This window comes from Hydrocarboniphaga effusa AP103 (assembly GCF_000271305.1).
Taxonomy (GTDB): Bacteria; Pseudomonadota; Gammaproteobacteria; order Nevskiales; family Nevskiaceae; genus Hydrocarboniphaga; species Hydrocarboniphaga effusa.
Window position 1 is genome coordinate 280,419 of sequence record NZ_AKGD01000004.1, and the last position, 114,589, is coordinate 395,007.

The window sequence follows — 114,589 nt, forward strand, 5'->3', positions numbered from 1 at the left end:
ATGGGAAACGCTCTGCCACGACCAGCACAACACCGGCTACGGCGTGCAGGGCTGCTTCGCCGAATACGTGATCGCGAACGCCGACTATGTCGGCCAGCTTCCGCCCAATGTCGACTTCGCGCACATGGCACCGATCCTGTGCGCCGGCGTCACCACCTACAAGGGCATCAAGGAAGCCGACGTGCGTGCCGGCGAATGGCTCGCCATCTCGGGTGTCGGCGGGCTCGGCCATGTGGCCGTGCAGTATGCCAAGGCGATGGGCCTGCACGTGGTCGCGATCGACATCGGGGACGAGAAGCTCGAACTGGCGCATTACCTCGGCGCCGACCTGACCGTCGACGCGACCGATCCGGAAGCCTGCGAGCGCGTGATTCGGCAGACCGGCGGCGTGCACGGAGCCTTGGTGACCGCCGTTTCGCTGAGCGCTTTCTCGCAGGCGCTGCGCATGCTGCGACGCAAGGGAACCGTGAGCCTGGTCGGCCTTCCGCCGGGTGAGTTCCCGTTTTCGGTCTTCGATCTGGTGCTCAACCGGTTGACCGTGCGCGGCTCGATCGTGGGCACTCGCAAGGATCTGCAGGAGGCCATCGATTTCGCCGCCGAGGGCAAGGTGCGTCCCACCATCACGCGGGCGCCGCTTAACGACATCAACCGCGTGCTGACCGATCTCAAGGAAGGCCGCGTCAACGGCCGCGTCGTGCTCGACATCGCCAGCAGCTGAACTGCGTCGCGACAGGCTCCGCGATAGCGATCAGTTGCGGTCATACGGACTTTGAGTGGGTCTGGTCTGGCGAGCCGACTCAGGACCTTACGCGCAGCCACGCCGTTCGGCGAGGTCCGCGCAGAGCCGGAACGTCAGGCGCCCTTGTTCTTCTCGTCCCAGGCCATCGGCTCCCACAGCTCGATCTTGTTGCCTTCGGGATCCATGATCCAGGCGAACTTCCCGTTCTCGTGGGATTCCGGCCCGCCGACGATTGGGATGCCATCCAAGCGGAGCTGCGATATCAAGCCGACGAGATCATCGACCCGATAATTGATCATGAAAGCCGAATCGCTCGGACTGAACCATTGGCTGTCCTTGTCCGCGACGTTCCAGACGGTAAGCCCCTTGTCATCGGCCTTGTCGTCCGGCCATTTCAGAATCGCCCCGCCCCAGCTCTCGAGCGCGATGCCCAGGTGCTGCTGATACCAGCCAGCCAGGGCCGCACTATCGTGTCTGCTCTTGAAGAAGATGCCGCCGATTCCGGTGACCTTTGCCATCGCTCGCCTACCTTTCAAACCTTTGGCTTAGACAGGACTTTCCATCCCCCACCAAGAACTGGAACCGTTCCGCAGCAGGGGCCGCCGTCTCGAGCCAGACCATGGATCTCCGCAAGAAGAACCGCGTTGTCTTGCGCGAGGACGGCATCGACCCATGCCCAGGAAATGGTGCCGGTCTTGATCTTGGCTCGCCGGTCCCACTCGGTCCCCGTTTGCCCCGCCATCGTTCCCGAGTTCAGGTAGAGAAAGCGATCCGACGCCGGACCTTGCGCAATCCGAACTAGCTGTACCGCGAGTGGCCTCGGTGTTTGCGTTGGGCCTATTGCTACGCCGACTCAGCGTCATGGCAGACCGCTTCGATATTGTGTCCATCCGGATCGCGAACGAAAGCGCCGTAGTAGTTGGGATGGTAGTGAAGGCGCAAGCCCGGCGGCCCGTTGTCCGTCGCTCCAGCGGACATCGCCGCAGCATAAAAGGCGTCAACGAGCGCGCGGCTGGAAACACGAAACGCAACGTGGATGGGCGGAACATTGGGCCCACCAGCGCCGATCCAGAAATCAGGCTTTGGCGGAACGCCGAAACCTGCCGCGTCATGGCCACCAGTTAACTTTCCCGGAACCTCCATGAGCAACTGATAGCCGATGGGCGCGAGCGCAGCGACGTAGAAGGCTTTGCTGCGCGCGAAGTCGCTAACTGCGATTTTGAGGTGGTCGATCATGGATTCTTTGGCTGCTCATGGCTCGAAGAGCCTGAAGTAATTGATCAGAAATTTCAGAGGCGCAAGCGGAGGCGTGGACTTAGGCCGGAGGCACTTGTCTAGGGGCACTTTTCAACTTACCTATGATGTCTCGTCTACAGACCAATGCCTAAGCGATCGTTCGATCTGCTCGACATGATGCAACAGCTCAGGATTCAGGCACCACCGCAAAAAGCTGATAACGGCCGCTCTCTGCCCCGATGAGCACTGAAACTTGAAACTCAAATATGGGATTGAAGTGCTCTTCACCTTCCCAAACTCGCACAGAGCCTGAACGGTGTAGTCGTGAACCAAGACATGCGGTCTATGGGCATTGCGCACACACCACGCCATATAAGCAGGCACGACGATTAAAAGCTTGGCATCGAGATCGAGCGCGGCTAGATCTTGATTCGCCTCGATGTATGCATCGCTCAAAGCGTCGCTTGCACCTGGGAAAGCGCTAGCAATCTCCACGAGTAGTTGCTCAGAACTCTGCATGTCTTATGACCAACGCCAAGGTCAGGCCGTCCTCGCCGAAGGCGACGATGTAATGACCCACCGAAACCTGCGCAGGTCAGGCCGCTAAGGCGAATGCCTCGGCGGGTGTTTTCATCTTCAGCGCCTGATGCGGGCGCCGATGGTTGTAAAACGCGATCCAGTTACTGATCACTCGGCTGGCATGCTGCAGGGTTTCGAAGCGATGCCGGTGCACGCATTGCTCCTTCAGCGATCGGATCACACGCTCCACCATGCCGTTCTGCTGTGGGCAGTGCGGCGTGATGAATTCCTGCTTCAGACCGTAGCTGCGAACCAGCGCCGTGTAGTGCCGACTCGTGAAGACCAAGCCATTGTCGGATCGCAGTAGAAACGGCACCGGAACGCGCCCCAGCGTCCCGAACCGAGCGATCAGCGCTTGCTCCAGGGCAGCACTGGCCGTCGTTGCACGGCCCGTGCGTGACAGATGCCAGCCCAGCAGCTCGCGCGTGTGGCAATCGATGACCACCGCCAAGCTCGCCCAGCCGTCCCGGCCTGCCCAGACGCGGCACAAGTCGGTTGCCCAGCGCTGATTCGGCGCCTGTGCCTTCGATGGCAAAGCTTCGACTCGCGGCCGACGACCAACCGGCCGCTTCTTCACCTGCCAGCCCTGGATCTGAAACAGCCGCTGCACTGTGTTCTTGTTGAAGCCCAGTAGCGCGGCCACCGTGCGGTAGCCGAAGGATGGCTCCTGCTCGATCAAGGCTTTGACTGGCTCGGCGAAGCGGGGCTGCACTTTCGGCGCTGCCTTTTGCGGTCGGTAATAGATCGTCCGCCGTGCAAACCCGAACCAGCGGCACAGCTGACTGATCGACACCTCGAAGCCGTCGGCTTTGAGTCCCTGGCGGATCGCTTCGATCACTTCTCGTCCTCGCCCAGCAGGGACTGCAATTTTTTTCGTGCGCGCAACTCCAGCATCGCCTCGCCGTACGCTTCCTGCAGATCCTTGAGCTTGCGCTCGTACTGCTCGCGAACGTCTTCGGGTTTTGCCCTCAGCGCGTTTTCCATCCCGGCCTTGGCTTGGTCAACCCAGTCTTCCAGCTCCGATGGCGGCAGATCGAACTGCCGAGACGCCTCCGCCACGGTCTTCTTCCCCTGGATGATCTCCAGCACCAGCGCACTCTTGCGCTTGGCCGTCCATCGCTTGATCTCGTCTTCCATCACAACGCTCATGGCTCACTCCTTTCAAAGTATCGCCTGAGCAGGTTTTTAGTGGGTCATTACATACCATTAATCAGCTGCGCGGTCTACTCGCCAAATTCGGCATCGTGGCGCCGCAAGGAGTGGATAGCTTCAAGCGCCTGTGGCCGGAAATCAGGCAACAGTATGCCGAGCAACTGCTGTCGCTGGCATGGGAAGCCTTGATGCGCTTTATTCCGAACTCGGACGCTTGCACGAACGAATTCTCGATCGACGGATCAAAGCATTCGTGCGAGACGACGAAGCGGCCAGCCGGCTGGCCGAGATGCCCGGCATTGGTTTCGTGACCGCTTCAGCCATTGTGGCGAGCGTTGGCAACGCACGTGATTTCTAGAACGGCCGGCAATTCGCAGCCTGGCTCGGCTTGGTGCCTGGGCAATTCAGCACGGGCTGTGGCGCTCGTCCTAGACGAATAACCAAACGCGGTGATCGCTATTTTCGGACTCTGCTGCTCCACGTGCTCGCAGTGAAATGACGCGAACCGCGCAGAAACTCGATCAGAAGAGTCGATGGGCCGAATCGGTGAAGCGATACAAAGGCTGGAACAAAGCTGCCGTTGCGCTTGCCAACAAACATGCGAGCATCTCGATGAATTAGATCAATACGGTGCTTGCAAATCGCAGTGGTCTATATAGCTTGAACTAAGCCCCGCCACAGAACGGCGCCGGCTTGTATGAATTGTCATGCACGCATCACGGATCCCTTGCAGATACTATTGATTGGTTACGCCAAATGGGATGTGGACAGATGGTACAACTGCACTGGCCGACTTTAGGTGGCCGGACTGATCATCGAAGAAGATGTGCGGCTTGAGAACGCCCAAAACTCGACCTTTTTCGATTCCTCCTAGAAAGAAGGCGTCATTCGTCATGACCCCCCAGTTCTTCAAAGTGTTAAGGGCGCGCTCATGTGATGGAGCATTTCGCGCTGTCACTATGGATACGCGAATGCGGTTTTCATAACCTGGATTAGTCTTCTTATGCTGTTCCTCGACTGACTGAATCTTTGACACTCTGACCAGGAATTCCTTCAAAGGGCCAGGGTTGTGCGGCTGCATGACGTTCTTAACCTCATGGGCATGGAACTCTGTAAGCCCAGAGCTTTGCATCACTGCTTCAGACTCGTCTCCTGCCAATACTCCATCAAAGTCGAACGCAATTCGCAGGGTTTTATCCTCATCATCGTCGTCAAACTTTGAATCGAGCACTTGGCCCGCGGGGTGCCCCACTCGGATAGCAGATTCCACATCTGGCTTGTTGGCGGACAAGAAAAGCGCAATATTCAATGCAGGAATGTATTCATAGGGCGCACGTCCTTGCATGAAAATTGCCCGCGTAATGCCTAAGCCGTAATGCTCAATGGTTTTCATGACTCGCAGCCCCGTGTCAGGGTCGTTACGCGACAGAAGAACAACTTCGACCAAGGGGTCGGAAGGGCTGAGGTCATTGATGGAGAGCAGCCTTTTGATGAAGGGGAATGCAATTCCCTTCGGAAGAGGATCATTAAGATGCTCTTCCTGAAATTTTCGATACTCTTCTTCTCCTCGCGTCTTGAAGACGTGGTCAGCGGCGCTGAGATCAAAAACGGCGCTAGATGCGACGCCAATTACCAAACGATCATCTAGTTCGTACGGCATGCTCCCCCCAAGCTCTCCTGTGCGCTAACGTCCAAGCTCACGCGCGGCGAAGCCGTCGCGTGGAGCGCCTTGTTGTTCAAGAGCTAGCTCCACGATGTGCCCCACTCCTGAACGATAGGGCGGCTCGATGAAAGTGAAGGCAACGCCGGGCGATACGGCCGCCACAGCTTCTGGCACCAGAAACCGAAGCATGACTCGCTGAGCTTTACCAAGCTCAAGACCGGCAGAACCACTTGGCATAACAGCCGCCGAAAATGACTCTTTGCCGAAGGTAGTTATGAACCCGAAGGCAGATGTCGGAGACGCAGCGGCGTTGGCACCGCTTCCGAGGGTCACTTCTGCTATGGCTTCAATGCGGTTCATGCCAAACGCCATGCTACTAAGCTGCTAATCGGAGCCGCGTTAAAAGACACGGGATTGTCCAATAAACTGGTGCCGCATTTCGATAAGCTCCTCAGGATTTTCGTAACCCTTGAATGATATGAATCCCAACTCCCGATGGGATCTTCATGTTCATTTTAGACCGGCGGGTTCGCTCAACCTAGAGTCGCTCAAACGGGTGTGCTTTTGAAGTCGCGCCAGGCATTACAGCTCGCAGTAGGGAAACCGTTCTTTGTTGCCTGGATTAAACGCTTCATCCTGCTGCGGAGCAAATGGAGGGCTTGCGGCTTCGCTGCGAAGGAGATCGACTTCTCAGCCGAGATCTGGATGCCGATGCATTGGCCGTGCCGGTCGGCGCGCGAATGGGTCTGCAATACCGGTTTGCGGAGCAAAACCTATGGTTCGATAGCAGCCAGCGTCGCGTCGAAGCCCGCTCGATGGAAAAGCTTGAGCGGCGGTGTGCACGCAGAAGCACTGGCGGCTTAGATCCCCGCCCCCGCTTCACCGCATGTGATTCACCGTTGCTTCGCCCAACATTTACGGGCTCCGGCAACACATTCGCGAGTGACCAAGACCCGACTCCGACTCATTTTGGCGCGAAGGCGGCTCAAAAAGACTCGAAGCCGCTTCCGGATGAGCCGGGCTTGCGTCAAAAAGAGTCGGCTAAGACTGTTCGCGTGCCTAACCGGGTTTCCGGAACAGCCGAATCGATTCCCAACACCCGAACTCGGGTCGAGATCAGTCGACCTCGCACCAGAATGAGTCGGCTTCGGGATGGGATCAGTCGAACGCGGGTGTCCAAGAGTCCAAGCCGGCTCTTTGGGACACCTGCTTCACTGATCAGGCTGGCATTTGAGCGCTTTGACCCGCTGCCGCCTTCGCCATATCCCCCGCCGCCACATAACCAAACGTCATCGCCGGCCCGAGCGTCGAACCTGCGCCCGCGTAGGTCGGCCCCATGACGGCCGATGAGCAGTTGCCGATGGCGTAGAGCCCTGCGATCACGTTGCCGTCCTCGCGCAGCACGCGCGCGCGCTCGTCGGTCAGCAGGCCGCCCTTGGTACCGATCTCGCCTGCGTCGAGGCGAAGCGCGTAGAACGGTGGCTTCTCGATCGGCCCGAGGCAGCTGTTGGGCTCAACCTTCGGGTCGCTGTAGTAGCGCTCGATCGACAGCTTGCCCTTGCCGAAATCGAGATCGACGCCGGTCTTGGCGTAGGCACCCATCACGCGCACGGTGTCGCGCAGGCCCGCCGCATCGACACCGATCTTGGCCGCGAGCGCATCGAGTGTCTCGGCGCGGTAGTACACGCGGTCCTGCCATTCGCGCGGCAGTTTGCTGTCGGGCGCGATCTGGCCGGGCAGCAGCGGGCCCATCGGATATTTGTGGCGAAAGTTCGCGTCGAACACGATCCAGCACGGCACCGCACCGCCGCTGCGCGCATGCTCGGCGTACATCGCATCGACGACGTCCGGATACGAGGCCGCTTCGTTGACGAAGCGCTTGCCCTGCCGGTTCACCATCACGCAGCCGGGCAGCGACCGCTCGATGAACAGCGTGGTCTGCTGCGCGGCGCCCGGCACATGCACGGTCGGCGAGCCCCAGGTGCGACTCATGAAATCGAGCTTCGCTCCCAGCGCCTTGCCTGCGCGAATGCCGTCACCGTGATTGATCGGCGGAGCCGCAGTCCACTGCACTTGCGTGGGGTTGGGCAGATATTCTTCGCGCATCTGCTGATTCGATTCGAAGCCGCCGCAGGCCAGCACCACGCCGCGACGCGCACCGATGCGCAGCTTGCGTCCGCCGGTTTGCGTCGCGAGCACGCCCTGCACTCGCCCATCGCTTTCGATCAGCGACTCGAGCCCGGTGGACAAACGCAGCGGCACATTGCGCTGGATCATCGCGTAGCGCAGCTGTGCGACGAGGCTTTGCCCCAGCACCTGCCGACGGTCGCGATGCGTCTTGCGGCGCCAGCCCAGATCGAGCGCATAGCCCAGCATCATGCGCAGCGTGAGCCACAGCCAGCCCTTGGCGCGCGTGAACAGCACATGCGCCTGGATCTGGTCCATGCCGATGCGGCCCATCAGCTGCGTGCCCTTGAAGGCCTCGCGCTGATTGAAGAACTCGTCACCGAGCCGGGAGGCATCGAACGGCACCGGCTCCAGCGAACGATAGCCGTCCTTGCCGCCGGGCTTGTCGGGATAGTAGTCCGGGTACTTGGGCACGCAGCGAAACTCGACGCCGTGCCGCTCCTGTAGAAAGCGAACCATTTCGGGCGCCTTGCGCAGATAGGCTTCGATGCGTTCGGGCGCGACGCTGTCGCCGATCAGGCTGGTCAAGTAGACGTGCGCTTCTTCGAAGCTGTCACGGCCGCCGTGCGCCTTCATCTGCTCGTTGCACGGAATCCAGATACCGCCGCCGGACACCGCGCTTGTGCCGCCGTATTGGTCGCTCTTTTCGAGCACGATGGCGCTCAGGCCCAGCGATTGCGCGCTCAGCGCCGCGGTCATGCCGCCGGCGCCCGAGCCGACCACGATCACGTCGTACTCTTCATCCCAGTTGTTGCCGCTCGCGTCTGCCATGACGTATTCCCGATCCGACTGCAGTCATCATCTACCGGCACAAGCCGGAGCTTAGAGTTGGTGGCGCATCAAAAGCCCCTCTCTCCCCGCCTTCGGCGGGACTCTCTCCCGCGAGCGGGACAGAGGAACGGCCGGCACTTTCTTCGAGCTAGAGGAAGAAGTCGGTATTGTCGCGGCCCAGCAGCACGCCGCCGAAGTTGCGGCCGAACACGTCCGGGTTGTTCGCGTAGTGCGCGCGCGCCGACAGAATGTCGAGGAAGAAGCGCACGAGCGGAAAGTCGTTGAAGATGCCGCGGCCACCGCAGGCCGAATGCAGCTGGTACGCGTGTCGAGCGCAACGCTCGACGACCTGCGCTGCCTGGTAGCGATACAGCAGGCGCGTGTTGAGATCGACCATCTGCCCGCCCTTGATGCTCTCGAGCAGCGTGCCGAAGTTGCGCATCAGCGTGGTCTTCATCTCGTCGATGGCGACGGAAGTATCCGCCACCGCCATCTGCGCAGGCACCTGCTCCGAGGTCTTGGCGCCCATGTTGCCGGTCCAATTGCCGCCGAACTCGACGAAGCAGTTCAGCGCGCCCTGCAGGCCTCCGATCGCGGCGGTCGACACCGCGCGCACGAAGATCTGCCCGAAGGGCAGCTTGTAGAGATTCGCGGTGAACGTCTCGCGACCTGGATTGGTGCCCATGAAGCCGTCGCTTGCCTTGTGCGTGCGGTACTCGGGCACGAACACGTCCTTGACGATGATGTCCTTGGAACCCGTGGCCTTGAGGCCCATGGTGTTCCAGGTGTCGACGACTTCGTAGTCCGACTTCGGCAGCAGGAAGGTGCGGTATTCCGGCGGCTGGCCTTCGTTGAAGATCAGACCGCCCAGGAACACCCAGTCGCAGTGATCGATGCCGCTGGAGAAGCCCCAGCGGCCGCTGAAGCGAAAACCGCCTTCGACCGGCGTCACCTGCCCCTTGGGCATGTAGGTCGAGGCGATCAGCGTCTGCGGATCGTTGCCGAACACGTCCTGCGCCGCACGCGGGTCGAACAGCGCGATCTGCCAGTTGTGCACGCCGAGCACGCCGTAGACCCAGGCCGTCGACATGCAGCCTTCGGCGAGCACCATCTGAATGTCGTAGAAGACCTGCGGGTCCATCTCGTAGCCGCCGTAGAGCTTGGGCTTGAGCACTTCGAAGAAGCCCGCGGCCTGCATGTCGGCGATCGTCTCGGCCGGCAGCCTGCGCGCCTCGGCGGCCTTGTCGGCGCGCTGGGCGAGAACCGGCACCATCTCGCGGGCCCGCTGGATCAGCACTTCGGGCGTGACGATCGAAGTGACGTTGTGGCGTTGCGATTGCACGGGGCTCTCCTGCGATGTCGATAGGCTCCGCCGCGGCGGCGGCTGGATCGTGTCGACTGTTGCCGATGGTTGCCGTGCTGGCTTCATCCGAAGTGAGTAGTGGCCGCGCAGCGGCGGCTCGCGCGCGTCGTACCAAGCCGAGCTGCAGGCGCGTCCGTCGGCGCCCTGCCCGCGTAAGCCACTTCGACGCGGTCTCGCGATCATGCGAATGGACGATGCGTATGCGCGGGCAGCTTTCTAGCCTGCCTCCCAGCATCAATCGGACGTGCAACAGGAGCAGGCGATGGCGACTTCGAAGGACTACGGATTGGGTGAATTCACCTTTCCGCGCGGCTGGTTCATGGTGGCCGAGTCCGAGAAAGTGACGAGCGTTCCGCAGGGCGTTCGCTACTTTGGCCAGGACTTTGCGCTCTATCGCGGCAAGGACAGCGGCAAGGTGATCCTGCTCGACGCCTATTGCCCGCACATGGGCACGCACCTGGCGCGCAACAACACCTCTTACGTGATCCAGGACGGCGCGGTGGAGGGCGATTCGATCCGCTGCCCCTACCACGCCTGGCGCTTCGGCCCGGATGGCAAGTGCAACCACATTCCGTACGCGAGCGGCCCGATTCCGCCGGCTGCGCGCGTGCGCTCCTGGCCGGTGGCCGAATCGATGGGCGCGGTGTTCGTCTGGTACGACGCCGAGGGCGGCGAGCCCGAATGGGACGTGCCCTTCATCGACAAATGGGACGATCCGTCGTGGGTGCGCTGGCGCTTCGACGATCTCGGGCAGATACAGGTGCACCCGCAGGAGATCCTCGACAACATCACCGACGTCGCCCACTTCAACCCAGTGCACGGCTCGCTCACGCAGCGCTTCGAGAACGAGTTTCGTGGGCACAAGGCGATCCAGCGCATGGCCGGCGGCCATCGCACGCTGACCAGCGAAGGCGGCCCGCAGCTCGTCACCGAGGCGATCTACCACGGCCCGAGCGTGCTGATCACCTCGATGACCGGCACCCACGATTCCTACATCTTCATCGCCCATACGCCCGTCGACGACGGCTCCACCTACGTCTGGCATGCGCTGATGGTGAAGTCGCCCACCGGCCAGGCCATCGCGAGCGCCGAGGACGTGCCGATCGCACGCGGCTACCAGGATTTCGCACTCGCCGCCTTCGCGCAGGATTTCGACGTCTGGAAGCACAAGCGTCCGTGCATCCAGGGCCTGTTCGTGCAGGGCGATGGCGCATTCCACAAGCAGCGCACCTGGTATCGGCAGTTCTACAACCCGCGCGCCAAGCGCGACGAATACCTGCGCGCTTCCGAGGGCGTTCACGTACCCAAGGGCATGCAGCCCTTCAGCGACAGCCCGAAAGCGGCCTAGCGCCCGGCCATCGGTCGTTGGATGACGGAGCCGCGTTCGTCCTGAACGCGGCTCTTGTGTTTGCGGGATCCATATCGGCATCGATCGGCATGTGCCTGCGGGAAATGCGGCAGACTTGCGCTCGCACTCCGTCTTCACGCCGACACCCGATCCGATGAACCGCCCTGCGATTGGCCACGCCATTCGAGCTTCGATGCTCGTGGGTCTCGGCGCTTTGCTCGCGTTCGTCGCCGACGCCGCGGAGCCGCAGATGACCTACGCCTTTCAGCCGTCGGAGCGGCATGCGCAGGAACTCGCGCAGGTCGCCTGCCTGGGGCCGCATGGCGTCGAGGTCGAACGCATCAAGGCCGTGACCACCCGGCCGAACGACCTCGAACAGGCATTCGGGGTCGTCGAGTGCAAGCCTCACGACTTCATCCGCGGCCAGCCCCTGCGCTATTCGGTCGATTGCCGGCGCCGCGACAAGCACTGGGATTGCGACGAAGGCGCCCTGGAGTTCGCCGTCGCGCTCGCAAGCAGGACCTTGAGGGTGAGGCCCGGGACGTTCGATAACGAATTCGCGTACGACACGGTTCAACACATCGCCGCCGCCGGCAACTTCCAGGGTGTGCCGCTTGCGGAGGCGATGCGTTCGCCCTGCGCACTGTCTGCCGGCGAGAAAAGCGAGCTGATCGAGATTCGATGCACGGGCGTGCGCATCATCGCCTCGCAGTGGTGCCCGCAGGGCGGCTGTCCGCGCATCATTTCGGTGGACCGGAGCTTCTAGCCGCTCGCCGCGTCGGTGGGCGTGTTCGGTTACAGCCCGTACTTCTTGATCTTGTACCAGATCGAGCGCTCGCTGATCCGCAGCAGCTGCGCCGCCCTGGCCTTGTTGTCTCCGCTGGCGTTCAGTGCGCTGCGAATCAGGCGCGTCTCGAGCTTTTCGACCGCCGCTTCGAGATCGAGGTCGCCGATGTCGCTTTGTTCCGCGCCCACCGAAGACGCGGCGGCGGCGGATTCGATCGGAAAATGCGCCGCCTGCAGACGACGCCCTCCCGACAGAATCAGCGCGCGTTCCACGAGGTTGCCGAGTTCGCGGACGTTGCCGGGCCAGGCATAGGCGCGCAGGTGCGCGAGCGCCTCGGCGCTGAGCTCCGGCGCGGCGGCGGTATCGCCGACTTGTTGTCTGACGAAATGCGTGACCAGCGCCGGCAGATCGTCGAGCCGATCACGCAGCGGCGGCAGTTGCAGCGAGAACACGTTGAGCCGGTAGTAAAGATCCTCGCGCAGTTTCTGCTGCTCCACGGCCTGCCTGGGCGCGCGATTGGTGGCGGCGATCACGCGCAGATCGAGCTTGATGCTGTGATTGCCGCCCAGGCGCTCGACTTCCGATTCCTGCAGCACGCGCAGCAGCTTGGTCTGCAGCGCCATCGGCATTTCGGTGATCTCGTCGAGGAACAAGGTGCCCCGGTTGGCGAGCTCGAACTTGCCGATGCGCTCGCGCAAGGCGCCCGTGAACGCGCCCTTCTCGTGTCCGAACAGCTCGCTTTCGAGCATCTCGGCCGGAATGGCGGCGCAGTTGATGGCGACGAACAATTCGTCGCGACGCGGCGACTCGCGATGGATCGCACGCGCGACGACCTCCTTTCCGCTGCCGGTCTCGCCGCTCAGCAGGACCGTCGCCCGCGTCGGCGCCACCTGCTGGATCTGTTCGCGCAGCTTGAGGATGGCCGGACTCGTCCCGACCAGGCCCTGCCAGACGCGGTCGTCCTGCTCGCGCAGATACTGGTTGTGATCGAGCACGCCCTGCACGCGCAACACGCGGTTGATCGCCAGATCCAGCGCTTCGACGTCGAAGGGTCGCAGCAGGTAGTCGCAGGCGCCGAGTCGCATGGCTTCGACGGCGCTTTCGATGCTGCCCTGCGCCGTGATCATGATCAGCGGCACGCCGATGCCCGCCTCGCGCAGCTTGGCCAGCAGCTCGATGCCGTTGACGACCGGCATGCGCAGATCGCTGATGACCAGGTCGAAGCCGCCTTCGCGCAGCAGCTCGAAGGCGGCCTGGCCGTCGCCGGCGCTGACGGTCTTGTGGCCGCGCCTCGACAGCATGATTTCGAGCACGCGGCGCATGTTGGCCTCGTCGTCGACGACGAGGATGCGCAGCGACGGCAGGGCGATGCTGGGGCTCATGGGTGGACCACGTTCATTTGGGCAGCGGCGTCGGCAGCCAGAAGCGGAAGGCGGCGCCGCCGAGGGCGCTGTCTTCGACCACGATGTCGCCGCCGTGTTGCCTGACGATCTGGCGCACCACGGCCAGGCCCAGGCCGATGCCGCCTTCGCGCTTGAAGACGAAGGGTTCGAAGATGGCGCGCCGGTCTTCGGCCGCAACACCGGGGCCGTCGTCGGCCACTTCGACGATCCAGCGCTCGGCCTCCTTGCGCGTGGCGATCTGCACGCGGCCACCGGCCTGCAGGACCTGCAGCGCATTCATCGTCAGGTTGAGCAGCACCTGCGTGATCTGCTCGCCGTCGCAATCGACCCAGGCTTCTTCCGGAGCGCGCCGGATCGACAGCGCGATGCCGCGGTCGCGCGCCTGCGCCGCGAGCAGCGTGCAGGCGTGATCGATGATGGCGTGCAGATCGTCGCGTCGCATCTGCGGAGGATGCGTGCGCGCGCTGTCGAGCATCGAGCTCACGAGCCGGTTCAGGCGCGCGACCTCGCTTTCGATGATGCCGGTGAGTTCGATGCCCTCCGCGCTCAGCCCCGGTTCCATGCGCAGCATCTGCGCGGACGAGCGCAGGATGCCGAGCGGCGTGCGCACCTCGTGCGCCATCAGCGCGGTCACTTCTCCGAGCGCCGCGAGCTTGGATGCCTGCGTCAGCGTGGCCTGGGAGCGATGCAGGTCTTCGACCAGCCGGACGAAGCTGCGGTTGAGCTCGCCGATCTCGCCCGGCCCCTGCGGCGGCGTGGGCGGCGGCGGCCCGGGCTGCAGGTAATGGCGCGTGAAATCGGTCAGGGCGACGACCGGCCGGGCGATCAGCCCGGCCACCCAGCTCGACACCAGCACCGTGATCAGCAAGGTCACCGCGAGCAGGCTCGCGAAGGTCAGGCCCATGCGGCGAACCGGCGCCAGCGCGGAGGCGCGCGATTGCAGCAGCAAGGTGGTCCAGCCGAGGCTCGGGTACGGCTCGATCGGCGTGGAACTGGCCGCCCCCACCAGCAGCTCACCGCTCATCCAGCGCATGCCGCTGAGCGCGCGGATGCGGCCGGCGTCGGCGCCGCGCCAGTCCGAAGCGTCGATACCGGGCTGCGCTCCAGCCGCACGCAGCGCGGCGGAGGCGGCGACGACGCGATGTTCTCCGTCGAGAACGAGCACCTGGCGCGAGGGATCGGCCGCGGCGTCGAGCCGGCCCAGCACCTGTCGCCAGTCGTATTCGAGCACGAGCTCGCCGAGCGCGCCTTCGGTGAAGCTCGACTCGATGTCGGTGCGAATGCGCAGCTTGTCGCCGGCGATGCGCTCGAGGCGCACCTGCCCGCCCGGAAGATCGAGCGTGGTCCAGGCGGCGCCCGCCACATCGCGCTGGCCGATGCGCCCGGCCGAGCTGCTCGCCACGACACGTCCGCGCGGATCGACGGCGAGCAGATCGACGTAAGCCGAACCGTAGCGGCGTTTCATCTCGGCCAGGAACACCGAGAGCCGCTTGTCGACGTCGTCGAGCCGCAGATCCTGCATCACTTCGAGGTGATTCCAGGTGGTGGCGTTGAGCAGGCGTTCGAGCAGCAGGCGATCGAGTTCGGCCGAAGTGGCGGCGGTCGAGCGGTCGATGCCTTGCTCGATCTCGTCGAGCATGGCGGTTCGCGATCGCTCGAACGCCAGCCAGGTGACGCTGCTGGCCGGAATCAGCCCCGCGAGCAGGAACGCGGCAAGCAATAGCCTACGGATGGTCACGATCAGCGGATCACAGCCTTGCGTTCGATGGATTAGAGTGCGCCCGATTCGAGGCAGCCAGAGCCCTGAGAGCCGGCCACCCATGATAGACCTTGCGATGCGCCCATTGAGCCGGCTCGGCGGCTTGCTGCTGGCCTGCGCGTTCGGCTTTGCTTCGGCGCAGGAGCCTTCGACGGGCTCGGGCACCGGCTTCGACCCGATCGCGCGCCGCTACGAGCTCGGCCACGGCTTGCCGCTCGGCGACACCGGCGCCGTGCTCGGTGGCTACGGCACGATCTCGGCGGGCGACGACCGGGACACCGACTGGCGTGTCGGCGTCGATTCGCTGAGCGCCTTCCTGTGGTGGGACAACGGCGGCAGCTGGCATTTCTTCTCCGAGACCGAACTCGAAGACAGCCTCGTCGCCGAGCCCGGCCGATTCACGTCCAAAGAGGCCGAAGTCGAACTCGAGCGCTTCTACGTCGACTACACGCCGGCCGACGCACTCAAGTTTCGCGTCGGCAAGTTCCTGACGCCGGTCGGCCGCTGGAACCTCATTCACGCCTCGCCGCTGGTGTGGACCACGGCCCGACCGCTGATCACCGAGACCACCTTCCCGACCAACGCGACCGGGCTGATGGTCTACGGCACGCTGCCGTTCACTGCGAACGGCGTCGAATATTCGCTGTACTACTCGCCCGGTACCGAGCTCGCCCGCGACCGCGACATCGATACCTTCGAGGACGCGTTCGGCGGTCGGCTGGTGTTGTCGCCGTTGCCGCATACCGAACTCGGGCTGTCATACGCCAACTTCGAACAGCGCCAGTCGCCGGACGATCGCAAGAACCTCTACGGCATCGACTTCGCCTGGTCGCGCTGGCGCTGGGAAGTCAGCGGGGAATTCCACTATCGCGTCACCTCGAGCCGGTTCGAGGATCGCGACGAGCAAGGGCTCTACGTGCAGGCGGTCGCTCCGCTGACGGCGCGCTGGTACGCCGTCGCCCGCTACGAAACCTTCCGGCGCTCGGGCGCCGAGCGCGATATCAACGTCTATCTCGGCGGCGTCAATTTCCGGCCCAGGCCGGCTGTCGTGCTCAAGGCCGAATACAGCAGCGCCACCGACACCGACGACATCGAAGTCCGCGACGGCCTGCTGTTCTCGCTGGCGGTGCTGTTCTGAACCAGCGGCCAACAAGCTGGGCGGTGCTGGCGGTCGCGGTCGGGCTGAGCGTTCTGCTGCCTTCGTCGCTGCGCGCCCAGACCGATGCCCAGCCCTTGCTGATCGTGGTTTCGGCCGACAACAACGATGCACCGAGCGCCGATGAAGTGGCGCAGATCTTCAAGCGCCGCAAGCTGTTCTGGAGCAACGGCGCGCGCATCCAGCCGGTGAATCTGCCGGCCGACCATCCGCTGCGCCAGCACTTCGCGCGCACGCTGCTGCACCTGTCGCCAGAGGCGCAGGAGGAATACTGGAACGAGCAGTACTTCCACGGCGTGCTGCCTCCGCATGTGCTGGCTTCGGAAGCCGCGGTGCGGCGCTTCGTCGGCGATACGCGGGCCGGCATCGGCTATCTGTCGGCCTGCGAAGCCGGCGCGCATCTGCGCGTGATCCTGCAGGTGAGGCCGGACGGCCATCTGGAAGCTCCGGGCGACCTGCCCGACTGTCGCTGAGCGGTCCGAAACCCTGCAAAAATTGTCAGCAAAGCTTGCACGCCGACCATTCGTGCAGGCCGTCCACTCAAGTTTCGGTGATCTTATCTTGCTGAATTAGCGATACTTTTTAAGTTTTTGCCGGCTGGCACCGGCATTGCCCGTGGGATGTCGAAGCCCGCCGCCGGCGGTGCATGCATCCGATCCCGACATGACGCCAGCCCCGCTCCATCGAGCGACAGCCAGCCCGAAACCTGCGCTGATCGAAGCGCAGGCCGCGACGCGTGACGCGCTGACGGCTTTCATCGCCGAGCGCTTCGCCGAGGTCTACGGCGCACGTCTGTACTGCTACCTGCCCCGCCTGTTCGGCCTGCATGGCGCCGACGCCGAGCTGCTCGCCGCCGTCGGCCTGCGCAGCGCGGCCAGCGGCCCCTTGTTCCTCGAACGCTATCTCGACGATCCGATCGAAGCCTGGGTCGCCAAGCGCCAGGCGCGTCCGGTGTCGCGGCAGCAGATCGTCGAAGTGGGCAATCTCGCGGGCGCCACACCGGGGGCCTTGCGCGAGCTGATTCCGATGCTTTGCGAGCGGCTGCAGGTCGAAGGTTTCCAGTGGGTGGCGTTCACCGGCGCGGCGCGGCTGTGCAACGGCTTTTCGCGGCTCGGGCTGCCGCTCGAAATCATCGCTCCGGCGCCGATCGAACGGCTCGCCGAGCATGAGCGAGCGGCCTGGGGACGCTACTACGACAGCGCCCCGTCGGTGATGCTCGGCGACATCGGCAACGGCAGCCGCCTGCTGCGGCACCAGCAATGCGAAGGCGGCGATCCGCTCGCCGCGCTCGCACGCGTCGGAGCGCCGTGATGAGCGGCCACGGCAGTCGCATCATCGCCGCCTTGCATCGCCACGCGGCCGAGTCGCCCGAGCGCATCGCCCTCGTCGGCGGCGATCACCGAATGGACTACGCATCGCTGCTCGCGGCGGTGCAGGCGCTCGCGGAGAGTTTGCGTACGAGCGGCGGAACGCGGGTCGGCATCGTCGCCGACAACGGCATCGCCTGGGCACTGTCCGACCTCGCCGCCCTGCACGCCGGGCTGGTCAGCGTTCCGCTGCCCCTGTTCTTCTCCGCGCAGCAGATCGCGCACGCGATCGCGGACGCCGGCATCGATCTGCTGCTGATCGATCGTCGTCTGCCGCCGCAGATGGCCTTGCCGGGTACGCAGGATCTGTCCGGGCTGCTGCCGCCCGCGGCGGCCTCGCTGCTGCGGCTGCTCGGCGTGCCGGCGCAGGCTCGCCCGCTGCACGCGGCGACGCGCAAGATCACCTACACGTCCGGCACCACCGGGTCGCCCAAGGGCGTCTGCCTCGGCATCGAGCAGCAGGAACGCGTCGCCGAAGCGCTCGCGCAAGCCAGTGGTGCGAACGCGCAGTCGCAGCATCTGTGCGTGCTGCCGCTGGCGACGCTGCTCGAGAACATCGGCGGCCTGTACGCCCCGCTGCTGGTCGGCGCCACCACGCACCTGCCGTCGCTCGGCGCGGTCGGCCTGGATGGAGCGAGCGGCTTCGATCCGGGCAAGTTGCTGTTGCAGATCGAGCGGGCCCAAGCCAACAGCCTGATCCTCGTGCCGCAGCTGCTGCAGGCCCTGGTCGCCGCGATCGAAACGCAGGCCGCGCCACTGAGGAGCCTGAGCTTCGTCGCGGTGGGCGGCGCGATGGTGTCGCCGACGCTGCTGGGGCGCGCGACCCGGTCGGGATTGCCGGTCTACGAAGGCTACGGCCTGTCCGAATGCGCCTCGGTGGTCGCCCTCAACACCATCGCTCACGCCCGCCCCGGCAGCGTGGGCCGGCCGCTGCCGCACTTGCGGCTGCGCATTGCGGATGACGGCGAAGTACAGGTCTCGGGCAACGGCTATCTGGGCTACGTCGGCGAGCCGGCGCACGAACCGGCCACCGAAGTCGCGACCGGCGACATCGGCCACCTCGATGAAGACGGTTTCCTGCATCTGACGGGGCGCAAGAAGAACATCTTCGTCACCGCCTACGGCCGCAACGTCTCGCCCGAATGGGTCGAAAGCGAACTCGTGCAGCAGGCGGCAATCGCGCAGGCCGCGGTGTTCGGCGAAGCCAGGCCCTACAACGTCGCGGTGATCGTGCCGCGCACGCGCGAGCCCACCGCGGTCCAGGCGGCGGTCGATGCCGTGAATCGCGGCCTGCCGGACTACGCGCGCATCCATCGCTGGATCGCGGCTTCGCAGCCGTTCGCCCCGGCCAACGATCAGCTCACACCCAATGGCCGCCTGCGCCGAGCCGCCATCGCGCTTGCGTACCGCATTCCACTCGAATCCCTCTACGAGGAGACCGCTGCATGAGTCACTACGAACTGTTGCAGGCCGAAACGCTGGCCGAGCGAACCGCGCTGTTGAGCGAGCCGCTGTTCGCGGACGCGATGGCCGGGCGCGTGAATACCGCGATGTACATCGCGTTTTTGACCCAGGCCTATCACCACGTCAAACACACCGTGCCGCTGATGATGGCCTGCGGCGCCCGGCTCGGCGATCGCCACGAATGGCTGCGCGCCAAGATCGTGAGCTACATCGACGAGGAGTACGGTCATCACGAATGGGTGCTCGACGACATCGTCGCCAGCGGTGGTGATCGCGAGTCGGCGCGCCACAGTGTTCCGGCGTTCGAAACCGAGATGATGGTGGCCTACGCCTACGATCTGATCGAACGCGGCAATCCGGTGGGGTTCTTCGGCATGGTTCACGTGCTCGAAGGCACCAGCACCGCCCTGGCGACCAACGCCTCGCAACGACTCGCGAGTGCGCTGGGCCTGCCGAAGACCGCTTTCACCTACCTGAGCAGCCACGGCGCGCTCGACGTTTCGCATGTCGACTTCTTCCGCGACATCGTCAACGAGCTGACCCCCGGTGACCTCGACGCCGTGATCCAGGCTTCGCGCCGGTTCTATCGACTCTACGGCGCCATCTTCGCCGCGCTGCATCGCCAGTTTTCCGTGAAGGAGTCCTGACATGAAACTCGCCAACAGCCGTGTCCTGCTGACCGGCGCATCCGGCGGCATCGGCAAGGAAGTCGCATTCGAACTCGCCGCGCGCGGGGCCGAGGTGCTGCTATCCGGAAGACGCGCGACAGCGCTCGACAACATCGCCAGCTCGATCGTCCACCTGGGCGGCAAGGCGCGCGTACTGACCTGCGATCTGACCGAGCCATCGGCGGCGGAGAATCTGATCGCACGTGCGACCGAAGACGGCCTGCGTCTGGACGCAGTCGTCAACTGTGCCGGCGTGTCCCACTTCGGCCTGTTCGAGAATATGTCCAGGCCACAACTCGATGCGATCTGGCAAACCAACGTGACTGCGCCGATGCAGCTCGCGAGCGCAGCGCTGCGGCCGTTCAAGGCCCAGCGCAGCGGGCTGATCGTCAATGTCGGATCGATCTTCGGCTCGATCGGCTTTCCGTGCTTCACCGCGTATTCGGCGAGCAAGTTCGCCTTGCGCGGCTTCTCCGAAGCCCTGCGACGCGAGCTCGCCGGCAGCGGCGTCGGCGTGCTGTACGTGGCTCCGCGCTACACGCGCACGCCGATCAACGAGGGCGCGACGAGCCGCATGGCCGAAGCGGTCTCGATGAAGCAGGACGAGCCGCAGACCGTCGCACGCATCATCGTCGATGCGATGCAGGCCCAGCGGCGCGAGCGCTACCTGGGCTGGCCGGAGCGCTTCTTCGTCAAGCTCAACGCGGTGTTCCCGCGTCTCGTCGACAAGGGGCTGCGCGAACAGGGTGAGCGTATGCGTCCTTTCGCACTGTCGCAGACATTGAATTGATGGAGGCTACGAACATGTTCAACAACCCGATGACCAAGAGTCTGCTTCTGCTGGCGGCCGGACTGCTCGCCAGCTGGCTGATGCCGGCGCACGCCCAAACCTGGAGCGACGACGTCGCCCGGCTGCAGCACGGCTGGGCCGAGGCGTATTACCAGACGCCGGAGCACGACAAGCTCGCGAAGTTCGGGCAGCTCGCCGCCGACGCTCAGGCCGCCGTCGAGCACAACCAGGGACGGGCCGAGCCGATGATCTGGCAGGCCATCATCCTGAGCAGCTACGCGAAGTTCCAGGGCGGGCTCGGCGCACTCGACAAGATCAAGCAGGCGCGCGACGAGTTGCTTGCCGCCGAGAAGATCGACGCGACCGCGCTCGACGGATCGGTCTACACCTCGCTCGGCAGCCTCTACGCCAAGGCACCGGGCTGGCCGCTGTCGTTCGGCGACAAGAAGAAGGCCAGGGCCTATCTGGAAAAAGCGCTGCAGCTCAACCCCAACGGGATCGATCCGAACTTCTTCTACGGCGAGCTGCTCGCCGACATGAGCGAGAAAGATCAAGCGCGCCGCTATCTCGAAGCGGCGATGTCGGCGCCTGCGCGGGCCGGCCGCGAAGATGCCGACGCGGGACGGCGCGCCGAGATTCGCGCGGCCCTCGACAAGATCAAGGGTTGAAACGCGATGAAGCAATCGGCAACGGTCCCTGCGGCATCGACCTCGCTCGGCGCCGATCCGCCCGCTGCCATGGGCCCCATCCAGCGCCGCCGCCGGCAACGCCTGCAATGGCTCGGCATTCTGCTGCTGCCGATGCTGCTGGTGTGCCGCTCGGCCTGGCCTGAGGGCGGCCCCGCGCACGAAGGCATCGAAGCGCTGGGACAGCTGCTGATGCTGGTCTGCATCGCCGGCCGCACCGGATGCACCTTGTACGTGGGCGGGCGCAAGTGTGCGGAACTCGTCACCGATGGACCGTACTCGGTCAGCCGCAATCCGCTCTACGGCTTCTCGCTGCTGGGTGCGATCGGCGCCGGCCTTCAGTCGGGCTCGCTTACGCTCGGCGCCGTGATCGGGCTCGGCTTCTTCGCCATGTTCGACCGGCTCATCCGCCAGGAAGAACGTTATCTGGCCGCCCAGTTCACGACGTTCGCGAACTACCGCGCCGCGACTCCGCGCTGGCTGCCCAAGCCGGGGCTGTGGCGTTCGGCCGATCAGCTGCTGATCCAGCCTCGGCATGTTTTCAGAACCCTGCGCGACGCCAGCCTGTTTCTGCTCGCGTTTCCGGTGTTCGAGCTGATCGGATGGGCGCAGGCATCCGGCTACGTCGGCGCGCTGGTCGCGCTCTACTGAGAGGCCGGCGATGAACAGCAATCTCGAAGCGGCCGGCAGCGCCTGGGCGACATGGCGAAACCGGTTCGCTCGGCTTTCCCGGATCACGGTGACGCCCACCGGGCTGATGCTGCTGGTGGTGGCGTACCTGCTGTTGACGCAGAACCAGTCGCTCGTCAGGGCGGTCGTCGGCTCGCTGCCGAAGCCGTTCGGCTGGCAGGAGTGGCGCATCGCCTTGTCGGCCCTGATCACCACGTTCGACGTGCTGATGCTGGCCATGATCGCGCTGAGCTGGAAGCCGGTGCAGAAGCCCGCGACCTGTGTACTGCTGATGACCGCCGCGGTCTGCAGTTACTTCATGGACAGCTTCGGCACCCTCATCGACAAGTCGATGATCATGAACGTGGCGCGCACCGATTTCGCCGAGGCTTCCGACCTCATGAGCGGGGCGTTCTGGACCCACGTGGCGGTATTCGGACTGCTTCCCGCCGTGGTGGTCTGGAAGGTGCGGCTGCGCCGGAGCGGCTTCTGGAAAGAGTTCCGGACCCGAGCCGCGCTGCTGATGCTCGTGCTCACGGTCCAGGCCGCCGTGCTCGGGCTGCAGTACAACGAGCTCTCGTTCTGGGGCCGGGAAAACCGGTCCGTGGCGGTACTGATCAATCCGGTGTCACCGATCAACTCGGCATACTCGTATCTTCGTCGCCAGTATCGCGAACACCATGCGGCGCCGCTGCTGCGCATCGCAGGCGATGCGACCCGCGCTGCGGTCGCGGGCACCCGTCCGCTGCTCGTGGTCATGGTCGTCGGCGAAACGGCCAGGGCACAGAATTTCCAGCTCGACGGTTACGGGCGCTCCACCAATCCCGCGCTGTCGGCCCGACGCGACCTGTTCAACTTTTCCGCCGTGCGTTCCTGCGGCACCGCGACCGCGGAGTCCGTGCCCTGCATGTTCTCCAATCTCGGGCAACAACGCTTCTCGCCGAGGCGGGCTGCCGAACAGGAAAACGTCCTGGACGTTCTGCATCGTCTCGGCGTCCGCGTCGCCTGGTGGGACAACGACTCCGGCTGCCAGGGCGTCTGCAGCCGCGTCGGCTCGATATCGATCGGCGAGAAGAACGACCCGCGATTCTGCACCGACGGCCAGTGCCTCGATGGGGCGCTGCTGAGCGATCTCGGAGACGTGACGCTCAAGGCCGAAGAATCGATGCTGCTGGTGCTGCACATGAAGGGCAGCCATGGCCCCGCCTACTTCAAGCGATATCCGGAAAGTGCGCGCCGTTTCACGCCCGATTGCCGCGATGAGAACGTGCAACGATGCTCATTGAGCGAGGTCGTCAACGCCTACGACAACTCGATCGTCTATACCGACTCGGTCCTCTCGGATCTGATCGGGCAGCTCGACGCGCGCTCGGTTTCGACCGACTCGGTCGTGCTCTACGTTTCGGATCATGGAGAAAGCCTCGGCGAAGCAGGCCTCTATCTGCACGGCATCCCGTATCGATTGGCGCCCGATCAGCAGACGCACGTGCCGATGTTCCTGTGGCTCTCTGCGCAGGCTTCTTCGCGACTGAAGCTGGATACCCACTGCCTGGCTCAGAAGACCGGACAGCCGACTTCCCACGACGCCGCCTTCCACACGCTCATGGGCCTGTTTTCGGTGCGGTCGAAGGTCTATGACCCGACGCTCGATCTGCTGAGCGCCTGCCAGGACGCGGGCTGAGGTTTCAGCCGCCCATCTGCATGTCGCTCAAGCCCCAGAACGCCCGCATCGAGGCGATCCTGCCTTCGCTGTCGAAACGCATCACGTCGATCACGCGAATCAGCGCCGGCCCCTGCGGCATCTCGAGCCGCACGTCGAAGGCCATTCCGGCCTCCTGCCCTTGCGAGGCTCGTATCGGGGCCGCGAGCGCGAGCTTGGCCCCGGTCTTGATCGAGTTTCGGTAGAACTTGGCGATCGCCGGCTTGCCCTGCATCGGCGGCTTGCCGACCGGGTCTTCGACCGTTGCGTCATCTGCATACAGAGCGATGATGGCCTCGGCGTCACCGTGGTTGAAGCCGTCGATATAGGCTTGCAGCACGTTCTTCATCTGGTTCTCGTCGACCATTCGGTTTGCCCTGTTTTCGAATTTGGGAAGCGCAATAAAAAAATTAGCTCTGTTCGAGCGATTACCGTACGAATCGTCTGACTTCACATCGGTAAGCTACTGTCCCAAAAAGACAATTTTGACAATTCGTCCAAACGGACGAGTTTTTGCCGATCACCGAAAGCATGTGCCTATACTTCGACACCCCCCGGCCGTCATGGATGGTTGTGCAAGGGGTCAATCCGTTCCGAACCATCGCACAGGCCCCTCAGGGGCGAACGGAGTCACGACAAGACGTGGGTGGAGGAGATCCAGACGCATGTCAGCAAAACTCGATGCTCTCGATGTAATTGAACGCCCGGTCACCGAGCGCCCGGTCGTCACCTCGATCAGATCCCGTTTCCCCGCATACGACGATGAGCCCGAAGCGGCCGAGATCGTTCCGCTCGACCGGCTCATCGGCGCGATCTACGAAGGGCCGATGGAATCGCCGCCCTGGCAATCCGCGCTGCAGCTCATGCGCGAGGCCCTGCGCGCCGGGCACGTGACCCTGATCCTGCGGCCGCCGACGAGCGACAGCGCGGGCATCATGATCAACACCGGCAAGACCACGATGGAAGGCATGGAGTCGTACTCCAACCGCTTCTTCGCGCTCGATCCGTTCGTGCGCCTCAAGGAAGGCGAAGTGGTGACCGCCGAGGAACTGATCGGTCGCCAGTGGCTCGAAAGCCCGATCTACAAGGAGTACATGCGCTCGATCGACGTGCGCCATCTGCTCGGAGCCGACATCTCCGGCGACGGCGTGGAATGTCGCCTGCGCGTGACGCGGCCGCACGGAGCGCCGGAATTCTCGGCGCAGGACAAGATGCTCTGCCGCACCCTGCTGCCGCACCTGAAGCGCTCGATCCAGCTGCACACGCGCATCGATTTCCTCGAATGCGAGCGCCAGCTGTTCGCCGGCGCGGTCAATCGCATGCTGCTCGGCCTGGTCATCTTCGACCAGAACGGCACCATCATCGAGACCAACCAGGAAGCCAAGCGCATCCTCGCGGAGAAGGACGGCATCCGCCTGTTCGGCAATGCGCTCGGCGTCGATTCGAGCACCGAGAGCCGCGAGCTGCAGAGCATGATCCGCCACGCGCTGACCGGCCCCTGCGCGGCCAACAACGGCGCGCCCGGCATCGTCGAGGCGATGTCGGTGTCGCGCCCTTCGGGTCGCGCCAAGCTCGGCGTGCTCGTGCGTCCGATTCCGCTCGGTCAGTGGTCGGAGAGCAAGCAGCGGCCGGCGGTCGCGGTGTTTCTTCGCGATCCCGAATCGAATGCGGCGCAGCCATCGAACGAGCTGCTGCGCAAGCTGTTCGGCCTCACGCGCATGGAGGCCTCGCTCGCGATGCTGCTCGCCGAAGGCTTCACGCTCGACGAAGCCGCCGAGAAGATGGACGTACGCCGCAACACCGCGCGCACGCACCTGCGCTCGATCTTCTGCAAGACGGGCGTCACGCGGCAGACGATGCTCGTGCGCCTGCTGCTGAATAGCGTGATTTCGGTCAGCTGAGCGTCTTGCCGTTCCTCTCTCCCGCTTGCGGGAGAGAGTCCCTCACGGAGTGAGGGGAGAGAGGGCTCGTTCGGAAAGTGCGCGCCTGCGCCGACCATGCCCAGGTGGCGGAATTGGTAGACGCACTAGTTTCAGGTACTAGCGGGTAACTCCGTGGAGGTTCGAGTCCTCTCCTGGGCACCACGAACGGCGTGACGATCTCGTAGATGCGCTCGTAGGTCGCCCGCTTGATCAGCCATTCGCCGTCGCGCTTCACGTAGGTGTCGCGATACAGCGCGCTGCCGTCGGTGATGATCTTGTTGCGCAGGTCGAGGAACCAGTCCTTCAGATACCAGACGCCGGTGGCCTCGGTGTCCGAGACGAAGTCGATCTCCGGATGATTGACGTGATGCAGCGCGATCGCTTCCGCATGAAAGGCATAGCCCAGCGCATCGAGTATCGAATCGCGGCCTTGCGCTTCGAAGCGATAGGTGCCGCCCACATAGCAGACGCTCGCGTCTTCGACGAACAGGCCTCGCAGCTCGTCGAAATTCGCGGTATCGATGCAGCGGCAGTAGCGGTATTTGAGTCTGCGGATCAGCTCGAGGTCTTCCAGCGGCAGCGGCATCGTCGGTCTCCTGCTCATGAAGGTGTGCGCCGAGCATGTTGCGCGGCGCACGCGGCGGCTTCGTCCATTCGCAGGAGCGCGCGAGGCGCAGCGATCAAACGCCGAAGCCGCCCGAGACGTTGATCTGCTGGCCGGTCACGTAGCCGTTGGTGGCCAGAAAAACGACCGCATGCCCGATCTCCTCGGGCTGGCCCCAGCGCTTGATCGCCAGCAGCTTCTGGGTTTCGTCGACCCATTCCTTTCCGAATACACCGCGCTCGGTGAGCTCCTTGAACATGCCGGCCTCGATCACGCCGACGAGCACGGAGTTGGCGCGCACACCGTTGCGCCCCTCTTCTTTCGCGAGCCCCTTGATCAGCGCTTCGTTGGCGGCCTTGGGCACCACCGACAGGCCGTCGCGCGGCGGAAACCAGACGTGGCCCGCGGAACCCAGGTGCACGTAGCTTCCACCACTTTCGCGCAGCTTCGGCAGCGTGGCCTGCACGACGTTGAAGAAGCCATGCACTTCGATGTCGATCGACTGCCGCCAGAGCGCCTGCGTGGTTTCGGCGAGCGGAACCTGCTCGACCACCGGGCCTGCCGCGAACACCACGGTGTGGATGCGACCGTGTTGCGCCACGGCCTGCTCGACAGCCGCGACGATACTGCTCGCATCGGTCAGATCGGCCGCGTGCGCGCTGGCCTTGCGGCCGCTCTTGGCGATGTCGGCGGCCAGCGCTTCGGCGAGCTCGCGCTTGCGCCGATAGACGATCGCGACATCGCTGCCGGCCTCGGCGAGGCTGCGCACGACGTGCTGGCCGATGCCACCACTGCCGCCGAACACGATCGCGGCTCCCTTTCCAAAAGCTTTCATGGTCATGGTTTCCGGCCTCCACCGGCATCGCGGTTGGCGGTCGCGGCCGCCAGGAATGCGGGGCGTTCGCCTCCGCCATGCAGCAGCAGATTGCTGCCGCTCACATAAGACGCGGCCGGCGATGCGAGCCAGACGCAGGCGTCGCCGATGTCGTTCGGCTGCGCGAGCCGTTGCAGCGGAATCGTGGAAGCCACCGCCGCGATGCCGCTCGCGTCGCCGTAATGCAGATCGGCCTGCTCGGTCAGCACCGGCCCCGGCGTCACCGCGACGACGCGCACCTTCGGCGCCCATTCGATGGCGAGCGATTGCACGAGGCTCAGCACCGCGGCCTTGGCGGCGCCGTAGGCGGCGGTTCCGGGAGAAGGACGCAAGCCGCTGACGCTGGCGATGAAGACGATCGCGCCACTGCCCTGCTTCTGCATCTGCGCATTCGCGAGCTGGGCCAGATGAAGCGGAGCGAGCAGATTGAGTTGCAGGATCTTGTCGTGGAAGCGCGGCGAAGCCTGGTCGGCCATCGCGAACGGCGAGCCGCCGGCATTGTTGACGAGCACGTCGAGCCGGCCGTGACGCTCGATCAGCTCGGTGAGCAGCGCGATGCGGGCCTGCTCGTCACGCAGATCCGCCGCGATGAACTCGGCCCTGCGTTCTGCGGCTTGCGGCAAGGATTCGGGCCGCTCGCGGCCGCAGGCGATCACCGTCGCGCCCGAAGCCAGGAATCGCTCGCTGATGCCGCGGCCGACGCCCTTGGCGCCTCCGGTGACGAGAACGACGGGCGGTTGCGGCATGCGCTGACTCCGAAAGCGGCTTCGAGACAGCGCGATGCTAGGTCATCGACGCCGCGCTTCCGTAGTCCAAAGAGACGAAGCCAGTATCTCGGCGGACGCAGACGATGCGAAGGCCTCATCGACTGTGCTCCGTCATGCCCCAAGACTCCGCTCCCGCCGTCAAGCCCGTGCCGGAAGGCCGCTATGCGCAGCTGCGCAACGGGCATCGCATTCACTATCACGACGCGGGCGACGGCGAAGTCGTCGTGTTCCTGCACGGCTCGGGCAACGGCGCCTGCGGCTACAGCAATTTCAAGGGCAATTGGCCCGCACTCGTCGAAGCCGGCTATCGCTGCATCGTTCCGGACCTGATCGGCTACGGTTATTCCGACAAGCCGAGCGAGGCGCAGTACACGCTCGATTTCTTCGTCGAATGCGTGCAGCAGACGCTCGATGCACTTGGCGTGACGCGCTGCACGCTGGTGGGCAATTCACTCGGCGGTGCGATCGCGCTCGGGCTCGCGCTCGCCCGGCCTCAGCTCGTGCAGCGCCTGGTGCTGATGGCGCCGGGCGGGCTCAACGACCTGCCCGACTATCTCGCCATGCCCGGCATGGCCGCGATGTTCAAGCTGTTCGGCAGCCCCGAGCTTCCGAGCGAGGCGATGATGAAGGAGTTCTTCGCCAAGGCCTTCGTCGTCGATGCATCCGTGGTCACCGACGAACTCGTGCGTGAACGCCGCGAGCTCATGAAGCTGCAGAACCCGCAGGTCATCAAGACCATGAAGGTTCCGAACCTCACCGATCGACTGCCCGAGATCGCCTGCCCCGCGCTCACGCTGTGGGGGCTCAACGAAAACATGATGCCGGACAGCGGCATCCTCAGGCTCGCCAAGGGCCTGCGCAACGGCCGTATGGTGCTGGTTCCCAACTGCGGACACTGGGTGATGATCGAGCATCGCGAGCTGTTCAATCGCACGGTGCTCGATTTCCTGCGCCATGGTTGAGCCCGGCATGCGCATCGTGGAGACGCGCGCATGGCGCTGAGCACCGAACGCCAGCGCGAACTCGGCGACGAGCTGTTCGACGCCCTGCGCTCACGCCGCACGCTGGCGCCCCTGAGCGGGCGCGTCGACGGCATCGACATCGATGACGCCTATCGCATCTCGCTGCACTTTCTCGACCGGCGCATCGCCTCGGGCGAGCGCGTGATCGGCAAGAAGATCGGCGTCACCAGCAAGCCCGTGCAGGACATGCTCGGCGTGCACCAGCCCGACTTCGGCTTCCTGCTCGATGTCATGCAGGTCGAGGACGGCAGCACCGTGAGCCTGTCCAAGGCCAGGCTGATCCAGCCACGCGCCGAAGGCGAGATCGCCTTCGTGCTGTCGCGCGACCTGCAAGGCCCCGGCGTGACCGAGGCCGACGTGATCGCCGCCACCGATTACGTCTGCGCCTGCTTCGAGATCGTCGATTCGCGCATTCGCGATTGGAAGATCCGCATCGAGGACACCGTGGCCGACAACGCGAGCTGCGGCGTGTTCGTGCTCGGTCACGATCGTGTCTCGCCGCGCTCGCTCGATCTGGCCGCGGTGACGATGCAGATCCAGAAGAACGGCGAGCACGCCGCGTCGGGCATCGGCTCGGCCGTGCAAGGTCATCCGGCGGCCGCCGTCGCCTGGCTTGCGAACACGCTGGGCCGCTACGGCATTCCGTTCAAGGCCGGCGAAATCATCCTGTCGGGCTCGCTCGCTCCGCTGCTGCCCGCTTCGGCCGGCGATCGCTTCGACATGCAGTTGCAAGGCATCGGCTCGGCTTCGATCACGTTCACGGAATAAAAGCTTTCATCGAGACGCTCAATGCAAAAGATCAAATGCGCGATCATCGGCCCCGGCAACATCGGTACCGATCTGTTCTACAAGCTGCGCCGCTCGCCCGTACTCGAACCGGTGTGGATGGTCGGCGTCGATCCGGCCTCCGAAGGCCTTGCGCGCGCACGCGAGCTCGGCATCAAGACCACCGATCAAGGCGTCGATGGCCTGCTGCCGCATGTCGCCGCCGACGGCGTGCAGATCGCATTCGATGCGACCAGCGCCTACGTGCACAAGGACCACTCGGACAAGCTCACGCGCCTGGGCGTGATGATGATCGACCTGACGCCGGCCGCCATCGGCCCGTACTGCGTACCGCCGGTGAACCTCGCGCAGAACACCGAACGCCGGGCGATGAACGTCAACATGGTGACCTGCGGCGGCCAAGCGACGATCCCGATGGTCTATGCGGTCTCGCGCGTGCAGAAGGTGCGCTATGCCGAGATCGTGGCGACCGTCGCATCGAAGTCGGTCGGTCCCGGCACGCGCCGCAACATCGATGAATTCACCCGCACCACCGCAGGCGCGGTGGCCCAGGTCGGCGGCGCCGACGAGGGCAAGGCGATCATCGTGATCAACCCGGCCGAGCCGCCGCTGATCATGCGCGACACCATTCACTGCCTGACCACCGAAGCCCCGCGCGAACGCGAGATCGAGGCATCGGTGCATGCGATGGTCGCCGAAGTGCAGCAGTACGTGCCGGGCTACCGGCTCAAGAACGGGCCGGTGTTCGACGGCAACCGGGTCACCACCTACATCGAGGTCGAAGGCCTCGGCGACTACCTGCCCAAGTACGCGGGCAATCTCGACATCATGACCGCCAGCGCGACGCGCACGGCCGAGATGATCGCCAGGGAAATCCAGGCCGGGCGCTTCAAGCTCGAAGCGGCCTGAAGTCATTTTTCCCTCTCCGTTCGGGAGAGGGACCGAGGGTGAGGGACCGTGCGTCATGAACGAGCCCGGTTTTCACCATGAGGCCTTCACCCCTATGCCGCAGATGCTGCAATCCTGAAATTCGGAGCAACCCGATGAGCACCCTCACAGGCACTCGCGTCACCACGCACGACATGTCGCTGCGCGATGGCATGCATCCCAAGCGCCACCAGATCAGCATCGAGCAGATGAAGGCGATCGCCCAGGGACTCGATGCGGCGGGCGTTCCGCTGATCGAAGTCACGCACGGCGACGGGCTCGGCGGCGCCTCGGTCAACTACGGCTTTCCGGCCGCGAGCGACGAGGAATACCTGCGCGCGGTGGTTCCGCTGATGAAGCGCGCGAAGGTTTCGGCGCTGCTGTTGCCGGGCATCGGCACCGTCGATCATCTGCGCATGGCGGCCGACTGCGGCGTGACCACGATCCGCGTCGCCACCCATTGCACCGAGGCCGACGTCAGCGAGCAGCACATCAATCTCGGCCGCAAGATGGGCCTCGATACCGTGGGCTTTCTGATGATGGCGCACATGATCGAGCCGCAGCAGTTGCTCGAACAGGCCAGGCTCATGGAGAGCTATGGCGCCAACTGCCTCTACGTGACCGACAGCGCGGGCTACATGCTGCCCGAGGACGTCAAGGCCCGCATCGGCCTGCTGCGCGACCAGCTGCTGCCGCAGACCGAGATCGGCTTTCACGGCCATCACAACCTGTCGATGGGCGTGGCCAATTCGATCGCCGCGGTCGAAGCCGGCGCACGGCGCATCGACTGCGCCTGCGGCGGCATGGGCGCCGGCGCCGGCAATACGCCGATGGAAGTCTTCGTCGCGGTCTGCAACCGCATGGGTATCGAAACCGGCGTCGACCTGTTCAAGGTCAGCGACGTCGCCGAAGACCTCGTCACGCCGATCCTGGATTTTCCGGTCCGCATCGACCGCAACTCGCTCACGCTCGGCTATGCGGGCGTGTACTCGAGCTTCCTGCTGTTCGCGCGCAGGGCCGAGCAGAAATACGGGGTTTCGGCGCGCGAGATCCTGCTCGAGCTCGGACGCCGCAAGATGGTCGGCGGACAGGAAGACATGATCGAGGACACCGCGATCACGATGGCGCGCGAGCGCGGCATCAAACCGAAGGCCGCTTGAGTCCATTCATCCTCTGAATGGACTAAGACGCGCTCGCCGCCAGCCACCACACTAGCTCGCACAAGCCTACGAAACGCCGGCCCCGCCGACAGACCCACGCGTGAAGATCGCCGCAGGAGGAGAAGACAACAATGGGTGAGATGAACCTCAAGATGCTGCTGGAATCGCAATCCCTGGAACGCTGCCCGTTCCCGATTCCGACCGGTTGGTTCTTCGTCGATTTCTCCGATCAGCTCAAGACCGGCGAGATTCGCAACGTCGAAATGCTCGGCCAGGAATGGGTGCTGTTCCGCAGCGAGAGCGGCCAGGTCGGCATGACCGATCCTTACTGCCCGCATCTGGGCGCGCATCTGGGCCACGGTGGCAAGGTCGTCGGCGAAAACATCCGCTGCCCGTTCCATCACTGGGAATACAACACCGAGGGTTGGTGCAAGGCGATTCCCTACGGCAAGGTCGCGCCGCCGATCATCAAGAAGCAGGCGATCCTGCGCACGCTGCCGGCGGTCGAGAAGTACGGCATGATCTGGGTCTGGTTTCACCCGAAGTGCGAGGCGCCGAGCTGGCAGCTTCCGCACATTCCGGAAATGGAAGACGAAGGCTATACGGGCGACCGCCGCGGCAGCTGGCCGGTGCACACGGCGATCCAGGAAGTGGCCGAAAACGGTGTCGACTTCGCTCACCTGAAGTTCCTGCACGGCGCGGCCGGCATTCCGCCGGCGGTCGTCAACTTCAAGGATCACGTCATCGAGATCGACATGGCCGGCGGCTACATCGTCGGCAAGGGTTACGGCCCGGGACTCAACGTCTTCCACTTCACCCAGGAAGGCGTCAGCGCGACGATGATCTCGTACACGCAGCCGATCACGCTCGAACGTTCGCAGATGAACATGAGCTTCCGCCACAAGGATTACGGCGCCGGCACGCGCGAGGCGGCCATCGCCAAGAAGCTCGTCGATCACATGATCGGCGCGGCCGACGGCGAAGAGAGCGCCGGCTTCGAGAGCGTGGACTTCATCGTCTGGAACAACAAGAAGTATCGCCCCAACCCGCTGCTCTGCGACGGCGACGGCCCGATCCTGCAGTACCGCAAGTGGTTCAAGCAGTTCTACGCGGACGGCGATCTGTCGAAGATCTGATCCTCATCTAATTGCAAGTTTGCAGTGCTGCGCCCGTATCGCGAGTTTGCTCCTCCAGCGATACGGGCGCTTCCTTTATCAGCCCCGCTTCCCAGTCATTCACCCACCCGCCGGAGTTTTTTGCGCATGCCCGAAGTCCGCGTCAAAGGCCGTGACGGCACCGAACAGGTTCTCGATGCCGCCGAAGGCACGCAGCTCATGGAAACCTTGCGCGATTCGGGCCTGGGCGTCGATGGAACCTGCGGCGGCGCGTGTTCCTGCGGCACCTGCCACGTCTACGTGAGTGCGGAGTGGAGCGCTCGTCTGCCGGCGAAGAGCGAGGACGAGGCGATGATGCTCGAAGCGCTCGCGGAGTATGTGCCGCTGCGCGAAGGATCGAGGCTGTCCTGCCAGATCCGGCTCGAGCGCGAGGTTTCCGGAATCGTGGTGGAGGTTGCGCCCGCGGTGGAATAGCGGCCGGCGGCACGCGTCGACAGGCTCGTTCAGACGATCCTGATGACGATGACAGCGGCCGCGACCAGGCTGATGGCCCCGAAAGACCGCTTCAGCGCGACCACCGAAAGCAGCCCCGCCAGACGGCTGCCGACGATCATTCCGGCAAGCGAGCCGAGCGCGAACGGAACCGCGACCGGCCACAGCATCGACCCCGCGCCCACCGCCACGGCGACGCTCCCGGCGGACACCAATGCGATGACGCCCAGCGAGGTGCCCACCACGCTGGCCTGGTCCAGGTTCGTGTAGCGCGCCAGCGACGGTACGATCACGAATCCGCCCCCGACTCCGAGCGCTCCGCTCAGCACGCCCGAAAGTCCGCCGGTCATCATCAGGGCACGAGCGCAGGGTGCGGTCCAGTGCAGCCGCCCCTGGTCCGGGTCGATCACGCAAGGCAGTTTCTGATCGGGCGGAATCCGCGACGAGACGCGGGCGTCCCTCATCATCCGGATCGCCACGTAAGTCAGGACCAGCGCGAAGAGGACCGTCATCGGCGCCGTGGGGATGCGGTGTGCGATCCAGGCGCCCAGCGGGGCCGTGCAGATGCCGACCACACCGATCAGCCCCGCCGCCCGGTATCGCAGTCTGTTTTCGCGCAGGGCGATGGCGCCGCCCAGCGCCGCCGAGATCCCCACCGCCAGCAGCGCGATCGGCGCGGCCTGCACCACCGTCAGGTGCAGCGCCAGCATCAGCAGCGGCATGGCCAGGATGCCGCCACCGGCCCCCGTCAAGGCGAGCGCCAGACCGATCAGGGCGCCCAACACGGCCGTCAGCAAGGAGTTGTCCACCGCTATCCGACCAGTTCGGGCTGGGCCAGCCACTCACGGCCCTTGAGCATGCCCTGCCAGTACAAGGGCGGCAGGATGCGCTCCTTGAGCAGCCAGGCGAGCCGCGAAGGCTTGCGACCGTCGATCACAAAGCGCGGGAAGCTCGGCTTGAGCTGGCCACCGTAGGCGAACTCGGCGAGCACGATCTTGCCTCGCTCGACGGTCAGGGGACAGGAGCCGTAGCCGTCGTACCGCGCGCTCAGCGGCTCGTCGCGCAAGGCCGCGACGACGTTGTGGGCCACCACCGGCGCCTGCTTGCGGGCGGCGGCGGCGGTCTTGGCGTTGCTGGTGTTGCCGGCATCGCCGAGTCCGAACACGTTGGCGAACCGCCGGTGCCGCAGCGTCCCCGGATCGAGATCCACCCATCCCGCCGCATCGGCCAGCGGGCTCGCCTTGATGAAATCCGGCGCGCACTGCGGCGGCACCGCATGCAGCAGGTCGAACGAGCGTTGGACCGTTTCGCGTTCGCCGCCAGGCAACAGCCTGCTGAAGCTGGCGATGCGATTGGGCCCGTCCACCGCCGTGAGCGTGTGCCCGAAGTTCAGCTGCACCTGGTAGCGGTGCACGTACTCCATCAGCGCGGGCACGTAGTCCGCCACACCGAACAGCACCGCGCCAGCGTTGTAGAACTCGGTGGCGATCTGCCCCTGCAGTCCGGCGCGGCGCCAGTGATCGCAGGAGAGATAGAGCGCCTTTTGCGGTGCGCCCGCGCATTTGATCGGCATCGGCGGCTGGGTGAACAGGGCACGCCCGCGGCGCAGCTGTCGCACCTGCTGCCAGGTGCAGGGCGCGAGGTCGTAGCGGTAATTCGAAACGACCCCGTTCCTGCCGAGCGTTTCGGCGAGCCCGGGAATCGCCGCCCAGTCGAGTTTCAGCCCCGGGCAGACGATCAGCATGCGATAGCGCACCACGCGGCCGCCTTCCAGCATCACCGCGTCCTGCTCGGGTTCGAACCCGGCGACGGCCGCCTTGATCCAGTGCACGCCCTTGGGAATCAATCCGGCCATTTTGCGCACGGTCTTTTCGGGCTCGAAGACGCCCGCTCCGACCAGCGTCCAGCCGGGCTGGTAGTAATGCGCCTCGGCCGGATCGACGATGGCGATATCGAGCCCGGGCGCGCGCGCCAGCAGGCTCGCGGCGGCGGCGATACCCGCAGCCCCCCCGCCGATGATCACCACCGCGTGCTCGGCGTCGGTGCGCTCGCCGACGAGGCCCGGCACGCTCCAAGCCATCAGGCGCGGCATCAGCGCGGACAGCTCGTAACCGGCCCGCCGGGCGGTGTCGATGAGTTCCGCCGCGGGCGTGGCGAGTTTCGATGACAAAGCCCATAGCGTGGCGGAGCGCATTCCGCTGCGGCAATACGCCAGTGCCGGCGCCGGGGCCTTCGCGAGCAGTTCGCCGAAAGCCTGCGCGTCGGCATCGGAAACCTGGCCCGATACGATCGGCAGATAGTGAAACTGCAGGCCCTGCGCCGACGCGGCGGCCGCCATCTCCTCGTGTGTCGGCTGATCGGCCCCCTCGCCGTCCGGCCGGTTGCAGATCAGAGACTTGAATCCTTGCGCGGCAACGGCCCCGACCTCGGCCAGGCCGACCTGCGGGCAGACCGACAAGGTGGAAGTCAGTCGAGCGATCTTCATGGAAGCTCCGGGTCCTGTGGCATCAAAAGGCGTTGAGCGGAATCTTCAGGTAGCTCACCCCGTTGTCCTCGGGCTCGGGCAACTCGCCGGCGCGCATGTTGATCTGCACCGACGGCAGGATCAGCGTGGGCATTTCGAGCTGCGCATCGCGCGCGGTCCGCATCGCCACGAAGGCGTCTTCATTGATGCCGTCCTTCACGTGGATGTTGTGCGCGCGCTCCTCGGCGACGGTGGTCTCGTAGCGCAGCTCCCGTCCGTTGGGCCGGTAGTCGTGGCACATGTAGAGGCGGGTTTCGGCCGGCAGGCTCAGCACCTTGTTGATCGACCGATACAGCGTGCGCGCGTCACCGCCCGGAAAGTCGCAGCGGGCGGTGCCGTAGTCGGGCATGAACAGCGTGTCGCCGACGAAGGCGACCGTTTCAGCGCCGTCGCCGATCACGTAGGTCAGGCAGGCCGGCGTATGTCCGGGCGTATGCAGCACCCGCGCCTGCAACGAACCGATGGCGAACGCGTCGCCGTCATGGAACAGCTGATCGAACTGCCGGCCATCGCGGGCGAATCGCGCGTCGGCGTTGAAGATCTTGCCGAACATGTCCTGCACGGCGCGAATCCGGTCGCCGATGGCGATCCGTCCGCCGAGCCGTTCCTTCAGGTAGTGGGCGCCCGAAAGATGATCGGCGTGGACATGGGTTTCGAGATGCCATTGCACGGTGGCATTCAGTTCGGCGACGCGCCGGATCAGCCCATCGGCCGAACCGGTGCTGATGCGGCCGGATTTGGGGTCGTAGTCGAGCACGCTGTCGACGATCGCGCATTGGCGGGTGCTGCGATCGAGGACGGTGTAGCTGATGGTCGACGTGGCCGGATCGAAATGCCCTTCGACGACGAGCTGGCTGGTGGTGCGCATCCCGCGCCCTCTTGGTAAGCCGCCGGAAATGGCGACGCCTTGCCGTCTCACGCAACATGCCAGCACAGCTGTATTCGCAAGTCCTTGTTTCACAAGCGCGTATACCTTTCGCGCAGGCGCAGCCCGGAGCGTTGGCAGTCAGTTCGGCGGCAGCGATGACAGCCAGTGGCAGTCGTTTGGCAGTTCCGTAAGGCAGTGCTAGGCTCGGCCCGCCAACCGGCCCGTCGCCGAGGATCCCGATCATGTCGACCGCAGAAAACTCGGTTAAGGCCCTGATCTCTTACCTGGAGCACGAGCCCACGCCGATGATCGTGCTCGACATCGACTACAACATCCTCGCCTCCAACACCGCCTACCAGCGGCAGTTCGCCACTCCTCGCCAGCAGATCAGCGGACGCAAATGCTTCCGCGTTTCCCATCAGTACAGCGTGCCCTGCGACCAGGCGGGCGAGCGCTGTCCGATGAAGCGTGCGGCCGAAACGCGCCTGCCCGAGCGCGTCCTGCACATCCACCACACGCCCAGGGGCCCGGAACACGTCGATGTCGAACTGCGGCCGATTCTCGACGAAGCGGGTTCGGTGATCGCCTACGTCGAGCGGCTCACGAGCGTGGCAGGCGCCTCGGCGCAGCCGCGCGAAGCCGGGCTGGTCGGGCGCGCGCCCTCGTTCAACGCCGCGCTCTCGGCACTCCAGCGCGCCGCGCCTTCGCGGATCCCGGTCTTGCTGCAGGGCGAGTCCGGCACCGGCAAGGAGCTGTTCGCGCGTGCACTGCACGAAGCCAGTCCGCGCACGCGCGGGCCGCTGGTGGTGGTGGACTGCACCGGACTTTCGGAATCGCTTTTCGAGAGCGAACTGTTCGGCCACGAACGCGGCGCTTTCACCGGCGCTCTGCAACGCAAGATCGGGCTGGCCGAAGCTGCGCATGGGGGCACGCTGTTTCTCGACGAGATCGGCGATGTTCCGCTCAACATGCAGGTGAAGCTGCTGCGCCTGATCGAATCGGGAACCTTTCGCCGCGTTGGCGGAATCGAAACCCTGCGCGCCGATTTCCGCCTGGTAGCGGCCACTCACAAGCCACTCAAGCAGATGGTCGAAGCCGGCAGCTTCCGGCAGGATCTCTACTACCGCATCAACGCCTTTCCGGTTCACCTGCCGTCGTTGCGAGAGCGCGCAGAAGACATTCCGCTGCTGGCGGAGAGCCTGCTCCGGCGCATGGCCGATATCACTCCGCTGCGCCTCGACGACGATGCAGCCGAGGCGCTGCGGCGCTACCCGTTTCCGGGCAACGTGCGCGAATTGCGCAACGTCCTGGAACGCGCCCGCCTGTTCGCGGACGACGGCGTCATCCGCATCCGCGATCTTCCCGCCGAGGTGGTCGGCGGCGAGCCGGTGGCCTTGCTTTCCGCCGGCACTCGGCGGAGCAAGGAAAAAGCGCGGCTCACGCATGCACTCGCCGTATTCGAAGGCACCCGTGCGGAGCTCGCGCATCACCTCGGCCTGAGCGAACGCACGCTCTATCGCAGGCTCAAGCGCTACGAACTGGAGTAGCGCGACTCGCTGCCATCGCACTGCCACGCCAGGCGTGCGGCAGCGATCGTGGCAGCCAATCTGGCGGCCTGGCGTTTCGATGGTGAGCTAAGACCTTGATTGCTCGAGGTGCATCGGGCCGGGCGCGGCTGGCACGGGCATTGATTCAATCGGTCGTGCGCGCCGCAAGAGCGTGTTCCAGGGAGATCGAGATGAGTGTCGCCGCGACCCACCGCGATGGCCGGACCGGATTGATGCGGATCAAGGACGCCGGACAGCAGCGGCGTCACCATCGGCCCCGCAAGATCCCCACTCCGTGACGCGGATGAAACAGCGCGGCGCATCAGTCTCGAATCATCATCGGCAGCTGCGGAAGGAAATCGCATTGATCCTGGCGGTCAAGCTGCTGGCGATCGTCGTGCTGTGGCAGCTGTTCGTCAGTCACCGGCAAGTCGACGTCGATAGCGCCGCCGCCGGCAGCAGTGTCTTGGGCGAGATCTCGCCCGCAACGTCCCTCTCAACTGGATCCCCACATGATCAGTGAGCAACTCGTCGATCTCTCGCGCCTGCAGTTCGCCGCCACCGCCATGTACCACTTCCTGTTCGTGCCGCTGACGCTCGGCATGGTCTGGCTGCTGGTCATCATGGAATCGGTCTACGTGATGACGGGCAAGCTCGTCTACAAGGACATGACGCGCTTCTGGGGCAAGCTGTTCGGCATCAACTTCGCGCTCGGTGTCACCACCGGCATCACGCTCGAGTTCCAGTTCGGAACCAACTGGGCGTACTACTCGCACTACGTCGGCGACATCTTCGGTGCGCCGCTGGCGATCGAAGGGCTGATGGCCTTCTTCCTGGAGTCGACCTTCATCGGCCTGTTCTTCTTCGGCTGGGATCGACTGTCGAAGCCGCAGCATCTGCTCGTCACGATCCTGATGGCGATCGGAACGAATCTGTCGGCCCTGTGGATCCTGATCGCCAACGGATGGATGCAGAACCCGGTCGGCGCCGAGTTCAACTACGAAACCATGCGCATGGAGCTGACCGATTTCTGGTCGGTGATCTTCAATCCGGTGGCTCAGGCCAAGTTCGTCCACACCGTCTCGGCCGGTTACGTCACCGGCGCGATGTTCGTGCTGTCGATCTCGGCCTGGTATCTGCTCAAGGGTCGCGACGTCGAGTTCGCCAAGCGCAGCTTCCGCATCGCCGCGGCCTTCGGCCTGGCCTCGGTGTGCTCGGTCATCGTGCTCGGTGACGAGTCCGGCTACACCGTCGGCGAATCCCAGCAAACCAAGATGGCGGCGATCGAGTCGATGTGGGAAACCGAAAAGGCACCCGCCTCGTTCAGCCTGGTGGCCTGGCCCAACGAAGCCGAGCAGAAGAACGATTGGGCCATCGAGATTCCGTGGGTCATGGGGCTGATCGGCACGCGCTCGGTGAGCAAGCCGATTCCGGGCATCATCGAGATCAAGGCAAAGAATCGCGAACGCATCGTCTCGGGTATCGAGGCCGCCAAGGCGCTGGGCAAGCTGCGGGCGAATCGCAGCGATGCCGAAGCCAGAGCGGTGTTCGAGCGCCACAAGGCCGACCTCGGATTCGGCCTGCTGCTGCGCAAGTACGTCACCGACTTCGGACAGGTGACGCCGCAGATGATCGAGCGCGCCGTCGACGACACGATTCCGCGCGTCACGCCGATGTTCTGGGGCTTTCGCGCGATGGTCGGCATCGGCTTCCTGATGCTGGCCCTGTTCGCGCTGGCCGCGCTGTCGACGCTGCGCACGCGATCCGAGACACGGCGCTGGCTGCTCAAGTGGGCGCTGTGGTCGCTGCCGCTTCCGTGGATCGCCTGCGAACTCGGCTGGTTCGTCGCGGAGTACGGGCGACAGCCCTGGACGATCTATGGCGTGCTGCCAACCCATCTGTCGGTGTCCACGCTCAGCGTCTCCAACCTCTACGGATCGCTGGCCGGATTCGTCGGCTTCTACACGGCGCTGCTGATCGTCGAGCTCTATCTCATGCAGCGCTTCGCGCGGCTCGGCCCCGGCAGCCTCGGCACCGGCCGCTACGCCAACGAGCCCATCCACGCTGCCGCGCACTGAGGATCACGCCATGTTCGACTACGAAACCTTGAAGCTCATCTGGTGGTTGCTGATCGGCGTGCTGCTCATCGGCTTCGCCGTCATGGACGGACACGACATGGGCGTCGGCAGCCTGCTGCCCTTCGTCGGCCGCAGCGACGTCGAGCGCCGCGTCGTCATCAACACGGTGGGTCCGCACTGGGACGGCAATCAAGTCTGGTTCATCACCGGCGGCGGCGCGATCTTCGCGGCCTGGCCGCTGGTCTACGCGACCGCATTCTCCGGTTTCTACTGGGCGATGCTCGCGGTGCTCTGGGCCCTGTTCCTGCGTCCGGTGGGCTTCGACTACCGCAGCAAGATCCACGACCCACGCTGGCGATCGGCCTGGGACTGGGGTCTCTTCGTCGGTGGGACGGTCCCGCCGGTGATCTTCGGCGTCGCCTTCGGCAACCTGCTGCTGGGAGTTCCGTTCCACTTCGACGAAAACCTGATCTCGACCTACACCGGCTCGTTCTGGCAGCTGTTGAATCCGTTCTCCGTGCTCTGCGGCGTGGTCAGCAGCTCGATGATCGTCCTGCACGGCGCGATCTATCTCGCGCACCGCACCGAAGACCCGATCGCCAGGCGCGCGCGCCTGGCGGCGTATGGGGCCGCACTGGTGATGCTGCTCGCGTTCAGCGCGGCGGGTCTGTGGCTGCTGCACATCGACGGCTATGCGATCACTTCGGCCGTCGACGGTGCCGCGCTCGCCGATCCGTTGACGAAGTCGGTCGAACGCCGGGCCGGCGCCTGGCTTGCGAACTACCGCGCGATGCCGGCTACGGTGATCGCTCCGGTAGCGGCCTACGTCGGCGCGATCGCCGCTCTTGTGCTGCTGCGCGCCGGTCGCAGCGGGCTGGCCTTCATCCTGTCGAGCGTGATGCTCGCCGGCGTGATCGGGACCGCAGGCGTCTCGATGTTTCCGTTCGTGATGCCGTCCTCATCCGATCCGGGCCACAGCCTGACCGTCTGGGACAGCACCTCGAGTCCGCTCACGCTGGGCATCATGCTGGTCGCGGTTCTGATCTTCATGCCGCTGATCATGTTCTACACGGCCTGGGCCTATCGGGTGATGCGCGGAAAGGTCACCACCGCCGGCATCGAGCGCAATACGCACAGCGCCTACTGACAGGCAAGGAGACACACATGTGGTATCTGACTTGGGTTCTGGGCGTCGGCTTCGCGGTGCTGCTGGCCATTCTCAACGCCATGTGGGGCGAGAACGAACAAAGCCGGCGCGACGCCGAACAGGAGCCGCCCGCGTGAGCCCGCCACCGGCGCAGCCAGGCATGGCCTGGGCTTCGCTCGCGCTCGGCCTGCTGCTGATGTTCGGCATCACCGCCTACCCTCGCGCGCTGGTCGATGCGGCCGGCAAGCCCGACCACCTCGCGGCGACGCTTGCGGCCTGGGCGATGGCGGCCGGCCTCGTTCGCGGCGTCGGCTTCGTCCCGCGCAACGGATTGCTGCGCATCGCGCTGTCAGGCTGGGCCAGCGCGCTCGCCTGTTGCGTCGCGCTGCTGCGCCTGTATCTCGTACGCGGCTGAAGCGCCCGCCCGAACACCGGCCGCCTCAGCCCAGCAAGGCCCGGCCGATCACTTCCTTCATGATTTCATTGGTGCCGCCGTAGATGCGCTGCACGCGCGCATCCGCGAGCATCCGCGTGACCAGGTACTCGTTCATGTAGCCGTAGCCTCCATGCAGCTGCACGCAGTCGTCGATGACCTGCTGCTGCATGTCCGTCACCCAATACTTCGCCATCGAAGCGGTGGCCGTATCGAGCTTGCCGTCGACCACGTCCTGCACGCAGCGGTCGACGAAGGTCCGCGCCACGCGTGTCACCGTGGTGGCTTCGGCGAGCTTGAACTTGGTGTGCTGGAACTCGGCGATGGCCTTGCCGAAGGCCTTGCGCTCGCGCACATAGGCGAGCGTGGCCGCGACCGCGCCTTCCATCGCCGCCACGCCGCAGAGCGCCACGATCGCGCGCTCGTACGGCAAATCGCTCATGAGCTGGGCGAATCCCCTGCCCTCGGTTCCGCCGAGCAGATTCGCCGCCGGAATGCGCACGTCCTCGAAGAACAGCTCGGCCGTGTCCTGCGCCTTCATGCCCATCTTGTCGAGCACGCGGCCGACGCGAAAGCCTTTGAGCCCTTGGGTCTCGACGATCAGGATCGACAGGCCGCGCGAGCCGCTGTCGGTGCGCACGACCAGCGCGAGCAGGCCGGCGAGATAGCCGTTGGTGATGAAGATCTTCGAGCCGTTGACGATGTAGTCGTCGCCGTCACGCACAGCGCGCGTGCGGATGCCCTGCAGGTCGGAGCCGGCGCCCGGCTCGGTCATCGCGATTGCGCCGATCGATTCTCCGCTCGCGAGCTTGGGTATGAACTCGCGCTTCTGCGCCTCGGTGCCGTGATTGAGGATGTAATGCGCGCAGATGCTGTGCACCGCGCTGCCGAAGCCGCTGATGCCGCGGCGCGAGAGCTCTTCGTAGATCACCGCCTCGTGGCGAAAATCACCGCCCGCTCCGCCGTATTCGCCCGGAATGTCGGTGCACAGCAGGCCCATCGCGCCGGCCTTGCGCCAGATCTCGGTGCCGACATGGTTCTGCTTGCGCCAGGCCTCGTCGTGCGGAACCATTTCGGTCTCGACGAATCGCGCGACGTTGTCGCGAAACAGGGCGAGGTCTTCGTCCATCCAGGGTGAGACGTGGTCGAGCAGACTCATCGGTGAAAGCCTTCAGTGCGGCGCCGGAGCGCTGCGCCCGGCGAACAGGGTCTTGAGTGCATCGGCGCCTTGTGCGAGCGCGAGCGTGGAGCTCACCACGAAGCGCGTTTCGGACATCTTCCAGCGGCCATCGAGCTTGGCGTAGCGATCTTCGTAATAGCCGCCGAGCTGCGTGATGCCGCCACTGCTCGTATCGATCAGGAAGTAATGCAGGCTCCAGAGCCCGCTCGCCGCGGCTTCCGACTCGATCGTGATCTGGTGGTTGGCGCCGTGGTGCATCTCGACCATGTGCGGCTGGCAGCCGATGTCGCGGAACAGCTGCACGACCGCATCGGCATTGTCGAAGCTGCCGAGCGCTCCGTAGTCGATCAGCATGCGGCCGTCGACGAAGCAATCGCGCATGCCGTCGGCGTCCTTGCGGTCGCAGCAGAAGAAGTAGCGCGCCTTGAGATGGCGAATGGCCTCGATGTCCTCGAGCCTGCGCAGGCGTGCCTCCAGGTCGTTCCCAATCCCATTGTTCTGCATTCGCCGCTCCGGTCATGCGATAGCGCATGGTGAAGCCGCGACACCGGCGCCGACTCCCCCATTCGAACGATGACGCGGTGCCGCGACGCTCCTAAGTTCGAGCATCGGGCCATCAGTGTCGGGAGCCAGAGCAGCATGTCGGTCGAGAACGATGTGATATCGGGTCGCACTTGGGAGGCCTTCTGCGATGCGCTCAAGCAGGCCGGGCAACAGGTGCTGCGCCCCGAAGCACCCACCGACGCGCTCACGCGCGCCGAAGGCTGGCGCTACCTGACGCGGCTGCTGCGCATCGGGCTCGAAATGCACCTCGAATTCGCCGATCCCGAGGCTCCGGGCTTCTTCGCTCCGTCCCACGAGACCGGCAAGATCGGCGCCGACAACCCGGACAATCTCTACCTGATGGGGCGCCTCGACGGACGCTACGACTATCGCATCAGCGGCAGCCGCGGCGGCGTCGCCTACCTGAGCTTCGGCACGCAGAAAGGCGGCTACGAAACCGACGGCCGCATGGTGCAGACCGGCTTCCTCGATGGAGCCAAGCTCGAACTCGACGAGCAAGGCCGCTTCGAGCTGGTGCTGAGCTGCCAGCCGCAGATCGGCAACTGGCTGCCGATGGAGCCGACCACCAACGCGGTGATCGTGCGCCAGACCTTCATCGACCGGCGCGCCGAAACTGCGGCACAGCTGCGCATCGAACGCATCGGTCGCGATCGGCCGCCGGCTCCGCTGACGCCCGAGCGTCTCGCGGCCGGACTCGAGCGCGCGGCGAAATTCGTCGGCGGAACCGCCAGCATCTTCGCCGACTGGGCGCAGAGCTATCTTGCGCACGCCAACCAGCTGCCACCGGCCGACCAGGCGCTGTGCCAGCGGGCGGGCGGCGACCCGAACATTTTCTACTATCACTCGTACTGGCAGCTCGCAGACGACGAAGCGCTGATCTTTCATCTGCCGCGCATTCCGGATTGCCGCTTCTGGAACCTGCAGATCGACAACTGGTGGATGGAGTCGCTCGACTATCGTTATCACCGCATCTGCCACAACCAGCATTCGGCCAGGCGCAACGCCGACGGCAGCGTCGATCTGGTACTGGCGCATCGTGATCCGGGCCACGCCAACTGGCTCGAAACCGCCGGCCACGATCGAGGCACGATGTGCCTGCGCTGGGTCGGCGCGAAGGAGCACGTGCATCCGCAGACGCGCGTCGTGAAGTTCGCGAACTTGCAGCAGGAGCTGGCCCGATGAGCGATGTGCTGAATGCGGAATCGATGCTCGCCGAGGCGCTCGCGCAGGCGCCGGGCATGAGCGATTTCGGCGACGAGAGTTTTCGCGAAGGCTTGGCGGTGTTGAGCCGCTCGCTCGCCGATGACGCCAGGCTCAGCGAGCTCGGCGCCACGCTGCTGCGACAGAAGATCGTCACCCAGCTCGCCAACCGGCTGCGCATCGAAGACTATTTCGCGCGCCATCCGGAGATCGCGGACGAGGCCATCGCCCCGCCCTTGTTCATCGTCGGCGTTCCGCGCACCGGCACCACCAAGCTGCATCGCCTGCTGTCCTGCGACGAGCGCTTCTGGTGGATGGCGTTCTGGGAGTCGCAGTTCCCGGTTCCGTTTCCGAACGAGAGCCTGGAGAACCCCGAAGCACGCCGTCATCAGGGCGCCGAACTCGTGACGATGATGACGCAGGCCATGCCCAAGCTGCTCGCGATCCATCCGATGGAGAACGAGGCCGCGGACGAAGAAGTGATGCTCATGGAGCATTCGATGCTCTCGGCCTTCAACGCCTACGCCGAAGTGCCGGGCTACATGCGCTGGCTCGATGCGAGCGACCAGGCGCCGGCGTACCGCTACCTGCGGCGCATGCTGCAGTTCCTGCAATGGCAGAAGCGCAAGCGCGGCATCGCCGCGCAGCGCTGGGTGCTCAAGGCGCCGCATCACCTGCTGCGCATGCACCTGCTGCTCGAGGTGTTTCCCGGCGCGCAGGTGATCCTCACGCATCGCGATCCGGTGCAGAGCATTCCGTCGATCGGCAGCTTCGTGCACACGCTGCGCTGCATCTACAGCGAGCAGGCGGATGCGGCGACCGCCGGACGCGAGTGGAGCGAGATCATGCGGCGCGCCCAGCTGCACACCATGCGCGTGCGCGAGCAGGCGCCGCGGCAATTCATCGATGTCGATTTCCGCGACACCGTGAAGCAGCCGATGACGGTCGTCGAAAAGCTCTACGAGTTCATCGGCTGGCCGCTGGGCGATTCCGCACGCTCGGCGATGCAGCGCTGGCTCGCGGCCGACGCGCAAAGCCATCAGGGCGGACACGATTATTCGCCCGCGCAATTCGGGCTCAGCGAGGACGGCATCCGCCGCGACTTCGCCGAATACAGCCGCCGGCATCTGCGGGATCCGCTATCCGACTGAGGAGAGAACAACATGCTGCTACAGAACAAGATCGTGGTGATTTCGGGCATCGGTCCCGGGCTCGGCATCAAGCTCGCGATCGAAGCTGCGCGCGAAGGCGCGCGCGGTGTCGTCGTCGCGGCACGCAGCGACGACAAGCTCGTCGATGCCGAGCGCCGCATCGCCGAACTCGGCACGGGTTGCGAGGTACTGCGCTGCGCCACCGACATCACCGACCGGGCCCAATGCGATCGGCTCGCGGCCGAGGCCACCGAACGCTTCGGGCGCATCGACGCACTCGTCAACAGCGCCTACTTTCATGGCGACATGGACCACGCATCGAGCGCGAACCTCGACAGCTGGCCGGCGGTGCTCGACACCAACCTGCTCGGCACGCTCAAGCTCGTGCAGGCCGTGATCCCGCAGATGAAGCGCCAGCGCGCTGGCGCGATCGTCAACATCAACACGATGGCGGCGCGCGTGGTGCCTCCGCTGGGCGAAGCGGGCTATGCGGCCTCCAAGGGCGCGCTCGCGGTCGCCTCCAAGTTTCTCGCCAAGGAACTCGGCCCCGACGGCATTCGCGTCAACAGCGTGCATATGGGCTGGATGTGGGGCGCGCCGGTCGAGGGCTACATGCGCTGGCAGGCCGAACAGAGCGGCACCACGGTCGATGCGCTCGTCGAGCAGATCGCCTCGCAGATTCCGCTGCGCCGCATTCCGCCCGACGAGGAATGCGCCCGCGCGGCGCTGTTCATGGTGTCGGATTACGCGAGCGTGGTGACGGGTGCGACGCTCGATGTGAACGGCGGGCACTACATGCCGTGAGTATCGTGGAGGGAGAACGACCCTGGAGCACTGCCAGACGCGCATAGCCTCCGACCTTCCCCTCTCCCGGTTCTTCGAACCACCCTCTCCCGCCAGCGGGAGAGGGGACCGACACGCAGTTCTCAGCGATAAGCCTTGCTGCGAGATGGCCCGCCTTTCCTCTCTCCCGCTTGCGGGAGAGAGTCCCTCGCAAAGCGAGGGGAGAGAGGGCCGGAGCGGAAAGTACGCACATTCTGCAGCTTTCCGCTCTCCCAGCCTGGCGCATCACCCCCGTCTCGCACCCGAGCGAAAATGCCCTAGCCCCAGAGTTTCACCGCATCCGGATCGATCACCGTCAGCAAGCGCCCGAGCAGCAGCTTGAGTGCGGGCGAATCCGCAACCCCGAGCTTTTCGAGCACTTCGGACTCGACCGCCTTCGCCGCCGAGATCACGCGCAGCGCGCAGGCGGCGCCGCTCGTGGCGAGTTCATAGGCGGATGCGTCGCCGGCCAGCGGTTGCACGAGACCCCGTTGCACCAGGCTCGCGAGCGCGTCCTGGGCCTCGGCTTCGAGAATGCCGGCGAGCCCCTGCCCCAGGCTCGCGACGCTGACGGATCGCCGCAAGGTCAGCGCCGACAGCACGAAGAACTGCTCGTCGCTGAGCTGCTCCTGGGCGAGCAACGGGCGAATTCGCGCGTAGAAGCGAAAATGCGCGCGCCCGAGCAGGTAACCGAGGAAATCCTCGCTGAAGCTGCCGGAGACTTCGGCGCTACGGGGAACGACGTTCGACGAATCGCGTTTGGTCGCTTCGGCGCTACGGGGAACGACGTTCGACGAATCGCGTTTGGTCGCATGCGCATAGCGGCCGCCGTGAAACACCAGCGGAGGCGCATCGCCGCAATCGAAGCGCAGCACCTCGCCGACGAAGATCGTGTGGTCGCCGCCTTCGTACTGGAACGTGGTGCGGCACTCGAAGCGGGCGCTGCATCCGGGCAGCAGCGGCACGTCGCCGAGCCCGATTTCGCAGTCGATGCCGGCGAACTTGTCTTCGCCCGCGCGGGCGAAGCGACCCGACAACACGTCCTGGTGTGCCGCGAGCACGTGCACGGCCCAATGCTCGGTGCTTTGGAAAGCCGCCAGATTGCGCGAGTTGTTGGCCAGGCTCCAGAGCACCAGCGGCGGAGCCAGCGACACCGAGTTGAAGCTGTTGACCGTCAGGCCGAGCGCCTGCCCGTCGGGCGCGCGGGTGGTGACGATGGTCACGCCGGTGGCGAAGCTGCCGAGCGCCTTGCGGAACTCGGCGGCGTCGTGCTTGATGTCCTGGGCGGCGCTCACCGTCTGCTCCGCGGCGGCTCAGAAGTTGTACTTGGCGCTGAAGGTCGCATAGTCGCGGTCGGTGTACGGGTTGGCCTTGAGCGTGCTGTCGCCGATGGTCTTGTTCACGTTGCCGAAGAAGAAGTTGTAGCCCACGCCGATCTGCAGGTTCTGCAGGCGCGTGAACTGCACCGACAGGCTCACGCGCGTATCGCCGTCGCCGTACAGGGCTCCAAACGCGCCCGCCAGCGCCGGCGTTCCCTTGACCAGCGAGGCCACGGTGATCGGCGTCGACACGTCCCAACCCTGGACCACGTTGTGGCGCGTCGGAATGACGAGGGTCTGGAAGCCCACCGCATCCTCGTCGTAGAACGACACGCCGCCGTCGCCGACCATGATCTGGCCCGGCCGCGAGTCCACCTGGTCGAGGCCGAACAAATGGTGATAAGCCACTTCGGTGACCCATGACAGATCGTCGAACAGCCAGCCCGGGTTGGTCACGTAGATCGCGGACATCTGCACGCTGCCTTCGCGGCCGCGCGTGTAGATCGGACTCAGCACGCCCGAGACGTAGGCTTGCGCCGGCATGGCGGCGCCGTCGCGGTAGATGATGTCGCCGCCGATGTTGAACGGCCCGGCCACCGTCGAGAAGCTCGCGCCGTAGAGATGGATGCCGTCCCAATACTTCACGTTGTACGTCGTCGGCACCTGCTGGTTGACGATCTGCGTGGTGATCTCGGGGTTGGTCGTGAACGGCGCGTAGCCGAAGTTGAGCTGTACGGTCGGATTGGGATCGCTGTAGCGCAGGAAATACAGGCCGACCTGCATGTTCGAGAACTGATGCTTGAGCCCGACGCCGTACTGTCCATGCGCGCTCGGACGCAGATCCTCGGCGCGATAGGCGTAGATATAGGCCGGAGCGCCCGCCGCGTTGCCGATCGGCGCGAGGATCTGGCTGCAGATCAGGCTTTCGAGCCCGGGCGGAATGATCGGCGGAAGACTGGTTCCGAGAATGCTGATGTTCTGCAGCAGGCCCGGACAGTTGCCGAGATAGCTGACCGGATTGGCCGATCCGTAGACGAAGCTCGCGCCCGGTCCCACCGCGTCCGACGGCGAGAAGTAATCACCGACCGGGAAGATCTGGTTCGGCCGGAACGCGAGCTTGTAGTAGGCCAGCAGCGAGGATTCCGGCGTCAGCGACATCTGCATCGACAGCTGGTTGGTCGGCAGCAGGATCGCCTTGATCTCCGCGCCCGGCACGAAAGCCTTGGTCGCATCGGCGGTGCTCTGCGCACCCGAGATGCCCGGAAAGAACAGGCTTTCGCCCCAGGCCACCACGTGCTTGCCCGCGCGCAGGTTCAGGTTGACGTCGCCGAACAGGTTCCAGTCACCGTAGACGTAGGCGTCGAGCAGGCGCGCGCGCGAGCCCTGGTAGCGCCGCGTTTCCTTGGTGAAGCGGTCGTTGTCACCGAACTTGTTGACGGTGCCGGGCGAATCGTTGTCGTTGCTGCCTTCGCGGTACACGTGATCGTAGAAACCGTCGGCACTCGCGACGATGCCGTAGGGTCCATGCGTGTAGTTCAGTTCGAGCAGGGCGCTGAGCCGATTGTTGATCGGAGCCCACTTGTCGAAGTTGCGATTGCCGTCGTCGAAGTTGATCGTCGTCGGCAAGCCGGTATTCGAGAATCCCGCGAGCTGGAACGGCTGGCCCGGCTGCTGGGTCGGCAGCACGAACAGTCGGAACGGATCGACGTCACCGTTGACGAGCGCATTCGACCGCTTCTCGGTACGCATCGCGAATGCGTAGCCCACGGTGAGCTTGTAGTCGAGCGAGGCCTCGTCGCCGACATCGATGCTGCCCGCGTGGGCCGGGATCGCACAGCTCAAGGCCGTCGCTGTCATCGCCATCGCGGCATAGCGCCGCGACATGTTCCCCGTCACCATCATCGGTCTCCTCCCGGATCTGGTCAGGCTTTTATTTTCTGTCCATCAGCTTGCACGGCGCCGGCAGCGGCGGGATCACCCGAACTGACGAGCCGCGCGCCCCCTACTCACGCCTCACATGCGGAACACGCCGTAGCGCGGATCGCCGATCGGGGCGCTGAGTGCCGCGCTGATCGAAATGCCGAGCGCATTGCGCGTATCGACCGGATCGAGAATGCCGTCGTCCCAGATTTCGCTGGTCGACCAGTACGCGCTCTGCTTGCGCTTGAACTCGCCGAGCACCGGATCGCGGATCGCGTCGATGTCGGCCTGCGAGAGCTGCCGGCCCTGCTTGGCGAGCTGGCGAATCTTGACGTCGGCGAGCGTGTTGGCGGCCTGTTCGGCGCCCATCACCGAAATCTGCGACTGCGGCCACGAGAACAGGAAGCGCGAATCGAAGGCGCGCCCGCTCATGCCGTAATTGCCGGCGCCGAAGCTGCCGTGGCACATGACGGTGAACTTGGGCACCTCGCTGTTCGACACCGCCATGATCATCTTGGCGCCGTCCTTGGTGATGCCGCGACGCTCGTATTCGCGGCCGACCATGAAGCCGGTGATGTTCTGCAGGAACACGATCGGCGTCTTGTTCTGGTTGCAGAGCTCGATGAAGTGCGCGCCCTTGAGTGCCGAGTCGTTGAACAGCACGCCGTTGTTGGCCAGGATGCCGATCTTGTAGCCCCACAGGTGCGCGTAGCCGCAGATCAGCGTCTTGCCGTAGTTGGGCTGGTACTCGTGAAAGCGCGAGCCATCGACGAGCCGCGCGATGACTTCGCGCATGTCGAACTGCTGCTTGATGTCCTGCGGCAGAATGCCGTAGAGCTCGCTCGGATCGTAGTAAGGCGCCTCGGGCGGCTGCCATTCGATGATCGATTTCTGCGGCCGCTTGAACTGGGCGACGATGTCGCGCGCGATGGCCAGCGCCTCGTCCTCGCTCGCGGCCGGATAGTCCGCGGTGCCCGAGGTGCTCGTGTGCATGTCGCAGCCGCCGAGCTCGTCGACGGTGTTCTCTTCGCCGGTCGCGGCCTTCACGAGCGGCGGCCCGGCCAGGAAGATCGCGCCGGTTCCGCGCACGATCACGTTGTAGTCCGACAGCGCCGGAACATAGGCGCCGCCGGCCGTGCAATGCCCGAGTACCACCGAGACCTGCTGCACGCCCATCTTCGACAGCATGCACTGATTGCGGAAGATGCGGCCCGCGTAATACTTGTCGGCGAACAGATCGGCCTGCAGCGGCAGGAAGCCGCCGGCCGAATCGCAGAGATGCACGACCGGCAGGCGGTTCTCGATCGCGATGTCGAGCGCGCGCACGGTCTTCTTGACCGTCAGCGGATACCACGAGCCGCCCTTGACGCTCGCATCGCCCGCGTTGATGACGACCTCGCGTCCCGAGACGATGCCGATGCCGGTCACGCAGGCGGCGCCGGGCACTTCGCCGCCATAGGCTTCGTTGGCCGCGAGCGACGAAAACTCGAGGAACGGCGTGCCCGGATCGAGCAGGCGCTGCAGCCGTTCGCGCACGAGCAGCTTGTTCTGCGAGCGCAGGCGATCGATGTCGCGCTGCGGGCGCTCGTCGCGCACGCGCGCCTGCTTCTGCTGGAACTCCTGCGCAAGCCGCCGATTGTGCTCGGCATTGGCCTGGAATTCCGCGGAGGCCGTGTTGAGCCTGGATTCGATGCGTTTCATGAAGTCGACTTGCTCTCGGAGGGTTCCAGGCTCAGCAGCACGGCATCGCGGTCGAAGCTCTGCCCCTTCGCATAGGTGATCGCGGCGATCACGCCGTCGCGCGGCGCCACCAGCGTGGTCTCCATCTTCATGCTCTCCATGACCATGAGCACCTGTCCCTTGGTGACCGCGTCGCCGATCGCCACGCTCAAGGCGACGACCGAGCCGGGCATCGGCGCGATCACGCTGTCGTCGGCGCTGCCGGCCGATTGCGCCGCGAGGCGATCGAGCGGATGCCGGTAGCGCAGCTCGTAGGCTTCACCATCGAGATGCACGAAGACCTGGTCGCCGCGAGTGGCGACGTGCACGCGCAGATGGCGATCGCCGACCTGCAGCCAGGTCGCGCCGTCGGCTTCCTGCCGCAAGGCGACCGACAACGTCTGATCGGCCAGATGCAGGCGATAGCCCTGCGGTGCGCGCGAGAGCGCGAGCGAGTGTTCGGTATCCGCGATTTTGAGCGCGTGCAACATGGAGTTCGCCGCCTTCGGTCAATTGGTCCAGCTGCCGATCGCCGCATGCAGATCCGGGATCGCATCGGCCGCATCGATCATCGGTCGCGTCGACAGCGCCGCCGTGGCGAGCAGGGCCTGCAAGCTGTCGTTCGCGATTTCGGGTTCGGCCGCGATCTGCGGGTTGGCATCGAGAAAACCAGTGTGCACGTCACCGGCGACGAATGCCGGATGCGCGACGAGCCGGCGCAGGAACGCGGTGTTGGTCTTGCAGCCGAGCAGCACGGTATCGCGCAGCGCGGCATCGGCACGCGCGATGGCTTCGTTGCGATCGGCGCCATGCACGATGAGCTTGGCGATCATCGGATCGAACGCGCTCGTCACTTCGCCGCCCTGCGTGACCCCGCTGTCCCAGCGCACGCCCTCGCCCTGCGGCGGTCGCAGCAGCAGGATCGGGCCGGTGGTCGGCGTGTAGCCTCGGCCCGCATCTTCGGCATAGATGCGGAACTCGATCGCATGGCCTTGCGTCGTGACCTCGCGCTGCGGGTAGCCCAGCGGCTCGCCGGCCGCGATGCGCAGCTGCTCGTGCACGAGGTCCAGGCCGGTGATCTCTTCGGTGACCGGATGCTCGACCTGCAGGCGCGTGTTCATTTCGAGAAAGAAGAACTCTCCGTCCTGGCCGAAAATGAACTCGACGGTCCCGGCGTTGCGGTAGCCCGCCGATCGCGCGATGCCCGCCGCGGTCTCGCAGATGCTCATGCGCAGTTCCTGCGTCAGCGCCGGCGAAGGAGTCTCTTCGACGATCTTCTGGAAGCGTCTCTGCACCGAGCATTCGCGCTCGAACACGTGCACGACGTTGCCGTGCGAATCGCCGAGTACCTGCACTTCGATGTGGCGCGGATTCTCGATGTAGCGCTCGACGTAGAGCCGGCCGTCACCGAAGTAACGCTGGCCTTCGCTGCGCGCGCGCTCGATCTCGGCTTCGAGCAGCGAGAGGTCGCGCACGATGCGCATGCCCTTGCCGCCACCGCCGGCCGAAGGCTTGATCAGCAGCGGTGCTCCGACCTTGCGTGCGCGCTCGACGAAGCTCGCCGGATCGTCGTCCTCGATCGCGCTCGGGGCCACCGGAAAGCCCGCCTTCTGCACGAAGTTGCGCGCGCGCACCTTGTCGCCCATCAGATCGATGTGCTCGGGCTTCGGGCCGATGAAGACGATGCCCGCAGCTTCCACCGCGCTTGCGAACGCCTTGTTCTCGGACAAAAAGCCGTAGCCCGGATGAATCGCGCCCGCGTCCGAGCGCCTGGCCGCTTCGAGGATTTGAGCGGCATCGAGATACGCGGCGACCGGCGTGCTGCCGGTGATCTCGATCGCCTCGTCCGCGAGCTTCACGGCCGGCGCGCCGCGATCGGCCGCGTGATAGACGACGATGCCTCTCAGGCCGAGCTGCTGCACCGTGCGCAACACGCGCACCGCGATCTCGCCGCGGTTGGCGATCAGCACCGATTTGAAAGGCCATGCGTTGGTCTTGCTCACGGCGGTCTGCCCTCGGATACAGGTCGAAGAATCGTCGGCGGCGACGGGACGGTGACGGGGACGAAGCTGGGTGGGCGCACGATAGTCGGCGCAACCCGCCTCAACCTCACCCGTTCTGCGTAGAACCGGAACGCTCGGCGCAGCTGCTAGGATTCGCGCCCGCCCTTCGAGAACCGCGCATGGATGTGTTGTCGATCGCCGAGTTGCGAGCGCTGATGCGGGAGCCCACCGCTCCGGCTTCGCCGTTGCTGGCGCAACCGCTGCTGCTCGTCGACAGCGCGGCCGCCCAGGGTTTCGACGACGCGCGCGTGCTCGACTGGCTCAAGCGCATCCCGGCACCGGTGATCGCGGTCGGCGGCGATGCCGGCCCGCTGAGCCGCGCCTGCGATGTGCATGTCCCCGATACCGACGCGGCCTTGCGTCTGCGCAAGGCCATCGTCGATTGTCCACTGGCGGCATCCACGCTGGTGCAGACCTTGAGGCTCACGCAGAAGCTCGATGCCGAGAACGGGCTGGTCGCCGAATCGCTGGCCTATGCGAGCCTGCAGAACGGAGCCGAGTTCCGCCGCTGGCAACACGCTCATGAGCCGGCCTCGACGCCGGACGAAAGCGGCGCGGCGGTCGAGCTCCACCGCGAGGGCGAACGTCTTTCGCTCACACTGAACCGCCCGCTCAACCGCAACGCGATGACCGTCGAGATGCGCGATTCGCTGATCGAGGCGCTGACGCTCGCGCTGCTCGACGACGGTGTTCGCAGTGTCGACATTCGCGCCAGGGGGCGCTGCTTTTCGACCGGCGGCGACCTGCGCGAATTCGGCAGTGCGCCCGACCCTTCCACCGCGCATGCGGTGCGCGGCCTCGCGCTGCCCGGCCGCCTGCTCGCGATGCTCGCCGAACGAACGACGGTTTACCTGCATGGCGCCTGCATCGGCTCGGGCATCGAGTTTCCGGCCTTCGCCGGGCGCCTGGTGGCCACGCGCGATGCCTGGTTCCAGTTGCCCGAGCTGCGCTACGGCCTGATTCCGGGCGCCGGCGGAACCGTGAGCATCGCCCGGCGCATCGGCCGCCAGCGCACGGCCTGGCTCGCGCTGTCGGGCCAGCGCATCGATGCGCGAACCGCGAAGCTTTGGGGGCTCGTCGACGCCATCGACGGCTGAGCGCTCGAGCGCTGCGCAGGCTCGACTCATCTCATCGGACGAAGCTCGCCCGCAAGGCGCCGCTTTACCGTAGCGGCAACCCCAGCCGCTACGACGCCATGCCCGACGATTCCGCGATGCTCGAAAAACCCAGTGTGCTGCAAGCTTTCAGCGGCTTGTCGAACGACGAGTCCGACATCCTCGAACAGGCCGATCGCTTCGCGCAGGCCGAGCTCTATCCGCTCGCCCAGCGCATGGACGACGAGGAATGGTGGCCCACCGAAATCTTTCCGAAGATCGGCGCGACCGGCTACTTCGGCGTCACCGCGCCGGAAGCTTATGGCGGCGCCGGCATGGACATTTTCACGTCCGGGCTGATCCTGCAGGCCTTCGGCCGCTGGAACCACGCGCTCGCGCTGGCCTGGGTCGCGCACGACAACCTGTGCCTCAACAACATCCTGCGCAACGCCAACGAAGAGCAGATTCGCAAGTATCTGCCGGGGCTCTGCAAGGGCACCTCGATCGGCGCGCTGGGCCTGACCGAGCCCGGCGCAGGCTCGGATGCGCTCGGCTCCATGCGCACGACGGCGCGTCGCGAAGGCGGCCACTACGTGCTCAACGGCAGCAAGATCTACATCACCAACGGCCCGGTCGCCGACGTGTTGCTGGTCTACGCCAAGACCAACAAGGACGCCGGCGCGAAAGGGATTTCGGCCTTCATCGTCGAGAAGGATTTTCCGGGCTTCAAGGTTGCGCAGAAGCTCACCAAGATGGGTTTTCGCGGCAGCCAGACGGCCGAACTCGTGTTCGACGAATGCCGCGTGCCGGCCGAGAACCTCGTCGGGGTCGAGAACAACGGCGTGAAGGTGGTCATGAGCGGGCTCGACCTGGAGCGCGCGATGATCTCGCCGATCTGCCTCGGCATCGCCGAGCGTGCGCTACAACTCGCGCTCGATTACGCCAGGCAGCGCAAGCAGTTCGGCAAGACCATCGCCGAGTTCCAGATGATCCAGTCCAAGCTCGCCGATCTCTACGTCTGGGTCGAATCGATGCGCCTGTTCACGTACCAGACGCTGCGCGCAGCCAACGTCATCGACGAGAACGAAGGCGGTCGCGGCGACATTCACAAGATCACCGCGGCCGGCGTCATGTACGTGGCCGAGACGCTCAACAAGGTGCTCAACGACGCGGTGCAGGTGCACGGCGGAACCGGCTACATCTGGGAGAGCGAGATCAACCGCCTGTATCGCTCGATCAAGCTGCTCGAGATCGGCGCCGGCACCACCGAAGTGCGCAAGATGATCATCGCGGGCGAGCTGCTGCGCGCATGAAGCCGGTCGACGATGCCAAGCAGCTCGCGCTCTGCGAAGCGCTCTGGGCCGCACCTTCGATCTACCGGCCCGACCTGTTCGCGGGCCAGGTCGCGATCGTCTCGGGCGGTGGCAGCGGGCTCGGTCGCGCGATCGCACTGCTGCTCGCGCGGCTCGGTGCGAAAGTGGCCATCTGCGGACGCACGGCCGAGAAGCTGGATCGCGTCGCCGAGTTCGCACGCGGCAAGGGCGCGAGCCTACTCACGCAGGTCACCGACATTCGCCAGCCCGAGCAGGTCGCCGCGCTGTTCGATCGCGTGACGGCCGAATGGGGACAGCCGCAGATCGTCGTCAACAATGCCGGCGGCCAGTATCCGCAGGATGCGATCGACTTCGCGCCCAAGGGCTGGAGCGCGGTCGTCAACAACAACCTCAACGGCACCTGGTACATGATGCAGCGCGCCGCCCAGGGCTGGCGCGAAGCCCGGCAACCCGGCGCCATCGTCAACGTGGTCGCGGTCACCGAGCGCGGCATGCCGGGCGTCGCGCACACGGTCGCGGCGCGTGCCGGCGTGATCGGCGCCACGCGCACGGTCGCGGTCGAATGGGCGCCGCTCGGCATCCGCGTCAACTGCCTCGCACCCGGGCTCACGGCCACCGAAGGGCTCGAGGTGTATCCGCCCGAAGCGCACGCCGAATTCTCGCTCGCCAATCCGCTGCGCAGGCCCGGCACCGCGATGGAAATCGCCGAAGCCTGCATCTACCTGTGCTCGCCGAGCGCGAGCTTCGTCACCGGCGAAGTGATGACCGTCGACGGCGGCGGCCGCCTGTGGGGCGAGTTGTGGACCGCCGGGCGACCGGAGTATTTCCGCCGCTGATCTCGCGTTTGTTGATGGGCGTTTGTTGACGCGATTCCGTCAACGCGAATTTGTCAGCGCGATTGCGCGTTCGCCGGCTGCGCCCCGTGTTTGGCGAGCACATCGGCCACCACCATGCTCACGCGCTTGCCGGTCGGAAGGTGCAGGAATTCGTTCGGCCCATGTGCATTGGAGTGCGGCCCGAGCACGCCGGTGACCAGGAACTGCGCGGCCGGAAACTTCTCGCCGAGCATGCCCATGAACGGAATCGTGCCGCCCTCGCCCATGTACATCGGCGCCTGGCCGAAATAATCCTGCGAGGCTTCGGCCACCGCGTGCTCCAGCCAGGAGGACAGTGCCGGCGCGTTCCAGCCGCTGCCGGATTTCTCGACATCGAGCGTGACCTTGGCGCCGTAAGGCGGGTTGGCTTCGAGGATGCGCTTGAGCGCTTCGGAAGCCCGCTTGCCGTCCAGCGTCGGCGGCAGGCGCAGTGACAGCTTCACCGCAGTCTGCGGACGCAGCACGTTGCCGGCACTCGCGAGCGGCGGCAGACCATCGACCCCAGTGACTGCGAGCGCAGGCCGCCAGGTGCGATTGAGCACGAGTTCGGACAGATCGCTCGTCACCGGCGTCATGCCGGCCACGAACGGGAACTTGGTGTAAACCTCGTCGCCCAGCGCCTGCGCCACTTGCTGCGCCTGCTCGACGCGCTGGGCCGGAATGTCGACATGAAAATCGGCCGGCTTGATCGCGCCGCTGGTTTCGTCCTCGAGCCTCGACAGCAGTTGCCGGAGAACGCGAAAGCTCGATGCGACGACGCCCGACGCATCGCCCGAATGCACGCCTTCTTCGAGCACCTGCACGCGCAGGTTGCCGCCGGCGATACCGCGCAGGCTCGTCGTGAGCCAGAGCTGATCGTAGTTGCCGCAGCCCGAGTCGAGGCAGATCACCAGCGACGGCGAACCGAGCCGCGCCTTCAGATGATCGACGTAGAACGGCAGGTCGTAGCTGCCCGATTCCTCGCAGGCTTCGATCAGCAGCACGCAGCGCGCATGCGGCACTTTCTGTTCGCTCAAGGCCAGCAGCGCGGCGAGCGAGCCGAAGATCGCATAGCCATCGTCCGCGCCGCCGCGACCATAGAGCTTGTCGCCCTTGCGCACCGGGATCCACGGCCCGAGGCCGTCGGCCCAGCCGCTCATTTCGGGCTGCTTGTCGAGATGGCCGTAGAGGATCACGCAGTCGTCGGAGACCCGGCCGTCGCTGGCCGGCACGTCGACGACGATCAGCGGCGTGCGGCCCGGCAGGCGCAGCACTTCGAGCGTCGCACCGGGCAGCGAGCCGAGCTTGCCGCGCGCCCATTTCTCCATGAGCTTGACCGCATCGTCCATGTAGCCGTGCTCGGCCCATTGCGGATCGAACATCGGGGATTTGTTCGGAATGCGGATGTATTCGATCAGCTGCGGGACGATCTCGTCCTCCCAGAGCGTCTCGATGTGCTGGCGGATGCGGGCTTTGTCGAGCATGGTTTTCTTGAGCGGGCACTGAGCTTGCGCACAGTCTACCCAGGCCGTTCCTGGCTGTTGTGGGTCCCTCTCTTCCCGCCTGCGGGAGAGAGGACCGCGCAGCGGGGAGAGAGGGGCTGCGCGGAAGGACGCGCATTTTCCGGCCATTCCCTCTCCCGGCCCTTCGGGCCACCCTCTCCCGCAAGCGGGAGAGGGGAAATGCAGCTTGCGCTGGCGGCTGGCCGTCGGGCCGTCGGGCCGTCGGGCCGTCGGGCCGTCGGGAAGATCATCGGATGCTGTCTTGCCTTGTACCGGCGCTCGATTGCAAATGACACCAAGTGCCACTATCGTGCGCCGCATGATCGATGTCGCCGCGCCCGACCCCACGAGCAAATCCGGCCTGCGCGAGCGCAAGCAGGAGCGCGTGCGCCAGGACATCATGGACGCTGGCCTGCGCCTGTTCGTGAAGCAAGGCTTCGATGCGACGACAGTCGATCAGGTCGCCGAAGCGGCGGAGATTTCGCGCCGCACGCTGTTCCGCTACTTCGAGACCAAGGGCGACATCCTGATGGCCGCGATGCGCGGCATGTCGGACTTTCTCGAAGCCTCGCTGCGAGCCAGGCCCGCGAAAGAAGCGCCGCTGCTGTCGCTGCTCGAAATCTTCATCGCCCTCTCGCAGCAACTCGTCTCCAGCGGCATCGATTCCTACTCGCTGGCTTACATGATCGATCGCGATCCGAGCCTGCGCCAATACAGTTTGCAGAAGCATGCGGAATGGGAGGATCGCATCGCGTCCGTGTTGTTCGAACGCCTGCCGGCCGGGCGGCGCAGCGAAGTCGGAGCGGCTCTGCTCGCACGCATCGGCGTCGGCAGCTTTCGCACCGCACTCGATCAATGGCTCGCGAATGAAGGACGCGGCCAACTGAAGACGCACCTCGTCGAAACCTTCGCGCTGCTCGATAAAACCATCAAGCCCCAAACGCTGTTCTAGGGGCTCAAAAAAGTCTGTAAAAGCCGGCAAAAAGCTGGCCCTCACGAGAACGCTGTACCCACGCAACCGGCGCGAGCGCACCGGTCGGGCCTGTTCGTGCCCGAGAAACCCGAGCGTGCTCGCGCGCAACTTTCAATTCTCCGAGGAGAGTTTCATGTTTCGAGTCAAAACCAGCATCTGCGCCGCGGCGCTCGCCGCCGTTTCGTTCGGTGCCCAAGCCGCCGCTCCGGGCTCGATCGAGCTGCCGGGCGATCGCGCGTTTCCCGAGAGCATCACCGCCAGCCGCGACGGCACGCTCTACGTGAGCAACCTCGAAGGCGGCGGCATTCTGCGCATCCGTCCGCAGGGCAAGCCCGAGGCCTGGCTCGCGCCGGGCGCAGCGGGCACGCGCTCCACGCTCGGCGTGCTCGTCGACGAATCGCGCCAGCTGCTGTGGGTGTGCAGCAACGACATGACCATCATCGGCATCGCCAGCCCGGGCACGCAGAAAGGCAGCTTCCTGAAAGGCTTCGATCTGGCCAGCGGCAAGGAGAAAGTCAGCGCCTCCTTCCCGGCACCGACCCCGCCGGCCGGAGGCTCCGTCTGCAACGACATCGCGATCGACGGCAGCGGCGCGGTCTATGTGACCGACACGCTCGCTCCGCAGATTCTGAAGCTGTCGGCCGATCAGAAGACGCTCGGCGTGTGGAAGACCGATCCGCTGTTCGCACCGAAGAACGGCGGCGGTCTCGATGGCCTGGTGTTCGATGCGAGCGGCAATCTGATCGTCAACAAGATCGGCTCGGGCGAACTGCTGCGCGTCGACGTGAAGAACGGCGCGCCCGGCACGGTGACCGAACTCAAGACCTCGCGTCCGCTCGATCAGCCCGATGCGCTGCGCCTCGGCGCCGATGGCTCGCTGCTGCTCGTCGAAGGCGGCGGCAGCCTCGACAAGCTCGTCATCAGCGGCGACACCGCGAAAGTCGAAACGATCAAGGACGGCTTCACCGTGCCGACCGGCGTCGTGCAGGTCGGCAAGGGCTACTGGATCAGCGAAGGCCAGAACGGCTACCTGCTCGACCCCGCGCTCAAGGGCCAGGCGCCGAAGCTGCCGTTCCGCCTGCATTACGTGCCGGCTGCGAAGTAAGGCTTTGTGGGGTGGGTTACGCGTAGCGCGTAACCCACCCTCGATGTGCTGAATCCGCACGCAGGCCCGCCGCCTTGGCCTTATTGCAAGAGGCCCACGATCGAGATGGAACAGATGCCGTGAAAGGGCGCGCCACCCAGGTTGTGCGCCAACGCATTCACCACCGGCTGCTGTCGTTGCCGCGGTCCTGCACGACCCAGCAGCTGCAGATAGTTCTCGTACACCATGCGAATGCCGGTGGCACCGATGGGATGGCCGAAGCATTTGAGTCCGCCGTCGATCTGACATGGAAGACTTCCGTCGGCGTCGAACTTGCCGTCCAGCACATCGTAGAGCGCTCGCCCCTCGCTGCTGAGCCCCAGGTCTTCCATCGTCACGAGCTCGGTGATGGAGAAGCAGTCGTGAACCTCGGTCAGGCTCAGCTCGACTCGGGGATCGCGAATGCCCGCCTCGGCGTAGGCGCGGGCGGCCGCGGCACGCGTGGTCGGCACATGGCTGTAATCCCAGCCCTGGCCTTGCGCCTCCCATCCGCCCGTTGCAGCAAGCTGCAAGGCCTTGATCGTGACTACATCGCGCTTGCCCAAGGCGCGCGCGATTTCTGGCGTCGTGACAATGGCGCAGGCCGCGCCGTCGGACACACCGCAACAATCGTAGAGTCCCAGAGGGTCGGCGATCATCGGCGCCGACAACACTTGCGCTTCGCTGATGGGCTTGCGCAAATGCGCCTTGGGATTGCGCGCGGCATTCGCATGGCTCTTGACCGAGATATGGGCCATCGCCCGCTTGAGATCAGCCTTCGCAATCCCATGCCTCGCCGCATAGCCCGATGCGAGCTGGGCAAAAGCCCCCGGCGCGGTGAGATTCGCGTTGGTCGCGTCATAAAAGGGGCCCCGCGATGCGGCCGGCAGCCCGCCATAGCCCGCATCCTTGAGCTTTTCGAGCCCGAGAGCGAACGCGATGTCGCACGCTCCACTGGCCACCGCGTAAGCCGCTCCGCGCAAAGCTTCGGTGCCGGTAGCGCAGGCATTTTCCACGCGCGTGGCCGGGATATTGTGCAGGCGCAGTGCCAGCGCGAGCGGGATCGCGCCCGGCCCTACCGCATTGCCCGCGTGTCCGAACCAGCCGGCCTGCAGTTCGCGCGGATCGATACCCGCGTCCGCGACCGCCTCCTGAAACGCCTCGACCATCAGCGACGGACCATCGCAGTCCCAGCGCTCGCCGAAACGAGCGCAGCCCATGCCGATGATCGCGACCTTGTCCTTGATGCCACTAGCCATTGGAAACTCCGTCATCGGGTGCGCGGCGATAATCCGGGACGGCCTTCCAGAAGTAGTGCCGGAAGCCGCGCGCATCACGACGCTTGAGCCGGAACATCATGCGCAGCGCCGCCCCCACCGGCAGTCCCTCTTCATCGATATCGACGATATCGGCCAGCATGCGACCGCCACCGTCGAAATCGACGATGCCGTAGCAACTGGGCGGGTCGGGCGTGTATGCGAGCCAGTCCGCAGTGAAACTGACGAGGCGCGCACGCAGATCGGCCAGCGGATAATCGCTCTGCGTGCCGACGGTCCGCGCCTCGGGATCCACCGAGATCGCCGATTTCGGGTACTGCACTGCGCCCGTCTCGCTGCACTTGCCGCCCACCAAAGCCAGCACCGTGCGGCGATCTCGATAGAGCATCGACGCTGGCGTCTTCAGATCCAGCTCCGCACGCATGCCCTCGTCTAGCTTCAACTGCCGCGTGAAATACAGATACTTCACGTAGTTACTTTCGGGCTTGCGCCTGGCAAGCCAGGCCTTGAGCCCCAAGGCTGGCGTCGGAACAGCCAGCGCCTCGGTCGTCCGAAACACCAGCACATCCACACCTTGGCCGAAGGCCGCGACCACCACGACTTGCCCGGGAACGGCACGCTCCAGCGCCCGGGCCAGCAACAGCAGCGGCTGAGCCGCACCGGCATAGCCGAGGCTTTCGTGCAGCGAAGGCACCAGGCAGTCCACTGCGACGCCGGCTGCAGCGGCGATGACGCGCTCTGTCCCGGCGATCGGCAGGCCCAGCGCGAGATGATCGACTTGCGTCGCCTCGACTCCGCATTTGCGCAGCGCCGCTTCTATGGCCTGCGGGATCAGTTGCAGATAGCCCTCATCGCGTATCCAGCGACTTTCCCACTCGTAATCGTACGCTCGGTCCGTCGCCCGGAAGCGATCGACGAAATCCACCGTCGTGCTATGCCCGCCGACGAACTCGGCAATACCGGCACCTGCAGCGACCAGCAACGCAACGGCCGCATCACCATTCGCGAGTTCGGCCGGCGAAGCCGCGCAAGCGGTGCGCTGCTCCGAAGCCACGCAGAGCACCGGCCCCGCACTCGCACAGGACTCCAGTGCGCTGAGCAAGGCAGAGGCACCGCCACGCTGCGAACCGGTGACGTCGAACGCACCGATCTCGTCCGGCAAGCCAAGCGCCTCCTTGACGATACCCGCGTTGAGTCGATCGGCGAACGGCAATGAGGTCGATGCGAGCACGACTCGCGCGATGTCCTCACGGCTGCGCTCATGCAGGCAGTCGCGACTGGCCTCGACTGCCATCGTCAACACATCTTCATCCCAGTTGGCCATGGCGCGCTCGCCGCGCGCACTGGCCGCCGTCGCCTGATTGAACCAGGCCGTCGCACGCACGATCTCGGCACGCTGCAAGCGCAGGCGCGGCACGTAGGCACCGATACGCTGAATGCCGACCGTCATTGCGGATCCCACGAAATGAGCTCGGGCGTGCTCAGCAAGGGCTGGAAGCTGGGCCGCATCGCCGGCAACAAGATGTCGGCGCAGGAAGCCGGAGTCCAGCCTTCCGCGCGCTGCATCGTGCGAACGATCGTCGGCCTCGAGTAGAGGAAGACTTCGTTCTTGCGCACGCCAAAGACCTGCCCACTCACCTCCGATGCCGCATCGGAGCACAGGAACACCACCAGCGGCGCGATCTTGTCTGGCGACATCGCCTTGAGAGCTTCGAGCCGCGCCTGCTTCGCTGGCGTGTCCGCCGCAACCGTATCGATGAGTCGCGTCCAGGCAGTGGGCGCGACACAGTTGGAACGCACACCGTAGCGGCGCATATCCAGCGCGATCGCGGTGGACAAACCCACCACGCCCGCCTTGGCCGCACCATAGTTGGCCTGGCCGACGTTGCCGATAAGCCCGGTGGTCGAAGTGAAATGCACCAGTGCCCCCGAACCTTGCTCGCGAAAATAGGGTGCTGCCGCTCGCGCCACATAGAAGCAGCCGCTCAGATGCACGCCGATCACGGCATTCCAGTCTTCGACGTCCATCTTGTGAAAGATCTGATCGCGCAGGAACCCGGCGTTGTTCACTACCGCATCGACGCGACCGAACGCGGACAGCGCAGACTCGATGATCGAGCGCGCACCGCTCCATTCGGCAACACTGGCCGTGTTGGCCACCGCCTCGCCGCCACCGGAACAGATCTCGTTGACGACTGCATGCGCCGGCGCCGCATCATCACCCGTGCCGTCGGACGATCCACCAAAATCGTTGACGACCACTCGCGCGCCCTCGGCAGCGCATTGCAGCGCGATGGCGCGACCGATGCCCCGGCCGGCTCCGGTCACGACCACCACCTTGCCTTCCAGCATGCTCATGCGGCTGCCTCGATTGCACGGCGGCGATGTGCAGCGTTGTTCCTGCGTAGCATCGTGATCTCTCCTGATCTTTGAACTACACAAGGCTGTCATTGACACGAAGGTAGGTGAAATTCATTATCCGACCCGCTCATGAATCCGAGGAATGCCAGTGGATGTACGTTTGAAGTACGTCGTGGCGGTTGCTCGCACAGGATCGTTCACAGCTGCGGCGGAAGCGGCATTCGTCACGCAGTCTGCGATCACGCGTAGCGTCGCCGACCTCGAGCAGCAGATCGGCTACTCGATCTTCTATCGCACTTCGCGCGGGTCTTTCCTTACGCCGGAAGGTCGCGACTTCGTCGATCGCGCCACGCGTCTGCTCGAGGACACCGACGAGCTGCTGCGCCGCCCCTCGAAACAGGATGACTATTTCTCCGGAACCTTGCGTGTCGGTGTGGGACCCGCCTCGCTGGAGTGGCGCCTGATCGCGCCGCTGCGCTTGCTGCTGAGCCGTCATCCCGGCATCAAGTTCGACGTCAGCGCGACGACGTTCGAGCGCACCGTGCAACTGCTGCGCGCAGGCTCGATCGATGTTGCGCTCGGACTCGATGCGGCTTTCAGCGAATGGACAGACCTTCGCCGCGAGCCTGTTGCCGCCGTGGCATCGGTCCACTTCGTGCGCCGTGAGCATCCGATACTCGAACGATCCACGATCACGCTCGATGACCTCGCAGACTTCGACTACGTGAGCCCTTCGGACGGCCGCCCTTACGGCTCTTTCATTCGCAAGATCTTCGAAGACAAGGGCATGGAATGGCGCCGGCACGTCCACGTCGTCGACTACTTTCCGCTTGTTCGGCAGATCGTGGCCAGCTCGGATGCGATCGGCATCGTCTCGGTTCCCTATGCCCAGACGGCCAACTTCAAGGCTCGCTTCGTTGCACTCGACATGATCGAAGCGCTGCCGCCCTCGCCCATGTGTTGCGCGCTGCGCAAGCGCTGGGAGCCCAAGCCGGCGGTGCGTGCTTTTCTGCGCGCCGTCCAGGACACCGAAAGCTCCATCGGCAACGAAAAATGAGACGCGTCCTTTGCGTCCGCGTCTCATGCACAAGACAGCTCGAGCAACGCTGTTAGAACTTGAAGCTCAGCTGCAAACCATACATGCGCGGCTGTCCCGCATAGCGACGAATGACGTCCGACTGTCTCGCCACATTGGTCCAGTAGTACTCATCGGTGAGGTTGCGGACGAAGGCGATCGCCGACCACTGCTCGTCGCTGCTCTTCACGCCGGCCCTCAGATCGACCAGCGTGTAGGCATCGATTGCGAGCCGCTCATCGTCGCCAAAGCCGGCGTTGGTGGAGCTTCGGTAGTTGGCATTGACACCGACGACTCCATCGAGCTGCTCGCTCAAGCCGCGTTCGTAGCTCCAGTCGGCCACCAGCTGGTATTTGGGCGTGTATGGAAAATCGTTGCCCTTGAAGTTGGCCGCGTCGCCGAGGATGGAGTAGTTGTCGAAGTCCTTGCTGACCTCCGAGTCGAGATAGGTGCCGGCCAAGGTCAGGCGCATGGTCCGCTGCAGGTAGGTGTCGACCTGAAACTCCACGCCGCGAATGCGTGAGTCGGGTACGTTCACCAGACCCGGCAACACACCGAGAACGGTGGGCCTGCGGCCCTGCAGCTGCTTGTCCTGGTATTCGTAATCGAAGATCGCAGCAGTCAGATCGATGCGACGATTCAACAACCCGAGCTTGAGGCCTGCCTCATAGGCCAGCACGGACTCCTGCGTCACCGGCGCAAGTTCGGATTGCTCGATCGCGGGCAAGGTGGGAGCGCTGCCAGACTTGTAGCCCTTGCTGACGTTGGCGTAGAAAAGGGTGTCGGCCGCGGGCTTCCAGTCCAGGCCCGCACGCCAGGAGACATTGTCCTCCTTGAGCTCGGCATCGATTTCCCCCGGCGTCAGTGTGGAATCCAGCGAGATGCAGCTACCGACGCCGACAGATACGGCGGGCAGGCCGGCGCGCCCACGCAACACATTCACCAGCGTGCCGTAAGTCGCCGCCGACGTTGCATCGCCTGCCGCCGAGCAGGACACATAGTGCAGATCCACGTCGGTGTAGCGCAGGCCCGCATGGGCAAGCAGCTCATCCGTGAACGCGAAGTCGACGTTGCCGAATACCGCCTTGGTGTTGAATCGTTGCCGCCCTCTCAATTGCGACGCGGTGGTGCGCATGCCGGGAATCGTCGAGTACGAGCTCGTCGTATAGGGGAACTGGAACAGCGATTCCTCTTCGGACTTGTCGTGCGAATAGTTTGCGCCCACGACGACGGTTGCCCTCCCCACATTGGCCGCTGCCCGCAGTTCTTGCGAGAACGAGGAGAGCACGCCGGCCACGTTGGTCAGCGAGGCCGTTGCGGCCGTACCGTCCTGATCGACCAGCTGCTCCACGCGCATATGCGAGTAGGCCGTCAGCGAAGTAATGGTAACTGCATCGCTGGCTTGCAGCTCGCCTCGCAGCGCGTACTGATAGAAGTCGTTGTCGCGGCGCAGCTGCCGCTCCGGATCCCAATCCGCCGCACGGTTGTTGGACGGTGCGACCGGTTGATTGACGACGATCGGAACTTCACTGCTGTAAGCCGGCGATGAGTAGATGCGGCCGACCAGCTGGGCGGCCTGCGTATCGGAGCCATCGTGAAAGCCATTGGCATTGAGTTCGAAGAACAGACGGTCGCTCGGGGTCCAGTCGAGCAGAAAGCGGCCCTGGTAGAAGCGCTTCTGTCCCAGGCTGTCATCGCGCGTATCGCTCTTCTGCCAGTCATCCGAGCTGGCGACGCGGCCCGCCAGACGCGCATTGAGCGTGGGCGCCAGCGCTCCACTCACATAGCCCGTGGTGTCGCTGGTGTAGAAACGCCCCAGGCTAGTCGACACGCCCGCTTCGAAATCCTGCGTGGGCTTGGCCGCGATGTAGTTGATCGCACCGCCCGTCGCGTTCTGGCCGAACAAGGTGCCTTGAGGGCCTTTGAGAATTTCCACGCGCTGCAGATCCAGCGCCGCGCCTTGCGACATGATCGAAAACGGCAGCTGCACCTCGTCGGTATAGACGCCCACCGTGGGCCGCGCGCCCAGGCTGGTATCGAAGAACCCAACGCCGCGCAGCGAATACACCGGCACACCGCTGCCGCTCTCGACATAGCTCAGACCCGGCGTCACCTTGACCAGGCCTTCGACATCGCTGATGCCTTTTTCGCTGAGCTCGTCACCGCTGACGGCGGTGATCGACATCGGCACCTCGCGCAGCGATTGCTCGCGCTTCTGCGCCGTCACCACGATCTCTTCGACTGCAAACGAATCGTCTACTGCCGCCGCGGCGCCGGTACGCTCAGACGACGCGGCCTCGGACGAATCATCTGCCGCCGGCTCGGGACCGCTATCGACCTCAGCCTGCGCAGTGGCATCGGCCGCGGGCTCTCCGGGCTGGGCGATGGCGACCGGCGTCAACACCAGCGATGCGGCGGTGGTCACGCACAAACGCAACACCATGGGCTGCAATGCTTTCACGAACACTCTCCTCCATCGTTTTTATGGCCCTTCGTCGCGGCGGCTACTGCATCCGTCCGTTGCCGCGATAGGGCTTGGGTAGGTGCAGGCTAACTGGGCTCTCGCGCTCGAATGAAATGCCTTTCGCGGTTTGGGCATGCGCGAAGGGAATATCGGCTGGCGATGCTTTTGAGGAATGTGCTCGACGCAAAAGGCACTGTGCGGGCACTGCCACGTCCGGTAGCGTCAGCTTGCTACAGACCGCACGCGCTCCGTCGACAGCGGCCCAGCCAAGCAACCCGAGGAGATTCCGTGGTGGAGACAAGCACAGGCCCGTCGTCCGGCGGGCGCATCGCATTCGCCGAGCCGCTTCGCATGCTGATCGGTGGCGAGTGGGTCGTCGGCGGCCAGGGCACGATCGAGGTGCTGGACCCCTCCAGTGCCGAGCCGTTCGCCGCGATCGGGGCAGCCAGTGCAGCAGACGTCGACCAGGCCGTGGCTGCGGCACGCGCAGCCTTCGAACAAAGCCGCTGGACCGGGCTGGCTGCCAGCAAGCGGGCGCAGATTCTGTGGCGGGTCGCCGAACTGATCGACCAGCAGGCCGACGAACTCGCGGTGCTCGAAACCCTGGACAACGGCAAGCCCATCACCGCTGCCCGCAACATGGACTTGCCCGCCGCCGCGGCCGCGTTCCGTTACTGGGCCGGCTGGTGCAGCAAGCTCGATGGCCGCAGCCCCGCCGTCGATGCGCCCGGAGAGTACGTCAGCGTCGCCCTGCGCGAGCCGATCGGCGTCGTGGCGCTGATCGTGCCGTGGAACTTTCCGCTCGTGAACGCGGCGGTCAAAGTCGCCCCTGCGCTCGCGGCCGGATGCACCGTGGTCCTGAAGCCCGCGGAGCTCACCTCGCTCACCGCGATCCGCCTCGGCCAGATCCTGCTGGACGCCGGAGTGCCGGCCGGTGTCGTCAACGTGGTCACCGGTCATGGCCGCGAAGCGGGCGCCGCCCTGGCGGCTCATGACGATGTCGACAAGATTTCATTCACGGGCTCCACCGCGGTCGGCAAAGACCTGCTGGTTGCCGCGCGCGGAAACCTCAAGCGCCTGACGCTCGAACTCGGCGGCAAGTCACCCAACTTCATCCTCGGCGATGCCGATCTGGGCAAGGCCATTGCCGCCGCCGCCAACGGCATCTTCCGCAACGCCGGCCAGATGTGTGCGGCGGCCTCGCGACTCTATGTCGCGCGGGAACGCTACGATGAAGTGCTCACGGGCCTCATCGCGCAAGCGCGGTCATTTCGGCTCGGTCCGGGCATCGACCCACAGACGACGATGGGCCCGCTGGTCTCGCAGCTGCAGCAGCGTCGCGTACTCGATTTCATTGCCGAAGCGCGCGAACAGGGCGCGACCATCGCCTGCGGCGGGCGTGCACATGGCAGCGTCGGTTATTTCGTCGAACCCACCATCGTCGCCGATGCGCGACCCGACAGCCGAATCGTGCGTGAAGAAATTTTCGGGCCGGTGCTGGTGGTCACACCGCTCGACGATGCCGATGCCATCCCCGCCATCGCCAACGACAGCATCTATGGGCTCTCCGCGAACATCTGGTCGCGCGATGTTGCCGCCGCGCATCGTGTGGCTCGCCGCATCCGCGCCGGCACCATCACGATCAACAGCGGGATGATCGTCAGCCCTCACCTGCCCTTTGGCGGCTTCAAGCAATCAGGCTGGGGACGTGAAGGCGGCGCGGATGGCATCGAGGCCTTCACCGAGATCAAGACCATCATCACCGCGCTGCAGTGAGTTGCCGATGAGCGACTGGAGCGGCCGAGGCAGCGCTCAGCACCTCGTGCTCGGCGGCTGTACCGCTGCGGCAGTGGATGGCTTCCGTTGCCGCAGCGTACGCCGGCAAGACGCGAACTGCAGTCCGAGGCTCAGGCAGCGCCGAGCATGAACGCGGCGGCACGCTCGCCGATCATGATGGCCGGCGCATTGGTGTGGCCGCCGATGACCGTCGGCATCACCGAAGCATCCGCTACACGCAGGCCGTCGATGCCGTGAACCCGCAGCTGCGGATCGACCACCGATTGCGGGTCGCTGCCCATGCGGCATGTGCTGGTCGGATGCTGGGCTGTGACCGCCGTCTGCCGGATATAGCGATCGAGTTCGGCATCCGTTTTCATTGCAGCGCTGGGAAATATCTCGTCCCCGACGTAGTCCGCGATCGGCTGCGTCGATAGCAGTTCGCGCGTCCAGCGAATGCTGTGTCGCAGCCCCGCGACATCACTCGGTTCCGCCAGCAGGTTGAAGCGGATGCGAGGCTTGTCCAGCGGGTCGGTCGAGTTGAGGTCCACATAGCCGCGACTCGCAGGGTGCAGCACCACGTTCAGCGAGGTCATGACGTCCGCCTTGCGCGCGCGCACGCCCGGAAACCACACCTGCGCGTCGAGACTCGTCGGCATGAACAGGTTCTCCAGGTCCGGTCGCTCGCAATCGGGGCTGGATTTGTAGAAGGCCGCAGACGACAGCGGCTGCGTACCCATGAAGCCGCGTCCGGTGAACTGCCAGGCCATGGCCGCCAACGCAACGCGATCCGCGCGCAAGCATTCGCCAAGCGCAAAAGGCTTCTTGCCGCGAAAGCCCATCGCCACGAGGGGATGTTCCTGCAAGCCTTGCCCGACGCCCGGCAGATCCAGCTGCACCGCCAGGCCCTTTGCGTGCAGCTGATCGGCGGGGCCGATTCCCGAGAGCATCAGCAGCTGCGGCGATGCATAAGCGCCGCCACTCAGCACGATCTCTCGACGCGCTTCGGCGCGATGCACCCTGCCCGCATGGATGTACTCGACGGCCACCGCGCGATTCCGTTCGATCACCAGGCGACAGGCATGCGCCGACGTCAGCACGCTGAGATTGGCGCGCCTTTTCGCAGGCGCCAGAAAAGCCGTCGAGGCACTCGCGCGCCGCCCGCCGCCGATGGTCAGATCCGGCAGACCGAATCCTTCGGTCGTTTCGCCTTCGAAGTCTTCGCTCACCGCATAGCCCAGCTTGCGCGCCGTCGACTCCAGGGCCTGCGTCAGGGCATCGTCCCGAGACATCGCCGACACCGGCATTTCACCGCCGCCGCCGTGCCAGCGCGATTCACCGCGCCAGTTGCGCTCGGAGCGCTTGAAGAAAGGCAGTACCTCTTCGTAGGACCACCCCGTCGCGCCCAATCGCACCCACTCCTCGTAATCGAGCGGATGCCCTCGTGAATACATCATGCCGTTGACGGACGACGAACCGCCGAGCACTTTTCCGCGCGCCGCCGGAATGCGTCGCAGGTTCGCGAACGGCTCGGGCTCGGAGTCGTAACCCCAGTCGAACATCATCTTGGCGCGAAGCAGGCGAAAGGCCAGCGGCATGCGCAGAAAGAGGCTGTCGTCGGCGGGCCCCGCCTCCAGCAGCAGCACGCGCAGTTCGGCGCTTTCGCTCAAGCGACTCGCCAGCACGCTGCCCGCCGAGCCCCCGCCGATGACCACATAGTCGTACGCCTGGTGCATCCCGATCTCCGTTCGCTGCCGGCTGGCAGCCGGTCTGGGTTGTGGTGCGCGATTGTGTTGGGACGGACGAGGTCAGTCCAATGAGTTGTCCTCTCTCGCCGTTCGCAAACGGAATGGCCGTCATGCGTGATGCGCATGAAGCGCGAGTCCTACTCATTGGACGCCCGCCCGTGCCCGCCGCTATGTTTCCATCGACTTCGCGCCCTGCGTTCCGATGAGCGCGAGCAGCAGCGGGCGCTTGCTGCTCGCGCCTGCGCACTATCCGTCATGCGATGCTTCTGGAGCTCTTCGTTTGAGTGAACCTGACAAGGCGGTAGCCATTCCGCTGGGAGATGTTCTGGCTCATCATGCCGCGCGGGGCGATCGTCCCGCGCTGACGCACGATGGCCTTACGCTGCGCTATTCGGAACTCGATGCGCGTGCCAATCGCCGTGCTCGCCTGTTCAAAAGCCTGGGTGTCGGCCACGACGATCTGGTGCTGCTCGCACTGCCCAACTCAATCGAGTTCTTCGAGTCCACGTTCGCACTGTGGAAGCTCGGGGCCACGCCTTGCCCTGTGTCACCCAAGCTCACGCGATCCGAGCTCGACATGATCATCGAGACGGTCAAGCCGCGGCTGGTCGTTGGCGGCGAATCGGCTGCTGCAACGCAGTTGAGCGCCGGAGTCGACCCGGGCGCCGAGTTTTCGACCGAAGCCATCGAATCACGCATTCCCGCCTGCTGGAAAGCGATCACGAGTGGCGGCTCGACCGGACGGCCCAAGGTCATCCTCACGCACGTGGCGGGCACGACCGACCCGCAGCGTGCGAGCTACGCGCTGCAACAGGCGCGCGACATCATCCTCAATCCGGGCCCGCTGTATCACAACGCGGCTTTCAGCTCCGCACATCAGTGTCTGTTCGCGGGCGGACAGGTGGTCAACATGGAGCGCTTCGATGCCGAGCGCAGCCTGCAACTGATCCAGCGTCATCGCGTGCAGTACACCATGATGGTGCCGACGATGATGTCGCGCATCTGGCATCTGCCCGCCGAGGTTCGCGAGTCCTACGACTTGTCGAGCCTGCGCACCGTGCTGCACCTCGGAGCGCCCTGCCCAACATGGCTCAAGGAGCGCTGGATCGAATGGCTGGGTCCCGAGCGCATCGTCGAAGCCTACGCGGGAACCGAGGGTGTGGGCGCCACGAGCATCAGCGGAACCGAATGGCTGCAGCACAAGGGCTCGGTCGGCCGCGCGGCCGGGGGAGCCGAAATGCGGGTTCTGGACGCGGACGGTCGCGAATGCGCAGCGGGTGTCGTCGGTGAAATCTATTTCCGCCCGCCCCAACATCGGCGCGGCAACTTTTCGTATCTCGGTGCGAGCGCCAAGCAGTCGGGTGACTGGGTGTCGCTCGGCGATCTCGGCCATGTGGACGAAGCCGGCTATCTCTATCTCGCCGACCGCCGCACCGACGTGGTGATTTCCGGCGGCGTGAACATTTATCCGGCCGAAGTCGAGAACGCGCTCGGCCGTCATCCCGATGTGCGCTCCTGCGTCGTGATCGGCTTGCCCGACGATGATCTAGGGAATCGGGCGCACGCGATCGTTCAACTGGCCGATGAGGCTCGGAACCGCATCGATGCCGAAGCGCTCGCCGAGTTCCTTAAGACGCAGCTGGTTCGCTACAAGATTCCGCGCAGCTACGAATTCGTCTCTGCCGACCTTCGCGACGACGCCGGCAAGGCGCGACGCCTGCAGTTGCGCGAAGAGCGCATGGCCGCCCTGGCAGTCACCGCAGCCGAGAATCCACCAAAATGAGCACGGCCAATCTCGCTGCACCCGTCGTGCGCTGGGAGCGGCAAGGCCGCATCGCGCGAATCGAGTTCTCCAGTGGCTCGCGCAATCATTTCAGCACGCCCTTGCTGGCCCAGCTTGCCGATGCCTTCGAGCAGGCCGAGCGTGAGCCCGAGGTCAACGCCATCGTGCTGTGCTCCCGGGGGCGCAACTTCTGCGCCGGCGCCGATCTGGTCGATGGCCAGGAAGAACCGGCGACTCTCTATGCCGAGGCGATGCGCTTGTTTGCGATCCGCAAGCCGATCGTTGCGGCCGTCCAGGGCGCGGCGATCGGTGGCGGGCTGGGCCTTGCGCTGGTCGCCGACTTTCGCATCGTCGCGCCTTCGAGTCGCCTGTCGGCAAACTTCGTCAAGCTCGGCATTCATCCCGGTTTTGCGATGACCTACACACTCCCGCGCGTGGTGGGGCCGCAGCGCGCTGCGGAGCTGTTCTACACCGGTCGTCGCTTGACCGGAAAAGAAGCTCACGCCATTCAGCTGGCCGATCGGATCGTCGCCGAAGATCAGCTGCTCGATGCCGCGCTGGAGTTCGCATGCGCGATTGCGGAGAACGCGCCCCTGGCCGTCGAAGCCACGCGTTCGACCTTGCGCATGGGCCTGCTCGAAGCCTTGAAGTCACGTACCGAACACGAAGCCGCTGAGCAATTGCGCTTGCGAACGACAGCCGATTTCGCAGAAGGGATTCGCGCAGTCACCGAGCGCCGCCCGGGCAACTGGATGCGCGCCTGAGCCCATGAGTTCCGCTTGAATCCGCCGATTGCGGCGGTACTGCCCTGCAGCCTCAGCGACACGCGAATCCTCATGCGCTCTCAAAGCAAAGCCCGCCAATGGCGGGCTTTGCTTTGGCATGCACAGGGAGCTAGCCCGTGCTGACCGCTCTGCTTTCCTTGCGTATCGCCCAGGCCGACGCGCACTGGAACGCGAATGCGAGCAATGCAAACGGAATCAGGCATTGCAACGCGTAGACGAGCGAGCGATCCCCATACACCGGAGCGAGCCAATCGCTGATGGCACCGACCAGCAGCGGCCCGCAACCGAGTCCCGTGAGATTGATCAAGAACAGCAGCAGCGAGCTGGCCGTTGCGCGATAGCGCGCCGGCGTGCGGTTCTGCAGCAGGGCTAGCGCCGGCACCAGATACGTCGAAGTCAGCACCACTGGAATGATCATGAGCAGCAAGGACATCTGCCAGCTCGATGCCAGCGTGAACCCGATCAGCAGCGGAATCATGAAGACGAGGCCCAGCCCCGGAAGCAGTGGGTAGTAAACCGCATTGCGGGCGCCGAGCCGATCCGAAAACACGGCGCCGAGCCAGCTCGCCACCACCATCGACCCTGCCAGCACCAGGCCGTAATAGGTACCGATCTGTGGGAGCGTCATGCCCTGCACGCGCGTGAGAAACGCCGGCGTCCAGTTGATGATTCCGTAACTCACGAAGGCCGTGAGACCCGAGGCGATGGCGTTGAGCACCAGCGCGGGGCTGCGAAAGAAGAAGCGGAACGCATCCAGCGCAGCGCCCGGCGGCTGGGCCCGTCCGCCAGCATCGTAGCGCCCTCGCTGCGGCTCCCTGATGAGCAGCAGGATCAGGGGCGCCGCCAGCAGGCCGAGCAATCCGACGCTGATGAAGGCCGCCCGCCAACCATAGTGCGCGGCGATCCACGCCGCTGCGACAGTACCGATCAGGCTGCCGGCCGGCACTCCCAGCACGTAGATGCCCAGCGCACGGCCGCGGCGCTCCGGCGGAAAGTAGTCCGACAGGATCGAGTACGCCGGAGGTGAGCAACCGGCCTCGCCGATCCCCACGCCCACGCGCGCCAGCGCCAGGCTCAGGAAGCTGCCGGCGAATCCCGAAGCCGCCGTGAACAGGCTCCACAGACTGCAGGCCGCCGCGATCACGCGAACGCGATTCCAGCGATCGGCGATCAAGGCCACCGGGATACCGAACAGCGTGTAGAACAGCGCGAAAGTCAGGCCGGTGAGCAGACCCAGCTGCGTATCGCTGAGGCCGAGTTCCAGCTTGATCGGCTCGGCAAGAATCGACAGGATCTGCCGATCGAGAAAGTTCAGCATGTAGACCAGAGCGAGCACCACGGCGACGACATAGCGATAGCGCTCGCCGTCGCGGTGCTGGCTCGCCTGCAAGCTCGCGCCTGATACCGAATCGTCACGAATCACTGCGGGTTTCCATAAAGTGGGGACATGCGGGAGCTTCCAGATCGCGTTTCAGGGCTTGTTGAATCTAGCTAGAGGCGCAGACGAATGAGGCCGCTGTGTTGACATCGCCGCTGCCCTTGTACTTCGCAAACGTGGGATAGGGGCACAGCGGCCTGCTGCGGCCCGGGACGCCGACGCTGTCGATCACGATCTGGTTGGATCGCGGGTCGATATCCCGTTCCACCCAGGCCTCCAGCGCCGACAGCTGATCCCACTGCGCATTGAACGTGGAGCTGATGGAGTGCGCAAAGCCCGGCACCAGGTAGTACCGAACGAAGGACTCGACGGTGGGCCCGCCCAGGCTGGCCTGCAGCCCCTGATAGTAGAGCTCCGAGGTTCGCGGGCTCACGGTCATGTCTTCGGTGCCATGCATCATCAGCAGCTTGCCGCCCTTGGCCGCGAACTTCGCCAGCTCGGCATCCGCCGCATCGACCGCCGACAGCTCACTCAAGCGGGTGGCGTAGGGCCAGCCGGTGTACGGGTTGAAGTCGAAATAGTTGAAGTCCGGATCGCGGCCGACGACGTAGCGCAGGTGTCCATCGACGATACCGGTCGCGAACGACATGCCTTCGGTCACCGGAAACCCCGGCGGCAACAGGCCGATCGACAGGGTCGCGATCGCCAGTTGCAGCGGCTCCAGCGCAGGGATCGGGCTTTCGATGCCGAGGTCCGAGGTGTACACCGGCCAGCCTGGAAAGCTGGTTTCACCGCTCGCGAGCGCGAAATTCCAATGGAAAGGCCCGTTCATCACGCCGAGTGCGCTGAGCTGCAGATCGGACAGGCAGCTGTCACCCAGATCGTCTCCACCAGCACAGCGCAGCGGCACGCCATGCAGGCTCGCGGTCGCCGGATCGAAGCGTGCGTTGCAGGCATTCACGTTGCCGATGAGGCCATCGGCAAGCCCATCGAGCACATCGCAGGCTTCGAGTGCAGCGCGACGCAGCAGACCGCGCTTGGCCCGGTTGGGCAAAGCGCCCGGCTCGGCAAAGGCGTGCAACACCGCGGCACCCGCCACCACCGTGGAGGTGAAGCGGCGCCCGGGATACAAGGCCACCACGCCATCCCAGTCTTCGGGCCAGCGGGCGGCAACGGTCAGCGCCTCGCGACCGCCATTGGACGACCCGAGGAAGTAGGACTTCGAGGGCTCACGACCATAGCTCGCCTTGATCAGAACCTGCGCCACGTCGCGCGTTTTCTTCAGCGCATCCCCCATCCAGTTCCGGTAAGCCTCCTCATTCAATCCAAACGCGGCCGGATTCGGAAGCGTGGAAGCCTGATGCCCGCCATCACTCGCAAAGACCGCGTAGCCACGCGCCAGCGGACTCGCGCCGAGCGAGTTGAGCATCGTGCCGGCCACGTTCGGTATCGTGCCGTTGTAGCCGCCGCCACCGAGCATGAGCCCTTTCGAGTTCCAGTTCGTCGGCAGTGCCACCTTGAACTCGATGTTCGGCGCCAGCGGATCCACGGGCAGGATCTTGCCCGTAACCAGACAGTAGCCGGCGGCTGCACTCCCCGGTGCTGCATCGGCGCTCAGGGACTCGGCCGCGCTCACGCTGGCGCCGCCCGTCTGCAGACCGATATCGGCAGCTGCAATCTTCAAGTCGGACAGCTGCGCGCAACTCAGCATCTGCGCTGACTCGCTCCGCGCTGCATCCTCGCCTTCACAGGCCGCGAGCAGGCCCAGTACAGCGGCTGCCGCCAGCACCGTCAAAAATCGGAACATGTTCTCTCCTCGCTCTTTTTATGATGCGAAGCCGCTGCATCGGCGTACCGGATGGTGATCCGAGAGCCGCGCCGAGCCACCACCCGTTCTGGGCGGCTTCTGTCGGCATCACGCTATAACGCAGCCGCGGGCGCAGATAATTCATTCGGTGGCAGCACCATTCCTCGCGCGAATGTGGCCGCGATCCGCGATCGCGGGCATGCCTGGGACGCGGGATCCGGCTTGCGCGCGAAGCGTGCACGGGCGGCACGCACGCGGCCGAACACGCCATGCCGACAGGCAGGCAACAACAGTCAGTGCATCGTGCGTCGCGCTCGCGTTACGCGCTTGCGCGAGTCCGCAGCGCCCTCCAATTGGAGGGCGGTTTACCGCGGCGGCGGCCGCTACGCTTTCGCGCATTCGCCCGACTTGCGGCGTATCCAATTCGCGGGAGCAGCATGAGCGTGGCAACTTCGACTTCGCAGCGGTCGTTCAAGCAGTTCGCACTCGGCTCGGCTTTGATGCTCGGATTCGCGCTCGGGGCTTGCGCGCCCGCGGAAGAGGAAGGCGCTTCCGACACGCCGTCGGTCTATTCCGGCAAGGCCACCACCGGCTCGGCTCCGCTGAGCGATGCCGAGGTGCTGTTCGACATCGGCGGGCAGAGCTTTCGAGCGGTGACCGACGCGGCGGGTACCTTCTCGGTCGATTTCGGCAACATTCTGGGGTCGGCCCCGCCGTACATCGCCGGCACGCTCTACAAGGACGGCTACCTGATCCAGACGATCAACCTGTCCAATTCGAACGGCCGGGTTCGCGGCTCGGACCTGCTCACCACCGGCCCGCTCGGCAGCCAGGACGTGGCGATACTCAACCCGGCTTCGAGCGGCCCGCTGTACCGCATCACCCATCTGGGCGATCAGAACTTCACGGGCTCGGCGAACTCCCAGCTGCAGGTTTCCAGCTCGGGCACGCGCATCAACGTGCGGCTCGGGCCGATCTCGAAGGCCCAGGTCGCCCAGTATCCGGCCGGACTCTGCCTCGTGCTCGACGTGCGAGGCCTGGAAAACGTCGCGCAGCCGACCCGCATCACGCTCAACAGCCAAAGCCAGAACATGAATGCTTCGGCGAGCGACGGATCGTTCTCTCGCCAGTCCTACTGCTTCACCGATGTCTACAGCGGCGATGCCTCGCGCTTCAACACCTTGATCATCGAGTCGGGCAACAACAGCTCCGGCACCGATTACGACGACTTCGAGTTCATCAATGTCACCGGATCGTTCTCGACCGCGCAGCCGCCGCGCGTGTTTCGCATCGATGCGGGCGATTCGTCGACCTGGGTCGCCGACCAGGCCGTGAGCTTCGACACCGTCGACGCGACCATCTACGACTCGTATCCGGCGCAGATCGACTGGTCGTTCGGCGATGACAGCCCGGTCCTGTCGGTCCGCAACCTCGATCCGGTGACGCACACCTACAGCAAGACCGGAACCTTTACGGTGAAGGCCGTGGCCCGTGACGCTTCGGACCAGGTGCTGGCCCAGGCCACGCTGAACCTGCAGATCCAGCCCAAGCACATTGCCGGAGCCTCGGTCGGAACCATCACGCGTGCCAGCGACAACAGCCTGGAGATTTCGGGGCGCACCGATTTCAAGCCCATCAATATTCGCGTCACCTGGCCCGACGGAACCGTCGACGAGCAATACAACGTCAGCACCGACACCTACACCTTCAAGTCCGCCAGCACGGCCTACGAAGCGGGCCAGATCTCGACCCTGCTGTACTTCAACGACACCAGCCTGAGCCCGATCCGGAATTACACCGCACCGGCCCGACGCTAGCCCGGCCGCCTCGCCTTCGGCGAGACCCCATGCCAGCGCTTGTGCGCCTGCGAGAAGCTCGACACATCGGCAAAGCCGAGGCGCTCCGCGATCGCCGAGACGCTCAGCTCGCCCTCGCGCAACAGCTCACGCGCCCAGGCGCGACGCCGGTTTTCGATCAGCAGGCGAAACGAGGTTCCCTCGCCCTGCAGCCTGCGCTTGAGCGTGCGCTCGCTGGTGTTCAGATGTCGCGCCATCGTCGCGAGATCGGGCAGCGAGGCGCCTGGAATCTCCAGATACTGACGGATCACGTCGCTGGTGCTGGCCTGCGTCGTGCGCCTGCGCAGCAGCTCCGCGCAGAGCTGCTCGCATAGCGCGGCGGTGATCGGATTGGCTCCCGGCAGCCTGCGGGCGAGCAGGCTCGCATCGAAGCTGAGCTGGTTGCTGCTTGCCGCATAAACCGGCTCGACCCCGAACAGGCGCCGGCCGGCTTTTCCGCGTTCCTCGGGCTGCAACTGCAGGCGCGTGAGCGCGAAGCCATCGCCGACCAGCTCGCCCATGAGCGCCGCCGCGGCCGCCATGTCGCGCTCGATCACGAAGCGCCGCAGGTCGTCGGTGAAATCGGGCGCATCGAAATGCATCGTCGCCACGCCGGCCTGGCGCCGATAGAGAATCTGGTTGAACAGGTAGGTCAGCGGCAGGTAGCGCAGCGCCATCGCGAGCGCATCGGCCGCCGTCGCGCTGCTGATGAGCCCGTAGCCCCAGAGCCCGTAGGTCGTGATCCGGTAGCGCAGGCCGACCTGCAGGCCGAGCCCGCTCGGCGCGCCACTGAGCTTGACGAGATTGGCGATGACCTTGAGCTCCTTGACCGCGGCGAGCTCGACGTTGGGATCGCTGAGCTGGGCGATCGAGATGCCGCTGCCCCTGAGCAGCGCCGAGGCCGACAGGCCGAGCTCCGCGCCGAAGCCCACGAGCAGGTCCACGCTCGCCGGGCTGCGCTTGAAGTCCCAGAAGATCACGCGGCTGATTTTCCGTTTCGGGCCATGAATTGGCCCGAATAATAAATAAAAAGACCTCGCCGGACATGGCCTGCGATCGCCGCCGGACCGAGCATAGGCCCGACGAAAGCGCCACCACCCGATCCAGACCAAAGGCGCGCAGGAGAACGCATGAGCCAGCACGGCAACCCGCTCGCGGCGATCATCATCGGTGCCGGTTTCGCCGGCATCGGCATGGGCATCGCGCTCAGGCGCGAGCGCATCGACGACTTCGTGATCCTCGAAAAAGCCCAGGATGTCGGCGGTGTCTGGCGCGACAACCGCTATCCGGGCGCGGCCTGCGATGTGCCGTCGCACCTGTACTCCTATTCGTTCGAGCCGAATCCGGACTGGACGCATGTGTTCTCGCGCCAGCCCGAGATCGCCGATTACCTGCGTCACTGCGCGAACAAGTACGACCTGCTGCGGCATCTGCGCTTCGGCGCCGAGGTGCATTCGGCGCGCTACGACGAAACCGGGAATCTCTGGACCGTGCTGCTGCGCGACGGCTCGGAGCTGCGTTCGAAACTGCTCATCAGCGGCGTCGGCCAGCTCAGCCGGCCGGCGACACCCAGGATCGCGGGCATCGAGAGCTTCGAGGGACACGGATTCCATTCGGCGAGTTGGGACGAAAGCTACTCGCTGGCCGGCAAGCGCGTGGCCGTGATCGGCACCGGCGCATCGGCGATCCAGTTCGTGCCGGCGATCGCGCCGCAGGTGGAGCGGCTCAGCGTGTTCCAGCGCTCGCCGGCCTGGATGATGCGCCGGGCCGACCGGGCCTACAGCGCATTCGAAAAGCGCCTGATGCACGCCGTGCCGGCGCTGAGCCGGCTGTATCGGCTCGGCATCTACCTGCGCTACGAGGCGCGCGCACTCGCGTTCACGCGCTTCAAGTCACTCATGAAGATCGCGGTGGAATGGCCGTTCCGCCGCATGCTTGCGCGCGACGTTCCGGATGCTGCGCTACGCGCCAAGCTCACGCCCGATTACCCGGTCGGCTGCAAACGCATCCTGCTCAGCGACGACTACCTCACGACGATGTCGAGGGAGAACGTCGAACTCGTGACCGAAAGCATCCGGCGCATCGTGCCCACGGGTGTCGAGACCCAGGATGGGCGCGTGCACGAAGTCGATGCGATCGTCTACGGCACCGGTTTTTCGGCGACCGAGTTCCTCGCGCCGATGAGCATCCGCGGCCGTCGCGGGCTCGATCTCAACGAGGCCTGGCTCGGTGGTGCGATGGCTTACCTCGGCATGACGGTTCCGGGATTTCCGAACTTCTTCATGCTGTATGGCCCGAACACCAACCTCGGCCACAACTCCATCGTCTACATGCTCGAAAGCCAGATCCGGCATGTCATGCGCTGCATCCGGCGCATGCGGATGCAGCGCGCGAACGTCGTCGAAGTGCAGGCCGAGCGCCACTCGCGCTACAACCTGCGCATCCAGCAACGGCTCGGCGCTACGGTCTGGAACGGCTGCAAGAGCTGGTATGTCGACGCCAACGGGCACAACAGCACGAACTGGCCGGGCTTTACGCTTTCGTACCGCTTCATGACGCGCTTCAGCAGCCTGCGCGCGTATCGCTTCGCGGCGGCGCTGCCATCGACGGACTCGCTCACGGCGCTGAAAATTCCGGCGCCGCTCGCGCCGTTCGAACGCGCGAGCGCGGCGCTCATGCGCGGCATCCTGCGCACGACGTTCCGCGCCTTCATCGGCCCGCCGTTTCCGGTCGGCGTCGAGCGCGCCGTCGTCGCCGTGATCGTGACCCTGATGCCGAAGCGCTTCGGCACGCGCGACAAGACGATTCGCGTCGCGGATCGCCCGGTCGTCATCACCAGCGCCAGGCGCGCCGCGAGCGCCGCCGCGATCCTGTACCTGCACGGCGGCGCCTTCTGTCTCGGCAACCCGCGCTCTCATCGCAGCATCACCTCGCATCTCGCGCTCGCATCGCAGCTGCCGGTGTGGACGCCGGACTACCGGCTCGCGCCCGAGCATCCGCATCCGGCCGCGATCGACGATGCGATGGCCTGCGTACACGCGATGATCGCGCAGGGCATCAAGCCGGAGCGCATCGTGGTCGCGGGCGATTCGGCCGGCGGAGCGCTCGCGCTCGAAGTGGGCCTGCGCATGCGCGACCAGGGCCAGGCGCCCGGCGGCCTCGCACTGATCTCACCGTTCACCGATAGCAGGCTTGCCGGCGACACCATCCGCACGCTCGCGGGTGTCGATCCGATGATCCGCATCGGCTGGCTGCGACAGGGCATCGCCTGGTACGGAGCCCAGGGCCCGACCCTGCTCGAACGCGATCTGGCCGGCCTGCCGCCGATGCTGATCCACGTCGGCGACCAGGAGATCCTGCTGTCGGATTCGACACGCCTGGCCGAACGCGCAGCCGCGCAAGGCGTGCAGGTGCAGCTCGAAATCCACGCCGCGCGCTGGCACGTGTTTCACCTGCAGGCGCTTTACCTGAGTTCGTCGGTCGACGCGCTATCGGCGATCGGTGCGTTCTGCAGGCGGTGCGTGCCCGCGAAACGGGCCGAATCGAGCCAGGCTTCGGTGGCCTGGGTGGGCGGCGAAGCTGCGTAAGCCACCGCTGTCTGCCGAATAAAGGGCGGGCTGGCTGATGCGCTGATGCGCCTACCCACCCGACGAGCGAACCGGGCGTTCTCGCGATGCGCTTCAATCTTCGTGAAACGCCTTGCCGCTCAGCAGGTGCCGCATCGTCATCCATGCCACGGCGCAGACGATCAAGGTCGCCGCGATCAGCGCAAGCCAGGCGATCGCCTCGGTGTAATCGGTGTAATCGGCGTAATCGGTGTAATCGGTGTAATCGGTGTAAGCCGACGGCCGGGCGTGATGAAACGCGAGCGCCGCGCCGGCCCAGCCGTCGACCGGAAACGTCATCGCCCACCAGCTCATGAAGAACGGGCCATGCACCGCGTGGCGCAGCAGGCTGGCGAGCAGCAGCGCGAGGAACAAGGCGAAGCAGTAGAGAATCTCCACGAGCGGGCCGGAGACGCCGTGCGAGAACAACAGGATCGCCGACAGCCCGATCGAAGGCGGCGCGAGCAGGATGAACAGCGTCGGCACGCTGCGTTCGCTGAGCGCCGGTGCAAACAGCACGCGATGCAGCACGATCGGAAAGAACGCGACCCAGAGCACGAGCCCCACCGAGAAGAAGAACCAGCTGATCTCGACATGCCCGAGCGGCACGCCGCCGAGTGGGACGAAAATGTTGCCGACCACCGGAATGAACCAGGCCGGCGTGAGGATGCTTTCGTCCTGCGGCTTCATGATCCAGCGACGAATCAGCGTGAGCGCGAGCAGCAGATGCAGGCCCGCACCGAACCACCACAGCAGCTGTGCGGCGGGTTCGCTGTGCGTGCGCAGCCCGACCGAGAGCACCATGCTCGCGACCGATACGGCCGGGAAGAAACTCGATCGCAGCGGATGGCGAAACTCCTCGACCACCGCTTCGCGCTGCAACAACAGCTTGGCGACGTGAACGCAGACGAGCACGGCGAAGATCGCCAGCGCCAGCACGAGCAGCACTTCGCCGATCAGCTCCGGCACCGCGAACACCTGATGCGCCGAACTCCAGGCATTCGCGAGCCCGCCGACGCCCATGACCATGCCGAACATCGCGATCGACAAGCGAGCCAGCAGCGGCCGCTCCTGCTGCATTGTGCTCACCACGCGAACTTGAACTCCGCGCCGAGATAGTCGCTGTCCTGGCCTCCCGCGGCGCGCAGTGCCTGGCCGACATCGTAGTGCACGCCTTCGACGGCGGCCGACAGCTGCGCGTTGATTTTCCAGTCCGCGCGCAGTTGCAGGTAGGCGCCGGTCCAGCGGCCACCCTCGCCCACGGTTCCGCGCACCGGCACGTCGGGCTGCACGTAGACCGCATCGCTTGCGGTCTGCCGCCATTGCAGCCCGAGCGCGGCGGCCAGCTTGAGCGGCGCGGCCGGCGTGATCGTCAGCGAAGGCTTCACATGGATCAGGTTCACGTAGCCCGTATAGCCGGCATCGCTGAAGTAATAGCCGCCGTTCGGAAACAGCGGATTGAAGGTCTGCAAGCGCCCGTCGCCGGCTTTGCGATCGCCCGATGCGGCGTCCGCCTGCAGGCCGATGCGCGGCTTGAGCTTCATCGACGCAAGGCTATAACCCGCCTTCGCACCGACGGCCCAGGCACGCACGTCCGCATCGCCGACGCGGCCGCTTTGCCACATGCCTTCGAAGTCCCAATCGAGGCCGGCCTTCTTGCCCGCGAAGCGCAGATCGAACACGTCGCGACGCTCATTGCCGCTGGCATCGAGAAAGCCGGCGTCGTCGAGTTCGTAGCGCGAGTAGTAGCCCGAGAGCTCGTTGTCTCCGAGCACGTGGCGTTCGAGCCGCAGCGTGTGGAAAACGAAATGCCGGTCGGACCGGTCATCGAAGGCCTGGTCGTCGCGATACTGCACGGGCCGGCTCAGAAAGCCGATCAGCCTCCAGGGTTCGAGTTCGTAATCGGCCCAGATGGCATCGAAGGATTGGCGCAGGTTCGGGCCGTCGCGCAGCGACACGAAGCGCTGCAAGTCGAACAGGAAATCCTGCCGGCCGACGCGCGTCTTGAGCAGGCCGTCACCGAGCCGATGCTCGCTCATCAGAAAAGCCAGGCGCAGGTCGAAGCGGTTGTCGTCGGTCGGCACCGGGGCCTTGCGATCGAAGGCGCGCACGTCTTCGATCTGCGCGAAAGCGCGCCAATGCTCGTCGAAGTGCAGGTCCGCATGCAGCTGGGCGCGTTGCAGCAAGTAGCTGTCGCCCTCGCGTCCGATGCCGAAGGCCGGCTCCTGCTGCGTCACCAGGCGCTCGCGCAGGTTAGCTCCGAGCGAGAGATAGGCCTGCGGATCGAGCGCCGGCAGCGCGAGGTACTTGAGATCGTCGAGCGGCTGCGTGCGCAAGTCCGGATCGGCCAGCGCGGACCAGTCCTCGTGCCAGCGATTCGATTCGATCGCCGGGCGCGTCTGCGCCTGGGCGAAGCCGCTCGCGCTCAGTGCGGCGAGCGCGAGCAGCAGCATGCCGCAGGCCTGGGAGCCCATGCTCAGGAACGCGCCATGCGTTCGGGAATGCTCAGCAGGTGATCGACCTTGGGTGGGGCATCGCCGACATGGAAACGCAGGACCTCGCCCTGCACGTCGGCGCCCGCGTGCGAGACGCGGCGATGCTGGCGCAGATGCTCGGCCCAGGATTCGACCAGGAACCACTCGACGTAGCGCTGCGGATCGGCGGCGTCTTCGGTGATGCCCCAGGCGTAGGCGCCGTCGCGACGCCGCACGGGCTCGAGCCTGTACAGGGCGCGCAGGAATTCGCCGCGCTGCCGTGTCTCCACGCGATACTCGATCAGGATCAGCACCGGGCCGCGATCGTGCGCCACCGGCTCCGCCATCAGGGGCTCGGGCCAGTGATTCGATGCATCCAGGTCGACCTCGCCGCTCGGCAGCTTCACGCGATGGAAGATCAGCGCGATCACCACGAGCCCGGCCGCCGCCACCCACAGCGTCGCCGGCACGCCGATGCCGCTGCCGACGGTGCCCCACAGCAAGCTGCCGGCCGTCATCGCGCCGTTGAACACCATCAGGTAGATCGCGAGCCCGCGACCGCGGACCCAGTTCGGCAGGATCGCCTGCGCGACGCCATTGAGCGTCGTCAGCGCCGCGATCCAGGCCGCACCGAGCACCAGCAGCAGCACCACCGCGACCGGTTTGGGCGGCGCGAGCGCAAGCAGCGCCATGACGGCTGCGGCGACGATCGAAGCGCCGAGCACGAGCGTGTCCGAACCCGCCTTCTCGCGCAGCTTCGGCAGCAGCACGGCGCCGCCGATCGCACCGGCGCCGACCGCGCCGAGCAGCAGGCCATAGAAGCCCGCGCCACCGCCGAGCAGCTGGCGCGCGACCAGCGGAAGCAGCGCCCAGACCCCGCTCGCGAACAGGAAGAACACCGCGGCGCGCAGCAGGGCGACATGCAGGTCGCGACTCGATCGCGCGTAGCGCAGACCCGCACGGAAGGCGCCGAGAAAATTCTCGGACAGGCCGTCATCCGCATGCGGCGAGCGCTTCCACCAGAGCAGCGCCGCGATCACCAGCGCATAGCTCGCGACGTCGGCTCCGTAGGTCGTCGAAGGGCCGAAGCTCGCGAGCAGCAGGCCACCGGCCGCGGGACCGATCGCGCGCGCGATGTTGAAGCCCAGCGAATTCAACGCCACCGCATTGCGCAGCTCGGATTTGGGCACCAGCTCGGGCACGATCGACTGCCAGGTCGGGCCGACCAGCGCAGCGCCGACGCCGCCCGCGAAAGTCAGCGCGATCAGCAGCTCGATCGTCAGCATCTGGCCGCGCGAGAGCAGCAGCAGGCTCAGGCTCACGAGCGCGAGCATGAGCTGCACCGCGATCAGAAAGCGCCGGCGATCGAGGATGTCCGACAGCACACCGGCCGGAATCGCGAGCAGGAAGATCGGCAAGGTCGCGGCGGCCTGGATCATCGCCACCGCAGCCGGGCTCGGCGACAGGTCGGTGACGAGCCAGGCGCTCGCGACGTCGCGCATGAAGCTGCCCGTGTTGCCGAGCACGGTCGCCGCCCACAAGGCGGCGAACACCGGTCTTTTGAGCGGAGCGAAGCTGCCCGAGGCATTGGCACTCACGGTTGGTTTTCCTTGCGCGGCTGCAGATCCATCCAGGCGACGAGCAGGAAGCCGCCGGCCAGGCCCAGGTGCTCGTAGAACGCATTGGCCATCATGAAACGCTCGTGCCCCGCAGCCAGCGTCCAATAGCGATTGGCGACGAAGGTGGCGCCGATCGTGAAGGCTGCGAGCGCGAGCGCGGCCAGCCAGCGCCCGAAGCCGCTCACGATCATCAGCGAGGCGCCGAGTTCGAGCGCGATGACCAGCGCCGCGAGCGGCGCCGCCGGCGCCAGGCCGAAATGCTGCATCTCCGCGACTGCGGAAGCGAAGTCGACGAGCTTGTTCCAGCCGCCTTGCAGATACGCGGCGCAGAGCGCGAGCAAGGCGAGCCGGCGCAGCGCCTCACTCGCGATCACACGATGCAGGTCTCGCATCAGACCGCCCAGCAAGCGCAGCCCAGCGCGCCCCAGAAGCTCTTCAGGTCGGAGATCGGCAGCTTGCTCGACCAGGCCGTCGCATGCGCGTGGCCGTGCACGCCGCAGCTGTTGGAGCAGGCGCAGCTCGCGGCGGCGACACGCTGCTGCTGCGATGCGGGCCACGTATCGCCCCAGGCCGCGTAGCCCTTGAACGTGCGCACCGGAGACCAGTCCGGCATCGCCGGCGGCGGAGCCGCTTCGTCGAACGGGGCGAACTCGCCGGCCGCGTAGACGATCTTGCCGCCGACCATCGTCAGCAGCGAGGTGGTATCGGCGATCTCGTCTTCGGCGCAGGAATAGAAATCGCGATCCGGCACGACAACATCGGCGAGCTGCCCCGCCTCGATACGACCTTTTTTTCCTTCTTCGTTCGAGAACCAGGTGACGTTCTCGGTCCACATGCGCAGCGCCTGCTCGCGATCGAGGCAGTTGCGACGCGGATACAGCTGCATGCCGCCGACGGTCTTGCCGGTGATGAGCCAGGACAGCGAAACCCAGGGGTTGTACGAGGCCACGCGCGTGGCATCGGTGCCGGCCGAAACCTTCACGCCCGCCTGCAGAATCTTCGAAACCGGCGGCGTCGCTTCGGCCGCGCCGTGACCGTAGCGCTCGACGAAGTATTCGCCCTGGTAGGCCATGCGATGCTGCACGGCGACGCCGCCGCCGAGGTCGGCGATGCGATCGATCGACTGCTCCGAAATGGTTTCGGCGTGATCGAAGAACCAGTTCAGGCCTTGCAGCGGAATGTCCTGGTTCACGCGCTCGAAGACATCGAGCATGCGGCTGATGGTTTCGTCGTAAGTGGCGTGCAGGCGCCAGGGCCAGCGGTTCTGCGCGAGGATGCGCACCACATCTTCGAGCTCGCCTTCCATCTCCGGCGCCATGTCCGGACGCGGCTGGCGAAAGTCCTCGAAATCCGCCGCCGAGAACACCAGCATTTCGCCGGCGCCGTTGTGGCGGAAGTAATCGTCGCCCTGCTGGTACTTCACGGACTGCGTCCAGCGCAGGAAGTCGTCCTTCTCCTGCTTGGGCTTTTGCGTGAAGAGGTTGTAAGCGAGGCGAATCGTCAGCTGGCCTTCCTCCGAGAGCTTCTGGATCACCTCGTAGTCTTCGGGATAATTCTGGAAGCCGCCGCCCGCATCGATCGCGCCGGTCACGCCGAGGCGGTTGAGCTCGCGCATGAAGTGGCGCGTGGAGTTGATCTGGTATTCGAGCGGCAGCTTCGGGCCCTTGGCGAGCGTCGAATACAGGATGCCGGCATTCGGCTTGGCCAGCAGCAGGCCGTTGGGGTTGCCGCTGGCATCGCGCAGAATCTCGCCGCCCGGCGGGTTCGGCGTATCGCGCGTGTAGCCCACGGCGCGCAAGGCGGCGCCGTTGAGCAGCGCGCGATCGTAGAGATGCAGGATGAAGACCGGCGTATCGGGCGCCACCGCATTGAGTTCTTCGAGCGTCGGCAGACGCTTCTCGGCGAACTGGTGCTCGCTGAAGCCGCCGACCACGCGCACCCACTGCGGAGCCGGCGTGATCGCGACCTGGCGCTTGAGCATCGCCATCGCATCTGCCAGCGAGCGCACGCCGTCCCAGCGCAGTTCGAGGTTGAAATTCAGGCCGCCGCGAATGATGTGCAGGTGGTTGTCGATCAGCCCGGGCAGCACGCGGCGTCCGCGCAGGTCGATGATTTTGGTGCTGTCGCCAGCCAGCGCCATGATCTCGTGGCTGCGGCCGACGGCGAGAAACTTGCCGTCCTTGATGGCGACCGCGTCGGCGGTCGGGTTCTTGCGATCGAGCGTGACGAACAGGCCGCGATGCAGGATCAGATCGGGCGTGGCCCGGGTTTGTGTTTCCGTACTCATGCTTGCTCCTTGCGCGCCGTCTTGGTCCCTTGCGGCAGGTGGCCGAAGACATGGGGTTTCACTTGATGGCCCAGCCACGACACCGCAGCCGTCTCTTTCTGCAGCAATTGACGTGCGAGCGGCGGAATCTGCTCACCGACGAGGATGCCGAGCAGGCCGATCAAGGCGATCACGGGCGGTGCCGGCGAGCGTACATTGAGCAGGCTGTAGATGACGCCGACCAGAAGACCGGCGGCCAGCGAGAACAGGTAGGGTTTCATCGGCATTCCACGAGTCGTTGGGGTGCTTGCCTTCTCCCTGCGGGAGAAGGTGCCCCGAAGGGGCGGATGAGGGCATCCCGGTCATCAGCCGGCTTGCTGTTTCCGAGAGTCCCTCACCCCGGCCCTCTCCCGGTGGGAGAGGGAGAAAGGCTTGCTCAGCTACCTTGCAGAAACGCCAGCAGATCGGCGTTGAGCTGATCGGCATGCGTCACCGCGAAGCCGTGCGGAGCGCCCGCGTAGACCTTGAGCTGGGCGCCCCCGATCATCTGCGCGGCGAGCTTGCCGGTGGCTTCGAACGGCACGATCTGGTCGTCGTCGCCGTGGATCACCAGTGTCGGCACATCGATCTTCGCCATGTCCGGGCGGAAGTCGGTTTCGGAGAACGCGGTGACGCAGTCGAGCGTGCCCTTGATCGAGGCCAGCAGCGCGATGTTGAGCGTCTGCGTGAGCACGCCGGCCGAAACCTGCTGGCCGTGATTGATGCCGTAGAACGGAGTCGCGAAGTCGCTGATGAACTGCGCGCGATCCTTGGTCAGGCCAGCCGCGATGCCCTCGAACACCTCGGCCGGAACGCCTTCAGGATGATCCGCGCTCCGGATGAAGTAAGGCGTCACCGCGCCGAGCAGCGCGAGCCTGGCGATCTTCTTGCTGCCGTGGCGCGCGATGTAGCGCGTCACGTCGCCACCGCCCATCGAGAAGCCCACGAGCGTGACTTCGGAAAGGCCCAGATGCTCGATCAGCTCGTGAATGTCATCGGCGAAACGGTCGTAGTGGTAACCATCCCAGGGCTGGCTCGAGCGGCCGAAGCCGCGCCGATCGAAGGCGATCGTGCGATAGCCGCGCTGCGACAGGAACAGCATCTGCTTTTCCCACATGTCGCCGTCGAGCGGCCAGCCGTGGCTGAACAGAACCGGCTTGCCGCTGCCCCAGTCCTTGAAATAGATCTCGGTGCCGTCGCTGGTCTTGAACGTACTCATGGTGATCAACCCTCGTGCGCGTTGAACATGGTCTTGGCGTAGGTGACGCCGAGGCCGTAGGCACCGCCGAATTTCTTGGCGTAGCCGGTGGTCATCTCGTAGGTTTCGCCGCGCGCCCAGTCGCGCTGCAGTTCGAGCAGGTACTGCAGCGAGGTCATCGGACGCACGCCGGCCTGGATCATGCGCTCCATCGCCCGCTCATGCGCCTCGTCGGAAACGTCGCCGCAGGCATCGGCGATCACGTAGACCTCGAAGCCCTGGTCGAGCGCGGACAGCGTCGGCCCGACGATGCAGACCGAGGTCCACAGGCCGGCGAACACCAGGCGCGTCTTGCCGATGGCGTTGACCCGATCGATCACGGCGGCGTCTTCCCAGGTGTTCATCGAGGTGCGATCGAGCAGCTTCTGGCCCGGGAACGCATCGGTGATCTCGGAGAACATCGGGCCCGAGAAGCTCTTCTCGGCGACGGTGGTCAGGATGGTCGGAACCTTGAAGCCGGCGGCGGCGTTGCTGATCAGCGCCGCGTTGTTGCGCAGGTTCACGGCATCGATCGACTTGGTGGCGAACGCCATCTGCGACTGGAAGTCGATCAGGATCAGCGCGTGATCGGTCGGCGTGAGGAGCTTGGCGCCGGGAGTGGGTGTGGCCTTGATGGACATCGTTCGGTTCCTTCGATTGAGTGAGTAGGGGCGACGGAGGCCATACTCGTGTCCAAGGGTGGGGGCGGTCTTGTCGCTTTGCGTGCTTTTTTGAACGCTTGCCGTCTGCGACGGGCACCGAGGCTGCGTTTGGCACGACTCGATCGCATTTTGTCCGCATGTGCGGCCCGTGCCCGCTGGCCGTCGTCGTTCAATCCAGGCCTCATCGTCCGGGATGGACACCGTCGGCCTCGCCTCGGTGATCCCGCCACCGGCGCGGCGTCAAACGCTATGCAAAAGCCGCAGGTTCCATGCGCGAATTTCATCGGAGCGCGCCGGGAGCGATGAACCGCGGGTGGTATCGTGCGCCACCCGAAGAACGGTCGGCAGCCGCGTCGCCAGCTGACATTCCTGCAAGCTTGGCGACAACCAGAGAACAGAGTCGCTGTTGCAGTATGCGGCCCACGATCTCGCGCGCGCTCCACGATCTTCGGCAAGCCGCGGCCCCACTCGCAACCGCATCCGCGGAACGACCATGCAGAACGACTCGCAGCCCCATCTGAGCCGAGCCCAGCAAAGCCTCACGCGCCCCGGCCTGTCCGGCTGGTTCATCGAACACCCGATCGCCACCGTGCTGATGACGGTCGGCGTGATCTTTCTGGGCCTGCTCGCGTTTCCGCTGCTGCCGGTCGCGGCGGTGCCCGAGATCGACCTGCCGACGATCCACGTCAGCGCTCGCCTGCCCGGCGCGAGTCCGGAGACCATGGCCTCGTCGATCGCCACGCCGCTCGAGGTGGAATTGTCCGGCGTGCCGGGCATCACCGACATGACCTCGAACAGCTCGCTCGGCAGCACCAGCATCACCATGCAGTTCACGCTCGACAAGGACATCGACGTGGCCGCGCAGGAAGTGCAGGCCGCGCTCAACGCGGCCACCGCCCGCCTGCCCTCGGACCTGCCGAGCCTGCCGACCTGGCGCAAGGTCAATCCGAACGACGGCCCGATCCTGATGCTGCGCATGCAGTCGACGCTGCTGCCGCTGACCGAGCTGTCCGACCTCGCCGAAACCCTCGTCGCGCGCCAGATTTCGCAGGTCGCAGGCGTCGCCACGGTCGATCTGTACGGCCAGCGCAAGCCCGCCCTGCGCATCCAGGCCGCGCCCGAAAAGCTCGCCGCCTTCGGCCTCACGCTGGCCGACCTGCGCAGCGCGATCCGCAACGCGAGCGTCAACCAGGCCAAGGGCGCGCTGTACGGCTCGCAGCGCATCTCGACGATCGCCACCAACGACCAGATCTTCAGCACCGAGGATTACAAGGGCCTGGTCGTGAGCTACCGCGACGGCCTGCCGGTGTTTCTCGGCGACGTGGCACAAGTCATCCAGGGGTCCGAGAACGACTACCAGGCCGCCTGGATCAACGGCGAGCGCGGCGTGGGCCTGATCGTGCGCCGCCAGCCCGGTGCGAACCTGATCGAAGTGGCCGACCAGGTCATCGCCGAGCTGCCACGGCTGCGCACGCTGCTGCCGGCCGGCGTCGAGCTCGAGCTGCTGTCCGATCGCACGCGCACCACGCGCGCCTCGCTGCACGAGGTCGAGCTCACGCTCGCGATCACCATCGGCCTCGTGATCCTGGTCATGGGCCTGTTCCTGCGCCAGTTGTCGGCCACCGCGATCGTCGCGGCCGTGCTCAGCGTGGCGCTGATCGCCACCGCCGCGGCGATGTACGCGCTGGGCTTTTCGCTCAACAACCTCACGCTGGTGGCGCTGATCGTCGGCGTCGGCTTCATCGTCGATGACGCCATCGTCGTCGTCGAAAACATTCATCGGCATCTCGAAGCCGGCGAATCGTTCCGCCACGCGGCCCTGAAGGGCGTCTCCGAGATCGGCTTCACGGTCGTGACGATCAGCTTCTCGCTGGTCGCGGCGTTCATCCCGCTGCTGTTCATGGGCGGAACCGTGGGCCGCCTGTTCCGCGAGTTCTCGCTGACCTTGACGGCCGCGATCCTGATTTCGGTGGTCGCCTCGCTCACGCTCGCGCCGATGCTCGCCTCGCGCTTCATGAAATCGGCTCCGGCGCACAAGCCCGGCGGATTCTCCGAGCGCCTGATCGCGCTCTACGATCGCGGACTGGCGTGGACGCTCGAGCACCAGCGCATCATGCTCGGCGTGTTCGCGGCGACGCTCGCGCTCGCGGTCTACAGCTACGTGAAGATTCCGAAAGGCTTCTTCCCGATCCAGGACACCGGCTTCGTGTTCGGCAACTCGCAGGCGGCCGAAGACATCTCGTACGACGACATGCGCGTCAAGAACAAGCTGCTCGAAGACATCCTGCTGGCCGATCCGGCCGTCGACGGCATGATCCAGTCGATCGGCGGAAGCTTCGGCGGCAACTCGATGAGCAACGGAACCTTCCTGATCTCGCTCAAGAACATCGAGGATCGCGACGTCAGCGCCGAGGAGTTCATCAGCCGCATTCGCGCCAAGGCCGCGCAGGTCCCGGGCGTGCAGCTGTTCCTGCGCACCAACCAGGAAGTCAACGTCGGCCGCACCGGGCGTGCGCAGTTTCTCTACGCGCTCAAAGGACCCGACAGCGACGGGCTGACGCGCTGGGCGGACCTGCTCGTCGATCGCATGAAGTCCTCGCCGATGGTGCGCGATGTCTCGAGCGACCTGCAGCTCGGCGCCGCCGTCACCAAGCTCGTCATCGATCGCGCCGCCGCTGCGCGCTTCGGGCTGTCGACCGCCGATATCGACCAGGCGCTTTACGACGCCTTCGGCCAGCGCCAGATCAGCGAGTACCAGACCGAGACGAATCAGTACAAGGTCATCCTCGAAATCGATCCGGCGCTGCGCGGTCGCATCAACAGCCTCGACTACTTCCGCCTGCGCTCGCCGCTGACCGGCGAAATGGTGCCGCTGTCCGCGCTCGCGAGCGTGCAGCCGACTGCGGCGGGGCCGCTGTCGATCGCGCACGATGGGCTGTTTCCGTCGGCGAACATCTCGTTCAACCTCGCGCCGGGTTATGCGCTCGGCGACGTCGTCAACATGGTGCAGGCGCTGCAGGCCGAGATCGGCATGCCGACCGAATACAGCGGCAGCTTCCGTGGCAATGCGCAGGCCTTCCAGGATTCGCTCGCCAGTCAGCCGGTGCTGATCCTCACGGCTTTGCTCGCGGTCTACATCATTCTCGGCGTTTTGTACGAGAGCTTCGTGCATCCGCTGACGATCCTGTCGACCTTGCCGTCCGCGGGCATCGGCGCGATCTGGATGCTGTCGGCCTTCGGCTTCGATTTCTCGATCATGGCGATGATCGGCATCGTGCTGCTGATCGGCATCGTCAAGAAGAACGGCATCCTGATGGTCGATTTCGCCCTGCATGCGCAGCGCGAGGAAGGTCTTTCGCCGCGCGAGGCCGTGCACAAGGCCTGCCTGGTGCGCTTCCGTCCGATCATGATGACCACGCTCGCCGCCCTGCTCGGCGCCGTGCCGCTGATGTTCAGCCTCGGCATGGGCTCGGAACTTCGACAGCCGCTCGGCTTCGCGATCGTCGGCGGCCTGCTGCTGAGCCAGCTGCTCACGCTGTTCACGACGCCGGTGGTCTACCTGGCGCTCGACAGGCTGTTCCATCCGCAGCCGGTCCCGAACGCGGCGACGCGGGAAACGAACACATCGGCGACGTCCAAGGCGGCTGCCGGAACCGCGCACTGATCATCCGCCGCAGCAGACACGGCCCGCGCGGCCCAGCGCCGCCTATTGAGCCGAGCTGATCCTCTCCAGCCTTTGCAGCCGGGCGATCGGGCAAGCCTGGCGGCCGGTGGGGTCGAGCGCATACACCGTGTCGAGCGTGGTGAGTTCGTTCGCCACGTTGGTCGAAACGCGCAGGCGCTCGTTGTATTGCAGGTCGCGGCACGGACTGGCGGTGGTGATCAGGTACTGGCGCGTGATCCCGGCATCGAGGATCACGTGCCGGTCATCGATCGGTTGGAAACCCTGCACGTTGTAGCCGTTGACCGAGCGCACCTCCTCGCCCGCCCGCCAGCCGCGCTCGGCGAGCTCGGCTTCGAGCACTTTCTGCCTGGCCGAATCGGGGGTCATCGCACAGGCTGGCAAGGTCGAGGCAACCGCCAGCGCGAGCAGGCCGGCTCGACGAAACGAAGATGGCTTCCTGCGGCTGCTGGAAATGTCGATACCCATGCGCTCCCCCCGGCGGGCGCCGTCGAGGCGCTCTTGGTGTCATGAAGATGACACTACCGTCATGAAGCCGCATCCGCCACAGGGACGAGCGAAAGATCTCCGCCCCATCGAGCCCCGGTTCCGATTGACGTCACCCGTTACGTTTAATCGACCTCGCGCGTCGAAACCGGCAGCGGTCCGTTGGCCTTGACGACTTCGAGGCTGAACTGCGACTCGATGCCCCGCACGCCGGGCCAGCGCAGGATGCCGCGCATGGCGATGTCGGAGAAATGGTCGATGCTGCGCGCGACGACCTTGAGCATGAAGTCCGAAGTACCGGTCATCGCATGGCATTCGATGATGTGCTCCTCGGCCTGCACGCGCGCAATGAAGCCTTCGCGCAGCCGGTCGTCCTGCTTGTCGATCGACACCTGCACGTAGGCCGTCACGGGCAGCCCGAGCTTGCGCTGGTCGAGCCGGGCGAGGTAGCCGGCGATGACGCCGTCCTGCTCGAGCTGCTTGACGCGCCGCAGGCACGGCGACTCCGACATGCCGAGCAGTTGGGCAAGCTCGACGTTGGACAGCCGGCCGTTGCGCTGGAGCTCGTAGAGGATGCGAGTTTGGCCGCGGTCGAGCTTTGAGGTGGAATCCGTCACTGGATGCTTCCCGAGAGGAGGATTCAGCCACTCTACTCCGTCTTTCCGCATGAAATAGAAGAAATCCACCGCCCTTGCAGCAGTAGCATTTCCTCGAGAGACGATCAACGAGTCGCGCGGCCGAGGCCGGCGAACACCGCGGAGGACGGCGATGTCGGATTTGTTCGAAAACCCCATGGGCCTCGACGGCTTCGAGTACGTCGAGTTCGCGGCGCAGGACCGAAGCCAGCTCGAACCGGTGTTCGAGACCCTGGGTTTCACGCGCGTGGCCACGCATCGATCCAAACAGGTAGACCTCTGGCGCCAGGGCGGCATCAACTTCATCGCCAACTACGAGCCCAACTGCCCGGCCGCGTTCTACGCCGAAGAGCATGGCCCCTCGGCCTGCGGCATGGCGTTTCGCGTCAAGGACGCGGCCAAGGCCTACCAGCGCGCTCTCGAACTCGGAGCGCAGCCGATCGACGTTCCGACCGGGCCGATGGAATTGCGACTGCCCGCGATCCGCGGCATCGGCGGCGCCACCCTGTACCTGATCGATCGCTACGACGAAGGCAGCTCGATCTACGACATCGATTTCCGCTTTATCGAGGGCGTGGAGCGCCAGCCCGAGGGCTGCGGCTTTTCGGTGATCGATCACCTGACGCACAACGTCTATCGCGGCCGCATGGCTTTCTGGAGCCGTTACTACGAGCGCCTGTTCAACTTTCGCGAGATTCGCTACTTCGACATCAAGGGCGAATACACCGGCCTGACCTCCAAGGCGATGACGGCGCCCGACGGCCGCATCCGCATTCCGCTCAACGAGGAATCGCAAGGCGGCAAGGGCCAGATCGAAGAGTTCCTGATGGCCTACAACGGCGAAGGCATCCAGCACATCGCGTTCGCCTGCGACGATCTGCTTCAAGCCTGGGACCGGCTCAAGGCGCGCGGCCTGCGCTTCATGACGCCGCCGCCGGCGACCTACTACCAGATGCTCGGCCAGCGCCTGCCGGGTCATGGCGAACCCGTCGATGAGCTGCAGCGGCGCGGCATTCTGCTCGACGGGACCACCGAAGGTGGCGAACCGCGCCTGCTGCTGCAGATCTTCTCGGAGGCGATGGTCGGCCCGATCTTCTTCGAGTTCATCCAGCGCAAGCGCGACACCGGCTTCGGCGAAGGCAACTTCAAGGCGCTGTTCGAATCGATCGAGCGCGACCAGATCGAACGCGGCGTGCTGAAGCCGAAGGAGCGCGCATGAAGGCCATGAACCTGCGACGCATCCACCACGTCGCGTATCGCTGCCGCGACGCGAAGCAGACCGTCGAGTTCTACCAGCGCGTGCTCGGCATGGACTTCGTGCTCGCCATCGCCGAGGACACCGTGCCCTCGACCGGCGCGCCCGATCCATACATGCACGTGTTTCTCGACGCCGGCATGGGCAACGTGCTCGCCTTCTTCGAGCTGCCGAACGCACCGGACATGGGCCGCGATGCGAACACGCCCGACTGGGTGCAGCACATCGCCTTCGAACTCGGCAGCCTCGACGAGTTGCGCGAGGCGCAGGCTCGCCTGCAGCGCGAAGGCCTGTCCGTCGTCGGACCGACCGATCACGGCATCTTCACCTCGATCTATTTCTTCGACCCGAACGGCCACCGCATCGAGCTGACGACCAACACCTGCACGCCCGGGCAGATGGCGCAATTGCACGAAGTCGCACCGGCCATGCTCGAAGAATGGAGCCGCACGAAGAAGGCCCCGCGCCACGCGGCGTGGCTGCATGAAAAACACACCAAGAAGACCGCGTCATGAAACTCGCGAGCCTGCGCTCGGGGCGCGACGGCGCATTGATTCTGGTATCGCGCGATCTGCGCAGTGCCCTGCGCGTCGATCACATCGCGCCGACCCTGCAAAGCGCGCTCGACGACTGGCCCCGTATCGAGCCGACGTTGCAGGCCCTGTACGGGCCGCTCAACCGCGGCGAGCTGATCGGCGCCTTCGCGTTCGATGCGAGCGCCTGCGACTCACCCTTGCCACGCGCCTATCAATGGGCGGACGGCAGCGCCTACGTCAACCATGTGGAGCTCGTGCGCCGTGCGCGCGGAGCCGAGCTGCCCGAAAGCTTCTGGCACGATCCGCTGATGTACCAGGGCGGCTCCGATCGCTTTCTCGCGCCCACCGACGACATCGTCGCCGACCCGGATTGGGGCATCGATTTCGAGGCCGAAGTCGCGGTCATCACGGGCGATGTCGATCGCGGCGTGAACTCCGAGCAGGCCTTGTCGCAGCTGCGGCTGCTGATGCTCGTCAACGACGTCTCGCTGCGCAACCTGATCCCGGGCGAACTCGCCAAGGGCTTCGGCTTCTACCAGTCCAAGCCGGCTTCGGCGTTCTCGCCGGTCGCCGTCACGCCCGACGAACTCGGCGACTCTTGGCGCGACGGCAAGCTGCATCGTCCCCTGTTGAGCCATCTCAACGGCAGGCTGTTCGGCAAGCCCGAGGCTGGCGAAGACATGACTTTCGATTTCGGCCAGCTCGTCGCGCATGCGGCGCGCACGCGCAGGCTCGAGGCCGGAACCATCATCGGCTCGGGCACGGTCTCGAACAAGCAGGGAACTGCGCACGGCTCTTCGATCGCCGACGGCGGTCGCGGCTATTCGTGCATCGCCGAGCTGCGCATGATCGAGACGATTCGCGACGGCAAGCCGAGCACCGGCTTCATGCGCGACGGCGATCGCATCCGCATCGAGATGCTCGATGCACAATCCCGGTCTATCTTCGGGGCCATAGACCAGCGGGTACGATCCGTGAACCGCCCCACCTAGCCGTCGTTCCCGCCTTCGCGGCAATGACGGCCAAGATTTGCGAAGGAGCCCGAGATTGGCCCACACGCTGACGCTCTACCACCACATCCGCAGCTCGGCCTCGTATCGCGTGCGCATCGCGCTCGCGCTCAAGGGGCTGGACTACCGCAGCCACCTGATCGACCTGAGTCGCCACGATCAGCTCGCGCCGGGCTTCGCCGAAAAGAACCCGGCCAGGCTCGTGCCCGTACTGGACGACGACGGAACGCTGATCACGCAGTCGCTCGCGATCATCGAGTACCTCGACGAGACGCATCCGCAGGCTCCGCTGCTGCCGCGCACGAACGCGGCCGATCGCGCCTGGGTTCGCCAGATCGCGCTGTCGATCGGCTGCGAAATCCATCCGCTGCAGAATCTCGGCGTGCTGAACCAGCTGCGCGACGGTCTCGGCCTGGACGAAGCACAGCGCAAGGACTGGTCGGCACACTGGATCGCGCGGGGATTCGATGCGCTCGAGCAGCGCCTGTCGGCTTCATCGCGGCGCGGCGCGTTCTGCTTCGGCGACCAGCCGACCGTGGCCGACATCTTCCTGGTTCCGCAAATCGTCAACGCACGACGCTTCGACGTCGACATGAAGCCCTACCCGATCCTGCGCGAGATCGACGACCGCTGCATGGCCCTGCCGGCCTTCGTCGATACGCATCCTTCTCGGTTCCCGGCGCGGCCCTGACGCCATGCCCACGCAAGCCCAGATCATCGCCCGCCTGCCGCGTCACCTGAGGCCTTACGCCTGCGTGCAGGATTACGCGCGCTACACCGCGCGCGATCACGCGGTCTGGCGTTTCATCATGCGTCAGCTCACGCGCTCGCTCGAGCACTCGGCGCACCCGGTGTATTTCGAAGGCCTGAAGAAGACCGGCATCCGCCTCGACCGCATTCCATCCATCGACGAGATGAATCGCTGCCTCGAACCGCTGGGCTGGTCGGCGCTCGTCGTCGACGGCTACATTCCGACCAGCGTGTTCTCGGAGTTCCAGATGCGGCGCATCCTCGCCATCGCGATGGACATGCGCAGCATCGACAACATTCTCTACACGCCGGCGCCCGACATCGTCCACGAATCCGCCGGGCATGCACCCTTCATCGTCGACGTCGACTACGCGGAGTATCTGCAGCGCTTCGGCGAGATCAGCATGAAGGCGATCTCGACGCAGGCCGATCACGCCGTGTTTCTCGCGATACGCGCGCTGTCCGCGCTCAAGGAAGCGCGCAACGCGAGCGATGCCGAGCTCGCGAACGCCCAGGCCGGGCTCGATGCGGCACTCGCGGCCAACGATCATTCGTCCGAAGCCGCCAGGCTCGCGCGCCTGCAATGGTGGACGATCGAATACGGGCTGGTCGGCGATGTGGCCGATTACAAGCTGTTCGGTGCCGGCCTGCTGTCTTCGCTCGGCGAAAGCCGCAGCTGTCTCGACGACGGCGCCGTGCGCAAGCTCCCGCTGACCGTCGAGGCCGTGAACACGCCGTACGACATCACGCGTCCGCAGCCGCAGCTGTTCGTCGCGCGCAGCTGCCAGCACCTGACGCAGGTGCTCGAAGTGTTCGCGCAAGGCATGTGCTTTCGCAAAGGCGGAGCCGAGTCGCTACGCGTTGCGATCGACAGCGGCTCCGTCTGCACGGCTCGCTACAACTCGGGGCTGGAAGTCGGCGGCGTGTTCGATCGCGTGCTCACCGACGCGATCGGCAACGCGATCTACCTCGGCACGCGCGGCCCCACGCAGCTCGCCTTTCAAGGTCGCGAGCTCGTCGGCCACGGCGTCGAAACGCATGCCGAGGGCTACGGCTCGCCGGTCGGGCGACTGCAGGGCCTGCCGCGCTGCCTGTCGGACTATTCGGTCGACGAACTCAAGTCGCTCGGCATCGCGGTCGGACGGAACGTGCGGCTCGACTATCTGTCGGGCATCCGCGTGCAAGGCCGGCTCGACAGCCTGCGGCGCGAGAGCGGTCGCAACCTGATCTTCAGCTTCAGCGACTGCACGGTGACGGGCCTGGCCGGCGAGCGCCTGTTCGAACCTCATTGGGGGCGCTACGACCTCGGTGTCGGCGAAGCCATCGTCTCGGTTTGCGGCGGACCGGCCGATCGCGAAAGCCTGGCGGATACCGAAGCCTTCGACACGACGACGCGCGAGCCGGCCCAGCCCAGCCCAACCGATCGCCAGCTCGACGCGATCTACGCCGATCTGCGCGCTTTGCGGGAGCGCGGCGCCCCGGCTTCGTCCGATCTGCAGCCGATCGAGAATGCGCTGCAGCGCTTCCCCGGAGAATGGCTTGCCCGCCTCGAATTGCTCGAGCTTGCCAATGCGGATCGGGCCGAGCGCCTGCAGCGCGAGCTCGCACATCTCGCGCAATGCGACGCCGACAAACGCCCGCTGATCGAAATGGGCCTCGGCGGGCTCAGCGAAGCGACCACCAGGCCCGCTCCATCCCGCACGGCATGAGGAACAGCAAAAAGTAGCGCTGGAAATGCTGGGGGTCCGATTCGGTTGCGCAGCGCCTGGCCCAACCCCATGCCGATCAGCGCCGGGACCAGCGCGAACGTGACGACTCCGGGCTGGCCGGCTTCGCCGCAAGACCAGTTCCGGGCTCGGGCGTTCATCCGCGAATACGGCCGCGATCCACGCCCAGGTACCTGCGGCCCACCGTTTGGCAGGCATCCACCCCCGCCATCGGGACGGGCTTTAAACCGTGCACTACCGGGTAGAATGACCGGCAGTGAACACCCGCATCCAGATGACGCCCATGCGCCCCAGGCGCGCAGCCCGACTGCGAGTCGGTCCTGGGCTCCCGACCAAGAGGCCGTATCGATGACGGCTGCCCACGGTACCTTCGCACCGCTGAGCGTTCCGACCTACCGCAACATCTGGCTCGCGAGCATGGTGGCCAACACCGGTAGCCTGATCCAGATCGTCGGCTCGGCCTGGCTGATGGCCGAAATGTCCACGCCCGATCGCGTCGCCCTCGTCCAGACCGCCACCTTCCTGCCGATGGCCCTGTTCGCGATCCTGGCCGGCGCGATCTCGGACATGTACGACCGCCGCAAGGTGCAGATCGCCTCGCTCACCGTCTCGCTGGTCGGCGCCACGCTGATGACACTGGCTTCGATGCTCGGCTGGATGACGCCCTCGGCGCTGCTCGGCTTCTGCTTTTTGATCGGAACCGGCGCCGCCTTCTTCGGCCCGGCCTGGCAATCGTCGGTCGGCGAACAGGTGCCACGCCATCTGCTGCCGCAGGCGGTCGGGCTCAACGGTGTCAGCTACAACGTGGCCCGCAGCCTCGGCCCGGCCATGGGCGGGATTCTGGTCGCCGCGCTCGGGGCCACCTTCGCGTTCGGCGTCAACGCGCTGTGCTTCCTGCCGATCCTGTTCGCGCTGAGCCGCTGGAAGCGTGTCGTCGAAGTGTCGCGCCTGCCACCCGAAGGCTTGTTGCGCTCGGTGCATTCGGGTCTGCGCTACATCGTTCACATGCAGCCGGTGCGACAGGCCGTGCTGCGCGGCTTTCTGGTCTGCTTCATCGGCTCCGCCCTGCAGGCACTGATGCCGCTGATGGCGCGCGATCTGCTCGGCGGCGGCGCGCAGACCTACGGCATCCTGCTCGGCTGCTTCGGCATCGGCGCGGTATCGGGCATCTTCGTGCTGCAACCGCTGCGCTCGCGCTTCGGCAACGAGCTCGTGGTGCGCGGTGGCTGCTGCGCGCTCGGGATTTGCCTGGCGCTGCTCTCGCTGAGCGGCCACATGCTGCTGAGCTGCATGATCCTGTTCGTGGCCGGCATCAGCTGGATGGTGCTCGTCACCGTCATCGGCATCGCCTTGCAGCTGTTCGTTCCGCGCTGGGTCGTCGGCCGGGCGGTCGCCACGCTGCATGCCTCGGTCGCGCTCGGCGTGGCCCTGGGCTCTTATCTCTGGGGCCTGTTCACGCTCGACTTCGGCGTCGCTACTGCGATGCAGATCGCCGCCGTGCTGCTGGTGCTGTCTCCTTTCCTCGGCGTGGTGCTGCGCATCGCCGATCGCAACGCTTCGCCCGAAGCGGACGACAGCCAGCTCGCCGAGCCCGACGTCAAACTCGGCATCAGCGGCCGCAGCGGACCGATCAGCATCGAGGTGCAGTACCGCATCGATCCCGACAAGGCACGCGACTTCTACAACCTCATGCGCGAGATCCAGCGCATCCGCAACCGCAACGGGGCCTACGACTGGTCGCTCTCGCGCGAGATCGCCGACCCGTGGACCTGGTCGGAGCGCTACCGCTGCCCCACCTGGGACGATTACCTGCGCCTGCGCGGCCGCCGCACGCTCGAAGAAACCGCCATCCAGCAACGTGCCAACCAGATGCACATCGGCATCGAGCCGATCCGCATCCGCCGCTGGCTCGATCGCCCCTCGGGCTCGGTGCGCTGGCGCGAGGAAGTGCCGGATCGCGGCGATACGCAGCTGGTGGTGCGTTAGAAGCCGGGAGACGGTGAACGGGAGACGTAGCAGCGAACGTTGCTACCTACTCACTTGCGCGCAGCTTCGGCGAGGCTTTGATTCTGCGTCTCCCGTTCACCGTCTCCCAGCCTCACCGCACCACCATCTCCGTAAACGGGAACACATAAGCCTGCAGCGTCACGAACAGGCCGACGAGGCAGGCCAGCGCGATCGAGTGGAAGAACACATAGCGCAGGATCTCGCCTTCGTGGTTGAACCAGCGCGTGGCGGTGGAGGCGACGACGATCGACTGCGCGTCGATCATCTTGCCCATCACGCCGCCCGAGCTGTTCGCCGCGCCCATCAGGTTCGGTGACAGGCCGAGCTGCTCGGCCGCCACTTTCTGCATGCCGCCGAACAGCACGTTCGACGCGGTGTCCGAGCCCGTCAGCGCCACGCCGAGCCAGCCCATCAGCGTGCCGAAGAACGGATACAGCCAGCCGGTGTTGGCGAACGCGAGACCGAGCGTGGTGTCGGTGCCCGAAAAGCGCGTGAGCGAGCCGAGCGCGAGCATCAGCACGATGGTCAGCAGCGAATAGCGCACGCGCCAGAAGGTCTGCGCGAACGTGGTCACCAGCGCGGCAGGCCGATAGCGCATGACCAGCCCACCGACGATCGCCGCGAGCAGGATGCCGGTGCCGGTCGCGGACAGCAGGCTCAATGTGTAGATAGCCGACTCCTTGTGCGGCGTCGTCACCACGGGCGGCATCTTCTCGACAAGTTCGTGCAGCCCGGCGATGACGAGCTTGGGCGCGTACCAGCCGTCGAAGAAGGCCTTCACGGGCGGCAAACCCCAAATGAAGACGAACACCGTGAGAATCGCCCACGGCGTCCAGGCGCGGATCACCGCCGAGCGCGAGTGCAGCGTCGGTGCGGCATTCGGCACGACGGCTGTTTCATCGTGCGGCCGGCCCTTGAGCGAAACCGATCGGTAGATCCGCCGCGGTTGCCAGACGCGCAGAAACGCGACGAGGCTGAACATCGATACCACCGCGGCGATCACGTCGACGAGTTCGGGGCCGATGTAGTTCGAAACGAGGAACTGCATGATCGCGAAGCTGCCGCCGGTGACGAGCAGCGCCGGCCAGATTTCGAGCATCGCCTTGCGTCCGGCGAAAGCCCAGATCAACCAGAACGGAACCAGCAGCGAGAAGAACGGCAGCTGGCGTCCGATCATCGACGAGACCTCCATGAGGTCGTAGCCGTGCACTTTCGACAGCGTGATGATCGGCGAGCCGAGCGCGCCGAAGGCCACCGGCGCGGTGTTCGCGATCAGGCTCAGGCCGGACGCGGCGAGCGGCGAGAAACCCAGGCCGATCAGGATCGAGGCCGTCACCGCGACCGGCGTTCCGAAACCGGCCGCGCCCTCGAAGAAGGCGCCGAACGCGAACGCGATCAGCAGCAGCTGCAAGCGCCGGTCTTCGGTGATGCCCGCGATCGAATCCTGCAACACCTTGAAGCTGCCGTTCTGATCGGTGAGCTGATGCAGGAAGATGATGTTGAGCACGATCCAGCCGATCGGCAGCATGCCCATCAATGCACCGAGAAACGCCGCGTTCGCCGCCATTCCGGCTGGCATGCCGTAGACGAACACGGCCACCAGTAGCGCCGTAACCAGACCCGCTGCCGCCGCGATGTGCGCCTTCAGGTGAAACAGGCCGAGCCCGGCGAGCATGACCACCACCGGCAGCGCGGCGAGCAGGCTGGACATCCACATGCTGCCGAAAGGGTCGTAAATCTGCTGCCAAACCATGCTGTCTCCCCAGGCCGGCCGCGTCTTGGAGTTTTATGCGGCCACGATGCGCCGCATCGTGCCAGCGGCGCATCGACTCGGGCGATTGGTCTGACAACTGCCGGGAGACGGGAGACGGGAGACGGGAGACGGGAGACGCAAACGGGAAAAACACGGCCGGCGCGCCGCGCAAGCGATTTCACTCCGGCTGCCGCTTCTACGTCTCCCGTCTCTCGTTCCCCGTCTCCCCGCTTTCCGCCATCTCCACCCGATCTCGCCCGCCTCGCTTGGCCGCATACAAGGCCTGGTCGGCCCGATTGATCAGCGCCGCGATGTCCACGCCTTCGCCCTCTGCCCAGGCCACGCCGGCGCTGCTCGTGATCGACAGCGAGCCGCCGCTGAACGTGATCGGGCGGCTGCGCAGGGCGTTCATGAGCCGCTTGATGCGCTCGTCCGCGCCGGAACCGAAGTTGCTCAATACGACGAGGAATTCCTCGCCGCCGTAACGGCCGACTCCATCATCCGAGCGCACCGCGCCCGCCAGCCTCGCCGCGACTTCGCGCAACACTTCGTCGCCGACCGGATGTCCGTGGTTGTCGTTGATCGATTTGAAGTGATCGATGTCGATCAGCACCGCCGCGGTGCGCCTGCCGTTGCGCGCGCCCGCATCGAGTTCGGATTGCAGGCGGTTGAAGATGGCGGTGCGGTTGAGCAAGCCCGTCAGGCCATCGCGCGCGGCGAGGATGCGCAGGTCTTCGCGCGCCTCGATGAGCGCCTGCTTGTCGCGTTCGAGCTCGCGCGTGCGCTCTTCGACGATCTTTTCGAGGTGCTGGTGCTGCGCGATCAGGCGCCGCTCGCGCCAGTTCATGAGTGCGCGCATGGCAATGGCGATCGAGCCCGCGACGAGCAACAGCAGCAGCGCGATCACCGGCCTGCGCTGCCACCAGCTCGGCGGCACGCTGAAATCGAACTCGACCGTCTCGGAGCTCAGCTGGCGCTGCGGGTCGAAAGCCTGCAGCTCGAAGCGGTAATCGCCCCACGGCAGCTTGGGATAGCGCACGTCGGCGTGCTGCGATTCGATCCAGTCTTCATCGACGCCGAGCAGGCGGTAGCGGAACAGCATCTGCCGCGCGGACCCGAGCGGCCAGGCAGCGAACTGCATCGTGAGCTCGTTGCGGCGACCGCTCGTGGCGAGGCCGCGACCGTCCCGGTCGATCGTGATCGGGCCGCCGTTCCAATGCTTCTCGATGATGCTCGCTCGTGGAGCCTTCAATTCGGCGAGCAAGGGGCCGACGTCGTACAGCCGCGTGAGTCCGTTGCTCGTGCCGATGGTGATGCTGCCGTCGTCGCCGACGTAGAACGCGCCCGAGTCGCAATCGTCCCAGACCAATCCGTCACCGTGTGCGAGCCGGTGCCAGCGGCCATGGTCGTAGACGATCACGCCGCTGTCGGTGCCGATCCAGATGCGATCCTGCCGGTCGCTGCTCAGAAACGCGGCGGTGTCTTTCGCAAGTGCCGGAAACGCGATGAACTCGGGCTTCGTGCTCTGGATGTCGCTCAAGCGTACGAGCCCGCCGCGCGCCGAGTCGACGAGCCACAGCGCCCCGTCGCGCGTCATGTCGCCGTAGCCGAACGCGGGCGCTTCCTGCGCTGGCGCATAGGGCAGCCGGCTCGCGCCTTGCTCGCCGACGCGCAGGAGTTCGCGATCGGCCACCGCGACGACACTGCGCCCATCGCTCATGAGCTGGCGATAGCCGCGATCCTTCGCATGCACGCGCTCGATGCGCAGCTCGCCATCGCCCATCGACACGCGGCTGACGCCTTCGTACGTCGCGATCCAGACGCGATCGGCCGCATCGACGAGCAGATCGTTGATGCTGTCGGTGACTTTGCCGCGCTGCGTCGCACCGCTGCGCGGATCGTGCACGAGGATCTGGCCATCGTTGCCCGCCAGCCACATGCGGCCCTGCCGATCGCGGCGTACGTACTGCACGCTGCCGACGCCGAGCCTGGCGCCTTCGGCCCAAGGCGCCAGCGCTCTTTCACCCTGCCCCGCGCGCGGATCGTAGAGATCGACGCCCAGATGCGTGGCGATCCAGGTGCGGCCGAGCAAGTCGTCCGCCATCGACCAGACCATGCCGTTCTGCAGGCCGTCGGCCGGCCGCAGATGACGCCAGCGATCGTCGCCGAGCCTGCGCAGAAGCCCGGAACCGGCGACGCCGTACCAGCTCGAGTCGTCGGCCGCGGCGAGCATCGCGATCACGGGTGGCTCCGGCAAGCCGTCGCTGGCCGTCTGCTCGTTCCACTTTCCGTCGCGCCAGACGGCGATGCCGCTGCCGAGACTCGTGCGCATGCGTCCCTGGGCATCGGGCGCCAGCACGAAGATGTGCGCACCCGCGAGCATCGGCACGCCGGGCGTGCGGTCTTCGAAGCGCGTCGCGCCCTTGGGCAGGGCGATGATGTGCTCGAGACTCATCGCCCAGAACGTACCGTCGCCATCGACGGCGTAGCGATACCACTCGGTGTTCGGGACACCCGCGCTCTCGTCCCAGACGCGCAGGCTGCCCTCGGCGAGTTCGCACAACTGCGCCGCGCAGCCGATCCAGACGGTTCCGTCCGCATCGGTGCCGACGCTGCGAATCTGCGTGCCGGTTTCGAGCCGGTGAGCGGGATCGTCCGGTGCGTAAGCTTCCGCGCGCCAGCCGCCGGGGCCGCTGTGCACTTGCAGGAGCTTGCTGACCGCGACCACGAGCAGGCGGCCGTCGGGTGATTCGGCGAGCGTCGACGTGGTGGCGTTGAGCGACAGCGGACGACCATCCTCGCCGTTCACCGCCGCCAGGCCATCGCCCTCGACGACGTAGAGCCCGGATTGCGTGCCGACCCAGATGCGCCCCGCCCGGTCCTGCAGCAGCGCGCCCATGAGATTGCCGTCACCGCCCTGCTCCGAACGCCCCTGGGCATCGGCGAAATGGCGAAAGCGGGTGCCCTCGAAACGGTAGAGCCCGCGCTGGGTGCCGACCCAGAGAAAGCCTTCGCGGTCCTGCAACAGCGAGAACACGTTCGGGTTCGCGAGACCCTGCGCGCGACCGTAGGTCTCGAACAGATAGGGCGCCGGCATGGGCGCCGGGCTCGCCTGCGCATCCGCCGCCATCGATTGCGGCAACGCCGTCAGCGAGACCAGCAGGCCCAGGCAGGAGGCCAGCATCCGCCGCATGCTGCTGCGTGGTGATGGCCGGGCCCCGTAGCGGCCCGACCGATGGCTTCGGTGTCTGTTCTGCATCGCTCCGATCGCGGCGGTCTCAGGCGCGCGAGTTTGCCGTCGAACCGCATGGAACCCAAACCCTCTACTGCCGACCGGCAGGCTGGAGAGGTCGTACGGTGGGGCCGGGGCGGACGACGGCACGCCGCGACGCTGCAATGACTTCGCTCGACCTGCAGCCATATCCGACACGGTTGATCCAGATCAATGCAGCGGCACCCCGACGAAGACAAATTGAAAAACAAATGGAGCTGCATTCTTCTTGGGAGAATTCGCCGATGAAACGCATCACGGTCGGTTCGCTGTCCCTGGTTGCACTTTTCACCGCCGCGGCGCCGTTCGCCGCCGAAACGGAAACACAGCGCTGCGAGCGTCTCGCAAGGCAGTTTCACGCCGCCGATGTGTCCCATGTTGCGGCCGACTGACTCACGGCCGCAAAGAAGAAGGCCGGGCACGGCGAAAAGCTGTGCGAATCACATCCGGCCAAGGGCATCAAGTCGCTCGAGCACGCGCTCGAGGACGTCGGACAAACACCCAAGTGAATCGAAGATGCGGGGCGCGGTCGCCCAAGGCACCGGCGTTCCGCTCAACCCTGGAGATTCTGCATGCCTCGGCTCTTGAATACTCGTCATCGTGCGCGCATGTGCTGGATGGCAACCGTCCTTGGTGCGGTGAGCATCGTCGGCTGCTCCACGGCGACGCCCTATCAGCCGTTTCGTCACGGCGAGGGCTATGGCGATCAGCGAATCGAGTCCAATCGTTTCAGCATCCACTTCGCCGGCAACTCGTCCACTTCGCGCAGCACGGTGGAAACCTATCTGCTCTACCACGCGGCGGAGCTGACGCTTGCCAACGGCTACGATTACTTCGTGACGGACGAGCGATCGACCACCGCCGACACACGCTATTACCAAACCTTTTCCACCGGTTTCGGCTACTACTGGCTGCCTCAATCGGCGTTCGACATCGGCACGACTTCGTACCCGGTCACCGAGTTCGATGCCCAGGCCGATATCGTGATGTTCAGGGGCGAAAGACCGGCGACCAATCCGCAGGCTTTCGACGCGCGCCAGGTCAAGGCCAATCTCGAGTCGCAAATCCACAGGCCGAAATCCGATTGATGGCCCTTCTGAATTGACGGCCGCGCAGTCGGTGGGCCGGGCGAGTGGACCTCCATTGAAAAACCCCCGGCCGCTGCTGAGTCCCTTCGTGCTGGCGCTGAGCGCGATCGTCGCCGTGCTGTACGCCTATCTTGCGTGGCGCCTGACGACCGGCCTGCTCGGACGTCTGGCGCTGATCGTGCCGTTGGCGGCGATCTGGGCGGTGCCGGTGATCTACTGGATTTGCGAGCGCGAGCCGGTGACCGCGATGGACGAAGCGCTGCATGTCCTGAGCTATCTCTCCATGGGCTGGCTCAACTTCGCGGTGTTGCTCAGCCTGTTGCGTGACGGCGCACTGCTTGCGGCCGCCGGGTTCCATCTGCCGGCCCTGCGGCAGGCGCTCTCATCCTGGGGCGCCGATGCGGTACTGGCCGGCTCCATGCTCGCGCTGGGCGGCGGGATGCTCGCTGCGCTGCGCGGACCGAAGCTGCGCCACATCGACGTTCCCGTAGCCGGTCTTCCTCCGGATTTGCACGGCCTCAAGATCGCGCTGATCTCGGATCTTCACGTAGGCCCCACGGTGGGTCGCGCTTATGTGCGACGCGTCGTCCACATGAGCAACGCGCTGAATGCGGATCTGGTGGCATTGACCGGCGATCTGGTGGACGGACCCGTCGCCCGGCTGAGGTCGGCGATCGCACCGCTGGCGCAGCTCGCGCCGGCCGGGCGCGTGTTCGCGGTGCTGGGCAATCACGACTATTACGCCGGCGCGCAGGCATGGACCGAGCATTTCCGGAGCCTGGGCCTGTGCGTGCTGCTCAACGAAGCCGAGATCGTCGCTCGCGGCAACGCGACCCTGGTGGTGGGCGGAGTGCTCGATCCTGCGGCCTCGCTCTTCGACCGCGAGCAAGGCCCGCGGCCGGAACTTGCGGCCGTGCCTGGGGCGGGAGCGGCCTTTCGCCTGCTGCTGGCCCATAACCCGAAGCTGGCACCGCAGGCCGAGCAGGTCGGGTTCGATCTCCAGCTGTCCGGCCACACGCACGCCGGCCAGTTCTTCCCATGGACACTGGCAGTCCGCTGGGTGCACGCGCCGCACGTCGCCGGGCTTTCGCGGCAGGGGCGGATGTGGGTGTACGTGAGCTCGGGCACGGGTACCTGGGGTCCGCCGGTGCGGTTCGGAACCGAACCCGAGCTGACGCTGCTGCGCGTGGTCCGGCCGGATCTGATTCAACTTCCGTGAGATGGTCTGAATGCCCGAGCGCCCCGCAAATCCCGATTCGAACGCCGCGATCGTAACGCGGGCGCTGACGCGGCAATTCGCCGGCATTCGCGCGCTCGACCGGCTCGATCTCAAGATCGCACGTGGGCGCATCTTCGGCCTGCTCGGACCCAACGGCGCGGGCAAGACCACCACGATCAAAATCCTGACCACCTTGCTGGAGCCGTCGGCCGGCTCGGCAACCGTCGCCGGCTTCGACGTCGCAGCGGCGCCCGTCGAGGTGCGTCGGCGCATCGGGTACGTGCCGCAACTGCTGTCCGCGGACGGTGCGCTGACCGCGATCGAGAATCTCAAGCTGTCAGCAAGGCTGCACGGTTTGCACGGTGCCTTGCTCGATGCGCGCGTGAAGGAGGCACTGGCATTCGCCAATCTCGATGCGGTGGCAAGGCAGCTCGTGCGCACCTACTCCGGCGGCATGATCCGGCGCCTGGAGATCGCGCAGGCCACACTGCATTCCCCGGAACTGCTGTTCCTGGATGAGCCGACGCTCGGACTCGATCCGGTGGCGCGCCACACCGTTTGGGCCCGCTTGGAGCAGCTCCAACGTGAGCATGGCGTGACGATCCTGATCACGACGCACGACATGGAAGAAGCCGGGGCGCTGTGCGACGAGCTGGCGATCCTGCATCGTGGCCGCCTCGCCGCCATCGGCGCTCCGGCCGCGCTGAAAGCCGCAGCCGGCTCCGGGGCCACGCTGGACGATGTATTCGCGCACTTCAGCGGCGCGGCGCTGGAACCGGGTGGCCGCTATCGCGATGTCCGCGACAGCCGCCGCGCACGGGGGCTCGGATGAAGTCGGCCTTGATCGGCTGGATATCCGACAGCGCAGCGGTCGCGGACGCCGAGCTGCGCAAGCTGGCGCGAGAACCGGCCGAGCTGGTGTCGCGCGCGGTACAGCCGATCCTGTGGCTGGTGATCTTCGGCCACGCCTTCAGCCAGGTGCGCGGCATGCCCATCGGCGACATGCGTTATCTCGACTACCTGGCACCCGGGATTCTTGCGCAGAGCATCCTGTTCAGCAGCGTCTTCTACGGCATCGCCGTCGTCTGGGAGCGCGACCTCGGTATCGTCCACAAGCTGCTGGTCACGCCTGCGCGTCGCAGCGCTCTGGTGCTCGGCAAGGCGATGGCCGCCGGCTGCCGCGGGCTGGTACAGGCCGCCATGGTTTACGCCGTCGCCATCGCCTTGCACGTCGACATCCGCTGGGAACTCCTGCCGATGCTGGCGGTGGGCGCCGGCGTGCTGTTTGGCTCATGCCTGTTCGCGACGTTCTCGCTGGTGATCGCGTGCATCGTCAAGACGCGCGAGCGCTTCATGGGCGTCGGGCAGTTGCTCACCATGCCGCTGTTCTTCACGTCCAACGCGATTTATCCGCTGGAAGTGATGCCGGGCTGGCTCCGGGCGGTCGCGCAGGTCAACCCGCTGACCTATCTCGTGGACGCGCTGCGCGGCACCATGGTCGTCGGCGGCATCAGCACGTACTCCTACGGCACGAGTCTCGGCGTGACCGTGGTCACCTTCGGTCTGCTGCTCGCACTGGCGGCCTACCTGTATCCGGGCCTTGCCCGCTGAACGCCATGCCGCCAATCACAACCGGATCCGCTTGCCTGCGCCGCTGGCGGTGCCGCGATGTCGCCGGTTTCTGAGAAAAGTCCGCTTCGACGGATCGCGGCGATCGCCGGTCCGCTGATGGCTTTGGTGTTCCTGGGCATTGCGGTCTGGCTGCTCGACGATGGGCTCGGGCGTGAGGGCTACGTGCAGATCGGAAGCGCGATTCGCCTGCTGCCGATCGGTACGATCCTGCTCGCTGTGCTGGTTGCCGCAGTCGCGTACGCGGTGCTGATTCTGTACGACGTGCTCGCACTCGCTTTCGTCGGCCGCCGCCTTCGGCTGAGCCAGGTCGTACCGGCTTCATTGCTCGGCTATGCGCTGGGCAACAACATCGGCTACACCCTGATCGCCGGCGCTTCGGTTCGCTACTGGGTCTACCGATCCTACGGCTTCGGTGCGGGTCTGGTCGCAGCCATTGCGACCTTCTGCAGCCTGGGCTTCGTGCTGGGCTGCGTCTGGGTCGGCGGTGCAGCGTTCATGCTATGGCCCCTGCCGCTGCCCGGCTGGTTGCCTCTGCCCTGGAGCACGACGCGGCCGTTGGGTTTTGCACTGCTGGCCCTGCTTGCCTGCTACGTCACCCTGGCGGCGAGCGGCAAAGTGCGCGTACGCGTGCGCGGCGTACAGCTGGCGTTGCCGTCGCTGCAGCTGACGCTCGGGCAGTTGGGCGTGGCCACGCTGGACCTGCTGACGATGTCGGCCACGCTGTGGATCCTGTTGCCGTCACCACTGCCGTTTGACGAGTTCCTGTCGATGTTCATGCTCGCCCTCGCGGCGGGTGTCGTGAGCCAGGTGCCCGGCGGGCTGGGCGTGTTCGAAACAGTCCTGCTGATGCAGCTGCGTGACCGACTGCCGGTATCGTCCGTGGTCGCCGCGCTCGTGGTGTTCCGTCTCCTCTACTACGTGCTTCCGCTGGCGCTGGCGGCCACGTGGCTGGCGGTGCGTGTCCTTCGCAACGGCTCGGCTGGCTGGAACGCGTCTGCGACGTTGACCGGCCGGACCCGCAACCTGGTTCCGCAGCTCCTGGCACTGGCGACGTTCGCGGCAGGCACCGTGCTGCTGTTCTCGGGCGCTACGCCGACCGCTCTGGGGCGGCTGGCCATGCTCCATCGCTTCCTGCCGCATCCCCTGATCGAGCTCTCCGATTTCCTCGCCAGCCTGGTCGGCGTCGTTCTGCTGCTGCTGGCGCGCGGCCTCCAGCGACGCGTGGATGCGGCCTATGTCCTGGTTGCACTACTGCTTGGCGTCGGCATCGTGATGTCGCTGGCCAAGGGCCTGGACTATGAGGAGGCGCTGGTGCTGGCGGGGGTGCTGATCGCGCTGCTGGCGGCCCGCAAGCGCTTCAACCGGCGCGCCTCGATATTCGACACGCCGCTATCGCGCAGCTGGGTGATTTCGATCGCCTCTGTCCTGATCGGCTCGCTGGCCCTCTGGTACTTCGCCTTCCGGCAAGGTCACTACGCGCAGCAGAGCTGGTGGGAATTTGCATTGCGCGCCGAGGCGCCGCGAGCGTTGCGGGCGACGGTCGGCGCCGCAGTGGTCGCGGTCGCCGTCGCCGTCGCCCGCCTGCTGCGGCCGATGCCGGAAGTCGCGCCACTGCCGGGGCCAGAGGTCATCGCACGGGCCGGGCGCATCGCGCAGCTTGCGGTGAGCACCCATGGCTATCTGGCATTGCGTGGCGACAAGGCGCTGCTGTTCAGCGACGACGGCCGCGCCTTCCTGATGTACGGCCGGCAGGGACGCAGCTGGATTGCGATGGGCGATCCCGTGGGCCCGCGCTCGAAGGGCCGCGAACTGCTGTGGCGCTTCCGCGATCTGGTCGACCGCTACGACGGCTGGCCGGTGATCTTCGAGGCGCGCGCCTTCTGGCTACCGGTCTATCGGGAGCTGGGCCTCGTGGCGACGCCGCTCGGCGAGGAAGCGCGCGTCGACCTGCGCTCGTTCTCGCTGAACGGGGCGACGTTCAAGACGCTGCGACAGGCTCACGCGAGCCTGCCCGCGCAAGGCTGTTGCTTCGACATTCTGCCCGCAGCTGCGGTGCCGGCGCTGATACCCGAACTCGCGCGCGTTTCGGAGTCTTGGCTCTCGACCAAGAACACCCGCGAGAAAGGGTTTTCCAACGCCTCGTTCGATGCGGCCTACCTCGCGCAGTTTCCGCTTGCGGTGGTGCGATACCGAGGCACGATCGTCGGCTTCGCGAACCTCTGGTGCGGCAAGGGCAAGTACGAGCTGTCGGTCGACCTCATGCGCCACGCAGCCGATGCTCCGCCACGGACGATGGATCTCCTTTTTACCGAGCTGATGCTCTGGGGTCAGCGCGAGAGCTATCAATGGTTCAACTTCGGCATGGCGCCGCTATCGGGATTCGGCCATGACGCCACCGTGTGGTCGAAAGTCGGAGCCTTCCTCTACCGCCATGGCGAGCACTTCTACAACTTTCAGGGGCTGCGCCAATACAAGGCCAAGTTCAGGCCGTCATGGGTACCCCTGTACCTGGCATCTCCCGGCGGCGTCGCGCTGCCGGCCATCATCCTGGACGTAACGGCCCTGATGGCGGGCGGCGTGATGGGCATTCTCCGGAAATAACCTTGTCTGCCGCGCCTGACACCACCCCGGATCGCGCGCGCACACCACGCGTCACCGTCTTCGGGACGTCCGTCCCAGTGGAGGACTGCGTTGATCCTTTCTGTCGATGGCGAAAGGGCTCCGTACTACTTTTTTTGTACCGACCGGCGGCATCGAACCAGGCCATGGAGCATCGT

General features: G+C 65.5%; 99 protein-coding genes, 1 tRNA gene and 2 pseudogenes (1 of these 102 running past the window's edge). 56 read left to right on the plus strand and 46 right to left on the minus strand.

The window, feature by feature from the left end:
* Window positions 1-718, plus strand: the 3' portion of a protein-coding gene (gene adhP / locus WQQ_RS20655; protein ID WP_007187205.1) for an alcohol dehydrogenase AdhP. 314 nt of this gene lie to the left of the window's left edge; 718 of the gene's 1,032 nt are visible here — the last part of the coding sequence; its start codon lies off the left edge, out of view; its stop codon occupies window positions 716-718.
* A 134-nt stretch (window positions 719-852) separates the two neighbouring features.
* On the opposite strand, the gene WQQ_RS20660 is transcribed toward adhP, so the two are convergent.
* The 5 genes from WQQ_RS20660 to WQQ_RS20680 form a co-directional block, all read right to left on the minus strand.
* Window positions 853-1,257, minus strand: coding sequence for a VOC family protein (locus WQQ_RS20660; protein WP_007187206.1), 405 nt, complete (start codon window positions 1,255-1,257; stop codon window positions 853-855).
* Window positions 1,258-1,271: 14 nt separating this feature from the next.
* The gene (locus WQQ_RS25345; RefSeq protein ID WP_366490369.1) at window positions 1,272-1,580 is read right to left on the minus strand and encodes a DUF5990 family protein; all 309 of its coding nucleotides are present in this window, start codon (window positions 1,578-1,580) and stop codon (window positions 1,272-1,274) included.
* A gap of 2 nt (window positions 1,581-1,582) precedes the next feature.
* Window positions 1,583-1,975 (minus strand): VOC family protein, encoded by a 393-nt coding sequence (locus WQQ_RS20665; RefSeq protein ID WP_007187207.1) that lies wholly within the window; start codon window positions 1,973-1,975, stop codon window positions 1,583-1,585.
* Window positions 1,976-2,570: 595 nt separating this feature from the next.
* On the minus strand, window positions 2,571-3,392 hold the full coding sequence (locus WQQ_RS20675; protein ID WP_007187208.1) for an IS3 family transposase: 822 nt from the start codon (window positions 3,390-3,392) through the stop codon (window positions 2,571-2,573).
* Window positions 3,389-3,703 (minus strand): transposase, encoded by a 315-nt coding sequence (locus WQQ_RS20680; protein WP_040455255.1) that lies wholly within the window; start codon window positions 3,701-3,703, stop codon window positions 3,389-3,391. Before WQQ_RS20680 ends, WQQ_RS20675 begins: the two co-directional genes overlap by 4 nt.
* 110 nt (window positions 3,704-3,813) lie before the next feature.
* Between WQQ_RS20680 and WQQ_RS23390 the strand changes: the two genes are divergently transcribed.
* Both WQQ_RS23390 and WQQ_RS25415 read left to right on the plus strand, forming a co-directional pair.
* Complete coding sequence (locus tag WQQ_RS23390) at window positions 3,814-4,017, plus strand: hypothetical protein (protein ID WP_237715104.1); 204 nt, start codon at window positions 3,814-3,816, stop codon at window positions 4,015-4,017.
* Window positions 3,996-4,205 (plus strand): annotated as a pseudogene (locus tag WQQ_RS25415) (transposase). The gene WQQ_RS23390 and the pseudogene WQQ_RS25415 overlap by 22 nt, the downstream one beginning before the upstream one ends.
* Window positions 4,206-4,442: 237 nt before the next feature.
* Here the strand turns inward: WQQ_RS25415 and WQQ_RS23955 are convergent.
* Both WQQ_RS23955 and WQQ_RS24545 read right to left on the minus strand, forming a co-directional pair.
* Window positions 4,443-5,366 (minus strand): 5'-nucleotidase, encoded by a 924-nt coding sequence (locus tag WQQ_RS23955; RefSeq protein WP_083844685.1) that lies wholly within the window; start codon window positions 5,364-5,366, stop codon window positions 4,443-4,445.
* 24 nt (window positions 5,367-5,390) lie between these two features.
* Window positions 5,391-5,729 (minus strand): hypothetical protein, encoded by a 339-nt coding sequence (locus tag WQQ_RS24545; RefSeq protein ID WP_157534823.1) that lies wholly within the window; start codon window positions 5,727-5,729, stop codon window positions 5,391-5,393.
* Window positions 5,730-5,933: 204 nt separating this feature from the next.
* On the opposite strand from WQQ_RS24545, the gene WQQ_RS24550 reads away from it, so the two are divergent.
* Entirely contained in the window at window positions 5,934-6,233 is a 300-nt protein-coding gene (locus WQQ_RS24550; RefSeq protein WP_157534824.1) for a hypothetical protein, read from the plus strand.
* A 354-nt stretch (window positions 6,234-6,587) separates the two neighbouring features.
* Here the strand turns inward: WQQ_RS24550 and WQQ_RS20700 are convergent, their stop codons facing one another.
* Both WQQ_RS20700 and WQQ_RS20705 read right to left on the minus strand, forming a co-directional pair.
* Complete coding sequence (locus WQQ_RS20700; protein WP_007187214.1) at window positions 6,588-8,327, minus strand: FAD-dependent oxidoreductase; 1,740 nt, start codon at window positions 8,325-8,327, stop codon at window positions 6,588-6,590.
* A gap of 148 nt (window positions 8,328-8,475) precedes the next feature.
* Window positions 8,476-9,600 (minus strand): acyl-CoA dehydrogenase family protein, encoded by a 1,125-nt coding sequence (locus tag WQQ_RS20705; RefSeq protein WP_366490371.1) that lies wholly within the window; start codon window positions 9,598-9,600, stop codon window positions 8,476-8,478.
* Between the two features lie 352 nt (window positions 9,601-9,952).
* Here WQQ_RS20705 and WQQ_RS20710 point away from each other — a divergent pair, with 352 nt between their 5' ends.
* Together WQQ_RS20710 and WQQ_RS20715 are read left to right on the plus strand one after the other, a co-directional pair.
* On the plus strand, window positions 9,953-11,038 hold the full coding sequence (locus WQQ_RS20710; RefSeq protein ID WP_007187216.1) for a 3-ketosteroid-9-alpha-monooxygenase, oxygenase component: 1,086 nt from the start codon (window positions 9,953-9,955) through the stop codon (window positions 11,036-11,038).
* Window positions 11,039-11,231: 193 nt separating this feature from the next.
* The gene (locus WQQ_RS20715; protein ID WP_007187217.1) at window positions 11,232-11,804 is read left to right on the plus strand and encodes a hypothetical protein; all 573 of its coding nucleotides are present in this window, start codon (window positions 11,232-11,234) and stop codon (window positions 11,802-11,804) included.
* Window positions 11,805-11,833: 29 nt separating this feature from the next.
* Here WQQ_RS20715 and WQQ_RS20720 read toward each other — a convergent pair whose 3' ends face one another.
* Window positions 11,834-13,207 (minus strand): sigma-54-dependent transcriptional regulator, encoded by a 1,374-nt coding sequence (locus tag WQQ_RS20720; protein WP_007187218.1) that lies wholly within the window; start codon window positions 13,205-13,207, stop codon window positions 11,834-11,836.
* A 13-nt stretch (window positions 13,208-13,220) separates the two neighbouring features.
* Window positions 13,221-14,966, minus strand: coding sequence for a sensor histidine kinase (locus WQQ_RS20725; protein WP_040455260.1), 1,746 nt, complete (start codon window positions 14,964-14,966; stop codon window positions 13,221-13,223).
* Between the two features lie 97 nt (window positions 14,967-15,063).
* On the opposite strand from WQQ_RS20725, the gene WQQ_RS20730 reads away from it, so the two are divergent.
* The 9 genes from WQQ_RS20730 to WQQ_RS20770 all read left to right on the plus strand — a co-directional run bounded on the left by WQQ_RS20730 (window position 15,064) and on the right by WQQ_RS20770 (window position 23,468).
* Window positions 15,064-16,125: a putative porin gene (locus WQQ_RS20730; RefSeq protein ID WP_007187220.1), complete on the plus strand. Its 1,062-nt coding sequence runs from the start codon at window positions 15,064-15,066 to the stop codon at window positions 16,123-16,125.
* 23 nt (window positions 16,126-16,148) lie between these two features.
* Window positions 16,149-16,616, plus strand: coding sequence for a hypothetical protein (locus WQQ_RS20735; protein ID WP_007187221.1), 468 nt, complete (start codon window positions 16,149-16,151; stop codon window positions 16,614-16,616).
* Between the two features lie 190 nt (window positions 16,617-16,806).
* The gene (locus tag WQQ_RS20740) at window positions 16,807-17,454 is read left to right on the plus strand and encodes a thermostable hemolysin (protein WP_007187222.1); all 648 of its coding nucleotides are present in this window, start codon (window positions 16,807-16,809) and stop codon (window positions 17,452-17,454) included.
* Window positions 17,454-18,959, plus strand: a complete 1,506-nt coding sequence (locus tag WQQ_RS20745; protein WP_007187223.1) for an AMP-binding protein — start codon at window positions 17,454-17,456, stop codon at window positions 18,957-18,959. The genes WQQ_RS20740 and WQQ_RS20745 overlap by 1 nt, the downstream gene beginning before the upstream one ends.
* Complete coding sequence (locus WQQ_RS20750; RefSeq protein WP_007187224.1) at window positions 18,956-19,621, plus strand: iron-containing redox enzyme family protein; 666 nt, start codon at window positions 18,956-18,958, stop codon at window positions 19,619-19,621. The genes WQQ_RS20745 and WQQ_RS20750 overlap by 4 nt, the downstream gene beginning before the upstream one ends.
* Window position 19,622: 1 nt before the next feature.
* Window positions 19,623-20,432: an SDR family oxidoreductase gene (locus WQQ_RS20755; RefSeq protein ID WP_007187225.1), complete on the plus strand. Its 810-nt coding sequence runs from the start codon at window positions 19,623-19,625 to the stop codon at window positions 20,430-20,432.
* 14 nt (window positions 20,433-20,446) lie between these two features.
* A complete protein-coding gene (locus WQQ_RS20760; protein WP_007187226.1) occupies window positions 20,447-21,100 on the plus strand; it encodes a tetratricopeptide repeat protein in 654 nt (217 codons plus the stop codon).
* Window positions 21,101-21,106: 6 nt separating this feature from the next.
* Window positions 21,107-21,769 (plus strand): methyltransferase family protein, encoded by a 663-nt coding sequence (locus WQQ_RS20765; protein WP_007187227.1) that lies wholly within the window; start codon window positions 21,107-21,109, stop codon window positions 21,767-21,769.
* 10 nt (window positions 21,770-21,779) lie between these two features.
* Complete coding sequence (locus WQQ_RS20770; protein ID WP_007187228.1) at window positions 21,780-23,468, plus strand: phosphoethanolamine transferase; 1,689 nt, start codon at window positions 21,780-21,782, stop codon at window positions 23,466-23,468.
* Window positions 23,469-23,472: 4 nt separating this feature from the next.
* Here WQQ_RS20770 and WQQ_RS20775 read toward each other — a convergent pair whose 3' ends face one another.
* A complete protein-coding gene (locus tag WQQ_RS20775) occupies window positions 23,473-23,853 on the minus strand; it encodes a steroid Delta-isomerase (RefSeq protein WP_007187229.1) in 381 nt (126 codons plus the stop codon).
* Window positions 23,854-24,151: 298 nt separating this feature from the next.
* Here WQQ_RS20775 and WQQ_RS20780 point away from each other — a divergent pair, with 298 nt between their 5' ends.
* Window positions 24,152-25,387: a helix-turn-helix transcriptional regulator gene (locus tag WQQ_RS20780; RefSeq protein ID WP_007187230.1), complete on the plus strand. Its 1,236-nt coding sequence runs from the start codon at window positions 24,152-24,154 to the stop codon at window positions 25,385-25,387.
* 98 nt (window positions 25,388-25,485) lie between these two features.
* Window positions 25,486-25,570, plus strand: a tRNA-Leu gene (locus WQQ_RS20785).
* Between the two features lie 49 nt (window positions 25,571-25,619).
* On the opposite strand, the pseudogene WQQ_RS25355 reads toward WQQ_RS20785, so the two are convergent.
* The 3 genes and pseudogenes from WQQ_RS25355 to WQQ_RS20800 all read right to left on the minus strand — a co-directional run.
* Window positions 25,620-26,012: pseudogene (locus WQQ_RS25355) on the minus strand (nuclear transport factor 2 family protein); the annotation flags it as partial.
* Between the two features lie 76 nt (window positions 26,013-26,088).
* Window positions 26,089-26,853: an SDR family NAD(P)-dependent oxidoreductase gene (locus WQQ_RS20795; protein ID WP_007187231.1), complete on the minus strand. Its 765-nt coding sequence runs from the start codon at window positions 26,851-26,853 to the stop codon at window positions 26,089-26,091.
* Window positions 26,850-27,632 (minus strand): SDR family oxidoreductase, encoded by a 783-nt coding sequence (locus WQQ_RS20800; protein WP_007187232.1) that lies wholly within the window; start codon window positions 27,630-27,632, stop codon window positions 26,850-26,852. Before WQQ_RS20800 ends, WQQ_RS20795 begins: the two co-directional genes overlap by 4 nt.
* Window positions 27,633-27,766: 134 nt before the next feature.
* Between WQQ_RS20800 and WQQ_RS20805 the strand changes: the two genes are divergently transcribed.
* The 6 genes from WQQ_RS20805 to WQQ_RS20830 all read left to right on the plus strand — a co-directional run bounded on the left by WQQ_RS20805 (window position 27,767) and on the right by WQQ_RS20830 (window position 33,137).
* Window positions 27,767-28,615: an alpha/beta fold hydrolase gene (locus tag WQQ_RS20805; RefSeq protein ID WP_040455263.1), complete on the plus strand. Its 849-nt coding sequence runs from the start codon at window positions 27,767-27,769 to the stop codon at window positions 28,613-28,615.
* A 30-nt stretch (window positions 28,616-28,645) separates the two neighbouring features.
* Window positions 28,646-29,443, plus strand: a complete 798-nt coding sequence (locus tag WQQ_RS20810; protein ID WP_007187234.1) for a fumarylacetoacetate hydrolase family protein — start codon at window positions 28,646-28,648, stop codon at window positions 29,441-29,443.
* 21 nt (window positions 29,444-29,464) lie between these two features.
* Entirely contained in the window at window positions 29,465-30,370 is a 906-nt protein-coding gene (locus tag WQQ_RS20815) for an acetaldehyde dehydrogenase (acetylating) (RefSeq protein ID WP_007187235.1), read from the plus strand.
* A gap of 134 nt (window positions 30,371-30,504) precedes the next feature.
* Entirely contained in the window at window positions 30,505-31,548 is a 1,044-nt protein-coding gene (gene dmpG / locus WQQ_RS20820; RefSeq protein ID WP_007187236.1) for a 4-hydroxy-2-oxovalerate aldolase, read from the plus strand.
* Between the two features lie 131 nt (window positions 31,549-31,679).
* Window positions 31,680-32,684: a Rieske 2Fe-2S domain-containing protein gene (locus tag WQQ_RS20825; protein WP_007187237.1), complete on the plus strand. Its 1,005-nt coding sequence runs from the start codon at window positions 31,680-31,682 to the stop codon at window positions 32,682-32,684.
* A 126-nt stretch (window positions 32,685-32,810) separates the two neighbouring features.
* Window positions 32,811-33,137 carry a 2Fe-2S iron-sulfur cluster-binding protein gene (locus WQQ_RS20830; RefSeq protein ID WP_007187238.1) on the plus strand — a complete coding sequence of 109 codons (327 nt, stop codon included), beginning with the start codon at window positions 32,811-32,813 and terminating at the stop codon, window positions 33,135-33,137.
* Between the two features lie 29 nt (window positions 33,138-33,166).
* Here WQQ_RS20830 and WQQ_RS20835 read toward each other — a convergent pair whose 3' ends face one another.
* Genes WQQ_RS20835 through WQQ_RS20845 form a run of 3 tightly spaced genes read right to left on the minus strand, consistent with a single transcriptional unit; the run spans window position 33,167 to window position 36,547 of the window.
* Complete coding sequence (locus WQQ_RS20835) at window positions 33,167-33,964, minus strand: sulfite exporter TauE/SafE family protein (RefSeq protein WP_007187239.1); 798 nt, start codon at window positions 33,962-33,964, stop codon at window positions 33,167-33,169.
* Between the two features lie 2 nt (window positions 33,965-33,966).
* Window positions 33,967-35,640, minus strand: coding sequence for a bifunctional protein tyrosine phosphatase family protein/NAD(P)/FAD-dependent oxidoreductase (locus WQQ_RS20840; protein WP_007187240.1), 1,674 nt, complete (start codon window positions 35,638-35,640; stop codon window positions 33,967-33,969).
* Window positions 35,641-35,662: 22 nt separating this feature from the next.
* On the minus strand, window positions 35,663-36,547 hold the full coding sequence (locus tag WQQ_RS20845) for an MBL fold metallo-hydrolase (protein WP_007187241.1): 885 nt from the start codon (window positions 36,545-36,547) through the stop codon (window positions 35,663-35,665).
* Between the two features lie 242 nt (window positions 36,548-36,789).
* Here WQQ_RS20845 and WQQ_RS20850 point away from each other — a divergent pair, with 242 nt between their 5' ends.
* The 6 genes from WQQ_RS20850 (at window position 36,790) to WQQ_RS20875 (ending at window position 41,734) form a co-directional block, all read left to right on the plus strand.
* On the plus strand, window positions 36,790-38,094 hold the full coding sequence (locus tag WQQ_RS20850) for a sigma-54 interaction domain-containing protein (protein ID WP_040455264.1): 1,305 nt from the start codon (window positions 36,790-36,792) through the stop codon (window positions 38,092-38,094).
* A 304-nt stretch (window positions 38,095-38,398) separates the two neighbouring features.
* Complete coding sequence (cydP, locus tag WQQ_RS20855; RefSeq protein ID WP_040455265.1) at window positions 38,399-38,617, plus strand: cytochrome oxidase putative small subunit CydP; 219 nt, start codon at window positions 38,399-38,401, stop codon at window positions 38,615-38,617.
* Entirely contained in the window at window positions 38,607-40,172 is a 1,566-nt protein-coding gene (locus WQQ_RS20860) for a cytochrome ubiquinol oxidase subunit I (protein WP_007187245.1), read from the plus strand. Before cydP ends, WQQ_RS20860 begins: the two co-directional genes overlap by 11 nt.
* A gap of 10 nt (window positions 40,173-40,182) precedes the next feature.
* Window positions 40,183-41,319, plus strand: a complete 1,137-nt coding sequence (cydB, locus tag WQQ_RS20865; protein ID WP_007187246.1) for a cytochrome d ubiquinol oxidase subunit II — start codon at window positions 40,183-40,185, stop codon at window positions 41,317-41,319.
* A 17-nt stretch (window positions 41,320-41,336) separates the two neighbouring features.
* On the plus strand, window positions 41,337-41,456 hold the full coding sequence (gene cydX, locus WQQ_RS23965; protein WP_007187247.1) for a cytochrome bd-I oxidase subunit CydX: 120 nt from the start codon (window positions 41,337-41,339) through the stop codon (window positions 41,454-41,456).
* Window positions 41,453-41,734, plus strand: coding sequence for a cyd operon YbgE family protein (locus WQQ_RS20875; protein ID WP_007187248.1), 282 nt, complete (start codon window positions 41,453-41,455; stop codon window positions 41,732-41,734). The genes cydX and WQQ_RS20875 overlap by 4 nt, the downstream gene beginning before the upstream one ends.
* Before the next feature lie 25 nt (window positions 41,735-41,759).
* Here the strand turns inward: WQQ_RS20875 and WQQ_RS20880 are convergent, their stop codons facing one another.
* Window positions 41,760-42,911 (minus strand): acyl-CoA dehydrogenase family protein, encoded by a 1,152-nt coding sequence (locus WQQ_RS20880; RefSeq protein ID WP_007187249.1) that lies wholly within the window; start codon window positions 42,909-42,911, stop codon window positions 41,760-41,762.
* A gap of 12 nt (window positions 42,912-42,923) precedes the next feature.
* Window positions 42,924-43,436, minus strand: coding sequence for a nuclear transport factor 2 family protein (locus tag WQQ_RS20885; protein WP_007187250.1), 513 nt, complete (start codon window positions 43,434-43,436; stop codon window positions 42,924-42,926).
* A 135-nt stretch (window positions 43,437-43,571) separates the two neighbouring features.
* Between WQQ_RS20885 and WQQ_RS20890 the strand changes: the two genes are divergently transcribed.
* From WQQ_RS20890 to WQQ_RS20900, 3 genes are read left to right on the plus strand one after another with little or no spacing between them, the layout of a single operon-like run.
* Window positions 43,572-44,678, plus strand: coding sequence for a DUF1214 domain-containing protein (locus WQQ_RS20890; RefSeq protein ID WP_007187251.1), 1,107 nt, complete (start codon window positions 43,572-43,574; stop codon window positions 44,676-44,678).
* Window positions 44,675-45,847, plus strand: a complete 1,173-nt coding sequence (locus WQQ_RS20895) for a sulfotransferase family protein (RefSeq protein ID WP_007187252.1) — start codon at window positions 44,675-44,677, stop codon at window positions 45,845-45,847. The genes WQQ_RS20890 and WQQ_RS20895 overlap by 4 nt, the downstream gene beginning before the upstream one ends.
* A 12-nt stretch (window positions 45,848-45,859) precedes the next feature.
* Window positions 45,860-46,651 carry an SDR family oxidoreductase gene (locus tag WQQ_RS20900; RefSeq protein WP_007187253.1) on the plus strand — a complete coding sequence of 264 codons (792 nt, stop codon included), beginning with the start codon at window positions 45,860-45,862 and terminating at the stop codon, window positions 46,649-46,651.
* A gap of 296 nt (window positions 46,652-46,947) precedes the next feature.
* On the opposite strand, the gene WQQ_RS20905 is transcribed toward WQQ_RS20900, so the two are convergent.
* From WQQ_RS20905 to WQQ_RS20925, 5 genes are all read right to left on the minus strand, one after another.
* On the minus strand, window positions 46,948-47,964 hold the full coding sequence (locus tag WQQ_RS20905; protein WP_007187254.1) for a flavin reductase: 1,017 nt from the start codon (window positions 47,962-47,964) through the stop codon (window positions 46,948-46,950).
* Window positions 47,965-47,982: 18 nt separating this feature from the next.
* Window positions 47,983-49,890 carry a DUF1302 domain-containing protein gene (locus tag WQQ_RS20910; protein WP_007187255.1) on the minus strand — a complete coding sequence of 636 codons (1,908 nt, stop codon included), beginning with the start codon at window positions 49,888-49,890 and terminating at the stop codon, window positions 47,983-47,985.
* A 111-nt stretch (window positions 49,891-50,001) separates the two neighbouring features.
* Window positions 50,002-51,609 carry an acyl-CoA carboxylase subunit beta gene (locus tag WQQ_RS20915; RefSeq protein WP_007187256.1) on the minus strand — a complete coding sequence of 536 codons (1,608 nt, stop codon included), beginning with the start codon at window positions 51,607-51,609 and terminating at the stop codon, window positions 50,002-50,004.
* Window positions 51,606-52,118: an acyl-CoA carboxylase biotin carboxyl carrier protein subunit gene (locus WQQ_RS20920; protein WP_007187257.1), complete on the minus strand. Its 513-nt coding sequence runs from the start codon at window positions 52,116-52,118 to the stop codon at window positions 51,606-51,608. The genes WQQ_RS20915 and WQQ_RS20920 overlap by 4 nt, the downstream gene beginning before the upstream one ends.
* A gap of 18 nt (window positions 52,119-52,136) precedes the next feature.
* The gene (locus WQQ_RS20925) at window positions 52,137-53,630 is read right to left on the minus strand and encodes an acetyl-CoA carboxylase biotin carboxylase subunit (RefSeq protein ID WP_007187258.1); all 1,494 of its coding nucleotides are present in this window, start codon (window positions 53,628-53,630) and stop codon (window positions 52,137-52,139) included.
* 179 nt (window positions 53,631-53,809) lie between these two features.
* Here WQQ_RS20925 and WQQ_RS20930 point away from each other — a divergent pair, with 179 nt between their 5' ends.
* From WQQ_RS20930 to WQQ_RS20940, 3 genes are all read left to right on the plus strand, one after another.
* On the plus strand, window positions 53,810-54,787 hold the full coding sequence (locus WQQ_RS20930; RefSeq protein WP_007187259.1) for an enoyl-CoA hydratase/isomerase family protein: 978 nt from the start codon (window positions 53,810-53,812) through the stop codon (window positions 54,785-54,787).
* 98 nt (window positions 54,788-54,885) lie between these two features.
* A complete protein-coding gene (locus WQQ_RS20935; RefSeq protein WP_007187260.1) occupies window positions 54,886-56,097 on the plus strand; it encodes an acyl-CoA dehydrogenase family protein in 1,212 nt (403 codons plus the stop codon).
* Window positions 56,094-56,954 (plus strand): SDR family oxidoreductase, encoded by an 861-nt coding sequence (locus WQQ_RS20940; RefSeq protein WP_007187261.1) that lies wholly within the window; start codon window positions 56,094-56,096, stop codon window positions 56,952-56,954. Before WQQ_RS20935 ends, WQQ_RS20940 begins: the two co-directional genes overlap by 4 nt.
* A gap of 53 nt (window positions 56,955-57,007) precedes the next feature.
* On the opposite strand, the gene WQQ_RS20945 is transcribed toward WQQ_RS20940, so the two are convergent.
* The gene (locus WQQ_RS20945) at window positions 57,008-58,456 is read right to left on the minus strand and encodes a M20 family metallopeptidase (protein WP_007187262.1); all 1,449 of its coding nucleotides are present in this window, start codon (window positions 58,454-58,456) and stop codon (window positions 57,008-57,010) included.
* A gap of 337 nt (window positions 58,457-58,793) precedes the next feature.
* On the opposite strand from WQQ_RS20945, the gene WQQ_RS20950 reads away from it, so the two are divergent.
* Together WQQ_RS20950 and WQQ_RS20955 are read left to right on the plus strand one after the other, a co-directional pair.
* Window positions 58,794-59,426 (plus strand): TetR family transcriptional regulator, encoded by a 633-nt coding sequence (locus WQQ_RS20950; RefSeq protein ID WP_050997797.1) that lies wholly within the window; start codon window positions 58,794-58,796, stop codon window positions 59,424-59,426.
* A 154-nt stretch (window positions 59,427-59,580) separates the two neighbouring features.
* On the plus strand, window positions 59,581-60,552 hold the full coding sequence (locus tag WQQ_RS20955; RefSeq protein WP_007187265.1) for a Vgb family protein: 972 nt from the start codon (window positions 59,581-59,583) through the stop codon (window positions 60,550-60,552).
* Between the two features lie 80 nt (window positions 60,553-60,632).
* On the opposite strand, the gene WQQ_RS20960 is transcribed toward WQQ_RS20955, so the two are convergent.
* The 3 genes from WQQ_RS20960 to WQQ_RS25030 are packed head-to-tail and all read right to left on the minus strand — an operon-like array spanning window position 60,633 to window position 64,199.
* On the minus strand, window positions 60,633-61,829 hold the full coding sequence (locus WQQ_RS20960) for an acetyl-CoA acetyltransferase (protein ID WP_007187266.1): 1,197 nt from the start codon (window positions 61,827-61,829) through the stop codon (window positions 60,633-60,635).
* On the minus strand, window positions 61,822-63,297 hold the full coding sequence (locus WQQ_RS25360; RefSeq protein WP_007187267.1) for an OB-fold domain-containing protein: 1,476 nt from the start codon (window positions 63,295-63,297) through the stop codon (window positions 61,822-61,824). The genes WQQ_RS20960 and WQQ_RS25360 overlap by 8 nt, the downstream gene beginning before the upstream one ends.
* Window positions 63,294-64,199, minus strand: coding sequence for an SDR family NAD(P)-dependent oxidoreductase (locus WQQ_RS25030; protein WP_040455471.1), 906 nt, complete (start codon window positions 64,197-64,199; stop codon window positions 63,294-63,296). Before WQQ_RS25030 ends, WQQ_RS25360 begins: the two co-directional genes overlap by 4 nt.
* A 151-nt stretch (window positions 64,200-64,350) precedes the next feature.
* Between WQQ_RS25030 and WQQ_RS20975 the strand changes: the two genes are divergently transcribed.
* Complete coding sequence (locus WQQ_RS20975; RefSeq protein WP_416187315.1) at window positions 64,351-65,265, plus strand: LysR family transcriptional regulator; 915 nt, start codon at window positions 64,351-64,353, stop codon at window positions 65,263-65,265.
* Between the two features lie 52 nt (window positions 65,266-65,317).
* On the opposite strand, the gene WQQ_RS20980 is transcribed toward WQQ_RS20975, so the two are convergent.
* A complete protein-coding gene (locus WQQ_RS20980) occupies window positions 65,318-67,744 on the minus strand; it encodes a TonB-dependent receptor (RefSeq protein WP_007187270.1) in 2,427 nt (808 codons plus the stop codon).
* Window positions 67,745-68,098: 354 nt separating this feature from the next.
* Between WQQ_RS20980 and WQQ_RS20985 the strand changes: the two genes are divergently transcribed.
* Entirely contained in the window at window positions 68,099-69,523 is a 1,425-nt protein-coding gene (locus tag WQQ_RS20985) for an aldehyde dehydrogenase family protein (RefSeq protein ID WP_040455268.1), read from the plus strand.
* Window positions 69,524-69,654: 131 nt separating this feature from the next.
* Here WQQ_RS20985 and WQQ_RS20990 read toward each other — a convergent pair whose 3' ends face one another.
* Complete coding sequence (locus WQQ_RS20990) at window positions 69,655-71,259, minus strand: GMC family oxidoreductase (RefSeq protein ID WP_007187272.1); 1,605 nt, start codon at window positions 71,257-71,259, stop codon at window positions 69,655-69,657.
* A 214-nt stretch (window positions 71,260-71,473) separates the two neighbouring features.
* Between WQQ_RS20990 and WQQ_RS20995 the strand changes: the two genes are divergently transcribed.
* Window positions 71,474-73,054: an AMP-binding protein gene (locus tag WQQ_RS20995; protein ID WP_007187273.1), complete on the plus strand. Its 1,581-nt coding sequence runs from the start codon at window positions 71,474-71,476 to the stop codon at window positions 73,052-73,054.
* Complete coding sequence (locus WQQ_RS21000) at window positions 73,051-73,818, plus strand: enoyl-CoA hydratase/isomerase family protein (RefSeq protein WP_007187274.1); 768 nt, start codon at window positions 73,051-73,053, stop codon at window positions 73,816-73,818. Before WQQ_RS20995 ends, WQQ_RS21000 begins: the two co-directional genes overlap by 4 nt.
* Window positions 73,819-73,948: 130 nt before the next feature.
* Here WQQ_RS21000 and WQQ_RS21005 read toward each other — a convergent pair whose 3' ends face one another.
* Together WQQ_RS21005 and WQQ_RS21010 are read right to left on the minus strand one after the other, a co-directional pair.
* Complete coding sequence (locus WQQ_RS21005; protein WP_007187275.1) at window positions 73,949-75,262, minus strand: spinster family MFS transporter; 1,314 nt, start codon at window positions 75,260-75,262, stop codon at window positions 73,949-73,951.
* A 64-nt stretch (window positions 75,263-75,326) separates the two neighbouring features.
* Window positions 75,327-77,024 (minus strand): tannase/feruloyl esterase family alpha/beta hydrolase, encoded by a 1,698-nt coding sequence (locus WQQ_RS21010; protein WP_007187276.1) that lies wholly within the window; start codon window positions 77,022-77,024, stop codon window positions 75,327-75,329.
* 437 nt (window positions 77,025-77,461) lie between these two features.
* On the opposite strand from WQQ_RS21010, the gene WQQ_RS21015 reads away from it, so the two are divergent.
* A complete protein-coding gene (locus WQQ_RS21015; RefSeq protein WP_007187277.1) occupies window positions 77,462-78,841 on the plus strand; it encodes a PKD domain-containing protein in 1,380 nt (459 codons plus the stop codon).
* Here WQQ_RS21015 and WQQ_RS21020 read toward each other — a convergent pair.
* Window positions 78,838-79,839: an AraC family transcriptional regulator gene (locus WQQ_RS21020; protein WP_007187278.1), complete on the minus strand. Its 1,002-nt coding sequence runs from the start codon at window positions 79,837-79,839 to the stop codon at window positions 78,838-78,840. The two genes, WQQ_RS21015 and WQQ_RS21020, sit on opposite strands and share 4 nt — an antisense overlap.
* 150 nt (window positions 79,840-79,989) lie before the next feature.
* On the opposite strand from WQQ_RS21020, the gene WQQ_RS21025 reads away from it, so the two are divergent.
* A complete protein-coding gene (locus WQQ_RS21025) occupies window positions 79,990-82,446 on the plus strand; it encodes a flavin-containing monooxygenase (RefSeq protein ID WP_007187279.1) in 2,457 nt (818 codons plus the stop codon).
* Between the two features lie 93 nt (window positions 82,447-82,539).
* On the opposite strand, the gene WQQ_RS21030 is transcribed toward WQQ_RS21025, so the two are convergent.
* The 8 genes from WQQ_RS21030 to WQQ_RS21065 form a co-directional block, all read right to left on the minus strand.
* Window positions 82,540-83,544 carry an SLAC1 anion channel family protein gene (locus WQQ_RS21030; RefSeq protein ID WP_007187280.1) on the minus strand — a complete coding sequence of 335 codons (1,005 nt, stop codon included), beginning with the start codon at window positions 83,542-83,544 and terminating at the stop codon, window positions 82,540-82,542.
* A gap of 5 nt (window positions 83,545-83,549) precedes the next feature.
* Window positions 83,550-84,938 carry an alginate export family protein gene (locus WQQ_RS21035; RefSeq protein ID WP_007187281.1) on the minus strand — a complete coding sequence of 463 codons (1,389 nt, stop codon included), beginning with the start codon at window positions 84,936-84,938 and terminating at the stop codon, window positions 83,550-83,552.
* A gap of 2 nt (window positions 84,939-84,940) precedes the next feature.
* Window positions 84,941-86,536, minus strand: a complete 1,596-nt coding sequence (locus WQQ_RS21040; protein WP_007187282.1) for an MFS transporter — start codon at window positions 86,534-86,536, stop codon at window positions 84,941-84,943.
* Window positions 86,533-86,949 carry a DoxX family protein gene (locus tag WQQ_RS21045; RefSeq protein ID WP_007187283.1) on the minus strand — a complete coding sequence of 139 codons (417 nt, stop codon included), beginning with the start codon at window positions 86,947-86,949 and terminating at the stop codon, window positions 86,533-86,535. Before WQQ_RS21045 ends, WQQ_RS21040 begins: the two co-directional genes overlap by 4 nt.
* Window positions 86,949-88,844, minus strand: coding sequence for an amidohydrolase (locus tag WQQ_RS21050; RefSeq protein ID WP_007187284.1), 1,896 nt, complete (start codon window positions 88,842-88,844; stop codon window positions 86,949-86,951). The genes WQQ_RS21045 and WQQ_RS21050 overlap by 1 nt, the downstream gene beginning before the upstream one ends.
* The gene (locus WQQ_RS21055; RefSeq protein WP_040455478.1) at window positions 88,841-89,104 is read right to left on the minus strand and encodes a XapX domain-containing protein; all 264 of its coding nucleotides are present in this window, start codon (window positions 89,102-89,104) and stop codon (window positions 88,841-88,843) included. The genes WQQ_RS21050 and WQQ_RS21055 overlap by 4 nt, the downstream gene beginning before the upstream one ends.
* 155 nt (window positions 89,105-89,259) lie before the next feature.
* Entirely contained in the window at window positions 89,260-90,081 is an 822-nt protein-coding gene (locus WQQ_RS21060; protein ID WP_007187286.1) for an alpha/beta fold hydrolase, read from the minus strand.
* 5 nt (window positions 90,082-90,086) lie between these two features.
* Window positions 90,087-90,740, minus strand: a complete 654-nt coding sequence (locus tag WQQ_RS21065) for a hydrolase (RefSeq protein WP_007187287.1) — start codon at window positions 90,738-90,740, stop codon at window positions 90,087-90,089.
* A gap of 514 nt (window positions 90,741-91,254) precedes the next feature.
* Here WQQ_RS21065 and WQQ_RS21070 point away from each other — a divergent pair.
* Window positions 91,255-94,425: an efflux RND transporter permease subunit gene (locus WQQ_RS21070; RefSeq protein WP_007187288.1), complete on the plus strand. Its 3,171-nt coding sequence runs from the start codon at window positions 91,255-91,257 to the stop codon at window positions 94,423-94,425.
* Between the two features lie 42 nt (window positions 94,426-94,467).
* On the opposite strand, the gene WQQ_RS21075 is transcribed toward WQQ_RS21070, so the two are convergent.
* The gene (locus WQQ_RS21075) at window positions 94,468-94,911 is read right to left on the minus strand and encodes a DUF6491 family protein (RefSeq protein ID WP_007187290.1); all 444 of its coding nucleotides are present in this window, start codon (window positions 94,909-94,911) and stop codon (window positions 94,468-94,470) included.
* 143 nt (window positions 94,912-95,054) lie between these two features.
* Window positions 95,055-95,546: an Lrp/AsnC family transcriptional regulator gene (locus WQQ_RS21080; protein WP_007187291.1), complete on the minus strand. Its 492-nt coding sequence runs from the start codon at window positions 95,544-95,546 to the stop codon at window positions 95,055-95,057.
* Window positions 95,547-95,697: 151 nt separating this feature from the next.
* On the opposite strand from WQQ_RS21080, the gene hppD reads away from it, so the two are divergent.
* The 6 genes from hppD (at window position 95,698) to WQQ_RS21110 (ending at window position 102,828) form a co-directional block, all read left to right on the plus strand.
* The gene (gene hppD, locus WQQ_RS21085; protein WP_007187292.1) at window positions 95,698-96,783 is read left to right on the plus strand and encodes a 4-hydroxyphenylpyruvate dioxygenase; all 1,086 of its coding nucleotides are present in this window, start codon (window positions 95,698-95,700) and stop codon (window positions 96,781-96,783) included.
* 5 nt (window positions 96,784-96,788) lie between these two features.
* Complete coding sequence (locus WQQ_RS21090; RefSeq protein WP_157534849.1) at window positions 96,789-97,334, plus strand: VOC family protein; 546 nt, start codon at window positions 96,789-96,791, stop codon at window positions 97,332-97,334.
* A complete protein-coding gene (locus tag WQQ_RS21095; protein ID WP_007187294.1) occupies window positions 97,331-98,347 on the plus strand; it encodes a fumarylacetoacetate hydrolase family protein in 1,017 nt (338 codons plus the stop codon). Before WQQ_RS21090 ends, WQQ_RS21095 begins: the two co-directional genes overlap by 4 nt.
* A gap of 55 nt (window positions 98,348-98,402) precedes the next feature.
* Window positions 98,403-99,056 (plus strand): maleylacetoacetate isomerase, encoded by a 654-nt coding sequence (maiA, locus tag WQQ_RS21100; protein ID WP_007187295.1) that lies wholly within the window; start codon window positions 98,403-98,405, stop codon window positions 99,054-99,056.
* A gap of 4 nt (window positions 99,057-99,060) precedes the next feature.
* Complete coding sequence (locus WQQ_RS21105; protein ID WP_007187296.1) at window positions 99,061-100,824, plus strand: aromatic amino acid hydroxylase; 1,764 nt, start codon at window positions 99,061-99,063, stop codon at window positions 100,822-100,824.
* Window positions 100,825-101,190: 366 nt separating this feature from the next.
* On the plus strand, window positions 101,191-102,828 hold the full coding sequence (locus tag WQQ_RS21110) for an MFS transporter (RefSeq protein WP_007187297.1): 1,638 nt from the start codon (window positions 101,191-101,193) through the stop codon (window positions 102,826-102,828).
* 112 nt (window positions 102,829-102,940) lie between these two features.
* Here WQQ_RS21110 and WQQ_RS21115 read toward each other — a convergent pair whose 3' ends face one another.
* Entirely contained in the window at window positions 102,941-104,602 is a 1,662-nt protein-coding gene (locus WQQ_RS21115; RefSeq protein ID WP_007187299.1) for an L-lactate permease, read from the minus strand.
* Between the two features lie 196 nt (window positions 104,603-104,798).
* Complete coding sequence (locus WQQ_RS21120) at window positions 104,799-107,786, minus strand: ligand-binding sensor domain-containing diguanylate cyclase (protein ID WP_007187300.1); 2,988 nt, start codon at window positions 107,784-107,786, stop codon at window positions 104,799-104,801.
* A 212-nt stretch (window positions 107,787-107,998) separates the two neighbouring features.
* Between WQQ_RS21120 and WQQ_RS24555 the strand changes: the two genes are divergently transcribed.
* From WQQ_RS24555 to mprF, 6 genes are all read left to right on the plus strand, one after another.
* Window positions 107,999-108,265 (plus strand): hypothetical protein, encoded by a 267-nt coding sequence (locus WQQ_RS24555; protein ID WP_157534829.1) that lies wholly within the window; start codon window positions 107,999-108,001, stop codon window positions 108,263-108,265.
* A 225-nt stretch (window positions 108,266-108,490) separates the two neighbouring features.
* Window positions 108,491-108,961, plus strand: coding sequence for a CC0125/CC1285 family lipoprotein (locus WQQ_RS21125; RefSeq protein WP_192813010.1), 471 nt, complete (start codon window positions 108,491-108,493; stop codon window positions 108,959-108,961).
* A gap of 55 nt (window positions 108,962-109,016) precedes the next feature.
* The gene (locus WQQ_RS21130; protein ID WP_157534830.1) at window positions 109,017-110,180 is read left to right on the plus strand and encodes a metallophosphoesterase; all 1,164 of its coding nucleotides are present in this window, start codon (window positions 109,017-109,019) and stop codon (window positions 110,178-110,180) included.
* Window positions 110,181-110,190: 10 nt separating this feature from the next.
* Window positions 110,191-111,012 (plus strand): ATP-binding cassette domain-containing protein, encoded by an 822-nt coding sequence (locus WQQ_RS21135; protein WP_007187304.1) that lies wholly within the window; start codon window positions 110,191-110,193, stop codon window positions 111,010-111,012.
* Window positions 111,009-111,791 carry an ABC transporter permease gene (locus WQQ_RS21140; protein ID WP_007187305.1) on the plus strand — a complete coding sequence of 261 codons (783 nt, stop codon included), beginning with the start codon at window positions 111,009-111,011 and terminating at the stop codon, window positions 111,789-111,791. Before WQQ_RS21135 ends, WQQ_RS21140 begins: the two co-directional genes overlap by 4 nt.
* Before the next feature lie 57 nt (window positions 111,792-111,848).
* Entirely contained in the window at window positions 111,849-114,413 is a 2,565-nt protein-coding gene (gene mprF / locus WQQ_RS21145; RefSeq protein ID WP_007187306.1) for a bifunctional lysylphosphatidylglycerol flippase/synthetase MprF, read from the plus strand.
* The last annotated feature ends 176 nt before the right edge of the window (window positions 114,414-114,589 follow it).

Excerpts from the sequence above, each read along its gene's own strand:
- WQQ_RS20660 (WP_007187206.1), bottom strand. The coding sequence starts at position 1,257 with ATGGCAAAGGTCACCGGAATCGGCGGCATCTTCTTCAAGAGCAGACAC.
- WQQ_RS20665 (WP_007187207.1), bottom strand. The coding sequence starts at position 1,975 with ATGATCGACCACCTCAAAATCGCAGTTAGCGACTTCGCGCGCAGCAAA.
- WQQ_RS20680 (WP_040455255.1), bottom strand. The coding sequence starts at position 3,703 with ATGAGCGTTGTGATGGAAGACGAGATCAAGCGATGGACGGCCAAGCGC.
- WQQ_RS23955 (WP_083844685.1), bottom strand. The coding sequence starts at position 5,366 with ATGCCGTACGAACTAGATGATCGTTTGGTAATTGGCGTCGCATCTAGC.
- WQQ_RS24545 (WP_157534823.1), bottom strand. The coding sequence starts at position 5,729 with ATGAACCGCATTGAAGCCATAGCAGAAGTGACCCTCGGAAGCGGTGCC.
- WQQ_RS20700 (WP_007187214.1), bottom strand. The coding sequence starts at position 8,327 with ATGGCAGACGCGAGCGGCAACAACTGGGATGAAGAGTACGACGTGATC.
- WQQ_RS20705 (WP_366490371.1), bottom strand. The coding sequence starts at position 9,600 with ATGGTGCCGGTTCTCGCCCAGCGCGCCGACAAGGCCGCCGAGGCGCGC.
- WQQ_RS20710 (WP_007187216.1), top strand. The coding sequence starts at position 9,953 with ATGGCGACTTCGAAGGACTACGGATTGGGTGAATTCACCTTTCCGCGC.
- WQQ_RS20715 (WP_007187217.1), top strand. The coding sequence starts at position 11,232 with ATGCTCGTGGGTCTCGGCGCTTTGCTCGCGTTCGTCGCCGACGCCGCG.
- WQQ_RS20720 (WP_007187218.1), bottom strand. The coding sequence starts at position 13,207 with ATGAGCCCCAGCATCGCCCTGCCGTCGCTGCGCATCCTCGTCGTCGAC.
- WQQ_RS20730 (WP_007187220.1), top strand. The coding sequence starts at position 15,064 with ATGCGCCCATTGAGCCGGCTCGGCGGCTTGCTGCTGGCCTGCGCGTTC.
- WQQ_RS20740 (WP_007187222.1), top strand. The coding sequence starts at position 16,807 with ATGACGCCAGCCCCGCTCCATCGAGCGACAGCCAGCCCGAAACCTGCG.
- WQQ_RS20745 (WP_007187223.1), top strand. The coding sequence starts at position 17,454 with ATGAGCGGCCACGGCAGTCGCATCATCGCCGCCTTGCATCGCCACGCG.
- WQQ_RS20750 (WP_007187224.1), top strand. The coding sequence starts at position 18,956 with ATGAGTCACTACGAACTGTTGCAGGCCGAAACGCTGGCCGAGCGAACC.
- WQQ_RS20755 (WP_007187225.1), top strand. The coding sequence starts at position 19,623 with ATGAAACTCGCCAACAGCCGTGTCCTGCTGACCGGCGCATCCGGCGGC.
- WQQ_RS20760 (WP_007187226.1), top strand. The coding sequence starts at position 20,447 with ATGTTCAACAACCCGATGACCAAGAGTCTGCTTCTGCTGGCGGCCGGA.
- WQQ_RS20765 (WP_007187227.1), top strand. The coding sequence starts at position 21,107 with ATGAAGCAATCGGCAACGGTCCCTGCGGCATCGACCTCGCTCGGCGCC.
- WQQ_RS20770 (WP_007187228.1), top strand. The coding sequence starts at position 21,780 with ATGAACAGCAATCTCGAAGCGGCCGGCAGCGCCTGGGCGACATGGCGA.
- WQQ_RS20775 (WP_007187229.1), bottom strand. The coding sequence starts at position 23,853 with ATGGTCGACGAGAACCAGATGAAGAACGTGCTGCAAGCCTATATCGAC.
- WQQ_RS20780 (WP_007187230.1), top strand. The coding sequence starts at position 24,152 with ATGTCAGCAAAACTCGATGCTCTCGATGTAATTGAACGCCCGGTCACC.
- WQQ_RS20795 (WP_007187231.1), bottom strand. The coding sequence starts at position 26,853 with ATGACCATGAAAGCTTTTGGAAAGGGAGCCGCGATCGTGTTCGGCGGC.
- WQQ_RS20800 (WP_007187232.1), bottom strand. The coding sequence starts at position 27,632 with ATGCCGCAACCGCCCGTCGTTCTCGTCACCGGAGGCGCCAAGGGCGTC.
- WQQ_RS20805 (WP_040455263.1), top strand. The coding sequence starts at position 27,767 with ATGCCCCAAGACTCCGCTCCCGCCGTCAAGCCCGTGCCGGAAGGCCGC.
- WQQ_RS20810 (WP_007187234.1), top strand. The coding sequence starts at position 28,646 with ATGGCGCTGAGCACCGAACGCCAGCGCGAACTCGGCGACGAGCTGTTC.
- WQQ_RS20815 (WP_007187235.1), top strand. The coding sequence starts at position 29,465 with ATGCAAAAGATCAAATGCGCGATCATCGGCCCCGGCAACATCGGTACC.
- dmpG (WP_007187236.1), top strand. The coding sequence starts at position 30,505 with ATGAGCACCCTCACAGGCACTCGCGTCACCACGCACGACATGTCGCTG.
- WQQ_RS20825 (WP_007187237.1), top strand. The coding sequence starts at position 31,680 with ATGGGTGAGATGAACCTCAAGATGCTGCTGGAATCGCAATCCCTGGAA.
- WQQ_RS20830 (WP_007187238.1), top strand. The coding sequence starts at position 32,811 with ATGCCCGAAGTCCGCGTCAAAGGCCGTGACGGCACCGAACAGGTTCTC.
- WQQ_RS20840 (WP_007187240.1), bottom strand. The coding sequence starts at position 35,640 with ATGAAGATCGCTCGACTGACTTCCACCTTGTCGGTCTGCCCGCAGGTC.
- WQQ_RS20845 (WP_007187241.1), bottom strand. The coding sequence starts at position 36,547 with ATGCGCACCACCAGCCAGCTCGTCGTCGAAGGGCATTTCGATCCGGCC.
- WQQ_RS20850 (WP_040455264.1), top strand. The coding sequence starts at position 36,790 with ATGTCGACCGCAGAAAACTCGGTTAAGGCCCTGATCTCTTACCTGGAG.
- cydP (WP_040455265.1), top strand. The coding sequence starts at position 38,399 with ATGAAACAGCGCGGCGCATCAGTCTCGAATCATCATCGGCAGCTGCGG.
- WQQ_RS20860 (WP_007187245.1), top strand. The coding sequence starts at position 38,607 with ATGATCAGTGAGCAACTCGTCGATCTCTCGCGCCTGCAGTTCGCCGCC.
- cydB (WP_007187246.1), top strand. The coding sequence starts at position 40,183 with ATGTTCGACTACGAAACCTTGAAGCTCATCTGGTGGTTGCTGATCGGC.
- cydX (WP_007187247.1), top strand. The coding sequence starts at position 41,337 with ATGTGGTATCTGACTTGGGTTCTGGGCGTCGGCTTCGCGGTGCTGCTG.
- WQQ_RS20880 (WP_007187249.1), bottom strand. The coding sequence starts at position 42,911 with ATGAGTCTGCTCGACCACGTCTCACCCTGGATGGACGAAGACCTCGCC.
- WQQ_RS20885 (WP_007187250.1), bottom strand. The coding sequence starts at position 43,436 with ATGCAGAACAATGGGATTGGGAACGACCTGGAGGCACGCCTGCGCAGG.
- WQQ_RS20890 (WP_007187251.1), top strand. The coding sequence starts at position 43,572 with ATGTCGGTCGAGAACGATGTGATATCGGGTCGCACTTGGGAGGCCTTC.
- WQQ_RS20895 (WP_007187252.1), top strand. The coding sequence starts at position 44,675 with ATGAGCGATGTGCTGAATGCGGAATCGATGCTCGCCGAGGCGCTCGCG.
- WQQ_RS20900 (WP_007187253.1), top strand. The coding sequence starts at position 45,860 with ATGCTGCTACAGAACAAGATCGTGGTGATTTCGGGCATCGGTCCCGGG.
- WQQ_RS20910 (WP_007187255.1), bottom strand. The coding sequence starts at position 49,890 with ATGATGGTGACGGGGAACATGTCGCGGCGCTATGCCGCGATGGCGATG.
- WQQ_RS20915 (WP_007187256.1), bottom strand. The coding sequence starts at position 51,609 with ATGAAACGCATCGAATCCAGGCTCAACACGGCCTCCGCGGAATTCCAG.
- WQQ_RS20920 (WP_007187257.1), bottom strand. The coding sequence starts at position 52,118 with ATGTTGCACGCGCTCAAAATCGCGGATACCGAACACTCGCTCGCGCTC.
- WQQ_RS20930 (WP_007187259.1), top strand. The coding sequence starts at position 53,810 with ATGGATGTGTTGTCGATCGCCGAGTTGCGAGCGCTGATGCGGGAGCCC.
- WQQ_RS20935 (WP_007187260.1), top strand. The coding sequence starts at position 54,886 with ATGCCCGACGATTCCGCGATGCTCGAAAAACCCAGTGTGCTGCAAGCT.
- WQQ_RS20940 (WP_007187261.1), top strand. The coding sequence starts at position 56,094 with ATGAAGCCGGTCGACGATGCCAAGCAGCTCGCGCTCTGCGAAGCGCTC.
- WQQ_RS20945 (WP_007187262.1), bottom strand. The coding sequence starts at position 58,456 with ATGCTCGACAAAGCCCGCATCCGCCAGCACATCGAGACGCTCTGGGAG.
- WQQ_RS20950 (WP_050997797.1), top strand. The coding sequence starts at position 58,794 with ATGATCGATGTCGCCGCGCCCGACCCCACGAGCAAATCCGGCCTGCGC.
- WQQ_RS20955 (WP_007187265.1), top strand. The coding sequence starts at position 59,581 with ATGTTTCGAGTCAAAACCAGCATCTGCGCCGCGGCGCTCGCCGCCGTT.
- WQQ_RS20960 (WP_007187266.1), bottom strand. The coding sequence starts at position 61,829 with ATGGCTAGTGGCATCAAGGACAAGGTCGCGATCATCGGCATGGGCTGC.
- WQQ_RS25360 (WP_007187267.1), bottom strand. The coding sequence starts at position 63,297 with ATGACGGTCGGCATTCAGCGTATCGGTGCCTACGTGCCGCGCCTGCGC.
- WQQ_RS25030 (WP_040455471.1), bottom strand. The coding sequence starts at position 64,199 with ATGCTGGAAGGCAAGGTGGTGGTCGTGACCGGAGCCGGCCGGGGCATC.
- WQQ_RS20975 (WP_416187315.1), top strand. The coding sequence starts at position 64,351 with ATGCCAGTGGATGTACGTTTGAAGTACGTCGTGGCGGTTGCTCGCACA.
- WQQ_RS20985 (WP_040455268.1), top strand. The coding sequence starts at position 68,099 with ATGCTGATCGGTGGCGAGTGGGTCGTCGGCGGCCAGGGCACGATCGAG.
- WQQ_RS20990 (WP_007187272.1), bottom strand. The coding sequence starts at position 71,259 with ATGCACCAGGCGTACGACTATGTGGTCATCGGCGGGGGCTCGGCGGGC.
- WQQ_RS20995 (WP_007187273.1), top strand. The coding sequence starts at position 71,474 with ATGAGCGCGAGCAGCAGCGGGCGCTTGCTGCTCGCGCCTGCGCACTAT.
- WQQ_RS21000 (WP_007187274.1), top strand. The coding sequence starts at position 73,051 with ATGAGCACGGCCAATCTCGCTGCACCCGTCGTGCGCTGGGAGCGGCAA.
- WQQ_RS21010 (WP_007187276.1), bottom strand. The coding sequence starts at position 77,024 with ATGTTCCGATTTTTGACGGTGCTGGCGGCAGCCGCTGTACTGGGCCTG.
- WQQ_RS21015 (WP_007187277.1), top strand. The coding sequence starts at position 77,462 with ATGAGCGTGGCAACTTCGACTTCGCAGCGGTCGTTCAAGCAGTTCGCA.
- WQQ_RS21025 (WP_007187279.1), top strand. The coding sequence starts at position 79,990 with ATGAGCCAGCACGGCAACCCGCTCGCGGCGATCATCATCGGTGCCGGT.
- WQQ_RS21030 (WP_007187280.1), bottom strand. The coding sequence starts at position 83,544 with ATGCAGCAGGAGCGGCCGCTGCTGGCTCGCTTGTCGATCGCGATGTTC.
- WQQ_RS21035 (WP_007187281.1), bottom strand. The coding sequence starts at position 84,938 with ATGGGCTCCCAGGCCTGCGGCATGCTGCTGCTCGCGCTCGCCGCACTG.
- WQQ_RS21045 (WP_007187283.1), bottom strand. The coding sequence starts at position 86,949 with ATGCGAGACCTGCATCGTGTGATCGCGAGTGAGGCGCTGCGCCGGCTC.
- WQQ_RS21050 (WP_007187284.1), bottom strand. The coding sequence starts at position 88,844 with ATGAGTACGGAAACACAAACCCGGGCCACGCCCGATCTGATCCTGCAT.
- WQQ_RS21055 (WP_040455478.1), bottom strand. The coding sequence starts at position 89,104 with ATGAAACCCTACCTGTTCTCGCTGGCCGCCGGTCTTCTGGTCGGCGTC.
- WQQ_RS21060 (WP_007187286.1), bottom strand. The coding sequence starts at position 90,081 with ATGAGTACGTTCAAGACCAGCGACGGCACCGAGATCTATTTCAAGGAC.
- WQQ_RS21065 (WP_007187287.1), bottom strand. The coding sequence starts at position 90,740 with ATGTCCATCAAGGCCACACCCACTCCCGGCGCCAAGCTCCTCACGCCG.
- WQQ_RS21070 (WP_007187288.1), top strand. The coding sequence starts at position 91,255 with ATGCAGAACGACTCGCAGCCCCATCTGAGCCGAGCCCAGCAAAGCCTC.
- WQQ_RS21075 (WP_007187290.1), bottom strand. The coding sequence starts at position 94,911 with ATGGGTATCGACATTTCCAGCAGCCGCAGGAAGCCATCTTCGTTTCGT.
- hppD (WP_007187292.1), top strand. The coding sequence starts at position 95,698 with ATGTCGGATTTGTTCGAAAACCCCATGGGCCTCGACGGCTTCGAGTAC.
- WQQ_RS21090 (WP_157534849.1), top strand. The coding sequence starts at position 96,789 with ATGAACCTGCGACGCATCCACCACGTCGCGTATCGCTGCCGCGACGCG.
- WQQ_RS21095 (WP_007187294.1), top strand. The coding sequence starts at position 97,331 with ATGAAACTCGCGAGCCTGCGCTCGGGGCGCGACGGCGCATTGATTCTG.
- WQQ_RS21105 (WP_007187296.1), top strand. The coding sequence starts at position 99,061 with ATGCCCACGCAAGCCCAGATCATCGCCCGCCTGCCGCGTCACCTGAGG.
- WQQ_RS21110 (WP_007187297.1), top strand. The coding sequence starts at position 101,191 with ATGACGGCTGCCCACGGTACCTTCGCACCGCTGAGCGTTCCGACCTAC.
- WQQ_RS21115 (WP_007187299.1), bottom strand. The coding sequence starts at position 104,602 with ATGGTTTGGCAGCAGATTTACGACCCTTTCGGCAGCATGTGGATGTCC.
- WQQ_RS21120 (WP_007187300.1), bottom strand. The coding sequence starts at position 107,786 with ATGCTGGCCTCCTGCCTGGGCCTGCTGGTCTCGCTGACGGCGTTGCCG.
- WQQ_RS24555 (WP_157534829.1), top strand. The coding sequence starts at position 107,999 with ATGACTTCGCTCGACCTGCAGCCATATCCGACACGGTTGATCCAGATC.
- WQQ_RS21125 (WP_192813010.1), top strand. The coding sequence starts at position 108,491 with ATGGCAACCGTCCTTGGTGCGGTGAGCATCGTCGGCTGCTCCACGGCG.
- WQQ_RS21135 (WP_007187304.1), top strand. The coding sequence starts at position 110,191 with ATGCCCGAGCGCCCCGCAAATCCCGATTCGAACGCCGCGATCGTAACG.
- WQQ_RS21140 (WP_007187305.1), top strand. The coding sequence starts at position 111,009 with ATGAAGTCGGCCTTGATCGGCTGGATATCCGACAGCGCAGCGGTCGCG.
- mprF (WP_007187306.1), top strand. The coding sequence starts at position 111,849 with ATGTCGCCGGTTTCTGAGAAAAGTCCGCTTCGACGGATCGCGGCGATC.